This is a genomic window from Novosphingobium sp. KA1, from assembly GCF_017309955.1.
Taxonomy (GTDB): domain Bacteria; phylum Pseudomonadota; class Alphaproteobacteria; order Sphingomonadales; family Sphingomonadaceae; genus Novosphingobium.
On sequence record NZ_CP021248.1, the window covers coordinates 173,015 to 286,824 of the forward strand.

The window sequence follows — 113,810 nt, forward strand, 5'->3', positions numbered from 1 at the left end:
CAGCTTGCCCCATAGCTTGAAGGCGCTCTGGGCGCGGCGGAACACGTCGGGGGCGTTGAACACGCGGTCGTAGTGGGGAAGCCTGGAGGCAAACGTGCGGGTGACGACCTTGCCGGTGGTCGGCACCGCACGCGCGGTCTGCCCCAGCGGCCCGCGCAGGGCGTAAAGGCACTGCTCCAGCGCGTTGCCCCACTTGCCGGGATGGCGCTGGGCGTCGGTATCGAAGAACGAGACCTCGCGCAGCAGCGGGTCCGGGGACATGTTCGAGCGGTTGCCGTAGAGCACGGCGACCTCGTGGCCGATGCGGCCGATCTCCTTGCTGAGGTTGCGGGCATAGGTGGCGACCCCGGTGCCTTTCTGGAGGCTGAGGTTGTAGCCGTCGATGAGGATGGTGCGGGTGCTTGCGGTCATGACTTGAACTCGGGTGTTTGCGCCTGTTGCAGGGCCGCCTGGGTCAGCGGCCAGTCGGCGAAGCCACCGGCGGCGAGGAGGTGCCGCCAGGCATCCTCCATGCCGGTGATCGCCTGCGCGGCGGCGACCATGCGGGGCAGGTCGGCGGGAGCGAAGGCGACGGCGCAGAGCGCGCGGATCCAGTCCTCGCCCCCGCCCCCGCCCCCGCCCCCGCTGGCGCCTGCGCCTGCGCCGCCCTGCGTGCCGCCGCCCTGCGTGCCGGAGTTCGCGGCCACGGCGCGGGAATCGCGGATCATCGCGGCCAGCAGCGCGTCGCAGGTGGCATGGGTGCGCAGCAGCCGGGCGCGGTCGCCGTCGCTTATTCCGATCTCGGGCTCGCAGCGCCACACGGCGCGGGCAAGGAGGTCGATGTCCGCCTGTCCCGGCGCCTGCCCCGCCACCTCGCCCTTGCGGTAGCGCCCGGGCGGCGCGGCATCGATGTCCAGCCCCTGCTGCGCCATGACGAAGGCGAGGTGCTCTTCGACGTCCTGCACCGGCTCGCCCAGCGCGCAGGCGGTGCGGTAGGAAATCTCGGCGCGTTCGAACAGGCCCTGTTCCTTGCTGACATGGCCGTGCTGCACCCAGTAGGAGCGCTGGAAGGGATAGAGCGCAAGGGCGGCGGCATAACGCCCGGCCGCCTCGTCCCAGGCCCTGGCATCGCGGCGCCAGTCGCCTTCCATGACCAGCGCGCGGAAGCGCTCGTCCTGCAGGGCCCGGTGCTGTGACACCTCGATCAGGGCGCTGCGACCGGGGGCAATGCCGTGGCTGCCGGGCAGCGATAGGCTGGCCTTGCGATTGCCGAGGCCGATGTGTTCGCGGAAGTCCTCGTAGGCCTCGTCGAAGTCCTCGTAGTGCGCGAGGTGGCCCTGGTGCAGCACCGCAAAGCGGTTGCAATGGTCGCGCACATAGGCGGCATCGTGGGAGATGATCACCATCGCCCGGTCGCCGCGCTTGCCGAACAGTTCGTGGTTGCAGCGGTCGTGGAAGCGCGCGTCGCCCACGGCGCCGATCTCGTCGATCAGGAAGCAGTCGAACTCGATGATCATCGAGATCGCGAAAGCCAGCCGCGCGCGCATGCCCGAGGAATAGGTGCGCACCGGCTCGCGCAGATAGGCGCCGAGTTCCGAGAATTCCTCGACGAAAGCGAGGTTGCGGGCAAAGTCCTGATCGTAGATGCGGCTGATGAAGCGGATGTTGTCCACCCCGGTCAGCATCGTCTGGAACGCGCCGCCGAAAGCGAGCGGCCAGGAGACCGACATGGTGCGTTCGATGCGGCCGGAGGTCGGCCGCTCGGCGCCGCTGATCAGGCGCATCATGGTCGACTTGCCCGCCCCGTTGCGGCCGAGCACGCCCAGCCGCTCGCCCATGTGCATTTCAAGGCCGATCCCGTCGAGCACGACATTGTGCCCGAAGCGCGTCCGGTAGACCTTGCGGACGTCGGTGAGGCGGATCATTCGGGCACCACCCGGGCCGAAACCCAGCGCACCGCCAAGAGTCCGGCGAGCGTCAGCACGAGGCTAAAGGGGATCACGTAGGCGAGATCGTAATGGGCATGGGCGCGGGTGCCGAAGTAGCCCTCGCGCACGATCTCGGTGCCGTGGACCATCGGGATGTAGAGCACGTAGTCCTGCGCGATCTTGGGCAGGGCGTCGACCATGAAGGCGGCGCCGGACATCGGGAACAGCAGGTAGGAGAAGGGGTGCCACAGCTTGTCGACCAGCTCGCTCTCGTGCGAGAGCGCGCCCAGCGTGACGGCCAGCGCGCCGCCGAACCAGGCGATCAGCAGCCAGCCGCCCGCCACTTCCAGCACGTTCTCGGGCGGCTTGAGCCAGCCGACCGAGATGAACAGCAGGCTGAGCGTGGCGAACGAGATCGTCGCCCCGCCGAATTCGAGGATGACGCGGGCGGCATAGATGTCGAACACGCGGATGTTGCGGTGGTAGAGCAAGGACAAGTTGCTCCACAGCGCGCCGATGCAGCGCCCCGGCATGTTGCGCCAGAGCAGGACGCTGGAATAGCCGGTGAGCGCGAAGGCGACGATCGGCAGGTCGCTGCCGTGGACCGACTTGGTGGCGGTCCACAGCGCGGTGACACCCAGCGTGAACATCATCGGTTCGACAAAAAGCCAGAGAAACCCGATGTTGTGGCGCCCGTAACGGGTCAGCATCTCGCGGATCAGCAGGGCGCCGAGGACACGCCGCTGGATGCTGAGGCTCTGGCGCAGCGAAGGGGGCGGCAGGGTGTGCGGGGCACTGTCGGTTGCGCGCGCCATCAGTCGCGGTGCTCGCGAATGCCGACCAGCAGCGTCGACAGCACGCCCCAGGCGATCAGGCCGAGCAGCAGGGCCGCGAAGATGCCGATCACGCGGCGCGGCTCCATGGCATAGTCCGGCGTGCTGGGATCGGCGATACGCTGCACATAGGCACGCTTGCGGCTGGCGTCGTTGCGCGCGTCCTGCAGCGAGGCGAGCGCGGTGGCAAGCTGCTTGCCGGCGATCTCGCTGTCGAGCTGCAGTTCCTGATAGCGCGCGGCAGTGGCCGAGAGCGACTTGCGGCCGCCGGCGATGCCGCTGGTCTGCTGGTCGATCTCCGCCTGCAATGCGCGTTCCTGCGTGCGCAAGTAGGGGATCTGCGAGGCCTCGGGGGTGTAGCTCTGCAACTGGCTGAGCTGGGTGCGCACCGAGAGCAGTTCGTCCTGCAACTTGGAGATCATCTGCAGGCGGACCGCGGCTTCCTTTTCCGGGTCGATCACGCCCTCGTCGTTGCGATAGGCAGCCAGCGCGCGGGCGGCGCTGCGGGCGCGCTCCTGCGCCGCGTCCGCTTCGGCCTTCGCGGCGGCGACTGCATCCGCCCGCGCGCGGTCCGACAGGCGGTTGACCAGTGCCTCGGAGCGTTCCAGTAGGCGTTCGTTGATCGCGTGCGCCTGTTTCGCATCGTAGGCCCGGACGGTGAGGTAGACCACTTGCGTGGTGGTCTCGTTCTCCACTTTGACGCGCTTCAGGTAGTATTCGTAGAAGTGCTCGCGGTCATGCTTGCCGCCGAGGCCGAACCGGTCGAGCCAGAAGATCGCGGGCGCGGTATAGGCGCGGGTCAGGAGGCCGTCGCTGTCCGCTTCCTGCAAGGCCAGGCGCGAGCCGAGGTATTCCTGCACGGCATTGCTCTCCTCGCTCGCCGCGCTGAGCCCGCTGCCGCCCAGCATGAGGCCGAGCGGGGACATGCTGCTCTTGTTGGCGCTGCGCACCACGAAGCGCGATTCCGAGATGTAGACGTCGCTGGCGAAGACGCCGAAATAGAGGATCGCCAGCAGCGTCGGGATCAGGACGGTGCACAGGAAGATCGGTTGGCCGAGTGTTTTCAGGCCGGACTGGAGGCGGGACAGCGCGGTATCCTTCATCGTCGAACGGGGGGGCAGGGGATCGTACGCGGTGTGCGAACTCAGGGTGTCCATGCGTCTTTCACTCCGCGTGCGCGGGGGCGGTGCCTAGCGCGGAAAGCCAGGTCTCGACGCGGTCGAAATGGCTCTCCCATGTCGGGGGGCGGAACCGCGCCATGGCGGCGTGCTGGCGGTCGTGCTCGGGGGTGCCGGGGGCAAAGCCGGCGATGGCGGTTTCCCAGTGCAGGCTGGCGTTCACCGGCAGGAGCGTGGGGATGCCCTGGCCGACTTCGTGGAAGCAGGGCAGGTCGCTGGCGATGACCGGCGTGCCCGCCTGCAAGGCCTCGACCATCGGCAGGCCGTACCCTTCGGCGAGCGTGGGCAGGAGCAGGGCGGTGGCCGCGGCCAGCAGGCGCGCGACCTCGTCGTCGCCGCAGCGTTCGAGCAGGGTCACCCGTCCGTTCAGCGCCGGATCGCGGGCGAGGCGCCGGCGCACCGGATCGGAGCCCGCGCCCCACTGGCCCGCGATCACCAGTTCGGGGGCGTGCTCGCCGAGCCTGTGCACGAGCATGCTCCAGACATCGAGCAGAAAGCCGTGGTTCTTGCGGCTTTCGATGGTGCCGAGGCACAGGAAGAACGGGCGGCGAAGAGCGCTATGGGGAGACGTGCTGGGGGAAGGCGCGCTGGAGGCAGGCGCGGCGAGGCGCTGTCCGGCGATGGGCGCCACCAGCACCGGCGGCACTTCCAGTCCTTCGAGGCGGGCAAAGTCCCGCAGGTCCCGCGCAACCGCCGCGGTGCTCACGACAATGCCCGTGCCGTGCCGCAGCGCCCCCAGGACCCGCCCCCGGTGGCGGCGGACGGCATGGGGGCGGCAATGGTCCGCGTGAGTCAGCGGGATCAGGTCGTGTAGCAGATAGGCGCTGCGCAGCCCGGCCGAGCGGGTCCAGCGCTGGTGGCTGGCAAGGTCGAAGTCGGTGTGGTTGACGTTGAGGTAGATCGTGCCGGGGGCGGGGCGCGGCGCCCGGCCCCAACCCCAACTCCAGCCCAGCGCGCGGGGCGCGAAGGCGGTCATGCGGCGGCGAAAACCGGCGTCGCTGCCCAGCAGGAGGTCGAACAGCTCGCGTGAATGAGGCCGGTCCAGCACCCGCACGACGCCTCGGTGCTGGACGACGGCCTGCGCGCGCAGGGCAAAGCGTCGCAGGTAGGCCTGGCCGACGCGGTCGATCCCGGTCGGCAAGCGGCGCGACCAGCTGCGCGCGATCAGCCGCGTGACGTCGAGCAGCAGGGGGCGGTCCTCGGTCATCGCCGGATCAGGCGCCTGCCTGCGAGGGAGCGGCCATTCCGGCTGTTGTCAGGCCGGCTGCGGCCATGGCGGGGCCGCGCGCGCCAGCCCTTGCGTAGATCCCGGGAAGTTCGCGCGCCACCATGCTTTCGGCAAGGGCGTGCATGGCGGCATCGTCGACGTCGATCCACCAGGCGGAGCCGATGTCCATGGTGGCGGCGCGGCCCCGGTCGGCCAGCACCTGCATGCCGTCCGACAGGCTGCCCGCCCGCCCGGCGGCGATCGCCGCGCCGATGGCTTCGGCCAGTTCCGGCGTCGCGAGGAAGGCGCCGCAATCGACGGCATCGTAGTCGGCGATCGTCTTGCCGATGCGGGCGATCCTGTCGTCCTGGCCGAGGCGCACCCAGGTGGCATCCTCGGGATCGACCATGGGGCTGTCGGTGCGGCGGTCGATCGCCAGCGTCACCCCGTGCTCGCGCCTGCCGGTCCGTGCCAGCCCGGCAAGGATCGGCGCGGAGAAGATGTGGTCGGCCATCATCAGCAGGTAAGCGCCTTCGATGGCAGCGGCGCCCGCCAGGACCGACCATCCGTTGGGACGCGACCAGTCCCCCACGCGGCGGACGTCCAGCAGGACGCCCGCGCGCGCGGCGATGGCGGGAAGCGCGGCCTCGAGGCGGTCCGCTTCGTGGCCGGTCGCCACGACCACGCGTGCTACCCCGGCCGCAGCCGCCTGCCGCATGCCCAGTTCGATGAGCGGGATGCCGGCTACCGGCGTCAGCGGCTTGGAGGAACCCAGCTGGCGCAGCCTGCTGCCGTAACCGGCCGCGAGGATCAGCGCGTCCCTCGGGGGGCGGGGCGCGCCGAGGGTCATTCGGCGGCCCGCAGCTCTTCGTCGAGATAGCTGTCGAGCAGGCGCATCGCCGTCTCGTCGGCGAACTGCTGCGGCGGATGCTTGCAGAAGCTGGCCGAGGGGGCGATCAGCGCGCCGCTCTCGCCGCGTTCGAGCGCCAGCTTGCAGCAGCGGATCGCGTCCATCACGCAGGCCGCGGCATTGGGGCTGTCCTCGACCGAGAGGCGCAGTTCCAGGTGCATCGGCACGTCGCCCCACTGCACGCCTTCCATGCGCAGGAAGCAGATCTTGTTGTCCTTCTGCCAGGGAACGTATTCCGACGGGCCGATAAGGATATTCTCGTCAGCAAGCCTATGCGCCAGCGCTGCCTGTACGGCTTCTGTTTTCGATTCCTTCTTGCTCGACAGGCGTTCTCTGTCGAGCATGTTCATGAAGTCGGTATTGCCGCCCGTATTGAGCTGGTACGTGCGCTCGGTGGTCACGCCCCGCGCGGTGAACAGGCTCGAAAGCGTGCGGTGGACGATGGTGGCGCCGACCTGGGCCTTGATGTCGTCGCCGACGATGGGCAGGCCGCGTTCGCGGAAGCGCGCTTCCCATACCGGGTCGCTGGCAATGAAGACGGGAATGCAGTTGACGACGCCGAGCCCGGCCTCGAGTGCGCATTCCATGTAGAATTCACTGGCCTTCTGCGAGCCGACGGGGAGGAAGTTGATCAGGATATCGGCGCCCGAGGCGCGCAGCGCCGCGACGACGGCGGCCTGGTCGGGTTCCGCGGCGTCCGAGACGATGAAGCCGCGCGGCCCGGCCGTGGTCATGTGGCGCGCGACGCCGTCCAGTGCCACGCCCTTCATGACCGTCACCCCGGTCGCGGGCACGTCCCGGTGGAACACGGTGGTGTTGTTCGGGGCCGCGAAGATGGCATCGGCAAGGTCCAGGCCGACCTTGCGGGCATCGATGTCCACTGCCATGACGAACTCGACGTCCGCCGCGCCGTAGCCGCCGATGCGTTCATGGATCAGGCCGCTGCTCGATCCGGTGGCTGCATAATGGGCCACACCCTGAATCAGCGAACTGGCGCAATTGCCTACACCGATTACCGCGACCTTGATTGCTGTCATTGCAGGCTTAACTCCAGATCATATCAATGTGAATTCTGTATGGGTTGACGTCTGATTCAAATTGGAATGGCAGATGTCTGAATAGTGCGCGTAATTTTAGGGTCGTGATTCGCGAAGACGAGGGGAAGACGCCCCGGGCACCGCTCGCGATTGGCATGATAGCCATCCAGAAGAGGCGCGATGAACATGCTTGCCGTTTCCTGCCGTGATCCTGCCCTGAGGGATGAGGGCGTCAGTTCACGTGCGTGTTTCGATAGTGTTTCATCGGTTCGTCTCTTGTCGGCCCGGATTAGGGTAATTGTCGGTATTGTGTTGCAATGCTTCCGGCGGGGTTTCGAGGGGATGACGGAGCCGTTGCCGGACAGCCTTGAATTTAATTTCCGGTGATGTTTTTGTGATGCGCTTGCTTGCAGCGGCCTGATCCTGCTGCCATCAAGGCGGCGAAATCGCTTCTCGCCGCGCTCTCGCGGCTGCCCTTCGAAGGCCCGGCGCTCCATGACCACCATCTGCATCGACTGCCGCTATATCGGCGCTCGCCCGAGCGGGATCGGCGAGGTCGTGCAAGGGCTGGTGGACTGGGTGCCCGTGCTTGCCCCCGACCTGCGCTTCCTGCTGCTGCGCAGCGCCCGGCGCAATACGCCGCTCAGCACCGCGCCGAACGTTGCCGAAGTGATCGTGCCCCATGCCGCGAACGGGCCGGCAACGATGTGGTGGCTGCGCCATGTCGTCGACCTCAAGGGTGTCGATCTGTTCCATGCACCGGCCAACATCATGCCCGCAGGGCTTCCCGTGCCCTGTGTCGTGACCGTTCACGACGTGATGTGGCTGACCCACCCGTCATGGTGCCGCTCGGGTGTGCGGGGGCTGATCGACCGTGCGTTCTACCGGCACGGCATCCGCCGGGCGCTGCGGGACGCGGCGGCGGTGGCGACGGTCAGCGCCGCCAGCGCGGGCGCGATCGCGGCCCTGGCGCCGTCAGCGGCGGCGCGAACATCGGTCACCCTGTCGGGGGTTTCGCCGCGCTTTGCGCCGGTCGGCGGCATCGAGGGCAGGCTCGCCGCGCTGGGGCTGGCGGCGGAGCGCCGCCATGTCCTGACGGTCGGCCAATATGCCCCCTACAAGAACCACGACGGGGCGCTGCGCGCATTTGCGCAGGCGTTTGCAGGGCGTGGCGATGTCGATCTCGTGCTGGTCCAGCGCATGGGCCGGGGCGCCAGCGCGCTTCTGGCGTTGGCCGAGCAGCTGGGGGTCGGCGGGCGCGTGCAGGTGCTGGCGGGGGTGGCCTTCGAGGACCTGCTGGCGCTCTATTCCTCCGCCGCGGCGCTGCTGCACCCCTCGTTCTGCGAAGGTTTCGGCAATCCGCTGGCCGAGGCCATGGCCTGCGGCTGCCCGGTGGTGACCAGCGACGTCTCGGCGATGCCGGAAGTGACCGCGGGCGCGGCGCTGCTTGCCAGCCCGTACGATCCAGGCGCGATCGCCGCCCAGTTGCGGCGCGTCGTCGACGATGCCGGGCTGGCCGGAGCCATGCGGCAACGCGGCCTGGCGCGGGCGCGCGAACTCAGCTGGCGGCGGTTTGCCGAAGCCAACCTTGCTGTCTACCGCCGGGTGCTGGGGGCCGGCACATGAGCGAGGCCGAGCGAAACCGCGCGCTCGCCCCGCGCCGCGTGCAGGATCGATGCGAGCAGCAGCAGGTTGAGCGCGGCCGCTTCATAAAGGAAGTACCAGAGCGGCGAGCCCGCCAGCATCGAGAGCCCCAGCCCGATGGTCCGGTAATTGGCGCCCAGCAGCGGGCTCGGCGGCAGCAGGGCCTTGCTGGCGTCCCGTACCGCCTGCCGCACGCGGACCAGCGCCTGCGCGTCGTCGGCGGCCCCGGCAATCGCCGCATCGAGCGCCTCGCTCCTCGGCCCGGTGCGCTGGGCAAGTTTCAGGTAGGCGGTGCCGAGCCAGGATGCCGGCAGTCCGCGCTGGTCCTGCGTCTGGCGCAGCCATGGCACGCCGTAAGCCCACCACTGGTATTGGCGGCGCCGGGTTTCGTACCAGTTCGCCTGGACCACGCGGCTCAGTCCCGCGCCGAGGGTCGGCAGCCAGGCAATCGCGCCGAGGCTCTGTTGCAGCTGGAAGCCGAGCAGCAGGTAGAGCACGATGTGGCTGGCATAGTCGCAGATCCCGTCGACCAGTTCGCCGGAGGGGCTGCTGCGGCCGGTCAGGCGCGCGAGATCGCCGTCGGCGCCGTCGAACACGTGCCAGCTCATGTGCAGGCAGAGGCCGGCCAGAGCCCCGACCGGCCAGGGCAGGCCGACATAGGCAAGCCCGGCCATGACGACGAGCAGCGCGCCCGCGACCGAGACCGCGTTGGGTGTCACCGGCGTTGCCGAGAGCTGCACCGCGAGCCGCCAGGCCAGCGGGTGGTAAAGCCGGTGGTTGAGCCCGTCCTGAAGCTCGCGCGGGCGGGATGGAGGGCGCTGGCGCGAAGCGGGCGCTCCATGCGATTGGCGAAGATCTGCGCTCATCGTTCCTGTTCGTTGGTCGTCGCCTGCGGCTGGCCATGTCCGGCGTTGCCTGTTCCGGCGGAGCCTGTTCCGCCGCCTTATACGGCGCTCTTGCCCGGCGCCAAGTGTTCCCCCGAAATCCGGAGTCCCTCATCGTGCAAAGCCTTGTGATCGCCTTCCCCTCCGCGCGGGCGGCGGCCTGTCTCGTGGCCGGCATTCCTGCCGCGGTCCGGGCGGCGGTCCAGGCGCTGGCCGGGGATCGTGGGGACGGCGCCGCGTGCATCTTTGTGACGCCCGAGCCATGGGAGCCGAGCGCCCATTGCCGGGCGCAATGGGCGCGGCTTGTGCCCGGGGCAGTGTGCCGCACCGCGCAGGAGGGCGGGCAGCCGCAAGGCGGCGCCCCGGTGCTCGACGGGGTGGCGCTGGTGCTTGCCGCCGCGCGCATCGAGATGCCGGCGGCACCGCGCGGCGCTGCGCAGCCGCTCGCGGCCTTGCGGGCGGCGGGTGCGGCGCTGCTCGCCGCCACGGCAAAACCCGGCGACGGTATCGTGTCGCGCCATCTCAACCGCCCGGTATCGCAGGCCATCTCCCGCCAGCTTCTGAAGATCCCCGGGATCACCCCGAACCATGCCAGTGTCGGCACGGCGCTGCTGGGGCTTGCGATGGCGGCATGCCTGCTGCTGGGCGGGGAGAGCGGGCTCATGGCGGGGGCGCTGCTGTTCCAGGCGGCCTCGATCTTCGACGGCGTCGATGGCGAGATCGCCCGCGCCACGTTCCAGACCTCGCCGCGAGGGGCGATGATCGACAGCCTGATCGATGCGGCGACAAACCTTGCCTTCATCGGCGGCGTGACGGTCAATCTGGCATTGGCGGGGCAGTCCGGCGCGGCGATGGCGGGCGCGGCGGGCCTCGTCATGCTGGCGAGCGGGCTGGCCGCCATCGGCATGCGTTCGGCCCGGCAGGGCGGTGCCTTCACGTTCGATGCGGTCAAGCACCATGCCGCGCGCAAGCCCTCGCGGCTGATGCAATGGCTGACCTGGCTGACCATGCGCGACTTCTTTGCCGCCCTTGCCGCCGTGCTGATCCTGTGCGGTCTGGCGCCGCATGCCCTTGTCGGTTTTGCCGTCTGCACCGCCCTGTGGCTGGCCTATACGCTGACGGTGCTCGGCGCGACCCGGAAGGCGGCCTGATGCGGGGCGGCACGGCGCCGTGAAAATTCCGCACGTGCGGGCGCATTCGTCACACCGGCAAAAAGCGCTGCGCACGGGTTGCAGCGCGCGGCGTGGCCCCCGATATGGGGCGCCCGCCTGCCGGCGCCGCAGCACGGTGCCGGCCGCGTGCAAAGGAGTTCACGAATGGCCTATCCGGATACCCAGCTCTTCATCAACGGTGCATGGCGCGATGCCGCCGATGGCCGGACGCTGGCGGTTCGGAACCCGGCCACCGGGCAGGAGATCGGCCGGGTCGCCCATGCCGGGCGTGCCGATCTCGACCTGGCGCTGGACGCGGCGGCGCGCGGTTTCGAGGTCTGGCGCGACTATACGCCCGCCCGGCGCAGCGTGATCCTGCGCAAGGCCGCCGCGCTGATGCGCGAGCGTGCCGACACGATTGCCGCGGTGATGACCCAGGAACAGGGCAAACCGCGGATCGAGGCGCGCAGCGAGGCCATGGCGGCGGCGGACATCATCGAATGGTTCGCCGAAGAGGGCTTCCGCGTCTACGGCCGTCTGGTCCCGCATCGCAGCGACATCACCGTGCGCCAGATGGTCATCAAGGATCCCGTCGGCCCGGTCGCGGCCTTCACGCCGTGGAACTTCCCGATCAACCAGGTGGTGCGCAAGATCGGCGCCGGGCTTGCCGCGGGCTGCTCGATGATCGTCAAGGCGCCGGAGGAAACCCCCGCCAGCCCCGCCGCGCTGATCCGCGCGTTCGAGGAGGCGGGCCTGCCCGAAGGCGTGCTCAACCTCGTCTACGGCGATCCCGCCGAGATCTCCGAGTACCTGATCGCCAGCCCGGTGATCCGCAAGATCACCTTCACCGGCTCCACGCCGGTGGGCAAGCTGCTGGCCGGTCAGGCGGGCAGGCACATGAAGCGGGTGTCGATGGAACTGGGCGGTCATGCCCCGGTGATCGTCTGCGAGGATGCCGATGTCGATCTGGCCGTGCGCACCGCCGGTCGCGCCAAGTTCCGCAATGCCGGGCAGGTCTGCATCTCGCCCACGCGTTTCCTCGTGCATAACAGCGTGAAGGACCATTTTGCCGAGGCCATGGCCGAAGTGGCGCGGGGCATCGTCGTGGGTGACGGGCTCGACGAGGGCACGCAGATGGGCCCGCTCGCCAACGAGCGCCGTCTCGCCGCCATGGCCGAGTTCCAGCAGGATGCCGTCGCGCGCGGCGCGCGGGTGCTGGCCGGCGGTGCGCGGATCGGCGAGAGCGGCAACTTCTGGCAGCCGACCGTGCTGTCCGACGTGCCGCTCGACGCGCGGCTGTTCAATGACGAGCCGTTCGGGCCGGTTGCGGGCATTCGCGGTTTCGACAGGCTGGAGGAAGCGATCGCCGAGGCCAACCGCCTGTCCTTCGGGCTGGCCGGTTATGCCTTCACCCGTTCGCTGGCCCATGCCGACCTGCTGACGCGGCGCGTGGAAGTGGGCATGCTGTGGGTCAACATGCCCGCGGCGTCCTCGGCCGAACTGCCGTTCGGCGGCATCAAGGATTCGGGCTACGGCACCGAGGGCGGGCCGGAAGCGCTCGACAACTACCTCAACACGCGGGCGGTGGCCGTCGCCAACGTCTGATCGGCCTATCTGGGCCTGTTCCCGCGCTGCCCCGGTTGGGCGGCGCGGGGGGCCTTGGGCGCATGCCGCCCGAGGCGGTCCTTGCCCGCTTCAGGCGGTCGCGGTCGGCCGCCTCATGTGGAATTCGTTTTCGGGGCTGATCGCGAAATAGCTGGTGGGGCCGCCGGCGCGCAGGATCGGCTCGGCGCGGGCGGTCTGGTAGACGCCGTCCTCCAGCAGCGCGCGGTCGATATGGACCCCCACCACTTCGCCGAGCACCAGCCAGGTCTGCACCGTGCTGCCGTCGCGGCCTTCGAGCTGGACCATTTGCGTCAGCATGCATTCGAACGAGACCGGGCTTTCGGCAACCCGCGGGGCCGCGATCAGCCGGCTGGGCGCGCTGGTCAGTCCGGCGAAGGCGAATTCGTCGCGCTCGGGGGGCAGGGGGGCGCAACTGCGGTTCATCGGCTCGGCCAGCGTGCGTGTGGCGAGGTTCCATACGAAGGCACCGGTCGCGGCGATGTTGGCGACCGTGTCCTTCCAGCCGATCGAGGCGAAACCGATGATCGGCGGATGATAGTTGAAGGCATTGAAGAAGCTGTAGGGGGCAAGGTTGGGCACGCCGCCGGCCGAGAGCGACGAGATCCAGCCGATCGGCCGCGGGCCGATGATCGCGTTGAAGGGATCGTGGGCGAGGCCGTGGCCCTGCTCGGGCTCGTAGAAATGCCAGCGGCTGTCATCCATCGGGCGTGCTTTCCTGCGCAAAGGGGGGAGGAGTGCGGCCTGCTATGATCCCCCCGGCGGCCTTCGGCAAGTCAGCCCGGTCTTGGCGTGGCTTCGAAAAAGATCGTCTCGATCGGCAGGCCGAACAGGCGGGCGATCGCGAAGGCCAGCGACAGCGAGGGATCGTGGCGGGCGTTCTCGATGAGGTTGATGGTCTGGCGCGAGGCGCCGACCTGGCTGGCCAGCGCGGCCTGGGTCAGACCGTGCTGGCTGCGCAATTCTCGCAGTCGGTTGTGCATCATGGCCTCTCCCGGATGAATGGACGGCGGCGGGCGCCGTGTCAGGCGTCTGCGGTCTGGGTGTCCGTGCCCTGCCGCCAGAACATCGCGAAACCGAACAGGCTCAGCAGGCAGAGGCCGAACCAGGTGGCGGCGTAAGTCAGGTGGTTGTTGGGGAAGGCGACGATGGTGAGCCCGCCGCGCGGCCAGGCGCTGGCGCCGGGGGCCGAAACGGAGGGCGCCTCGGCGTCGATGAAATAGGGGGCCATGGCGGGGAGGCCGCGCGCCCGGGCGATGGCGGCAACGTCGCGCGCGTACCAGCGGTCCTGGTCCGGCCGGTTGGCGCGCAGGAAACGGCCTTCCGGCTCGCTCATGCGCAGCAGGCCGGTGACCCGGACCGTGCCGGTGGGCAGGCTCTGCGGGCGGGCGCTGCGCGGGGCCAGGCGTTCGGGCACGAAGCCGCGATTGACGAGGATCAGGGTGCCGTCGGCCTGTTCCAGCGGGGTCATCACCCAGTAGCCGGGGCCGAACTCGGTGGCGGTCCGGACCAAAGTCTCGCGGGCATTGAGGAAGTGGCCGGTGGTCACGACGCGGCGGTACTGGTCCTTTGCCGCCGAGACGCCGCCCCATGCGGAAGGGGGCGGCGGCGGGGCCGGCTCTGCGTGGATGCGGGTCTCGACCGCCTCGATCAGGGCCAGCTTCCAGACGCGGCGCTCGAGCTGCCAGACCCCGAGCGCCGCAAAGGCAGCGGCAGCGAACAGGGAAATGGCCAGCATCACGATCCGCTTGGCGTTCGATGTTCGCTGCATGGCCTAATCCACTTGGCTCAGTGCACCGAGCCGTCCATCGGACCGCCCGGCATCGGCATCATGTTGGCGTTGAGGTGGTACATGACCCAGATCGAACCGGCGATCGTCAGCACGACGATGATCGTCGTGAACAGGAACGCCAGCAGCGTCCAGCCACCTTCGGAACGGGTGTCGAGGTGGAGGAAGCAGAGCACGTGGACGACGATCTGGATGAACCCGAGCGCGAAGATGATCGGCGCGATGATGCCCCGGTCGGGCAGCACGTTGGTCATCACCAGCAGGAACGGGATCGCCGTCAGCACGATCGAGAGGATGGAGCCGGCGCGATAGGCCGCCCGGCTGCCGTGAGAGCTGCCATGGTCACCGGCGTGACCATGGGCGACAGGGTGCGAGGAGGTGCTCAACGGATCACTCCATACAGGTAGACGAAGGTGAAGACCCCGATCCAGATGATGTCGAGGAAGTGCCAGAACATCGAAAGGCACATCACGCGGCGCTTCATCGCCTCGCTCAGGCCCTGCGAGCCAAGCTGGATCAGCAGCGTGGCGATCCAGATCAGGCCGACGGTGACGTGGGCCCCGTGGGTGCCCACCAGCGCGAAGAACGAGGACAGGAACGCGCTGCGGTCCGGCCCCGCGCCTTCGGCGATCATATGCGAGAACTCGTAGAGTTCGACGCCCACGAACGCGGCGCCGAGCAGGCCGGTGATGGCCAGCCAGAAGCGCGTCGGACCCACCCGGCCCGCTTCCATGTGCGGGATCGCCTGGCCGAAGGTGATCGACGAGGCGAGCAGGAACGCGGTGTTGAGCGCGACCAGCGGCAGATCGAAGATCTGCCGTGGTCCGGGGCCGCCCGCGAAGGCGGTGCTCACCACGCCGAACATGGCGAAGAGCGAGGCGAAGATGAGCGCGTCGCTCATCAGGTAGATCCAGAAGCCGAGCCCGGTGGGGCTGGCGGGGTGTTCCTCTTCCGCGAGGTGCCAGACGACTGGCTCCTCGCGGGCGATCATCACATGCTGCGTCATGGTCAGGCTCCCGCGCCCAGCGGCAGCGGCCGCTTGGCTTCGGTTCGGGCGACTTCATCCTGGGGGATGTAGTAGTCGCGCTTGAAGTTGAAGGTGTGGCCGATGGCGGTGACGAGCAGGCCTGCGAAGGCGAGCGCGGCGAGCCACCAGATGTACCAGATCATCGCGAAGCCGAGCACGGTGGCAAGGCCCGCCAGGATGATCCCGGCCGCGGTGTTCTTGGGCATGTGGATCGGCTGGAAGCCCGAAGCCGGACGGCGATAGCCGCGCGTCTTCATGTCGTGCCAGGCGTCGAGGTCGTGGACCACCGGCGTCACCGCGAAGTTGTAGGCCGGCGGCGGCGAGCTGGTCGACCATTCGAGCGTGCGGCCATTCCACGGATCGCCCGTGGTATCGGCCAGCTGCTTGCGCTTCACGAAGCCCATGACGATGCTCATCACGAAGCCCAGCACGCCGATCAGGATGACCACGGCACCGATCAGCGCCACGATGAAGTAGGGCTGGATGCTGGGGTCGTCGAAGTGGTTGACGCGGCGCGTGTTGCCCATCAGGCCGACGATGTAGATCGGCGTCCAGGCCAGCCAGTAGCCGATCACCCAGCCCCAGAAGCCGACCTTGCCCCACCACGGGTCGAGCTTGAAGCCGAAGGCCTTGGGGAACCAGTAGACCATGCCGGCGAAGAGGCCGAAGACGACGCCGCCGATGATGGTGTTGTGGAAGTGGGCAACCAGGAACAGCGAGTTGTGCAGCACGAAGTCCGCCGGCGGAATGGCGAGGAGCACGCCGGTCATGCCGCCGACCACGAAGGTGATCATGAAGGCGACCACCCACATCATCGGCACGTCGTAGCGGATGTCACCCTTGTACATGGTGAACAGCCAGTTGAAGACCTTGGCGCCGGTGGGGATGGCGATCACCATCGTGGCGATGCCGAAGAAGCTGTTGACCGAGGGACCGGCACCCATCGTGAAGAAGTGGTGCAGCCAGACGAGGTAGGACAGGATGGTGATGACGACGGTCGCGTAGACCATCGAGTTGTAGCCGAACAGGCGCTTGCCCGTGAAGGTGGAGGTGATTTCCGAATAGATGCCGAAGGCGGGCAGGATCAGGACGTAGACCTCGGGGTGACCCCAGATCCACACCATGTTCCAGTACATCATCGGCGCGCCGCCGAGTTCGTTGGTGAAGAAGTGGGTGCCGACGTAGCGGTCGAGCATCAGCAGGAAGAAGGCGGCGGTAAGCGCGGGGAAGATGGCGATGGCCAGCACGTTGGAGCACAGCGCCGTCCAGGTGAAGACGGGCATCTTCATCATGGTCATGCCGGGGGCGCGCATCTTGACGATGGTGGCGACCATGTTGATCGCCGACAGCGTGGTACCCACGCCCGCGATCTGCAGCGACCACAAGTAGTAGTCGACGCCGGTATCGGGGCTATAGGCCAGTTCCGCCAGCGGTGCGTAGGACAGCCAGCCGGTACGCGCGAACTCGCCGACGAACAGCGAGATCATGGTCAGCACCGCGCCCGAGACCGTCAGCCAGAAGCTGAGGTTGTTGAGGAACGGGAAGGCCACGTCGCGCGCGCCGATCTGCAGCGGCATCACGAAGTTGATCAGGCCCACCACCAGCGGGATCGCCACGAAGAAGATCATGATCGTGCCGTGCGCGGTGAAGATCTGGTCGTAGTGCGACGGCGGCAGGTAGCCGGGGTTGGAGCCGAAGGCGATCGCCTGCTGCAGGCGCATCATCAGCGCGTCGGCAAAGCCGCGCAGCAGCATGATGATGCCCAGGATAATGTACATGATGCCGATCTTCTTGTGATCGACGCTGGTGAACCACTCCTTCCAGAGATAGCCCCACAGCCCGAAGCGGGTGACCGCCCCGACCACGCCAAGCCCGAGCAGGACAACGACGATGAAGGTGCCGAGCAATATCGGCTCGTGAAATGGTAGGGACTCCCAACTCAGGCGTCCGAACACGGTTTTTGCTAACGTGTCTGTCATGATGGTTCCGATAGGGCGAGGTCAGGCCCGCTCTGCGCGCACGGCGCCGGGGAGGAGGAGGGTGTCGGTTGCGGAGACTTTGGGATCACGCGCTGCGGCGGGTTCGGCCTTGGCCGCCTTGGGGGCCGCCTTGGGGGCCAGCTTGCCGTCCTTGTCGTCGCAGGTCGCGGGGCGTTCGCCCATGTGCATCTTGCCGGCCAGCATGTCGCGCCGCATGACGTCGATCATGCAGGGCTTGCCGGGCTCGGCGCAGGCATTGACGATGCGGTCGAACAGACCGGCCTGGACCGAGGAATAGCGCACGACCGGGGCCTTGGTGGTCGGCTTGGTGAGCGCGACGTAAGTCTCGGTCGAAAGCGGGGTGCCCTTGGCCTTGGCCTCGGCGATCCAGCTGTCGAACCCGGCCTTGGTGACGCCGCGCAGCTTGAAGCGCATGTCGGAATAACCGGCGCCGGTGTAGTTGCCCGAATAGCCCCAGCTGTCGCCGGTCTTGTTGAGCACGGCGTTCAGCTCCGAACGCATCGTCGGCATCGCATAGATCATGCCGGCCAGCGTCGGCGCGGAGAAGGTGTTGAACTGGTCGGTGGAGGTGATCGAGAAGCGCACCGGCACGTCGACCGGCAGCGCGAGTTCGTTGACCGTGGCGACGCCGAGGTCGGGGTAGATGAACAGCCACTTCCAGTCCATGGCGACGACCTGGACGTTGAGCGGCTTGGTACCGGCGGGAATGGGCTTGCCCGGGGCGATGCGTTCGAGCGGGCGGAAGGGATCGAGCTGGTGGGTGGAGGCCCAGGTGACGGCGCCCAGGATGGTGATGATGGCGAGCGGGCAGGCCCAGATCACCAGTTCAAGGGTTGTGGAATGATGGAACTCGGGATCGTAGTCCTTGTTGGGATTACCGCGACGGTATTTCCAGGCGAAGGCCACGGTCAGCGCGATCACCGGAACGATGATCAGCAGCATCAGTCCCAGTGACAACAGGATGAGGTTGCGCTGCTGCATGGCGATATCGCCTGTTGGGTTCATCACGACCATGTCGCAGCCACCCAGCAGCATGGGCAGCATAGCGACCGATAGGCACAAGGCCCGGCGAGGGTGTCTGGAGGTTGGAGGTTGCATGCGCAACGCGCTAGGCGCGAATCTTCTGCAATCGTTTGATCTCGATCAAGGAGTCCCGATTTTCCTAGGTGAAACCGATATTTGACGGTGGTCAATGTGGAAGCCGGGCGCGGCGTTATGCCTTCGCCTCATGCAACATCTGGCCATGCCTCAATGGCTGTCGCGCACGGCAGCAAGATCAAACATGATCGATGATGAAGACATCGTCGATCTGGTGATGGATCATGCGCGAATACGAAAGATCTGCGAGGCGCTTACTGTCATTGTCGCCGATTTTGTCGTCGGCAAGCCGTGCGAGATACGGACGTTCATCGCGCATGAACTGGAATCCGCCTTCGATCGGCGGGTCAGGCTGGCGGACGATGTGCTCAATACGCTGTTCGGCGGCAGCCCGGCGGCCTGCGAGGATTCGATCCTGGCGGTGATCCTGCGCCGGCAGATCCGCGACGCGCTCGACGCGCAGGAACTGGGCAGCCTCCTGCGCCTCGATCCCGATGCGGTGGCGCTGCGGGAACTGCACCGGCTGGTCAGCGATCTCCAGGAAAACGCGCGCCATACCCTGCACCTCGAGGCGCTCTCGCTGCTGACCCTGCTCGACGAACGGCTGACCGGCCGGGCCCGCCAGTCGCTGCGCGGGCTGCTGCACCACGGCGCGGAAAGCGGTCTGGCCTGAGAGCCCGTTTGAAATTCGCCTTTCGGGCATTTCAAACAGCCTCTGCGGCCGGCAGGCGGGCTTCAGGCGCCGTGGGGATCGAGCAGTCCGGCCGCGGCCACCACCAGCACGACGGCAAGGCCGCAGGCCATCTCCAGCACCAGCGAGCGGGCCAGTCGCCGCGCGGCGCCGGGCATCCGTGCTTCGAGCGCGGGCACGAGGATCCAGCGATTGCGCGCGGCCAGCCCCAGCATCAGCGCGAACAGCACGATCTTCAGCGCGATCAGGCGGGGCCAGGACCCCGACGGCCAGCTGCCGCCGCTGATCAGCCAGGCGTTGGTCGCCCCGGTCACCAGCAGCACGGCCACGACCAGCGTGCCGGTGCGGGCAAAGGCGGCGAGGCTGTGGGCCACGCCGGCCTCCCGCCCGTTGCCGCGCATGTCCGCCAGGAACGCAAGCATCGCCCCCAGCCAGAGTGCGGCGGCGGCCAGGTGGAGCACGTCGCCCGCGCGCAGCAGGTCGCCGCCAAGGGCTTCACCGGCTCCGGCATGACCCGCCCAGGCGGCGCTGGCGAGCGCGGCCAGTGCCGGGGGGGCCAGCAGTGAGGGGGCGGGGCGCAGGACGAGGGCGGCCACGAACAGCGCCAGCGCCGCGGCGCGAACGGTGAGCAGCGTGCCCAGCGGAGTGGCGCCGATCACGGCGGTGAATGTCTCGCGGTCGAGCTCGGCCAGCGGGATTGCCGCCATCGCCGCGACATTGGCCATTGCCCACCACAGCGATGCCGCTGCCGCGCCGGCGGCGAGCACCGCCAGGGCGAGGCGGGCGGGCGTGCCGAAGCGGGCCCCGGCCGCGGACCGGGGCCCTTCGATCAGGGCGTGGAACGGCAGGCCCGCGGCCATCAGCAACAGCGCATAACTGACGAAGCGCGCGGCGACGAGACTGCCGTTTTCCATCGGCTCAGCGAACCGTGAAGCTGTAGGAGCCTTCGATGCGGTGCTGGTCGGCGGCAACCGCGTGCCAGGTCAGCTGGTAGGTGCCGGTCGGCAGCGGACGCGGGAGGGCGACGGTCATCGTCTTGCCCTTGGCCTTGGCGGTGATGCCCTTGATCGGCATCGGCTGATGGTTGGCCATGCCGGGCATGCCGGTCATCACCAGGTCGATGCCCGAAAGCGGGGCAACGAGGTCTTCCGAGAAAGTCAGCGCGATCGAGGTCGGCTTGGCGACCGCCGAATTGGCGGCAGGCGTGGCGCTCAGCAGCTTGGGGTGGGCAAGGGCAACGGCGGGAACGGCGGCAACCGCGAGAATGGCGGCGGCAAGTGCAGGAAAACGCATGTGGGGGCTCCGATCCTTGAGGTCCGGGCGAACGAGCTTGCCCGGACTTGCAGGAACCCATACGCAGGGCGGGACGGGCATCCCTCAAGCCCGGCGCAAATTTTTCGACGCGACGATGAGGGATGACGCTGCGCCCGCGCGTATCGGCGGGTGAGAAGCGAAATACGACAGGCAGACGGGAACAGGCCGATGAACGAAGTGGACCAGATGTTCGCGCTCTTGCGCGGCGAACCGCTGCCCGGCGCGCTGGGCGGGATCGACGGCGCGGTCATGGCCGGCCTCGCCTCCGGGCGGGAACGCCGGGCGGTGCGCCGCGGACTGGTGCTTGCCTGCAGCGTGGCGGCGGTGGTCGGGCTGTGGGGCGGCCTCGCCTTGCCGGTCCCCGCTTTCGAACGGGATCACGGGCACGGCGAGCCGCTGCTGGGCATGCCGGCCGCAGCGCCGTCGCACTTGCTGGCCAGCTGACCGATGCGCAGCGGCTATCGGTACGTTCTGGTCGCGCTTGCGGCGTTTCTGGTCGCTCTAGGGGCGCTTTGGCTGGGGCAGGCGCTGCGGGGCGAGGAGCCTCAGGAAAGCCGCATCCATGTGCTGCTGCACCGTGAGCTGGACCTCGATTCCGGGCAGAAACAGAGGATCGAAGCGCTGGAGCGGGGTTTTGCCGCCCGTCGCAGCCAGCTGGAAGGCGAACTGCGCGCCGCCAATGCCGATCTCGCCCGCGCCATCGAGCATGAACATGCCTATGGCCCGGACGTGGAAAAGGCAGTCGATCGCTCGCACATGGCCATGGGCGAATTGCAGAAGGCGACCCTCCAGCACGTCTTCGCGATGCGCGCCGTATTGCGCCCGGAGCAGACCGGCCGCTTCGACAAGGCCGTCGCCGAAGCCCTGACCAAGCCGCAGGACTGACCCGGCGTGGCCGCGCCGCAAGGGGACGAAAAAGCCGCCGTCGCGGCCGCGCTTGCCGGGCGCCAGGCGGGCTTCACCGCGCTCATGGACGCCCACCGCGACGCCGTGTTCCGCATGGTGCGCGGCCACCTCGGCAATGAGGCGGACGCGCTGGACGTGACGCAGGAGAGCTTCGTCGCCGCCTTCCTTGCCCTGCATCGCTACGATCCGGCCCGGCCCTTCCGCGGCTGGATCCTGCGCATCGCCCTCAACAAGTGTCACGACTGGGCGCGGCGCCGCAAGGTTCGGCGATTTTTCGCCTTTGCGCTGCCGATCGAGGAGGCCGCGGGGGTTGCGGATGAGGGCCACGATCCCGAGCAGGCCCTGGCCTCGCGCAGGGAAGTGGCGCGCATCCACGCCGATATCGCCGCATTGCCCGATGCCTTGAAGGAGCCGCTGCTGCTCTGTGCGCTGGAGGGCCTGTCGCAGGAAGAGGCTGCCGCGATCCTCGGCATCAGCCGCAAGGCCGTGGAAACGCGGATCTATCGTGCGCGCAGGCATCTTGCACATTGGAACGGGGTAGGGAATAGTGATGCGGGCGGCGGCGATCCATGACGGGTACAGGGGGCGGCGTGCAACCGTTGGCAGGATTGTGCATTGAGGAATCCGGGGCGCACGAAATTTGTCGTATAATAGATAGAATTTATGGAAAATTCGATCGATTAAACCCTTAGGCCAATCCAAGCGTCTATTTTAGAGACAGCGCGGTGCGCTAACGAGGATCGCAGATGGACACCCCCCGCCATTCCCCCGTGGCCAAGCGAAGTACCGGAGCGATGGTCGCAATTTCTGCGATGACGCTCGGTGCGGCGGTGAGCTTGTGGGTTGCCGCGGGTGCCTTGAACAGCCGGGAGTCCCAGCGCCAGGTCGAGCAAGTGCGCGGTGCGATCTCCCGTGCGCGGCATAATTCCGACGAACAGGCCAAGGCGCTGGGCCAGCGGCATGAACTTGCCCGTCAGCTGGCCGCCAACGGGCCCGATGGTGCGGCTGAATGGCTCGACGAGGAACTGGGCCAGCCGGCCACGGCAACGGTGAGCACGAAGACGGTCCTGATCGCCGGGCGTGACGGCGCCATCTACGGTTTTGCCGAAGGCGGTCGCCTGTCCACCCGCGAGATGGAGCCCCTGGCCCAGTCGGTCTCGGACATGGTCCATGCTGGCGGGGCGACCACCGATGTCCGCAACATCAACGGCGTTCCTGCCGTTGTCTCCGCCGCGCCGATCGCGCCGCCTGCCCCGATTCCCGGGGGCGAGGGCAGCGCGCTGAAGCTGGTCACGTTCACCTACTTCGATGACCCCACGATCGCCCGCTGGGCCAATGCGTTCATGCTGGAGCGGCTGGCGCTGCTGTCGCCGCGCCGACCCGTGCCGGCCGGCTGGCGGCAGGTCAGGCTGGCCGGAAACGGCGGCGAAACCATCGGCAGGATGGCCTGGCAGCCCGACCGTCCCGGCGATGTCCTGACGCGCTACATCCTGCCTGCCGAACTGGTGTTCGGGGCCATCGTCCTCGCCTTGTTCTGGGGCATGGCGCACCGGGCGCGGACTTCGACGACGCGGGTGAACTATCTCGAGCGGTTCGATCCGACCACGGGTCTTGTCAACCGCGCGACGTTCATGATGCGGCTCGACCAGATTGCCGGCAATCACCCCTGCCAGTTGCTCCGGCTCGACATCGATGATTTCAGCGCGATCAACGATGCGTTCGGCCTGCCCGGCGGGGACGAGGTCATTCGGGAATTCAGCAAGCGGCTGGTCAAGGTGTTCAGCGCCGACCGCTGCCTGATCGCCCGGCTCGATGGCGACGAATTCGCCATTCTCGTGCTTGGGGCGGGCCAGATCCATTCGCTGGGCCCCAAGGCGACGCAGGTCTTTGTCGAGAAGCGGCGGCGCGGTCATCCTACCACGACCATCACGCTGTCCGCGGGCATCGCCGCGGCCCCCGAACATGGCCATACCGCCGAAGACCTCATGCAGAACGCCGACATCGCGCTGGGTGCGGCCAAGGCGGCGGGATCGGCCCATCACGTCATCTTCGATCCGGCGCTGGGCCAGGCGTTCAAGTCGCGCAAGGATCTCGAAGCGCAGATGAAGCAGGCCATCGACGAACAGGGCTTCGAACTGTTCTACCAGCCCATCGTCGATCTGCGCACGATGCGTCCCAACGGGGTCGAGGCGCTGCTGCGCCTGAAGCAGGGCGCCTCGGCCACACCGGCGGAATTTGTGCCGGTCATCGAGAAGCTGGGGCTGATGCCGCAGCTCGGCGGCTGGATCATCGCGCAGGCCTTTGCCGACAGCCGCAAGTGGCTGGGGCTGAAGACGTCGATCAACCTGTCGCCGCTTCAGCTTGAAAATCCGGCGCTGCTCGACCAGATCGACTTCCACCGCGCCCGCTACAACGTCAGCCCGGCCTCGATCGGGTTCGAGATCACCGAAGGCATTCTCCTCGCCGATTCCGACACCGTCCGCAGCAATCTCGTCGGTCTGCGCCAGCGCGGTTATACGCTGGCGCTGGACGATTTCGGCACCGGCTACTCGTCGCTCAGCTACCTGTCGGAGTTCGACATCCAGCGCCTGAAGCTCGACAAGAGTTTTGTCAGCGGAGGCCGCACCCAGAGCGAACGCAGCGCTGCGCTGGTCCGCGGGGTCATCGACATCTGCCACCGCCTCGGGATCCAGGTCGTGGCGGAAGGCATCGAGGAAGAGGAAGAGGCCCGCATCCTCCAGGACTGGTCGTGCGACTATGCGCAGGGCTATCATTTCGGGCGCCCCGCCCCGGTATGGGCAACCAAGCGCACGATTGCCATGCTGCGGCAGAAGGTTGCCGAAAGCGAAGTGGCCGAAGGCCCGGAGCAGCGTTTGACGATTGTCTGACGCCGGGGCTCCCCATCGCCGCAACCGGGGGTGGGGCACTTGCAGCGGTGTTTTTTGACGATTGCGTGAGGGATACCTGCCAAGGGCGCGTATCCCATGCATGATGCCGAACGACAGTTTCCATCGCTCCCTGCTGCAGCGCAGGCGTTTCCTGGCCCTTGGCGGCGCCTTTGCGGGCAGCCTCGGCATGGCGGGCCTGTTCCCGGCATGGGCGAGGAGCGGCACGCCGGGGATCGTCCACGCCAGCACCGATTCCGGCATTCTTTCGGGCAATTCCATCGCGCTGCAGATCGGGGAGAGCCACTTTTCGACCGGTGGCCGTTCGGGGCACGCGGTAACCGTCAACGGCACGCTGCCCGCCCCGCTGTTGCGCCTGCGTGAAGGCGAAAAGGTGCGGATCGCCGTCACCAACCGCCTGAAAGAGCAGACCTCGATCCACTGGCACGGGCTGCTGGTGCCGTTCCAGATGGACGGCGTTCCGGGCGTGAGCTTCCCCGGCATCGATCCCGGCGAGACGTTCGTCTACGAGTTCCCGCTCATCCAGTCGGGCACGTACTGGTATCACTCGCACTCGGGCATGCAGGAGGCGGAAGGGCTGCTTGGTCCGATCGTCATCGATCCTGCCGGCGCCGATCCGATCACCTGCGACCGTGAGCATGTGCTGGTGCTGTCGGACTGGAGCCCGATCCATCCGCACGAACAGATGCGCCGCCTGAAGATGATGGGCGGCTATTTCAACCGCCAGCGCCAAACGCTGTCGGGACTGCTCGCGGGCAAGGACCAGTCGCTGGCCGACCGCCTCGCCTGGGCCAAGATGCGCATGGACGCGACCGACATCTCGGACGTGACCGGCTCGACCTACAGCTTCCTCGTCAACGGCCACGGCAATGCGGAGAACTGGACCGGGCTTTTTGCACCGGGCGAGAAAGTGCGGCTGCGCGTCATCAATGCGTCGGCGATGACCAACTTCAACTTCCGCATTCCCGGCCTGCCGCTGACCGTGGTGGCGGCGGACGGCAATCCTGTGCAGCCGGTCGAGACCGATGAAGTGCAGATCGCGATTGCCGAGACTTACGACTTCATCGTCGAGCCCGGTTCGGCGGAAAGCTACGGCGTGATCGCCGAGGCTATCGACCGCTCCGGCCAGGTCCGCGCGACACTGGCGCAGCGGGTGGGCCTTGTCGGAGAAACGCCGAAGCTGCGCGAGCGGCCGGTGCTCACCATGCGCGACATGGGCATGGACATGGAGGGGATGGACATGGGCGAGGGCGGCGTGATCGACCTCAGCAAGCCTGCCAACAGTTCGATGAGCGGCCATTCGATGTCGATGCGCGATCCTTCCGTCGCGCCGGGAGTGAAGATGGGGCCGGGCGTCGCCACGCTCTCGCCGATGCCGGTGGACCGGCTTGCCGACCGCCCGACCGGGCTGGAAAGCGCCGACCACCGCGTGCTGACGTATGCCGACTTGCGCTCGCGCGACCCCAATCCCGATCCGCGCGTGCCGAGCCGCCAGATCGACGTGCATCTGACCGCCAACATGGAACGGTACATGTGGTCGATGGACGGCGAGGCGATGTCGGAAAATCCGGCGCCGATCCCGTTCCGTCTGGGCGAGCGCGTACGCGTCAATCTCGTCAACGACACGATGATGCCGCACCCGATCCACATCCACGGCCACTTCTTCGAACTGGTCAGCGGCGAGCCGGGAAACCGCGCGCGCAAGCACACCATCAACGTGCTGCCGGGCGGAAAGGCCTCGTTCGATCTCACGGCCGATGCCGAGGGCGACTGGGCGTTTCACTGTCACATGCTTCTGCACATGCATGCGGGGATGATGCGCGTGGTGACGGTGCGCCGGGAGGGAGAAGCCTGATGGCTCGGTTCTTCCCGGTCCTCACCTCGCTGCTGCTGGCGACCTCCCCTTTGGCCGTGCAAGCGCAGGAGGCTAGTTCCACACCGCCTCAAGCCGACGAACATGCCGGAATGGATCATGGCAGCATGGACCATTCGCAGATGGACATGTCCGGCATGGACATGAGCGCGCCGGATATGAAGGGCATGGATCACTCGGCCCACGCCATGCCCGCAAGCACGGTCTCCGACGAGCCGGGTGATGCCCCGCCGCCACCGGTGCCGACCGACTTTCCTGCGCAGCGCTTCTTCACGCCCGATCGCATGGCGGCGTCGCGCGCGGCGATGGTGAAGGAGATGAAGTTCAGCACCTTCGCCCTTCAGGTCGATCAACTGGAATTCCGCACCGGCAAGGGCGGCGACGGTTTCGGCTGGGAAGGGCAGGCCTGGTACGGCGGCGATATCGACCGGATCGTGCTCGCCAGCGAGGGTGAGGGCACGTTCGGTGAACGGGCCGAACGCATCGAACTGGGAGCCTACTGGCGTCACGCGCTCGATCCCTGGTTCAACCTGCAACTCGGCATGCGGCAGGACTTCCGGCCCGATCCGCAGCGCACTTACGCGCTGGTCGGCATCGAGGGGCTGGCACCTTACTGGTTCGAACTGCAAGGTCAGTTGCTCGTCTCGAACAAGGGTGATGTCCACGCACGCGGCAAGGCAGGCTATACGCAGCGCATCACCCAGTCACTGGTGGTCGAACCTGAAGCCGAGGTGGATTTCGCGTTTCAGGACGTTCCGGCGCTGAACGTCGGTGCAGGCTTTGAGCGGATCGAACTGGGAGCAAGGCTTCGCTACGAGCGCAATCGCTCACTAGCACCTTACGTGGGCGTAAATTGGGAGCGTAAGCTTGGCGGAACCGCCCGGATTGCGCGGGATGCGGGTAAGGGTGTGTCTGGCATCTCGGCGGTTTTCGGCGTGCGTGCGATGTTTTGATTGCGGCGCTAAATCGTATTGGAATGGGCGCGATTTGTAATGATTGCGTACCCCCGCAACCACTGATACCGACAATGGCGGAGCAAGAGACCCGGATATGAAGGCCATTCCGGCCGTTTCGTGTTGTGATGCCCATTCCATAATAGCTCCGAACTCGCCGTGAAGCGTGGCAGTCATCTCGCCACGTTTAGCTCCGGGAAACAGTATGACGCGCTCGATCAGACCGCGAATGGCACATGCGGCTTCATCCCGTTCAGACGGATGCTGCAGCGCCTCCGCTAGGCGTTCGACTTTCTTCCGGTAGAATTCCGCAATGTTCGGGTGGATGTCCGGGGTAACATGAGGCGCCTCGCTCATGCGCGCCCGTATGGCATCTTCCTGTGCTTCCAACGCCAGCAGCTTATCGATCAGACCCCGTGTCGACTCACCATCGGCTGCCATGTTCACCAGACGCTCTATGGCCTTCACGACCTTTTTTAGTTCCGCCTTGTCGGAAATCCCTGCGGCGCGCTGCTGTTGATTGAGCCGGTTGGTTTCCTCGACATAGGCATGAATCGCTTCAGCAACAATCTCGGGAGCCATCAACCGGTGGCGCAGACCTTCGAGTACACGCGCCTCAAGCACTTCGCGTTTTATCGAACGAGCGTTTGAGCACGAGCGCCGGCTAGCATGCGCCGAACATGCGAAACGATCCTGTCCGCGCAGAGATACCGGGCCATTACACGCTCCGCAGACGAGCAGACCGGATAGCAACGACTTTGGACGCCGCTGCATATGCAGTTTTGCCGCTGCGTTCTCGCCTTCGATGGAACTAGTGAACTCAATTCGCTGCGAGGTTTGGCGCGCCTTCACAGCCTGCCACAAGTCGTCATCGATAATTCTGAGTTCGGCGACTTCTGCTGTAATCCACTCGGACTGAGGATTGAGGCGTGAGACGCGCTTACCGGTCTGAGGATTCTTCAGATAACGTTGCCGGTTCCAGACGATCCGGCCGATATAGAGCTCGTTGTTAAGGAGGCCAGTTCCGCGCTTGGTGTGTCCGCGTAGTGTAGTGGCCCCCCAGAGCTTACCAAATGGGCCCGGAACTCTCTCTGCGTTGAGCCGCTTGGCTATCGCTAACGGGCTAATGCCGTTCGCATAGTCACGAAATACGCGGCGGATGACCTCGGCTTCTGCTAGGTTGATTGTGCGCTCGCCGCGGATCGGTTCGCCACCAGCGTCAAGGCGCCTCACCAGATCGTAGCCGTAGGACAGGCCGCCGCCAGCCTTTCCCTTCTCGACCCGCCCACGCAAGCCGCGATGTGTCTTCTTCGCAAGATCCTTCAAGAACAGCGCGTTCATCGTGCCCTTGAGGCCGACATGGAGTTCGGAGATTTCGCCTTCGACGAGAGTGACGATGGTTATGCCGGCAAACTGCAGATGTTTGAAAAGTGTCGCGATGTCGGCCTGGTCACGGGAGATACGATCAAGTGCTTCCGCCAGCAGAAGATCGAACTTCCCCGTCCTGGCATCTTCGAGCAATTGTTGAATGCCTGGACGCAGAGTCACGCTCGATCCGGAAATGGCGGCGTCCATGTAGCTTCCGATCACGCGCCAGCCTTCTCTGGCGGCGTGTTCATGGCAAATGCGCAGTTGGTCTTCAATCGATGATGGACTTTGCCGGTCGGTGGAGTACCGGGCATAGAGCGCAGTGCGGATCATGAAATAGCTCCCGACAGCGGAAGGCCGTCATGCACGCATGACGCCTGCGGCGCCCTTTCCCCCTACGGTTTATTGATTGCGGGTTTCTCTTGGTCGTGAGGCGGAGGTTGTGTCGCGTTTAACTCGCGGGCGATCTGGCGTCCCAGCAGGCGAGCAAGGCAAACCAGGGCATCACGAGTTCGGTTTTGCTGCTCGTCAGCAGGTTCGGGGGCACCATCAATGCCCGCGTCAGTCTCCGGGCGGATCAACGCGCACACCTGTAGGTTCGCAGTCCGGCAAAAGGCTTCTGATTCGTGCACGCTTTGGTGGGCCAGCTCTTCAAATAGTGGCTGACTTCAGCGTCTCGAGGCGCAGTCGACCCAAGGGCTCGGAAGGTGCCGAGTACCTCTCCGAAAAGAGCGAAAGTGTCCAAACTTCGTCGGAGAACGGACATGGAAAACCTACTGTCGAAGAGGCGATCTGTCAGCAATGGGGGCGCGTGATTGAACTTCAAGAGGCTCCAAAGGAAGGCCTTTTCTTGGAATCGTCCACCCGAGTTCCAAGGCGTACACAGGGGCTTTGATGGCTTCGAAAAAAATTTTCACCGACTGGTGCGGATGATTTCGAAAAGGCTTTCAAGATAACGCGATGTCCATTCGCCTATTCTCACCTTTTTATGGGCTGTCCAATGCATGCTCTGGCGCGGAGCATTCATCTGGTCAGTAAAGCCAAGTAAAAAGTACGGAAATGGACACGCGATAATTGCAGTTATCATATAAGCATATTTGACGTCTCTTTATAGAAGGTGTCGGTTTCAGGATACGACCGGACTCCCCGCCACCGCTGAATTTTCGCTACCAGCCCCGCAAGAATACGGCCGGATTCAGGGAAGAATACCGCCGGCCGCCAATGTGCTGCGCGGCAGAGTTCCGGCATTTTCAGGGGCACTTCCTGGCGGTATCCGCAGGCTACGGCCGGCCGGGGCAGGGGCCTCTCTCAAGTTCCGTACACTCGGCTAAAATGAACGGGGCGGTAGACGCCTGTCCTACTGAGGGGTGATGGTCAAAGGCAGCTTACGCGTCTACCTTACGGGGGCAACCGAACGGTTGACCTCGTTAGATGGATTGTGACAGATGCCCCTTATTGGCTACGCCCGCGTATCGACGGACGAACAGGACACGTCTGCGCAGCTCGGTGAGCTTCAGCGCGTGGGCTGCGCAACCATATTTGAGGACCGGGCCAGCGGTGGCAGCCGGAGCCGACCTAAACTAGCCAGCGCGCTCGCAGCGGTAGGGCAGGGGGACACCCTTGTGGTTGTGCGGATTGATCGCCTCGCACGATCGTTGTCGCATTTGCTCGAAATGGTTGAAGGGCTTCGTGCGAAGGGGGCGTATTTTCGCTCGATCAACGATCCGATCGACACCAGCAGCCCGCAAGGCATGCTGATGACACAGATGCTGGGCGCCTTTGCAGAGTTCGAACGCGCGCTTATTAGGGAGCGTACGCGCGCTGGCCTCAAAGCGGCAGTTGCCCGCGGCGCTAAGCCGGGAAATCCGAAAATGCGCGCCCGGGATCCGTCAGCAATCGATGCCTTGCGTCACACCCTGAGAGAAAAGCATCTCCACGATCTGATCGATGGGCGGCGGGGTTGGCTGCCGCTCGTTGAGCGCCTGCGCCCGCAGTTGCCCTGGGCGGTGGTGTTGCGGCACATTCGGTCGATCAAGCCCCCGGTGCGTTCGTTTTCTGAACGCACGCTGGTGAAGGCGTGCCGAACGCTTGTTGATGCAGGCTATGCAAATCCTGTGATCCTTGAGACGGCGCCGCGCCTTTCGAATGATAGTCGCGTTGCCCTACTCGTTGCGGACAAGCTCAGGAGCGAGCCAGACGCGACGCTGCGCGGCATTGCGGCTTGGTTAAGTAAGGATTTGCGAGAGCCAACGCCGCGAGGGGGGATGCAATGGTCACCTGAGGGCGTGAGACGAGTCATTGCGCAGGCGCAAGGCCTAGGCATTCTTCCTGATAGATCGGCGGCCCGGGGAATTCGCGAATGAGCGTAGGAGAGCGAGCACGAGATCAGAATTCCGTTAGCGGCCCGGTGCCTGCCTCGAGCGGATCAAACAGCCCGATCCTGACGTAATTTGGGACTTCACGGTCGTTCCCGAGCGCGACCGTGAATGACGCGTTTCGCCGAAACCTGACATTGGCGGATACGCACCCCAAGGTCATCCCGCGTTCGGTTATTGGTCGGCTCGCGCCGTCAAACCGCGAGACTGCATCCACTAGATTAGTTCGTCGCACTAGTGGGCGCTAGTGGTCCCCTTCGGGTTCAGATAGACCCCGTGCGAAAGCGCTCATAGATGTGAAGCTCGGCCGACGCTACTGCCTCCCGCCAAGCTTTATAGAATTGCACAGGAGTTCGCCATTTACTCGTCGTCCGCCGCCACGACAATGAACGTAGGCGGCGCATCGGCGGGAACCGGCGTGCAAAGCCCGCCATAGATCAGGCTGGCAAAGTCCGGTGATCGTGCCCTACGGCGTGGTGTAGATTTCCGTCACCACCGTCCATTTCGGCATCGGGATGAACCGGTGATGCGCTAGGTACAGCCGAGAGCATGGCGATGGGATTGTCGCTGACGGGAGCCATAGTTTCAAGCGTCATATAGGGGGCGTGCTGGACAGTAAGCGCTGTCCCAGCCCCACCTTGTGTTGTTGAAGCGCAGCGCTGATTTTCCACGCCGTGATATGGGCGGGAGGCGCTGGTGCTATGACGATGCCGTGTGATGATGTTGGCACAAGCGGGGTTCAGCGGTTCGAGGTTTTTACCGGACGGGGACGCCGGAGGGATTGGGCGCCCGAGACGAAGGCGTCGATCGTCGCCGAGAGCTATTCGAACGCGGAGACGGTGAGTGTGGTGGCGCGCCGGTACGGGATGAGCCCCTCGCAGCTGTTCACGTGGCGGCGCGAGTTTCGCAAGCAACTGGAAGATCGCGGCCTGACCTTGCCAGTTGCATCTCGACCGCCAACGACGTTCGTACCTGCCGTGATCGAGCCGGAGCCAGCGTGCGATCCACCTGCGGCAGTGAAGCGCTCCCGCAGGCAACGGCGATCCAAGGCCAGCGTTGTCGAGTTGGAGATCGACGGCGTCGCCGTGAAGATCGGTCGCGGCGCGGACGTAGGCACGATTACCGCAGTGATCGACGCGCTCAGGGCGCCGCGATGATCGGACCTGGCGCCGGCGCGCGGGTGATGGTGGCCACGCGGCCGGTGGATTTTCGCAAGGGCGCGGATTCGCTCGCGGCACTTGTCGGGACCGAGTACGGAGCCGATCCCTATTCGGGCGTCATCTACGTATTCCGGGCGAAGCGCGCGGACCGGATCAAGCTCGTCTGGTGGGACGGGACCGGCCTGTGCCTGATGACCAAGAAGCTCGAGACCGGCGGCTTCAAGTGGCCGGGCATCCGCGATGGCGTGATGCGTCTGACCGCCGCGCAACTCGGCGCTTTGCTCGAGGGGCTGGACTGGCGCCGTGTACATGGCGGACGCCGTCCGATCGCCCCGCAGATTGCCGGTTGACGGGGCCTTCGCGGACTGATTCACTCCACTCATGCTCATCGAGGCGGACCTTCCCGAAGACGTTGAAGCGCTCCGTGCGCTCGTCCTCGAACAGGCCCGCGAGCTTGATGCCCTCAAGGTTTTCAAGGCCGAGGCCGAGCGACTGAGGTCGATCATCGACGCCCTCCAGCGTCATCGCTTCGGCCGCCGTTCCGAACAGCTCGATCCCGATCAACTCCAGCTTGCCCTCGAAGAAGTCGAGACGGCCCTGGCCGAGGCCGTGCATGCCAGGGACAAGGCGAGCCGTGCCCCGGCCGAGCGAGTGCGCAAGACCAACCGCGGTTCGCTGCCGGCGCATCTCGAGCGGATCGAGCAGGTTGTCGATGTGGAAGAAGTCGATGGCATCCGGGCCTGCCCCTGCTGTGGCGGGGCGCTCCACCAGATCGGTGAAGACGTGGCCGAACGCCTCGACGTCGTGCCCATCACCTTGCGCGTCCTCGTCACCCGCCGCCCACGCTACGGCTGCCGCTCGTGCGAGAGTGCCATTGTGCAGGCCCCGGCACCGGCACGGATCGTCGAGGGCGGCATTCCCACCGAAGCACTGATCGCGCAGGTGCTGGTCGCCAAGTATGCCGATCATCTACCCCTGTACCGCCAGGCGCAGATCTACGCCCGGCAAGGTATCCAGCTTGATCGATCCACCCTGGCGGACTGGGTCGGGCGAGCAGCATGGTACCTGCGTCCCTTGCGCGACCACATCCTCGAGCGATTGCGGCGATCAGAACGGCTGTTTGCGGATGAGACCACCGCGCCGGTACTCGATCCGGGTCGCGGGCGGACCAAGACCGGCCAGCTATGGGCCTATGCCCGCGACGAACGCCCTTGGGGCGGCGGTGATCCGCCGATGGTCGCCTACGTCTATGCCGCCGACCGTAAGGGCGAACGGGCACAAGCGCATCTCGGCGATTTTGCGGGCATCCTGCAGGTCGACGGCTATGGCGGCTACGCCGCGCTCGCTAGGCGCCGCAATGAGATCAGCCTCGCGTTCTGCTGGGCGCACGTGCGCCGCAAATTCTACGAACTTGCCGATACATCGCCGGTGGCTACCGAAGTGCTGCGCCGTGTCGCTTTGCTCTATGCCATCGAGAACGAGGTACGCGGCAACCCCGCCGAACAACGCCGCCAGGTCCGTGACGAACGCAGTCGCATCATCGTCAACGACCTGCACAACTACCTCGATGCCCGGAACCGCCAGGTCAGCGCCAAGAGCAAGCTCGGCGAAGCGATCCGCTACGCGCTCACCCGCTGGGATGGTCTCTCACGCTTCCTCGACGATGGCCGCGTCGACCTCGACAGCAACGTCGTCGAGCGCTCGATCCGTCCGCTCGCGCTCAATCGGAAGAATGCCCTGTTCGCCGGCTCCGACGAGGGCGGCGATAACTGGGCGGTGATCGCCACGCTCATCGAGAACTGCAAGATCGCCGACGTCAATCCACACACATGGATGACCGAAACACTCACCAGGCTAGCAAATGGTCACCCAGCCAACGCCCTCGGCGAACTCATGCCCTGGACCGCCGTGGCCTGAGAACATCGCTTACGCTGGACAGCCCATTCGTCACTCTGCTCCATGAGGATGGCGCCGATCAGGCCCGTGAACACTCGCTTCGGCGCCCCCCCCAAAAAAAAGGCGCCTTCCACGTCGGCCCGGATACCCCTTCGGATGCCTTCAATCCCCGGCGCAACCGCCCGCACTCGCCAGCGGGCATTTGGCATGTCCGCCTGCTTCCTATCGGTCAGGCAATCGGGTCGGTCACGGCCGCGTTTCTGGCCGGATCGAAGTCATAAGGCGATCGGCCTCGTCGAGTTCCTCGAATCCCAGATCGCCGGTGGACGCTGCCAGCTTCAGCCGGGCCAGGATATAGTCGTAGACGGCCTGCGCGCGGTCGCGGTCGGTGGCGAAGCTCTGGCTCTGTGCGTTGAGCACGTCGTTCTGGGTGCGGATGCCGACGTCGCGCCCGGTCGCAGCGGCGCTCTGCTGCAGGTCGGCGGACCTGAGCGCGGTGTTGAGCGCGGCGACCCTGCGCGCGCCGGTCGAGGCAGCCTGCCACGCCTGCTGCGCCTGAAGGCGGGCATCGCGGCGCGCGGCGTCGAGATCGCGCAAGGCCTTGGTCGCGTTCGCCTGCGCCTCGCGTTCCTTCGACTGGATGCCACCGCCTGCATAGAGCGGGACGGTCAGGCGCACGCCTGCGGAAGCGGTCTGGATGCGGTCGGGCACGATGCCGTTGCCGCCGTCGCCGCCCATCCGGAATTGTCCCTGGTAGCCTGCGACACCCTCGATCACCGGCCGGCCCGACAGGCCGTAGCGGTCGATTTCCGCCCCGGCGGCGCGCGCGCTGTGCTCGGCGGCCCTGACGGCGGGCGCGCGGGTCTCGGCGCGTTCCTGGATGTCCTGCAGCGAACCGGTCGGCACCGGCGCGACGAAGTCGGCGGCGGGACGTTCGAGCCCCTCGGCGCCGAGGCCGGTCAGTTCGGAGAAGGCGGCGCGGGCATAGGCCAGTTCCGCTTCGGCGCCGATCCGCTGCGCTTCCGCCGCGTCGCGCTGGGCTTCCGCCTCGCGCACGTCGGTGATCCGCGCGCGTCCGGCGTCGAAGCGGGCCTGCGCGCCCTTGCGCTGCTGTTCCGCCGCCTCGACCTGCCGGGTGTAGGAGGTCAGCTTGTCCTCGCCCGAAAGCACCGAGAAGTAGGCGTCCGCCACGCGCAGGATGAGCGCCTGCTGCTCGCCTTCGAACTGGACGTCGGCGATCGCGGCCTTCTCGCGCAGCTGGGTTGACTGGGCACCCTTGGCGGCGTCGTAGATCGGCTGGACGGCCTGCACCGCCACCGAGGCGCGTCCCGAGCTGCGCTGGCCGGTGAACACCGGCGTGAGGTCTTCGGGCAGCTGGGCGTTGGTTTCGGTCATGTTGTACTGGTAGCCGGCCTGGACCTGCACGCTCGGTCGCTTGAGGGCGCGGGCCTGCACGGCGGCTTCCTGCCCTGCATCGCGCTCGGCCTCGGCGCTCTGGTGGTCGGGGTCGTGCAGGGCTGCGGCGCGCCAGGCGTCGACAAGGTCCGTCGCATGGGCGGGCGTCGAGGAAAGCATGGCGGCAGTGGCGAGGAACAGGACGCGGCTCATGCCTTCGCGCCCTCGGGGGAGGTGTCGTGCATCGGGGTCTCCGGCGTGGTGTCTCGCTTGCCCGCGCGGTCGAACACGAGTTCGTAGAGCGCCGGGAGGAACACGAGGGTAAGGATCGTGGCGACCATCAGCCCGCCCATGATCGCCCAGGCCATAGGCCCCCAGAACGTGGAGCGGGTCAGCGGGATCATCGCGAGGATGGCGGCGAGCGCGGTGAGCATGATCGGGCGCAGGCGATGGACCGCCGCCTCGCGCACGGCCTCGCGCATGGAGAGGCCGTGGCCCGACAGCGCGTCGATCTGCGCGATCAGGATCACCGAATTGCGCAGCACCATGCCGAACAGCGCCAGCGAGCCCAGCATCGCCACGAAGCCGAACGGTATGCGGAACAGCGCCATGATCAGCGCCACGCCGATCAGCGCGAGCGGTCCGGTCGCCAGCACCACGAGCATCCGCTTGACGTTCTGGAGTTGCAGCATCAGCAGGACCACGATCACCATCATCGCGGCCGGCACTGCGGCCATGGTGGCGCGCTGGTTGATGCTGCTCTGCTCCTGCGAGCCGCCGTTCACCAGCGACGCGCCAGCGGGAAGGTCCCGGCGCAGCGCCTCGACCTGGGGTTCGAGGCGCTTGGTGAGGTCGGTGGCCTGCTCGCCCTCGACGTCGGCGGCGATGGTGATCGTCGCCTGCCGGTTGCGCCGGTAAAGCAGCGCGGGCTCGCTGCTCGCGGTGACCCGGCCCAGCTGCGACAGGGCGACCGGGCCGCTCTGCGTGGCGATCGGCAGGTTGGCGATGCGGCCGAGGTCGGTGCGCTCGGCCGTGTCGAGGCGCATGACGACATCGAGGGCCAGATCGCGGTCGCGGTAGGTGGTGACGCCGGCCCCGGCGATCGCGGCCTGCAGGGTCTTCTGCACCGCCTCGGTGGAGAGGCCGAGGGCACGCACCTTGTCCTGGTCGAGATCGACGCGGACCGCCTTGAGCGGTTCGCCGAGGTCGCTGTTCACGTCGCGCGAATGGCTGTCCGCGCGGACGATCGCTTCCAGCTTCTGCGCAAAGGGCGCCAGTGCATCGAGGTCCGGCCCGGCGAGGCGGTATTGCACGGGCTGGCCCACCGAAGGCCCGTTCTCCAGCCTGCTGACGCGCCCGCGCGCCTCGGGGAACTGCGCGGCGAACAGGTCCTGCACGTGCGCGATCACCTCCTCGCGGGCTTCCTCGTCCTTCGTCTGGAGGACCAGTTCGGCGAGCGTGATGTCGGGCGTCTGGACGTTCAGCGGCAGGTAGAAGCGCGGCGATCCGCCGCCGATGTAACTCGTGACCGAAGTGACGCGCTCATCCTTGGCCAGCAGCTTTTCCATGCGCGCGGCGACGGCCTGCGTCTGGGCGAAGCTGGCGTTCTGGGAAAGCTGCAGGTCGACCACCAGCTCGGGCCGGTCGGACGCCGGGAAGAACTGGCGGGGCACACCGAACTGGAACAGGAACACGGAGCCCACGAACAGTGCGGCGGCCGCGGCGACGACGGTCTTGCGGCGATCGAGGCAGCGGTCGAGCGCGCGGCGGAACCAGCTGTAGAAGCGGCCTTCGTACTGCTCCTCGGGCTCGCCCGCGTCGTCTCGCGCATCGGCACGCTGGGGCAGCAGGTGATAGGCGAGGAACGGCGTGAAGATCACCGCGACGAACCACGACAGCACCAGCGACAGCGCGATGACCTGGAACAGCGAGATCACGTATTCGCTCGCCGTCGCCTTCGACATCGCGATCGGCAGGAAGCCCGCGACGGTAATCAGCGTGCCGACCAGCATCGGGATCGCGGTGGTGGTGTAGGCGCTGATCGCGGCGCGGGTGCGGGTCCAGCCCGCCTCCAGATGGGTGCTGACCGCCTCGACCACGATGATCGCATCGTCCACCAGCAGACCCAGTGCGATGATGAGCGCGCCCAGCGAAATGCGTTGCAGGTCGATGCCCATCCAGCTCATCCCGGCGAAGGTCATCGCCAGCACCAGCGGGATGCACAGCGCGACGACGATGCCGGGCCGCCAGCCGAGCGACAGGAAGTTGACGACAAGCACGATGACCACCGCCTCGAGCAGCGAGCGGGTGAATTCGCCGACGGATTCGTCCACGACCTTCGTCTGGTCCGACACCGTGTGGATTTCGACGCCGACCGGCAGTTCGTCCTGGTACGAGGCCACGGTCTGCTTCAGGTTCTTGCCCAGCCGCGCGACATTGCCGTCGTCGCGCAGGCTGATGCCCACGCCCACCGCATCCTCGCCGCCGAACCGCATCCTGAAGGTGGCGGGGTCCTTGGTCGTGCGCTCGACTTTGGCGATCGCATCGAGGCGCACGCTCTTGCCGTTGGCGAAGATCGGCGTCGCCGCGATCGCCTCCAGCGAGCCGTAGGCGCCCGCCACCTGCAGGCGCACGCGCTCGGCGCCCGCCTCGACCGTGCCCGAGGCCGAGACGGCGTTGGTGCCGTCGAGCGCGTCGGCGATGGCCTGCGACGAGATGCCCAGCATCGCCAGTCGCGCGCTGTCGTAGGTGACGTAGACCGCCTCGTCCTGCTCGCCGATCATGTCGGTCTTGGCGACGTCGGGCAGGGCCTGGATGCGGTCGCGCAGCGTTTCGGCGTAGCGCTTGAGCGTGGGATAGGAGAAGCCGGGGCCGGTGATCGCGTAGATGTTGCCGTAAGTCGTCCCGAACTCGTCGTTGAACGCGGGGCCGACGACATCGTCGGGCAGGTCCGCGCGGTGGTCCGTCACGGTCTTGCGCACGGTGTACCAGATATCCGGCACCGCGCTGCCCTTGACGGTGGAGATCAGCGTGACGTTGAGCGTCGCCTGTCCGGGACGGGCCTTGCTCTTGACGTAGTCGATGTCGGGGATGTTCTCGGTCAGCACCGTCTCGATCGGCTTGATGACTTGTTCGGCCATCTGGTCGGCGGTCGCGCCCGGCCAGCCGACGGTGATCATCATGGTCTTGACGGTGAACTCCGGGTCTTCCTTGCGCCCGAGCGAAAGGTACGAGAGCAGCCCCGCCACCGAGGCGACGGCGAGCAGGAAACCGACGAGTTGCTGGTGGCCGAGCGCCCAGCGCGAGAGGTTGAAGCCGGTCACGAGGCAGGCACCTCGGCTATGCGGACCTTCTCGCCGGCACGCAGCAGGTGGATGCCGGCGGTGACGATCGTCTCGCCCGGGCGCAGGCCGGAGAGGACCGTCAGCTTGTCGCCGCTCGCCTGTCCCACCTTCACTGTGCGGGGTTGGACCGTCATCGTGCGCCGGTCGACGACCCAGGCCTGCGCCTTGTCGTAGCCTTGGGCGTCGTGGCCTTGGGCGATCGCGGTGAGGGGCACGAGGATGCCGCTTGCCACACGCTCGTCCTCGATGCGCAGTTCGGCGGTTTCGCCCATCCGCAGCGTCTCGCCGGGGGCGATGATGGAGAAGCGCGCGGCGAAAGTGCGGGTCGCGGGATCGGCGGCGCCCGCGATGCTGCGCAGCTTCACCGCGTACTTGCGCGAGGGATCGCTCCACAGGGTGACGCTGAGCCGCTTCGCGCGCTGGACCGGGCCGAGCCCGCCCTCGGAAAGCGAGACGGCGACTTCGGGACGCGAGGGATCGGCGAACGTCAGCACCGCCTGTCCGGCACCCACGACCTGTCCCACCTCGCCCTCCACTTGCGTGATCACGCCGCCACGCGGCGCGGTCAGGACGGTGCGGCCGACTTGCGCGGCGGCGGTGCCGCGCTGGGCACCGGCGGCGCGTAGCTGCGCCTGTGCCTGATCGGTGGCGGCCTTCTGCTGGTCGAACTCGGCCTGCGAGATGAAGCCCTGGGCGAGCAGGTCGCGCGAGCGGGCGAGATCGGCGCGTTGCGTCGCCGCCGCCGACTGGGCCGCGCCGGTCTGCGCGGCCGCGCTGTCGAGCGCGCGGGCATAGTCGCTGCCATCGAGGCGGAACAGCACCTGTCCGGCGCGCACGCTGTCACCGGCGCTGACCGCGCGCTCGACGATCCGTCCGGCCACCTGGAAGCCCAGCTGGCTCTCGAAGGCGGAACGGATCTCACCGGCATACGTGATCGCGCTTTGGCCGGAGTTTGCGGTGAGCTGCTGGACGGAGACCGCCCGCCGTTCGTCCTTGGCCGGGGGAGCCTCGTGACATGCGGAGAGCAGAAGCGCCGCCAGCGGCACAACCAGGGCAAGACGCGCCATTGTGATCCCTTGCTTGAAACCCTGTAAAGACAGGGAAATTGCCATGTGAGGCGGGGCAAATGGCGAGGGCGGGCAACAAGGCGATGAGTGCCTTGTAACAGCTTGTAACGCCCCGGAGCCGCTACCTCCCGGCGTGCTCGAACGGCGGCGGCACCTCGCCGGGGGCGAGCAGGCGGAATGCGAAAGGATAGTCGCGGCCGTTCCAGCGCACCGTGACGCGCACGTCTTGCCCTGCTGCGGAGCGCGGCAGGGCGGCGGTCACGATCCGGCCGCCGAAGCTGGCCTCGGGGTCGACCGTGGTGGTCTGCAGGATCTGTCCGTCGATCTGCTGCATCGTGTAGTCGAGCCGCTGCTGGATCGAGCCCATGGCCATTGCGCCGCCGGAGATCGCCATCGCCGCGCCCGCCTGCCCGGCGCTGTTGTCCTCCCACACGATGGTGCGCGAGACCACGCCGCGCGGGGTCGCGACATGGCCGTGATAGGCGTAGCGCTCGCCGCTCGACGAGGCAGAGACCGCAGCCAGCGTGCCTGCGACGAGCACGGTGCCGATCCGGGCGCGGCGAGCCTTGCTTTCGGCAGCCTCGGCCAGCGCATCGCGGCTCTGCACGGCGATCGGCTGGTATCCGAGCGAGACGCTGACGTTCTCGACGCCGATATTGGCGGGAGCGTTGCCCCGGTTGTAGACCGCGATGTCGAAGACGAGGGCGCCGTTCTCGATGGGGCGCGGGGTTATCTGGACCGCGCCGTCGGGGGTCTGCAGGTCTACGGTCGGCACGCCGCGCGTGAAGCGGGCGGTCTCGTGGCCTACGCTTACCGGATAGAGGCTCGGCGGCGAGGCCGCGAGGGCGGGGTTTGCGGCCAGCGTCAGGATGGCCGCGGAAACGACATGCTTCATGAGGTGACACCATTGTGAAGAGGGGGGTGTGCGGCGCGACATGCCCTGGGGGAAGGCTGCCGCGCCGCACCGGCGCGCCCGAGGCGGGGGCGGGGGGTGGAAGGCGCGCCGAAACCGAACAGGTCTACCAGACTCGCGGAACGGTTCGCACGATCACGCCGGTGGTGCGCGATGCCAGCACGATGCTGCCGTTAGCGTAGATCCAGGCGTGTCCTGCGGGCGCCACGGCCAGTCCGTAATAGGCCGGGTTGACGACGTAATAGCGCCGCAGTTCCACCGGCAGGACGGCTCCCACGACCCAGACGCGGCCATAATAGGCGCTGGCGACGGGGTAATAGCCATAGCCGGGCGCGAAATAGTATCCGCGCCGGACACCGACATAGCCGACGAAATCGGGATGCCCGTGCCACCAGCCGGGATTGCCCGGATACCAGCGCACCGGTGGAGCGGGCCGCACCACGGTCACCGGCGGGCGGACGTATACCGGCGGCGGATGGCCATGCCCGGGCGGCGGCGGATGACCGTGCCCCGGCGGCGGGGTGTGGCCGTGCGGCGGCGGGCGATGGTCATCGGCGGTGGCGGGCGAGAGGGCCAGCATCGACACTGTCAGGACGGCGAGGCTGCCTGCCCGCAACGCCGCGTGCTTCATGGCAATGGACCAGGACGATCTTGGCATCGGGACTTCTCCGGTTGGCTACCTGGAGAAGATTGCCGTCGCTGCGCAACAAGGTGATCTGCGGATGGTAACACCGTGTAACGCCCGCCGTCTCCGGGCGCCGGTCAGGCGGCGGGCAAGTCCACCGAGGCGCTGAAGCCGCCCCCGTCGCGATTGCCGAGCGTCAGCGTCCCGCCATTCTGCTGGGCGAGCGCATCGACGATCGCAAGCCCGAGCCCGGCCCCGCCGGTGTGGCGCGCGCGCGAATGGTCGAGCCGGTGGAACGGGCGGGTCAGGTCCTTGAGGTCCGCTTCGGGCACGCCCGGTCCATCGTCGTCCACGCGGATCTCGATGCGGCCCTGGCGTTCGCGGACGGACAGGCGGGCCTGCCCGCCATACCGCACCGCATTGTCGACGAGGTTCGCGAGGATGCGCTGCATCGCCAGCGGGTCGATGCGCACGGCAAGACCGGTCGGCGGCGGCGACGTGGCGGTGACGTCCTCGCCCTGGAGCGCGCGTGCTTCCAGAACCGAGCCGATCATGGCGGCGATGTCGGTCGTCTCGTGGACCGGGCGCGGCGGGGTCGCGGAAACGCGTGCGAACGTCAGGGTATCGTCGAGCAGGGCGCTCATCTCGCCGAGGTCGGCCATCGCCAGCGCGCGCTGGCGCGGGTCGCCGATGTAGTCGGCGCGAAGCTCCAACCGGGTGAGATAGGTGCGATAATCATGCGCGACCGCCGCGAGGAAGCCGGTCCGTTCTTCCACCAAGTCGCGCAGGCGGCGGCGCATGTCGTTAAAGGCGATCGAGAGTTGCTGGATTTCGTGCGCGCCGGTCACCGGAAGGTCCGGGGCGGACAGGCTGGCCTCGTCGTTCTGGAGCGCGCGGGCCAGGCGGGAGAGCGGGCGCGTGGTCAGCCCCGCGATCAGGACGACGACAAGCACGCTCGCCGCCGAGACGCCGATCAGGATGGCGTTAAGGCTCATCACGAAGCCGGCGATCGCTGGCGGCGTGGTGCGCTCGATGATAAGGACGGTGCCGTCGTTCAAGCGCACACGCAAGCGGATCGGGCTCGCGGAGTACTGGCGGCCCCGGCCCAGGTCGGTCAGCCGCGCATCGGGCGGAAAGTCGACGTGGAACGGGCGCCCCTGCAGGGCCGCGCGATAGGCGGCATTGGCTTCCCGCAGATCGGGGTGGGTGTTGTCCCCGCGCGGCAGGCCGTCACCCAGCATGACCAGCGTGGTGTTCACGCTCAGCCCGCGCAGCACCGCTTCGCGCGCGGCAGGCGGGGTCGCTTCGACGGCGAGAGCGATGGCCCGGGCGTCTTCGGCCGGCACCAGACGGAACAGCTCGGCGTCCGGCTGGTTCTGCTTGCTGGAAATGATCGTGATCGTCAGGCCGACTACGATCAGGTGGACGAGGACGATCAGGCCCACCCGTACCCGCAGGCCGTCGACCGGACGCAGCCAGCGCATCGTCAGATCTTCAGCACGCTGGGCGCGAACAGATAGCCGTCGCCACGCACGGTGCGGATCATCACGGGTTCGCGCGGATCGTCACCCAACTTGCGGCGCAACCGGCTGAGCTGCACGTCGATCGCCCGGTCGTAGGGTGTCGCCATGCGACCGCGCGTCATGTCGAGCAGCAGGTCGCGGCTCAGCACGCGGCGGGGATGCATCACGAGCGCATGGAGCAGGTCGAACTCGCCTGTGCTGAGCGTGACGGGGCGACCGTCCGGGTCGATCAGGTCGCGCGAATCCACGGCGAGAGTCCAGCCGGCGAAGCGATAGAGCTCCGCCCCGGGGCTCTCGACCGCCTGCCCGGGCGCCTTGGTCCGGCGCAGGATCGCGCGCAAGCGCGCCAGCAGTTCGCGCGAGTTGAAAGGCTTGGGCAGGTAATCGTCGGCACCGCATTCGAGGCCGATGATGCGGTCGATGTCGTCGCCCTTGGCAGTGACCATCAGGATCGGCAACTGCGGAACCTTGACGCGCAGCGTCTGGCAGATCGAAAGCCCGCTTTCGCCCGGCAGCATCAGGTCGAGGATCAGGCAGTCGAGCGAGGGCACGTCCGCCTGGCGGAAGAAGGCGGCGGCATCGCCATAGCCTTCCACCACGAAGCCGTTGGCCCTGAGGACTTCGGCGACCAGGTCGCGAATGGCGACGTCGTCCTCGATGATGGCGATCGTTCCTTCGGATTCCATGGGGTCCTGACCTTGTGGAGTTCAGCCGAGCCGGCGTCGTAAGTCCTTCATGCTAGAGCATGATCCGGTCGGTTCAACCGGATCATGCTCTGCATCTCGGTGGCGGGTGGCACGTGGGCTTATTTGCCGTACTTGGCCATGGCGGCGCGCAGTTCCTCGGGCGTGACCTTGCCGTCCTTGTTGGCGTCGATCATCGTGAAGCCCCGCTCGCGTCGTCCGGCGGCCTTCCATTCCGCGAGGTCGAGGGCGCCGTCGGAGTTGGTGTCGACCTTCATGAAGGCGTCGCGAGCCTTGTCGGCTGCAGCGGGGTCCTGCGCATGGGCGGCGGCGAACGGCAGGCTCGCTCCCAGTATCAGCAATGTCAGTTTCAGTTTCATCGTGTCACTCCAGATGAGCCCGTAATCGAGCTGAGTATCCAATAGCCGCGCGGTTCACTGCGCATTGGGCACGAATGTTCGTCCTTGTAACAGTTTGTGCAGCCGGGCGTTGAAGGCGTGTTTCGCGATCTTTGCGAAAGATTTCGCACCAGACCGACGGAAGTTCGCTCAAGCTGTATTCAAGGAAGGCGGCCCATTGATCTGCCACCCGCTGAGTGAGGTGGTCCCGGTTTTCTGGGCAGGGTGTTATGCTACTCCCGACCTGAAGGATTGGTACGTGAATGACCACGACGAGGAAGCGCTACAGCGCGGATTTCAAGGCGAAGGTGGCGGTCGAGGCGATCCGTGGCGACCTGACGCTGGCGGAACTGGCACCAAGCATGTCGGGATGATCGACGTGCTGGTGCTGCCCGCGCTCGGTATCACTCCTTGACCCCATCCTCGAGAAGGCCACGCGAGATCGCTACCATTAAACGTTGATCCCCAGCATCGTCAATGTAGCCGGTAGCAAACCCGAGATCGCAGGATTGCAGCGTTCGCCGAGCTATCAAGGAACGAGCTGGAATCTGAACATGAGGTCACGCAAATGACCGGCAGCTTTCGGCATCATCGGCCTTTCTGGGCCCGCGAACGACTAACGTTGGTCGGTAGGCGACCTGCGTTGTAAAGATGTAGCCGGCTTGACCGGTGTCTTCTTCAGGCGTCTGCACGACGTGATAGGGGCGATTGGCGAAGTAGCGCTCACCTTCGAATGAGTCGGATCAATCCAGCAGCGACGAACTCTGCAGTCAGGCGGTTACTGGAACACCTTGCACCTTGGCGATGCCGTCGACGTCCGACGCCGGAAAGGACTCGATACGCCCGCCCACCTTCTCGCTCACATTTCGCCGCTCGGATGGGCACACACCCTGCTCACCGGCGAGTACCTTTGGCCCAAGGACGCCAGTGCTTAGGGTGTCAGTCCGCCCTCAGCCGGAACCGACCCCTTTACGAACATTGGGATTTTGTATGGTTGCCTCCAGAATCGCCCAATGTGTGTCTGCTAGCGCCCTGAGCATGCGCCATCTTGCTCTCCTGATCCTGCCTCTCGCCGTGTCTGCCTGCGGTCAAACGGCATCCAAGCCGTCCACGCCGCCCGCCCATGCGGAGCTGATCGCGAACGAAGCCGAACTCCTGAAACTCACCCTGACGCCCAAGGCGCAGCAGCGCTTGGGGATCGAGACCACGACGGTCGGCGGCGGCTCGGCCGCGCAGATGCGGCAGGTGACCGGCGAGATCGTCGTGCCGCCGACGAGCGCGGGCGGCGTGCCCACCAATTCGCTCACCAACCTGCAGCAGATCGGATCGCAGCAGGCGGTGGCCGACGGCGAAGTGGCGCGCACCGAGGCACAGGCCCGGCTCGCCCGCATTGCCCTGACCCGCGCCGAGGCACTCGTGCGTGAGGAAGCCGGAAGTGTGCGCGCCCGTGACGAGGCCGCTGCCGCCCATGCCGCCGCGCAGGCCGCGCTCGGCGCCGCGCGCCAGCAGCGCAGGCTGCTCGGCCCGGCGGTCGCGACGCTCGGCACCCAATCGACGCTCTGGGTTCGCGCATCGGTCTTCGCCAGCGACGTCGGCGCGGTGCTGCGCGGGAGCGAGGCCATGATCCGCCCGCTCGGCGGGAACGGAGAAGGCAGGAGTGCACGCCCGGTCCAGGCGCCGCCCTCCGCCGACAGCGTGGCGGGCACCGTCGATCTCTATTATGCCGTGAACAACGGCGACCGCGCGTTGCGCGTCGGTCAGCGCGTCGCGGTCGAACTGCCTCTGGCCGGGCGCACGCAGGGCCTTTCAGTCCCGTCCTCGGCCATCGTGCGTGACATCTACGGCGGCGAATGGGTCTACCAGAAGACCGGCGCCGATACTTTCGTGCGCCAGCGCGTGGAGGTCGCCTCGGAAAGCAGCGGCCAGGCGCTGCTCGCGCGCGGGCTCAAGGCCGGGGCGCTGGTCGTGACCGTCGGCACTGCGGAACTCTTCGGCACCGAGTTCGGGGCGGCGCACTGATGCTGGCCGGTCTCGTTCGCTTCGCGCTGGTCCAGCGCGTCCTCGTGCTCGCCCTTGCGGCGCTGCTGGTGGTCCTCGGCATCCGCGCCGGGCGCGATGTCCCGCTCGACGTGTTCCCCGAATTCGCCCCGCCCATGGTCGAGATCCAGACCGAGGCGCCCGGCCTTTCCACCGAGGAAGTCGAAAGCCTCGTCACCGTGCCGATCGAGACTGCGGTGAACGGGGTGCCGGACCTGATGACGCTGCGCTCCAAGTCGGTGCTCGGCCTGTCGTCAGTCCAGATCCTGTTCGATCGCGGCACCGACGTCATGCGTGCGCGGCAGATCGTCGGCGAGCGTATCGCGCAAGTGCAGGCGCGCCTGCCGCTGGCGGCCCGACAGCCGGTGCTGATGCCGCCGCTGTCCTCGACCAGCCGGGCGATGAAGATCGGGCTCATTTCCACCAGGCTCGACCAGATGAAGCTGTCCGAACTGGTGCGCTGGACGATCCGGCCCCGCCTGATGGCCGTGCCCGGCGTCGCCAACGTGGCGGTCTGGGGCCAGCGCGACCGGCAGCTGCAGGTGCTCGTCGATCCCGACCGTCTGCGCGCCTCAGGCGTGACCCTTGCCGAAGTGCGCGCCGCTGCGGGCGATGCGGTGCTGGTGGGCGGGGGCGGCTTCGTCGATACCCCGAACCAGCGCATCGCCGTGCAGCAGGCGGGCATGGTGCAGGACGCGGCCCAGCTGGGTCAGGCGATCGTCAGGCAGTCCGGCGATGCGCCGGTCCGCCTGTCCGATGTCGCTCGCGTGGTGGACGGCCATGCGCCGCCGATCGGCAACGCGATCATCGACGACGTGCCCGGCATCATGCTGATCGTCGAGAAACAGCCGACCGCCAACACGCTGGAAATGACCCGCGCGGTCGAGGCCGCCATCGCCGAACTGAAGCCGGGCCTGACCGACGTGAAGATCGACACCACGATCTTCCGCCCGGCCACCTTCATCGAACGCTCGATAGACAACCTGACCCGCGCCCTGCTGATCGGCTGCGCGCTGGTGGCGGCGGTGCTGTTCCTGTTCACGCGCGACTGGCGGCAGGCGGTCATCAGCCTGACGGCGATTCCCCTGTCGCTTCTGGGCGCCGGGCTGGTGCTGCTGTGGAGCGGGGCGACGATCAACGTCATGGTGATCGCCGGCCTCGTCATCGCGCTGGGCGAAGTGGTGGACGATGCCATCATCGACGTCGAGAACATCGCCCGCCGCCTGCGCCTCAACCGCGAGACGGCGCATCCGAAGCCGGCCTTCGAGGTGGTCCTCGCCGCCTCGCTGGAGGTGCGCTCGGCGGTGGTCTTCGCCTCGCTCATCGTCATGCTGGTGTTCCTGCCGATCTTCTTCCTCGGCGGGCTGGCGGGGACGTTCTTCCAGCCGCTGGCGATCGCCTACGTGCTGGCGATCGGGGCCTCGCTGCTGGTGGCGTTGACGGTGACCCCGGCGATGTGCCTGCTGCTCCTGCCCCGGGCGCCGCTGACCGAGGAGCGCGACACGCGCTTCGTCGGCTGGCTCAAGGGCCGCTACGCCCGCATCCTGCCGCGTGCGGTGGTGCGCCCCAAGGCGGCGATCGGCGTGGTGGCGGGCGGCCTGCTGCTCTCGGGGCTGGGCTACATGACCTTCAAGGACCAGTTCCTGCCCGACTTTCGCGAGACCGACTTCCTGATGCACTTCGTCGAGAAGCCGGGCACCTCGATCGAGGCGATGGACCGGATCACCATCCGCGCGTCGAAGGAACTGCGCTCCATCCCCGGCGTGCGCAATTTCGGCGCGCACATCGGCCGCGCCGAGCAGGCCGACGAGGTCGTCGGCCCCAACTTCACCGAACTGTGGATCAGCCTTGACGAGAAAGCCGACTACGACGGCTCGGTCGCCAGGATCAAGGAAGTGGTCGACGGCTATCCCGGCCTGTTCCGTGACGTGCTGACGTACTTGCGCGAGCGCATCAAGGAAGTGCTCACCGGCGCCGGGGCCACCGTGGTGGTGCGCATCTACGGCCCGGAGCAGGAGGAATTGCGCGCCGCCGGGCAGCGCGTGCGCGATGCGGTTTCCGGCATTCCCGGCGTCGCGGACCTCAAGCTGGAGAGCCAGGTGCTGGTCGCCCAGCTACGCATCCGTCCGCGTCCCGAGGATCTGGGGCGGTTCGGTCTGACCGCAGGCGAGGTGCGCCGTCAGGCGCAGACGCTGGTGGCGCAGCAGAAGGTCGGCGAGATATACCGCGACCAGCGCGCCTTCGACGTCGCGCTATGGGGCGAGCCCGAGGTGCGCGGCAATATCCACGCGCTGCGCGACCTGATGATCCAGTCGCCTGCCGGTGCGCCCGTGCGCCTCGCCGACATCGCCGACATCGAAGTGGTGCCCGCGCCCAACGAAGTGAAGCGGGAGAACGGCCAGCGGCGCCTTGACGTGACGCTCAATGTTTCGGGCGCGGACCTCGGCACGGTGGCGCGCGGGGTCGAGGCGGCGGTCGCCAAAGTGCCTTTCGTCAGCGGCTATCACCCCGAAGTGCTGGGCGAATATGCCGCGCTGAAGGAATCGCGCCAGCGGCTCTGGACCACGGGGGCGCTGTGCCTGATCGGCGTGCTGCTGCTGGTGTGGATCGAGTTCCGCTCGCGCCGGATCACTGCGCTGGTGGGCGTCAGCCTGCCGTTCGCACTCGTCGGCGGGGTCGTCGCGGTGGCGCTGACGGGCGGGGTGCTCTCGCTCGGCTCGCTGGTCGGCTTCGTCACCGTGATCGGCATCGCCGCGCGCAACGGGATCATGCTGCTGTCGCACTATCGCCATCTGGAGCGCGAGGAGGGGATGGCGTTCGGCCGCGACCTCGTCCTGCGCGGGGCGGAAGAGCGGCTGGTGCCGATCCTGATGACGGCGGCCTGCGCGGGGCTGGCGCTGGTGCCGCTGATCGTCGCGGGCAATGCGCCGGGGCACGAGATCGAGCACCCGATGGCGATCGTCATCCTCGGCGGCCTGATCTCCTCTACCGTGCTCAACCTGTTCCTGATGCCCGCGCTATATGCGCGCTACGGGGAGGAGAAGCGCACGCCGCCCGCGCAGGTTCAGGAGGTGCCGGCATGACGCGCCGCATTTCGCTCGCCGCGCCGCTGCTGGCGCTTGCCTTGTCCGCCTGCATGGGCGCGGGGATGCCGCCGAAGACCGTGATTCCGCAAGCTGCGGGCGGTGCTTTCGCGGAGGTTCCGGTCGCCTCGATCGCGCCGGTGCCGGAAGACTGGTGGCGCCTCTACGACGATCCGCAGCTCGACGCGCTGGTCATGGCCAGCCTTGCCGCCAACGCCGACTTGCGCGTCGCCTACGCCAACCTCGACGGTGCCCGCGCGGCCTTGCGACAGGCCCGGGCCGCGCGCCTGCCGACGACCACGGTGGAAAGCGCGCTGACGCTGGACAACCCCAGCAATCAGCCGAGCGCCGCCTCGGTCTCCGCCAGCGACTGGGACATCGCCGCCACCGCGAGCTGGGATATCGACCTGTTCGGCCGCCTGCGCTCGGGTGCTCTTGCCGCGCGCGCCGATGCCGAGGCGCAGGCCGCTGCGCTCGACGGCGTCCAGGTGGCGGTGGTTGCCGATACCGTGCAGGCCTATGTCGAATTCTGTGCCGCGACCCGCGCGACGGCCGAGGCCAAGTCGGTCGCCGCCGCGCAAGAGCGCTCGGTGGCGCTGGTGAAGGAGCAACTGGCCGCAGGCGAAGTCTCGCCGCTCGAAGTCTCGCAAGTCGCGGCCCTGTCGGCATCGACGCGCGCGGCTATCGCGCCTTTCGAGGCGCAGCGGATGAACGCACTCTACCGCATCGCCACGTTGCAGGGGCGCCCTCCTGCAGAAGCGCGCGGGTTCGCGCTGGCCTGCGAGGCGGCGCCGCGTCTGAAAGGGGCGCTGCCCGTCGGCGACGGCACCGCGCTGCTGCTGCGCCGCCCCGACGTGCGCGAGGCGGAGCGCAAGCTGGCCACCGCCAGTGCCCGCGTCGGCGTGGCCCGGGCGGACTTCTACCCCCGGGTCAATCTCGGCGGCGCGCTCGGCCTGCTGGCGGGCGGGTTCGATGCGGTCGCTTCGCCGCTGATCAGCTGGGCATTCCCCAACATGGCCCCGGCGCGCGCGAAGATGGCGCAGGCCCGCGCGTCCGAACAGGCAGCGCTGGCCGGTTGGGACGTCGCCATGCTCAGGGCTCTGCGCGAGGTCGAGACCGGGCTCGCCAGCTATGAGGCGGAGATGCGCCGCAACCGCGACCTTGCCGAAGCGCAGAGCCAGGCGCAGGATTATGCGCGGCGCACCGCCGCGCGCGTGCGCTACGGCGATGCTGCGGGATTGCTGCAGGTCGATGCGGAGCGCACCCTCGCCACCGCCCGGCTCGCCCGGGTGCAGAGCGACATGGCGCTGGCGCAGGCCGAGGTCACGCTGTTCCGCGCGCTCGGAGGTGGCTGGCGCGGCGGGGCACAGGCGCGCTAGGCTGGCCTGATGCGAATCCTGATCGTCGAAGATGACCAAGACACCCTGCGCTTCATCGCCAAGGGGCTGGAGGAGGCGGGCCACGCCGTCATGCTCGCTTCGGACGGGACCGAGGGGTTGTACCATGCCGCCGGTGGCGGGTTCGACGTGGTCGTCGTGGACCGGATGCTGCCGGGGCTCGACGGGCTGTCACTGCTCAAGGCGCTGCGGGCGACCGGGGATGCGACGCCGGTGCTTATGCTCACCGCGCTGGGCAGCATCGCCGACCGGGTGAACGGGCTGGAGGCGGGCGCGGACGACTATCTCGTCAAGCCCTTCGCCTTCTCCGAGCTGAGCGCGCGGATCAATGCGCTGGGGCGGCGCACCCATGCCCGGATCGAGGCGCGGCGGCTCAGCGTCGGCGACATCGTGCTGGACCTCGACAGCCGCACGGTCGAGCGCGGCGGCAAGCGGGTGGCCCTGCAACCGCGCGAATTCAGTCTGCTGGCCGAACTGATGCGCAACCCGCGCCGGGTGGTGACGCGCACGATGCTGCTGGAGCGGGTGTGGGATTTCGACTTCGATCCCAAGACCAACATCGTCGACACGCACATGAGCCGCCTGCGCTCCAAGCTCAACGCCGGGTTCGAGGAGGACGCGATCGAGACCGTGCGCGGCTCGGGCTACATGATGCGGGCCGGGTGACGTGGGAGCTGTGATGCTGGGCAAGGCGTGGAAGACGACGACCGGGCTTGTCGCCATCGTCGGCCTCGTCTTCGCGCTGGCGATCGTGGCGATCGGCGCGATCTCGTATGAAGTCACGCACGAAGCGCTGGAGCAGCAGCTCGATCACCGCATTTCCGCCGAAACCGCGGGTCTGCTCGCCGAGGCGCACAGGCGCGGACTGCCCGCGATCGCCTCCGCCATCGCGCGGCGCGAGGCGTCCCGGTCCACCGCGAGCCTCGACTACCTGCTGGTGGACGATGCCGGAACGCGGGTTGCGGGACAGATGCAGGCGCAAGTGCCTTCGAAGGCCGGGTTCGAGGAGTTCCTGCACTATCGCAAGCCCGGGGCATCCGAAGACGGCATCGCGCAGGCGCTGACGACGAAAGTGGCGGGAGGCACGCTCGTGGTAGCGGCCGACCGTTCGGGCCTTGATGAGATCGACCGGACGCTGGGTTCCCTGTTCGCGGCGGCCCTTGCGGCCTTGCTGGTGGTCGGCGCGGTTGCCGCCGGGATCATCGGCTGGCTGACACAACACCGGCTCGAACGTATCGACGCGACCGCACGGGCGATCATCGGGGGCGACTTTGCCCGGCGCGTTCCGCGCGACGGATCGGGCAGCGAATTCGACCGGCTCGCGGGCACGCTCAACGCGATGCTGGACCGTATCGAGGGGCTGATGGAGAACCTGCGGCAAGTTTCCAGCGACGTCGCCCATGACTTGCGCACGCCTCTGACCCGCCTGTGTTCAAGTCTCGATCAGGCGGCGCAGGAGAGCGATGAGCAGGTCCGATCGGAACGGCTCGACAGTGCCCGCGCACAGGCAGCCGAACTGCTGGAGATCTTCGCCGCCCTGCTGCGCATCGCCGAGATCGAGGGCATGAGCGAACGGTTGCCGCGCGAACACCTCGACCTCTCCACATTGCTCGAAAGGATGGCGGAGAGCTATCGGCCCGACTTCGAGGATAGCGGGCGGTCGTTGCATCTGGTTCTTGCGCAGGAAATGCAGGCCGAAGGCGACCGGCGCCTTCTCGATCAGGCCCTTGCGAACCTGCTCGACAACGCCTTGCGGCATACCCCAGTGGGCACCGACGTCACGATCAGCGGCGAACGGGTGACGGACGGGGTGAAGGTGACCGTCGCGGACGACGGGCCGGGGGTGCCGGTGCAGCACAGAGCCCGCCTGTTCGACCGCTTCGCCCGCGCGGAATCGGCGCGCTCGACGCCGGGCCACGGGCTTGGGCTGGCGATGGTACGGGCGATCGCCTTGGCCCATGGCGGCGACGCCCGGATCCTCGACGATCGGCACGGCTTCGCCGTCGAGATCAGGATCCGGGGATGATCTCTCGGATGCAGACTATTCTTCCAGTTCGACGGGCATCGGCGAGGCTTCAGCGAACCGCGTAGCTGGCGATGAAACCCAGATGGTCCGACAATCGGTTGCCGCCGTTGTCGATCCCGAACGGTACTTCCAGATCGCGCAGGACCAGTCCGTCGTCGGCGCCTGCGCGGAAATACTGCTTGTCCTTGGCGCGCGAAAGAATCGCGGTACGGTCACGCGAGGTCATCCCCGTGGTATCGATCGCGTTCGCCAGCGCCGTCGCTTCGCGCGCGCCGGGGACGATGCCGCCCTGGGCCGCCTCGGCCGCGATACGGCGGGGGTCATGGCCGAGGTTGAAATCCCCGCCGAAGATGATGCCCGCGTCGGCAGGCACGTTGGCGCGGATGAATTGCCGCGCGGCGGCGACTTGCAGCCCGTAGGCCGTGTTGGCGCGATTCACATCGACACCGGACGCCTTGCGCGAGTTGAGATGCGTGTCGGCGATGGCGACGGGGGTGTCGTGGCCCGGCACCTTGATCCACGCAAGCAGCACGCCCTTGGCGGCAAGGCAGTCGAAGCCCGCGCACATGTCGGCGGGAAACGCCATCTTGCGCGTGCGGATGATGGGATAGTCGGACAGGATCACGAGCCCGCTGTCCACCCATTTGCCGAGGCTTTCTCCCTTGAACCAGGAAGCGCCCCCGGCGAGATCGACAGGTGCGGTCCCCACGTCCGCGATCTGCGGCCCCAGCGCGACATGGGCATAACCGGCGGCCCGGGCGATGGCCTTGGCCTCCGGAATGAAGGCTTCCTGAAGCAGGACGACGTGCGGCTGCACTCCGGCACGGCGCAGGTATCCGAGCCGCTGCCCGATTTCGGCAAGTTTGTCCGCGCGGCCGTAAGCGGCGGGAAAGGGCAGTCCCTTCACGTTGTAGGTCATGACCGAAAGCGTGCCCGCCACATGCGGACGGGCGTGCACCGGCTCGGGCGAGACGGCGGCGGGGGAAGGCAGGGACAAGTTCAGGGCGAGGATTCCCGCCAGGGTGGCGACGGTCAACATGCGCAGGCGCTTCACGCGAGATACTCCCACAGGTTCACGCAGTAGACCCCGCGGTCCGGCGTGACCCGCACCTTCGAAATTCGATGTGCGGTTCCCTGCAGGCGACGGAGTCCCAGCATTGTCCCGGGTTTGTCGGACAGCAACGGAAGGGAAGCGGCGCGGATGCGCGGAACCGGAACCTTGAGTCTATTTTGCGTGCTGGTGGCGGCGGCGGCTGCGCCGACCGGTGCGGAGGCACGCTCTGCAAAGATGCACGGTGCCCGCGCGGTCTCGCTGCTGCCTGAACAAGTGCGCTGGAGCGGGCACGATCGCGGCGTCGTGGATCGCGGGAAGGCCGTCAGTCTGGCGGTCGATGGCGGAGATGCGGGCTGGAGCTTCGACTACCTGTCCCTGCGATCCTCACGCGATGGCGACGTGGACTGCTGCGCGTCGGGCGATCATTTCAGCGATCATCAGGCAGGGCTGCGCGCATGGCACGCCGTGGGCGACGGGGACACCGTCGGACTACGCGCCGATATCGGCAAGGCGGGGCGTCGCAGCATGTCTCCCGCGGTGCTTCCCGCGAAATCGACGGCGGGCTACGCATCGGCGCAGGTGACCTGGGATCATCGCGGCCAGTGGTCGGTCTCGACCGGATGGTTCCGGCAGGGCGGCTGGGGTGGCCGGCAGATGGACCTCGATGTGATACGGATGGGCAACGGCGAACCGGCGGCGGCACGCGGTGTGCGCGCCGCCTTGCGGATGAACCTGAGCGACGGGGGTGACGACGCGCGCACCTGGCTGATGCTGGAGGCTCGCGAGGGCCGCCGCGCGGTCGGCGCCGGAACGGGAATGCGCCATGCGAGCGAAGTCGGGCTTACCCTGACGTCGATGTTCTGAATGGGCGCGATGATGACACCGGCGGCTCGTTCGCGTAAGGGTCTGCTCCGCCTTGGAGGGGAGACTGCATTTGCCAAGGCTGGACGGGCAATGACATCCGATGGCCACGAAGTTCCGGTCGATGCCGGCCTGCGCCAGTTGTGCCTGACGCTGCGGCCCGAACTGCGCCGGTTCCTGCTGGCGCGCCGTGTCAGCGAGACGGACGTCGATGACCTGTTGCAGGACCTGTTTCTCCGGGTGGAGACGAGTGTGACCGGACCGGTACGCTCGCCGCGGGCCTATCTCTACCAGATGCTCAACAACATGGCGCATACCCGCCGCCGTACCGAAGCGCGGCAGCAGGCTCGCGATGCGGACTGGCTCGGTGCGCCGTCCGGCCTGGCTGCGACGGATATCGAGATGGCGGATCTCGCTCCAGACCAGGAGACGACGCTGCTCGCCCGCGATCATCTGGCTCGCGTGGAAGCGCGGCTGGCAAAGCTGCCGGAACGCACGGCCTACGTCTTCCGGCAATACCGCATCGAAGGCGTGTCGCAGAAGGAGATCGCGCGCGATCTCGGCATCAGCCTGAGCGCGGTCGAAAAACATCTCCAGCGCGCCTATGGCGCCGTACTGGAAATCCGCAATCGTCTGAACCCGGAGGCGATGCCGCCGACCGGTGCAGGCGGGACAGTCCTCGACACTGCAGGAGGCACCGATGCAGCCGCTCGCTGAACAGACCATGCGCGATGCAGCGATCGCCTGGCACTTGCGCCTGACTGACGGTTCGGACGCGGACTGGGGCGGTTTCGCCGACTGGCTCGAAGCCGATCCGCGCCACAACGACATCTACGAAGCCGTCTGCGACGCCGACCTGGCGCTGGAGCCGGCGGTGGAGATCGCCCGCGAAGCGCCCGCTGAAGTCGAGGTCGATCCGTTCCCGGAGATGGCGCAGCTGCGCCCCGCACGCCGCTGGATGTGGCCTGCAATGGCCGCTTCCGTCGCTTTCGCAGCGCTGGGCACCTGGGCCGGTTCCGGCCTTCTGTCGAGCGATTATTCGGTGCGTACCGCACCTGGAGAGACCCGGACTTTCGCGCTGTCCGACGGCACGCGTATCGTCCTTAACGGCGGGACGGAGATCGTGCTGGACAAGTCCGATCCTCGGGTCGCCACGCTCAAGGGCGGTGAGGCGCAGTTCACCGTTAGTCATGACGCCGCGCGGCCCTTCACGCTGTCGGTCGGTGACCAGCGCATCGTCGATGTGGGCACCGTATTCAACGTGCGCAGTGGCAAGGACGTGCTGCGGGTCGAAGTGGCCGAAGGCGCGGTGCGCTTCGAGGACGGTATGACTCGTCTGCGCCTGAATGCCGGGGATACGCTCGATGCGGGGAGCGGCAACATCGTCGAAGGTTCGAAGCCGGCGGCGGAGATCGGCGGCTGGACACGCGGACGGCTGGTCTATCACGATGCACCGATGGTTGAGGTCGCGGCGGATATCACCCGCGCGCGGGGCATTGCCGTCGAACTGGGTTCGGATATTTCGCATCGTCGTTTTTCCGGCGTCATTCAGCTTGATGGCGATGACGTCTCCCTCCAAAAGCGCGTCGGCACTCTGCTTGGTTTGAAGGTGACGGCAACTGCCGATGGTTGGTCGATTACGCGGTAGGAGATGGGCGCGCGCAAGCCTGGCAACGGCGGTTGCTCTGGCGCTTCCCGTATCGGTTCAGGCGCGGCCCGCGCAGCAGTTCTCGGTTCCGGCCGGGCGGCTGTCGGACGCACTGATCGTGCTGTCGGAGCAGGCGGGTATCTCGATCGCGATCGGGGACAGCCGCCTCGATACCCTGCGTACGCGCGGGATCAGGGGGCGCTATGACACGGAGCAGGCGCTGGCCGTGCTGCTTGCGGGCAGTGGCTACGGTTTCGTCTTCGTCGATGCCCGGACCGTGAAGCTGGTGCGGCAGGCCCCGGCCCCGCGCAAAAGCACTCCCCGCCCCCCGCGCCCATCCCCGCCTGCGGAGGGTTCCGGCCCCGACATCGTCGTCACCGCGACCAAGCAGCGCCTTGGGCTGCTCGACTACCCTGCCAGTATCTCGGTCGTCGCGCCCGAGCGGACGGAGCTTGCGCGCGCCGGTGGCAAGGGCACCGGCTTCATCCTCGGCAAGCTGCCCCAGCTTTCCTCCACGAACCTGGGGCCGGGCCGCAACAAGGTGTTCATTCGCGGGATCGCCGACAGCAGCTTCAACGGTTCCAGTCAGGCGACGATCAGCCAGTACCTGGGCGAAACGCGTCTGATCTACAGTGCGCCCGATCCCGATCTGGCGCTTTACGACATCGCCCGCGTCGAAGTGCTCGAAGGGCCGCAAGGCACGCTCTACGGTGCGGGGACGCTGGGCGGCATCATCCGGCTGGTGCCCAACGCGCCCGACCTGCAATCCGATACCTTCGACGTGTCCGCAGGCGTTCGCCTGACGCAGGACGGTGCGCCGGGCGGCGACGGGGCGGTGACCGGCAATCTCGTGCTCGCGCGGGGCAAGCTGGCGCTGCGCGCAGTTGCCTACGAAACCGTTGACGGCGGCTATATCGACGATGTCGAGCGGGGCTTGCGCGACATCAACCGCAACAAGACCACGGGCTTCCGCGCCGGTTTGCGCTGGCAGCCGGACGTGGCGTGGACCGTCGACCTGTCGGTCCTCAGCCAGGACATCGCCTCTCGCGACGGGCAATACACCTTGCGGGGTGAGCCGGACCTGACCCGCCGGTCCGCGATCGCGCAACCGTTCGACAACGACTATCGACTCGCCGACCTCACGGTGCGGCGGGACTGGGGCGCGGTGCAGTTGGTGTCCTCCACCGGCTACGCCGATCACACGATCGATTCCACGTTCGACGCGACGCCTGGCGGAGCCGCATTGCCGACCGAGTTCACCGAGGAGATCACCGTGCACCTCCTGTCCCACGAGACGAGATTGTCGGGCAGTTGGGGCGGATCGGGGACCTGGCTGGCCGGGTTCGGCGTCGTGCACAACGACGACCGGGTCGTGCGCAGCATGGGCACGCCCGGCTCGCCGGACCTGCTCACCAGCCTTTCGAACACGACGCTCGACCTGGCCGGGTTCGGGGAAGTCGGGGTGCCGATCACGAAAACGCTCGTGCTGACCGCAGGCGGACGGCTGAGCTACGTGCGGCAGACGAGCCAGTTCATCGGGCAGATGGCCTCCGAGGATTTCGAGCCCGTACGCACCCAGAAGCGGTTCCTTCCCTCTGCCGCGATTTCGTGGACGGCGCGGCCCGGACTGCTCGTCTATGGCCGTTTTCAGCAGGGCTATCGTCCCGGCGGGCTGCAAGTGACGGGTTCCTCCAACTCGCAGAGCGCCGAGCGTTTCGGGGCCGACCGTATCCGCACCGTCGAGGCGGGCGTTCGTTTCGGGATGGAGAAGGATGCCCGCCTCTCGGGAAGCCTTGCGTTCTCGTTGGCGCAGTGGCGGGACGTGCAGGCTGATCTCGTGGGCCTGGACGGGCTGCCCTATATCGCCAACATCGGTTCCGGCCGTGTGAAGAACGTGGCGTTTTCGCTGGCATGGCGCGCTCAGGACCATCTGTCGTTCGAAGCGGCGGGCTTCCTCAATTCCAGCGATTTGTCCAAACCGGCGGCCGCCTTTGCCGACGCCACCGACCGCGACTTGCCCAACATCGCCGACGAAGGCTGGCGCATGGCGACCAAGTACGACCGGGAATTGTCATGGGCGCGGATCACGCTCGACGCAGCGGTACGTTATGTCGGTCATTCCAAGCTCGCGATCCGCGCGCCTTTCGCGCTGGGGCAGGGGCGCTACTACGACGTATCGACGGGCGCGCGACTGGGCTTCGGCAAATGGGGCTTGGCGCTGGACCTCGACAACCTGCTCAATACCCGTGCGAATACATTCGCCTTTGGCAATCCCTTCTCCGTCGCGGACGGACTGCAGCAGACGCCGATGCGTCCGCGCTCGATCAGGATAGGTTTCGATGCAAGTTTCTGAGAAGCGCCTGCTGGCCTCGATCCACGACGTCGCGCCCTGCTTCGAAAGCCAGGTGGACCGGCTTGCCGACCTGATCGAGGCGCGGCTCGGCCCGGCGCGTTATGCCATGCTGGTGGTGCCCGATCACTGGGGCCGTGCTCCGCTTGCCGAGGCGCGCGGGTTCCAGGCCCGGCTGCGTGCCTGGGCGGACAGCGGGGTGGAGATGTTCGTGCATGGCTGGTTCCACCGCGATACCGCCGAGCACAAGGGCGCGGCCAGCCTGAAGGCGCGGCACATGACGGCGGGCGAGGGGGAGTTCCTGGGCCTTTCCCATGCCGAGGCCCTGCAGCGCATGCGCGACGGCAAGGCGCTGGTCGAGGACATCATCGGCAAACCGGCCGCCGGTTTCATCGCGCCCGCCTGGCTCTACGGTCCGGGCGCGATGCAGGCGCTGGGTGAATGCGGCTTTGCTCTGGCCGAGGACCACATGCGCGTGTGGCGACCGGGGCAAGAGGACAAGCCGCTGGCGCGCGGACCGGTAGTCACCTGGGCATCGCGCAGCACGATGCGCACGGCGTCCTCGCTGGCCTTCGCGGCGTTGGCGCGGCCGGCGCTGCAGCCGCTGCGGACCTTGCGGCTGGCGGTCCACCCCGGGGACGTGACCAAGGCCTCGATCGTCGCCAGCATCGATGCCACCTTGCGGGCTTTCTCCCGTCGCCATGTCCCGGGCCGCTACGCCGACCTCCTGAAATAATTTGCATATCCCCGCACCGGGGAGTGCGGGTCCTGTCGGGGCGCGGAGTCCCATGGGCATGACGGAGCCCTTGCGGATCGCAATACCCATCCACAGCTTCGAACCCGGTGGGGTCGAGCGTGTGGCTCTCAATCTGGCTGAACGCTGGCAGCAGACCGGCCACCAGGTGTCCATCGTCCTGGGACGGGACGAAGGCTCGGATCGGGGGCGCGTCAGCGCGCACCTCGACTACCGGATCGTCTCGAGCCGCGTGCCGACCGCGCGGTTCGAGACGCTCTGGATGATCTGGTGCTTCTTCCTGCATCTTTCCCGCGAGCGGGTGGACGTGATCTTCTGCCCCGGCAACACATACGCGATCGTCTGCGTCGCCGCCCGCCTTCTGCTGGGCGAGCGCTGCCCGCCCATCGTGAGCAAGGTGAGCAACGACCTCGTGCGGCGCGACAAGTCGATCTTCCGGCGGCGCGTCTACCAGTTGTGGTTGCGGGTGCAGGGGATGACTCTGGACCGGTTCGTGGCGCTGGCCGAACCCATGCACGGCGAGATCGTCCAATCCATGTCAGTGGGGGCACATCGTGTCACGACCATCCACGATCCGGCGCTCACCGAGGCGCGCTATGACCGTCTCTTGGCGATCCCCCGCATTCAGAGGAGCCGCCATCGCTATCGCTTCCTGGCGCTTTCGCGTCTCGTGCCCCAGAAGAACCTCGAAGTCATGCTGCGGGCCTTCGCCGCCGGCTTCAGGCCGGGCGACGAACTCACGATCGTGGGCGACGGGCCGGAACGGGCGCAACTCGAAGCGCTCGTGCGCGGTCTGGCGATCGAGGAAAAGGTGCGCTTTCGCGGCCATGTGATTGATCCCGACCCTTATCTGCGGGACGCCGACTGCCTTCTGCTTTCCTCGAACTACGAGGGCGTGCCGGCCGTCGTCCTGGAAGCGATCGCCGCCGGGCTTCAGATCGTCGCCACCGACTGTTCCTCCAGCATGAAGGAACTGGCCGGACGAGGGGTGCGCGCCACGCTGGTGCCGGTCGGGGACATCGACGCGATGGCGCGGGAAATTGCGCATGCGGACGAGCTTCCGCGGCCCGGCCCGATGCAGCGCGAGTATTCGCACCGCTTTACTGTCGAGATCGCTGCCGGAGCCTACGTGACGACCATGCGGCGGGCCATTGCTTCGGCCAGACATATGCGGGTCCTGATGGCCTCGCCAACGCTGCGATAATCGCGAACTTCCCCTGGATATCCCGTTCACTCTCAAGGAATTCCTTGTGCTTCAGCCCCCTTCTCTTTCAATGGCGGAACGACCGAACGTCCTGCTTCGCGCGCAGGATACGCTATCGTGGAAGCGCCGGACTGCGCTGTTGCCGGTCCTGTTCTCGATCCTGATCGCGCTTGGGGTGGTCCTCGAGCTGCGCGGCATGGACACGGTGCGGATCCTGTCCATGGTCCCTCGCGATCCGGGCTTCTGGATCGTCTTCGCGCTCAGCTATCTCGCCGGTCCCGGCAGCGAGTGGTTCATCTATCGCCGCTTGTGGCAGCTCCCCGTGGAAGGTTTCGCGGCGCTGCTGCGCAAGCTGGTGTGCAACGAACTTCTGCTCGGCTATCTGGGGGAGGCCTATTTCTATGCCTGGGCGCGCCAGCGCAGCGCCATGACTGCGGCGCCGTTCGGGGCGATCAAGGACGTGTCGATCCTCTCCGCCATGGCGGGCAACGGGGTCACGCTCGTCCTGCTGGTGGTGCTGTGGCCGTTCCTCGGCTCGTCCACCATCGGTTTCGAGAACCGCGCGGTCATGCTTTCGCTGTCGGTAGTGCTGGCGACGTCGATCCTGGCGATGGCGTTCCGGCGCCGGATATTCTCGCTGGACCGCGATGCGCTCTGGTACATCACCATCATGCATCTGTGGCGCATCGTCATCACGACGATCCTCTCGGCGGTGCTGTGGCACATGGTGCTCCCCTCGGTCCCGGCGATGTGGTGGCTGCTGCTGGCGACGATGCGCCTGCTGATCTCGCGCCTGCCGTTCATCCCGAACAAGGACGTGGTCTTCGCAGGGCTTGCCGTCTTCACGCTCGGCCACGAGACCGACATCGCCGCACTCATGACGATGATGGCCTCGGCGATCCTGCTGGTGCACCTTGTCCTGGGGCTCGGTCTGGTGATGTCCGACCTGCTGCGCCGAGCCGTCGACGCATGGTGATCCGCGCCACGTCGCTGCTTGTGACTGCGCTGCTGCTCGGCGCGGCGGCGCTCCCCTCTTCGCCTGACCTGGGCAAGAAGGAAGGGCAATGCCGCCGGGATGAGCAGGGGCCGTCGCTGCTTGTCGATGTCGAGGGACTGAAGGACCGGCAGGGCTCCCTGAAGCTGGAAGTCTATCCCGCCAACGACGAAGACTTCCTGGCGGACGATAACGTCCTGCTCAACGCCGGAAAGGTTTTCCGACGGGTCGAGGTGCCGGTTCCGCAGACAGGAAGTGTCCGCTTGTGCATCCGTGTTCCGGGACCGGGCACATATGCGGTCTCGCTGCTGCATGACAGGGATGGCAATCGCAAGTTCGGATGGACCGTCGATGGCATCGGCTTCTCCGGAAACCCGAAGCTGGGCTGGAGCAAGCCGAAGGCGGCCAGGGTTGCAGTGACAACCGGTGCCGGGCCGACACTGCTGTCCATCTTGATGAACTATCGCAGCGGCCTGGGCGTCGCGCCGCTCAAGCGAAAGGGCTGAGCCTTGAAAATCGTCGATGTCTGCGCCTTTTACAGCCCCCAGGGCGGCGGGGTGCGTACCTATATCGAGCAGAAGCTGCGGATCGGGCCGCAACTCGGCCACGAGATCGTCGTCATCGTCCCGGGCGAGGAACATGCGATCGTCGAGCGCGGCCCCGGCGCATCGATCGTCACGTTGCCGTCCCCGCGCTTCCCGCTGGACCGCAAGTACGGCTACTTCGCCGACGAGGCCGCGCTGCATGCCGCACTGGATGCGCAGAAACCCGATGTGGTGGAGGTCTCGTCGCCCTGGCGCAGTCCGGCCATGGTGGCCCGCTGGCAGGGCAACGCGCGCCGCAGCCTGGTGATGCACGCCGATCCGCTGTCCGCCTACGCCTATCGCTGGTTTGAGCCGTTCCTCGCGCGCTCCCGTATCGATCGCGGGTTCGAGCGCTATTGGGATCACTTGCGCGAACTCGGCGTGGCGTTCGACATGACCGTCTGCGCCAACCACGACCTTGCGGGCCGGCTTCGTGCGGGCGGAGTGTCCGGTGTACGCGTTCATCCGCTCGGCGTCGAAACCGGCGTTTTCACGCCCGAGCGACGTGATCCGGAACTGCGGGCACGGCTTCTGGCCCTGTGCGGCCTTGATCCGAATGCCCGACTGCTGGTGGCGGCGGGCAGGCTGGCGCCGGAAAAGCGCTGGCCGATGGTGGTGGATGCGGTCGTCGCGGCGAGTGCGCAAGTGCCGGTGGGCCTGGTCCTGTTCGGCGAAGGCCGCGAGAAGCGCGCGATCCGCAGCGCTATCGCCGGCAATCCGCACGTCCGCCTGTTCGAGCCCGAGCGCGATCGCTTTGCCTTCGCCGCAATCCTGGCGAGCGCCGATGCCGTCGTCCACGGCTGCGAGGCCGAGACCTTCTGCATGGTCGGCGCCGAAGCACGGGCCAGCGGAACAACCGTGATCGTGCCCGATGCGGGGGGCGCTGCCGATCATGCGCTGAACGGCGGCGGGCTGACCTTCAAGGCCGGCAACCGTTTCTCGCTGGCGAATGCGATCGTGAAATTCTGCGAGAGCCCGCAAATCCCGCAAGGCCAACGCAAGGTCGTCAGCAACCTCCAGCATTTCGAGGGGCTTTTCGCCGCTTACGGGGAACTGCGCCGCAGCGTCAGGGCCGCGTGACGTCGAAAAAATTGTGACGGATGGGGTGCGGGTCTTCGCAGGTCGCGGAGTCAAGCGACTATGCGCATCGGATTCCTGTTCAACCACGACCAGATACACCAGGTCGCCCATAGTCTTCCGATCGCAATGGCCCTCGTCGAGATCGGCTTCGGCGGGAAGATCGTGGTCGCCACGACGAACGCGGCGCTGGCGGCCGAGGTGCGGCGCATCGGCGGCGCACATATCGGCTCGACCATCGAACATGTTGAACTCGAACCGTCCCCGCTGTCGCGGCGGGTGGATGCACTGCTCGGCAAAGTGGTGCCAGCCGGAAAGCTGCTGATATATCGGGACAATCTGGCGTTTTTCCGTGGTCTTGACGTACTGGTGGTGGCGGAGAAGACCTCGCTGATCCTCAAGAAGCGATACGGTCTCACCAACCTCGGCATCGTTCACACCCGGCACGGCGCCGGCGACAGGGCCATCGGTTTCAACAAGGCCAGCGCCTGCTTCGACCATGTGCTGTGCTCAGGCCCCAAGATCCGCGACCGGCTTGTTCAGGAAGCCGGGATGGCCCCCGAGGCGATCACCATCGTCGGCTACCCCAAGTTCGATCTGGTCCGCGAAACCCGGCAGGTCAGCTTTCTTCCCACCGTGGAGCAGGTCGTGCTCTACAACCCCCACCCGTCGCCGCACCTGTCTTCATGGTATCGCCACGGCCACGGCGTCTTCGAGCAGTTCCTGGGACGCGCCGACCAAGGGTTGCTGTTCGCCCCGCACGTGATGCTGTTCCAGCGGCAATACGTAGTGACGATCGACAGGCTGACGGTCGATCGGGCGGGAGAGATACCGCCCCGTTTCCTGCGCGGCGACAACATCAAGGTCGATCTCGGCAGCCGGGCATCGACCGACATGAGCTACACTCTCTCGGCCGACGTCTATCTCGGCGACGCGAGCAGCCAGGTCTACGAATTCCTGCTGCGGCCGCGGCCCTGCATCTTCCTGAACACCCATGGCCACGAGTGGCATGGCGACCCCAACTTCCGGCACTGGACGGCCGGGGAGGTCATCACCCGGCCCGAAGAATTGCCACAGGCGCTGGAGCGGGCCGAAGAGCTTCACGCGACCCGTTACCGTACCGTGCAGCAGGACCTGTTCGCGCAGAGCTTCGATCTCCAGGACACCCCGTCTTCCATTCGTGCCGCGAATGCCGTAGCGGCTTTCGCGGAACGGCGCCGCCGGGATAACCGCCATCTCAAGCTCGTTCCGGCGTGAGTACAAAGACTGGTAATGTCGGATAGCAAGCCGCTAGAAGCGCATGATGAATGGGCAACAGCACGTCGCGCCGAAAATCCTGATGGGCGAATGGTGACCGATCGACCGGCGGGCCGGGTCCGCCGCATCTTTGCGAGCCTTGGCCTGGTGCTGGGAGGCAAGGCGGGCGCGGGCATCATGAGCCTGGGCTATCTGTTGCTGGCGACGCGTTACCTGGGGCCGAAGGACTACGGCGTGCTGGTCCTCGTCCATGCCTATGTCACCACGGTTTGCGGGGTGATCGAATTCCCCTCGTGGCAGGCGATCGTGCGCTATGGTGCCGAGGCCGACCGCGATGGGCAAGTTCACCGCCTGTCGCGATTGCTGCGCTTCGGCGCCAAGGTCGAACTGGCCGGGGGCGCCCTCGCAGTGATCTCGGCGATGGTGCTGGTGCCGTTCGTCGGTCCCCATCTCGGCTGGTCTCCGAAGGCGATGGCCTTTGCGCCGTACTACGCCTTCGCCGTGCTGGGATCGGTGCGCTCGACGCCTTCAGGCTACCTGCAACTGTGCGGGCGCTTCGATCTGCTGGGCCTGCACAACCTCGTGCAGCCTACGGTAAGGCTGATCGGGACATTGGTGGTGATCGCGTGCGGATGGGGCGTGAAATCGTTCCTCTTCGCATGGCTGCTCGCGGCTCTGGCGGAATTCGCCGCGATGTGGGGTCTCGGCCTGTGGATGGCGGCGAAGCGCCTGGGCAATGCGATAGTGCGTCCCGAGCCCGGCCGGGTGACCGACGACAACACCGGCATCTGGCGCTTCATGCTGGCGAGCAATGCGGACGTGACCCTCGGAGACCTGACCGGCCGCGTCGCGCCGCTGGTCATCGGATGGGTGATGGGACCGGCCATGGCGGGCCTCTTTGCGGTCGCGCAGCGCGCTACCGTCATCCTCGCGCAGCCCGCGCAGATCCTCGGCAATGCTTCCTACGCCGAACTGGCTCACATCGTTGCGGGTGGATACGGCGGCAGGGCGCTGCGCCAGACGCTTCTCAAGGTCGTCGGCATCGCGGTGCTGGCGGCGGTTCCCGTCGTGCTGATCGTCGGGATTTTCCCGACCCAGATCATCCGCCTGATGGCAGGCCCGGCTTTCGGCGCCGCGTCGGGCGTGATGATCGCGCTGGTCGCCGCGCGTGCTGTTGCGCTCATAGGTCCGCCTTGCACCTCGGCACTCACGGCGCTTGGCCACCCGGCCCGGTCGATGTGGGCCAACCTGCTGTCGAGCTTCGCCTTCCTGCCGCTCCTTCCCTGGCTGCTGACGACCTTCGGGTTGATGGGGGCGGGCATCCAGGCGGTGGCGCAGGCGGTCGTGGCCAACGGATTGCTCGCGGTCCTCGTATGGCGCACCAGCGGCCGGTGATGACGGGTCCCCGGATCGCCTATGTCATCAACTCGCTGGAGGGTGGCGGCGCGGCGCTTCCGGTGCCTGCCATCCTTGCGGTGCTGCGCGGTGCCGGTGCACAAGTCCGCGTCCTTGCCCTGACTCGCCGCGACGGCAGGGCTCTGCCTGCCATGGAGGCGGCGGGCCTCGATGTCGCGGTGCGCGAAGGCGGAGAGACCGACCATCTCGCCGCCGCCCGATGGCTGACCCGCGAACTGCGCGGGTGGGAGGCGACCCATCTGTGGACCTCGCTCAGCCGCGCGACGATCCTCGGGCTGGTACTGGGGCCGCATTTGGGAATTCCCGTGATCGCATGGCAGCATAACGCCTTCCTCAAGCCCTGGAACGAGCGTCTCCTGCGCCTGCTTCAAGCCCGCGCGGCAATGTGGGTGGCGGATTCGCGTGTGGTCGAGGAACTCACCGCCCGGCGCCTCGGTGTCCCTGCGGACCGGTTGGCGACATGGCCGATCTATGCCGCCGATCCCGCGATGCCCCAGGCGCGCGCCTGGCAGCCGGGGGAAGTCCTGCGTCTCGGCAGTCTCGGCAGGCTTCACCCGGCCAAGGGCTACGACGTGCTGATCGCGGCGCTGGTCCGATTGCGAGAGCAGGGGTTCCGTCCCCCGGTTCCCTTCGAGATCGCCATTGCGGGCGACGGTGCGCAAGGCCCGCGACTGGCGGCACTGGCTGCCGAAGCCGGTATCGAAGGACTGCGCCTCACCGGTTACTCCACCGAACCTCGGGCCTTCCTTGAAACCCTGCACCTCTACCTCCAGCCTTCGCGGCGGGAGGGCTTCTGCATTGCCGCCCACGAAGCGTTGACTGCTGGCCTTCCGGTAATCGCATCGCGCGTGGGCGAATTGGCCTTCTCGGTCCGGCCGCAGGTCAACGGATGGCTTGCCGAGCCCGAGGATCCGGTTTCGCTCGCCACGACGCTGCGCGAAGCCCTGTCCGCCCCCGATGCCCTCGCGGCGCTGGGGCGGCAGGCCCGGGCGCAGATGCTGGACGAGTATTCCCAGGCGCGCTTCGAACGGACCGGAAGGGCCATCTGGTCGCGCCTGGGGTAACGGTCACGCGGTCTTCGGCAGGGTCAGCCGCACCAGCACCGGCATCGCCAGCAGGACCAGCGGATACTGCAGCAGCAGACCGGCGATGATCGCGATGGCCAGCGGTTGCTGGATGCCCGATCCCTGTCCGATCGCGAAGGCGAGCGGCAGCAGCGTCAGGATCGCCGCGAGCGTCGTCATCGTGATGGGACGCAGGCGGTTGCGGCTTGCCTCGCGCGTGGCCTGCTCCGGCGGCATGGTGTGGGCCAGTTCCTCGAACTCCGAGACGTAGAAGATCGCCATCTCGGTGCCGATTCCGATGATCATCGTCATCCCCATCAGCGCCGTGATGTTGAGATCGACGCCCGCCAGCCACAGCGCCGTGAACACCGAGGTCGTCGAGAGCAGCGAACAGCCGATGATGATGACCGGCAGCCAGAAGCGGCGGTACAGTACCAGCAGCAACACCAGTTCGGCGATCAGCGCGGCGGCGAACACCTTGATGAGGCCGGAGAACGCGATCTGCTGCTGCTGGTAGAGGCCGCCCAGCTCGTAGCGCACGCCGGGGCTCAGGGCGCCGGGCTTGTCGAGGGCGGTGGTGACGTCGGCGACTGCCGCGCCGATCCCGCGGCCCTGGATACGGCCGGTGACGGCGATCATCGGCTCCAGGTTCTCGCGCCCGATCTGCGGCTGCCCGGTGACCGGCTCGATCGTCGCCACGCGTGACAGCGGGAAGACGTGGCCATCGGTGGCCCGGATCGGCAGCTGGGCAAGACCCGCTTCGCTCATGGTCATGGCGTCGGGCAGGCGCACGCGGACATCGACGGCCTTGTTGGGCTGGGCCAGCGTCGTCGCGACGGCGCCGGTCAGCGCGGTGGACAGCTGGCTCTCGACGTCGGCGGGGACGACCCCTTCCATCCCGGCGCGAACCGGATCGACATGGACGTTGAGCGCATCGCCTGCCAGCTGGACACCGTCGTTGACCTCGACGACGCCGGAGATCTTGCTGATCGTCGCGGCGACCTTCTGCGCTTCCCCTTCGAGGATCGACGGGTCCGAGGCGTAGAGCTTGACCTCGATCGGCTGCGGCACGGCGGTGAGATCGCCGATAAGGTCCTCGATCAGCTGCGCGACCTCGACCTGCACGCCGGGCACCTTGACGGCGATCTCGTCGGCTACGGCGGCGGCGATTTCCTCGGTGGGGCGGCTGTGATCCGGTTTCAGGCGCACGAAGTAGTCGCCGTGGTAGCTCTGGCCAAGGTCTCCGCCAAGGCCGGTGCCGAGGCGGCGGGAGAACGTCGCGACTTCGGGATTGGCGCGCAGCATCGCGTCGATCTGGCCAACCTGCCTGCCGGTTTCGTCCAGCGAGGTGCCCGCCGGAGTCCGGTAGTCCATGACGAAACCGCCCTCGTCTACCTTCGGCATGAAGCCGGTGGGCACATTGGAATATCCGACGTAGCCGATGACGAGCAGCGGCACCGCGATCACCGCGAGCAGCCAGGGCCGCGCGGACAGGCGGTCGAGCGCGCCGTCGTGGACGTGCGCGAGACGGCCCTCTCCGGCCGCGCCGGGGTCATGCCACTTGTTGAAGTCCACCAGTCGGCGGGCGAGAATGGGCACGACGAATGCGGTCATCGCCCAGGAGATCGCCAGCGCCGCCGCCATCGTCACCGACAGCGCCTTGGAGAACGCGCCGGTCACGCCGGTCAGGAACGAAAGAGGCAGGAAGACGATCAGCGTCGCCATGCTCGACCCGGTCAGCGGGGTCATGAACTCGCGCGCGGCGGGCATGACGGCGGCGTCTCCGGCGAGCTTGCCGTCGGCGTCCCGGGCGCCTGCACGGCGGGCGATATGCTCGACCATGACGATGACGTCGTCGATCAGCAGGCCGACCGCCGCTGCGATGCCGCCAAGGGTCATGATGTTGAAGCTCATCCCCAGCATGCTCAGCACCAGCACGGTGATGGCCAGCGTTGCCGGCACCACGATCACCGCCACCAGCGTCACCCGCCAACTGCGCAGGAACCACAAGAGGACGAGACCGGCGAGGACGAGGCCGATCAGCACCGCGTCGCGCACGCTGGAGACGGACTGCGTGACGAGCTGGCTCTGGTCGTACCAGTTCACCAGCTTGACGCCTGGGGGCAGCTTGAGGCCGTTCAGCTTCTGCTCGACTTCCTGCGCGATCTTGACCGCGTTGCCGTCCGGCTGTTCGTAGATGTTGAAGAGGACGGCCGGTTTGCCGTCTTCGACGATGCGCTGCCAGACTGGAAGCGCGCCGTTCTGCACGGTCGCGACGTCACGCACGCGCACAACGCCGGTGGGCGTGGCCTTGACCACGATGTCGCCGATCTGCGCCGCGCTGCTGACGCTACGGTCGGCGATCACCAGCGAGAGGCGGCCGCGATCCTGCACCTGGCCCACTGCGCTCAGGACGTTGCCGTTCTTGATGGCGGTGGAGAGGTCGGTCATCGACAGGTTGTAATCGGCCAGGCGGTGCGGGTCGGCGAGGACCTGCACTTCCGCCGTGTCACCGCCCTGCACGCCGATGCGCGCCAGGCCGCTGATCGACGAGAGCAGGGGGGTGATCTGATACCTGGCGAAATCCTGCAAGGTAACCGGATCGACCTTGTCGGAGACCAGCGCGTAGGAGATGATCGGGAAGACCGTGGGGTCCATGCGGCGCACGTCGTACTGCGTGCCCGCAGGCAGGGTCGGCACGACCCGGCCGACGGCGGTATCGACCAGCAGGGTGCTGGCGATCATGTCGCGGCCCCAGCCGAAATCGACCGAGATCTGCGCGGAGCCCCGGCTCGTTTCCGAACGCACGTTCTGCACGCCGGGAATGGCACGGATCGCCTCTTCCACCGGGCGCGTGACGGTCAGCGCGGTCTGGTCGGCAGGGCGGCTGCCGGCATCGAGGTCTACCACCACGCGGGGGAAGGAGACTTGCGGGAACAGCCCGATCGGCAGTGCGAGGGCGGCGACGATCCCGGCGAGCGCCATTGCCAGCGCGACCAGGACGATGGCCCGCGACTGCGAGCCCAGCAATTTCTCGATCATCGGTTGCTCCGGCGTACGGCTCCGCCGTCATCGACCTGATAGGCGCCATCGACGATCAGCGGGCGGCTGGCGTCGAGCTTGCCCTGGACTACATCGCCCTTGTCGGACGAGAGCAGGACCTGAACGGGCACCGACTGGGCCTTGCCGCCGATGACCTGGAACACGCGGGATGGACCTCCGGCGGTGACGACCGCCTTGTGCGGCACGACCCAGCCCTGGACTGCGCCCGTCTCGATCGCGACCTGCATCGATTCGCCCGGCAGCAGCGTACCGGCGGGGAAGCTGAGATCGACGTCGATGAGGCGGCTGGTCGCGTTCAGTGCGCTGTCCACGCGGATCACCTTGCCGCGCAGGTCGCCGCCGCCCGAAAGGCGCTTGAGGCTGGCTGACTGGCCGACGGCGACCCCGGCTCGCGCCGCCGGATCGACGCCGACGGTGACGACGATTCCGCCTGCCTTGGCGACGGTGAGGATCGGGGCTCCGGCCTGCGTGCGGTCCCCTTGCGCGACGGCGACGGTCGTGACGACCCCGTCGAACGGGGCGACGATGGTGTGGCTGGCTCGGCCGGCGCCGTCCGCCTGCAAGGCGGCGAGCGCGGTCTGCGCATCGGTGACGGCCTTGGTGGCCTGGGTCAGCTGGTCACGCGTGGCAAGCTGCTGGGACAGGAGCTGCGCGGTGCTGGCCTCCTGCTTGCGTGCCGCAGCAAGGGCGGTCACGGCCTGCAGGTAGCCGCTGCGCGATGCGGGCGCGGTGACGAACGTCGCCAGCGTCTGTCCGGCATGCACGGCCATGCCCGGCGCGACGGCCAGTGCGGTCACTTGGCCGGGCTGGGCCTCGCTGAACGTCATGGTGCCGTTGAGGGCCGGGCCGACCGATCCGTAGGCCACGACCGTTGCCGGCAGGGAACCCTGCCTGGCCGGGATCGTGGTGACGAGCACGGTGGGCGAGGGGGTCGGGGTCGGTGCATTCGAGCCGCAGCCCGCCAGCAGCGCCACGGCCGAGAAAGCGAAAAGCCTTTTCATTGGGCGTCCACCGGGGTCGTCGATTCAAGATCGACGGTCGGCAGCCCGGCGCCAACAAGCGTCTGGATCGCGATCTGGCGATCGAGCAGGGCAAGCTCCAGCGTCATGATTTCCTGTTCCTTGGTGAAGCGGTTCAGGACGAGGTCGACATAGCCGCGCTCGTCCAGATTTGATGCGCCGAACGCGGCCTGGGCGCGAGCGGCGGCGGCGCGTGCGTTCGGCAGGTCGCGCCTGGCGACCTCCAGTTGCGCCGACAACTGCTCGTACTCGCGCAGCAGCGAACCGATCGTGCCGATGGCTGCGGAGAGGCGGGCATCGTAATCGGCATGCAACTGTGCGCGGGTCGCGCGGGCAGTCGCGACGGCGGCCTGGCCCTGATCGAAGATCGGCAGGCCGATCTGCAGGTTCGGGCCGCCATTGATGACCTTGGCATTGTCGCTGGCGACGCTGCCGCCGAGGATGAGGTCGGGGAACTGCGACTGGATCGCCTGACGCAGTTGCTCGTCAGATGCGGCATATCCCATGCGCAGGGCCAGCAGGTCCGGTCGCCGATCGGGCAGGGTGGCGATCTCGCCGCGCACTTGCGCGGGATCGAACGGCGGCAGATCAGGCTCGGCGGCGAGGGGGACAACCACTTCCGGGGACAGGCCCAGCAGAGCATTGAGCTGGTGTCGCAGGTTCAACTGCTGCTGGTCGAGCGCGTCCAGCGCGGAGCGGGCGGATTGCAGAGCGACACGATCGGGAGCGACGGTCACCAGCGTGACGGTCTGGCTGGCGAGGGCCTTGTCCAGCTTGGCGCTGCGTTCGGCGAGGAGCTGATAGGCCGCGAGATAGTTCTGGCGGTTGCGGGCGCCGATGATCAGGTCGGTGGCGATCTGCCGGGCCTGGCCTGCGACCTGCCATTCCTGCCAGACGACGCTGGCGTCCACTTGCCGCTCGCTGGCACGGGCCGCGCGCTGGCGCGACTTGTACGTCAGGATGCTCTTGATGTCCTGCGCGAGGCCGAGGTTCCAGGCGGGAACCGTTCCGGCACCCGACAGTAGCGGCAGGAACGCAGCACTCAGCGAGGGGTTGGCAAGCAGCCCGGCCTGCTCCGTCTGTCCGGCGGCGATGCCGCGTTGCAGGCGCGCTGCCTTGAGGTCGGGGTTGTTGGCGAGCGCCAGCGTTATCACCTGCGCGACGGTCAGGGGACCTTGCGGCGTCGATGCATCGAGGGCGCCGAGGCTCGGCGCAAGCGGGGCGGCGGTCGAGAGCGGCAGGGGGGTGTAGCGCGCGCAACCGGTGACGGCCACGGCAAGCAAGATCGCTACGGAGTGCCTAAAACGATGCCTGTCCATACCGGTAGGGTGTCTTTGCAAAGAGGGCGGGGCGGCCAAGCAACCGCCCCGTCGCAGGTGTATCAGTCCGGGTTCTTGCCTTCGGCGGCATTCTCGAGGATCGCGCCGGTCTTGGCATCGACGCCCACTTCGAATGGCTTGCCGTGGCTGGTGATGTCGAAGGAATAGCGCAGGCCGCTGCCGCCCTTTTCCTTCTCCAGTTCCTGGTCCGTGATCGTGCCGGGCCGTGCCTTCAGCGCGGCGATGCGCGCCGATGCGAGAGTGACCTTGGCCTGGGCGGCGTATTCCCCGCCTTTCAGCGCGGCGGGCTTGGCCGACGCAACCGAAGATCCGGCACCTACCAGGGCAAGTGCGACGATGATGCTGGAAGTTTTCATCATGGCATCCTTAAGAGCGGGACTGCTCTATGACGCGAACATAAACAACTGAACCTTTGCCCAAGATGATTGAAACATTGTTTTTTGCCAACTTGCAGATGCATCCGATGCGAGCGAAAAAGGACACGGCATGAAAATCCTGCTTCTCGAGGACGACGACGCGACCAAGGCGCACCTCGAGCGCGTGTTGAGCGCGGCCGGACATGTCGTGGATGTCTGCTCCACCGGACAGGACGCGATCTTCCTGGGTTCGACCGGCGATCATGCCGTGCTGATCCTCGACCGCATGGTGCCGGGGCTCGACGGGCTAGGGGCGCTCAAGGCCTTGCGGGCGATGGGCGTACGAAGTCCGGCGCTTTTCCTGACCGCGATGAACGGGGTGGAGGACCGGGTCGAGGGCCTGGAAGCCGGGGCCGACGATTACCTTGCCAAGCCTTTCGCGGCCAGCGAACTGCTCGCCCGGGTGAATGCGCTCGCGCGGCGGCCGCCGATCGTCGAACTGCAGACCTTGCTGCGGATAGACGATCTTGAACTTGACCGGGTGAAGCGGACGGTGATGCGCGGTGGCCAGCGTATCGACCTGCAGCAGCAGGAACTGAAGTTGCTGGAATACCTGATGCTCCACGCGGGCGAAGTGGTCACGCGGGCCATGCTGCTGGAAAACGTCTGGTCGTTCCACTTCGACCCCAAGACCAACGTGATCGAGAGCCACATGAGCCGGTTGCGCGCGAAAGTGGATCGCGGCTTCGGCAAGGAACTGATCCAGACCTTGCGCGGCGCGGGGTATCGAATCGATGCCGCCTGAGCACCGGCCTAAGCGCCGGGCTTCCGGGCCGATCCGCAGCGCGGCCTTCCGTTTCGCGCTGCTTCTCGCCGGGGTCTTCGCCATCGGTGCGGCCGCGCTGCTGATCGTCGTCGAAGAGCAGATCGGGCGCTATGCCACCGAAGCGACGAACGGCGGCCTGCAGGCGGAGATGAGCGTGCTTCAGGGCGAATACGCGCAACTCGGGCAATCCGGTCTGACCGACGCGATGGCCCGTCACGCAGGCGTTCGTCCCGAGGCACCCTATCGCTACCTGCTGCTCGATGTCGCAGGCCGCCGCCTGTTCGGCGATCTTCCGGCGACGGCGATGACGGAGGGCTGGAGCACGGTGAACGTGATAGAGCCCGAGCCGGGCCAGCAAGGCACGCGCCGGGAAAGCATGACTACGCTCGGCGCGCGTCTGCCGGACGGGTTGCGGCTGGTCGTGGCCAGCGACAACTACGACGTGCAGATGCTGCGCCACCGGCTCGGCCGCTTCACCCTGCTCAGCGGGATCGGCATCACGCTCTTCGCACTGCTGGGCGGATATCTCACCGGGAGGCTCTTCGTGCGTCGTCTCGACCGGGTAAACGGCGCGGTCGATCGCATCGTCGAGGGGGACCGAGCGGAGCGGCTGCCGATGATCGGCCTAGGCCCGGAGTTCGACGATCTGGCGCAGAACCTGAACCGGATGCTCGATCGCAATGCCGCAGCGATGGAGGCGCTGCGGCAGGTTTCAACCGACATCGCGCACGACTTGCGCACGCCGCTCAGTCGCCTTCACCAGCGGCTGGAACAGATGCAGGAAAGTGCCGAGGTCGAACCGGCGATGATCGACGACGCCCTTGAGCAGACCTCGGGCATCCTCGAGACCTTCCAAGCGCTGCTGAGGATCGGCGCCCTGGAAGGCGGAGTCGGACGCAGGCGCTTCACGCGGGTCGATCTCAGCGAACTGATGGACCGCGTCCAGCAGGCTTACGCCCCCGTGGCCGAGGATGCGGCGCATAACTACCTTGCTGACCATGAACCCGGCATCGTCGTAAACGGCGACGGCGAACTGCTGGCGCAGCTCTTCACCAACCTTGTGGAGAACGCCATCGTCCACACGCCTGCGGGAACGACGATCACGTCGCGGATTTTCGTGGACGATGGCGGCATAGTGGCCGAGGTGTCCGATACCGGGCAGGGCATCCCGGCATCGGAGCGCGCCAATGTCTTCCGGCGGTTCTATCGCCTCGATGCCAGCCGCCATACCGAGGGCTCGGGCCTTGGCCTGGCGCTGGTCGCAGCGATCGCGGCCCTGCACGACGCGGCCTGGACCATACCGGAGCATCCTTCCGGCCTTACAGTACAGATTATCTTTCCACCTTGCCCTTCCTGACGGCAGATAGTGTCGACTATCTCGGGAAGAGATTAGGGCTTGGCGAAAATTTACTCACAGGTCGCAAACCATGACCCACGCCCCTGCACCAGTGCGAATTGTCGTGTCACGTTGAGACTTGATCACTGCAAAGATCACGCCGGTCTCGGTCTTGCAGCTGCCCCGAGATGGTACTCGGCAGAGTGCACCTTCGTGTTGAATGGTCTCCTGCGTCGCAGTGGCCTCATATTCGGCACTCTCGATGGTTATTTCGGTGAGAACTCAGCGGTATTCGAACCTCCGGTTTCAGGTACTGGAAAATCGCTGTCGAATGGCCACAATGGGCGCGTCACCGACCGGCACCTGTCAAAATTCCGAGGGACCGGTTTCAGCGCAAGCCGTCATTCCAGCGCCCGCACCGGAATGCCTTGAGTTGGCCGCACTCGCCTTCCTGATTTAAATCCGTCTCCCAAAAAGTATGTATCACACGAAATAAACTTAGGCGGAGTCTTGAAAAAGAGTTTCATAGGTGTGCGAGGCGTCTCGTAAATAAGACATCCGTTCAAATTGTTCATTCCGATGGAGGGCTGCTTCCAACTTTCTTTTTAGTGTTGACGAGCAAGTGAGGCGATCTTGAATAAAGTGCTTGAGCGCCATGCTACCGATCGTCCGCGACCATATGTCGACAACCAACTTGCCCTGACAGAGTCCCGTTGCGCCATAATCTGCATCGAGCATTGCGGCGCATATTGCAATCAGACAACGGCGCAGGGACGGGCTAGCAAGTGCGAGTGGCATTTCACAGGACGGTTCGTCTGGGCAACCGTCTTCGAGTGTGAGCGCGGGCGTGGCAAAGCGATCGAAAAGTTCATCACGTAGCCCTGCGCGCCTGCGAGCCCTCGCTAGGAGAAGGCAGATTGTGGAGGTTTCGTCGAGCAGCTGAGAGGCTGAGGTGTCGTTGAAGCGGAATTGGTCCGGCACTTTTCCTGTGAGGGCATCGCGCAGCGCAGCTTCGAAACCTGCGATCATTTTCCAAAGCGAATGCGCCGCTGGCTCCAGTTCAAGCGCCCCAGGATTTGCCCGTTCGAGACCCCGACGGCAGCGGGCGCAGCACATCCTCGGCGGCCCTTGCGGTGACCGCTTCATCGCCCAATCGACACTCCCGCAAGTGACGCATCGGTCGACGAGCGGCCAGTTGTGTCGGGAACAAAAGCCTCCCGCAGCCATAGCCCAGTCGGCGCGGACATAGGCGGCGCGGCCCCCAGCATAGTCCTCGGCGAGGCAACGGCTGCACCAGGTAATCCGCAGGGAAAGAGCGGGCTCGCAGTCCCGACCAAGATAATCGGATGGAACGTAGCGCCAGGCCACAAAGTCTGGGTTGATCCTGGGATACCGATAGCAGAGGCCGAGTTTGGCAATCTGGGTCGGCGCAATGCCGGTGTTTGAGGCAAGTTCAGTGATCATCGATTTGGTCGGGTGGACGTCCGGATGACGCCAGTGGCCGGCGCTATTTCGAGAGGCGCGAAGAGAAGGCTCGTTCATAGCATTCCGATTGGGTCGCATGCGCGTCAGCCACGAACTGAGAAGCTCATCCGGGAATGGCTCCACGAAAGTCATAGGATCGCTCGGCCGATTGTCTTTCGCTTGCCCGCCGAGGCATACATGGAGACGAGAGGCAGTGTTACGTCCTTGGCGTCGAAGCTTGCTGCGTCGAGCATTTCCTGGCCATCGCGGATCGCCGCGACGGCAGCCGCCTCAATGAGCCTGAATATTCGGCCGGTCACACCTTGGGTGAGGGCTAGTAAACGTTGCCGCGCTTCGACGGTGTCGAGCCGCGAAGGTCGTCTGAGGGGCAGCAGACCAGAAAAGCTCGCAAGGAGCTGGCGCAGGGCGTGATCGTTACACCATGGCATCAACTCGAACGCTCCGAACCGATCAGCAAGGTTCGGATCGGTCAGGACGGCCATGCGCGCCTCCTCGGTGCCTGCGCAGACAATCGGAATTTTGAGGTCATTCGTCAGAAAGCGAATTGTATTGAGGAACACCCGCTGCTGGCGCGGCGTGCCTGCGAGCATCTTGTCGATTTCGTCCAGGACAAGCACCTTGGTTTCGACTTCGGCAAGCAAGTGTCTCGCTTCCGCCCGCATCGATCGCACGGACAGGGAGCTAAGCTCGACGCAATTGAGCGCGGTCAGCAGTTCGGTGTAAAATTGATCCTCCGTCGGCTCCGGCGGCATCTGCACCAGCAGCACTGGCATCCTGCTAAGCCCCGTCCTTATATCGAACTGGGGCGCATGCAGTTTGGAGAAGCGGCTGACGATCTCGGTCTTGCCCATCCCGGTGGAACCAAACAATAACAGGCAGGGCATTCGCCCTCGAGGTGGATAGATCACCAGGTCCTCGAGGTGACAGAGCGCGGCTTCAGCCTGTGGCAACGAAATCCAACGGTCGCGCCGAAGCCAGTCCACCCGGGCCTCATCAGTCAGTTCGGCATACTCGCGGTAAGCCGGGAAGAGATGACCGTAGAGCGTGCTCATGACCGTTCCTCGATGGCGAGCGGGACGACTGGCCCGTCGAGATTTGGTGCTGCGAGTTGTTCGTTAGCTTCTCGAGCCTCGAGGTGAACCGTAGGCGGCTCGCCGCGGATGAGCGCATCGACGAGGCGTTGGGTCGTTCGTCGAGCCCCTCGGGTTTTCGTCACGGCGGCGAGTACGATACTACGCTGTGTGCTCACCATCTCGAACAGCATCTGCTCGTCGACCGCGCCGCGCCCGCGCTCTCGAAGCGCTCTCAGGGCATAGTCGTGTTCGAACTTCGTGATCGCTGGGCGGCGCTTATCGCGGAGGGGGACAATCACATGCTCGCCGCCGGGCAGTTCGAGATAAACCGTCGAAAGGTTGAGCGGATTGTATTTGATGGGGAATTTATGGACGCTGTTCGCCACCAATGTGGTCAAAGCGCCATGCCAGTAGACCAGATGGAAGAGCTTGATGCCGTCGCGCCGAACCCGGCGCATTTCGAATGGAAGGAAGTCGAACAAAAAGCGTTGTTGGTCAGCCGGTAGCCTAAGTGGCTCAGTGCGCTTTGTCTGGTCGTCGCGCCACGCGGTCATCGGCGGAACGCCGAGAGCTCGGTGGATAGTACCATGATAGATGCCCACTTGGAGCGCAAACCACCGCTCGAATTCCTTGAGGGTCATACAGGCCTCGCCCTCGGCGTCGTAGTCCCCCTTATTTTGAATGTTCGAGAAGGTGGTCCCCGGAAGTAGATGCACTTCGCCGATGGTAGTGCCTATCAGGCGCTCAATGTGCCCGCCAAAGTGCGGCGTACGCGGAGGACGATAATGAAGGTCTATTCCGAATTGCTGGCAGCCGCGCGTGAGCGCGCGTGAATGAAATTCCGAGGCGTTATCAAGATGGAGGATGTCGGGCAGGCCGAAAACGGGCCATGCGAACGCAAGGTCCCGGTCGGCCAGCCAAGCATCTTTGGGTAGAACCGCATGGCGGATCGCCATGCCGACCGATGTCGCCGATGGTTTCTCCAAAGAGATGTAGAAGCCGGGAATTACCCGCGTGGCAACATCGATCTGCAGAGTCAGCGTTGGCCGACCCAGAGGCTTCCGGAAATACTCATCGACGATGATGATATCGACGAGAGTGTGATCCATCTGCACGACCTGAAGCGGATATTCCGCCTCATAGGAGGCCCTGACTGGACGAAAGCGATCTGCTGCAGCCTTTGCGCCATCTCGGGCTTCAATAAGGTGTTCGCGCTCCAAGGCATCGACCCTAAGGTGAACCGTTTGCCGGGCCGGAGGTCGAAGGTTCTGCTCCAGGCACGAATAGCGTATCTGCCGAACCAACTGAGCGAGAGTGGGCCTTGGACGGCGGAGATAGAATTTCTCTATCTCGGCATCGATCAGGCGGTCGATCTCGGAATGTAGGCGGGACCGGCCTTTGGGAAATCCGTCGTGCTGGTCGACCAGTGAGCTGGTTACTGGATTTTCCCGGTATCTCGCCAGAAGCTCGTAGATGCGGGACCGGCTGAGGCCCAGCGTCGAGCCAGCTTCTGCAATCGCTTTGTGGCCAAGCCGAGGTTCCGCGGCAAGAGCGCGAATTACCGGCTCGCGCTCGCAAGCTGTACGCCATTGTGAAGGATCAACCGTCGTGAGGGCAGTGCCAGCTTCGGCCATGACCTATCCCCGATTTTTGCCAGGGACTCGTGTTGCCGGGTCCGGTCGTTTTGTAGCAGAACCGCGCCTTCAGGTCGAACGTCCGGAGGTATTCTTACACGTGACCCAAGCTTTTCTGCCATTTTCTCGTCCGCCCGTATTCTTTAACTGACAGAAGGGGCTAGGACAGCTCCCGCGAAGGAGGCGGGGCAAGTGGCGCAAAACGGGCAAAGCGAAGGACCAGGGCCGGGAGGCTTGACCGATCCGGCAGCCGCTGCCGTTCCGGAGGAGGCCTCGGGTCCGCTCCAAGGCTTGGGCTGGGCAGTTGTGAAGATGAAGGCTGAGGCCGGTATCGTGCTCGACGCCGCGCTCTTCGCCGCCTACGAGGCCGCGTCATCACCGCACTCGATCCGTGCCCTGACATCCGACCTCGAAGCCTTTGACCTGTGGTGCCGGCGCCAGGGGCTGGCCGCGCTCCCCGCCACGTCGTCGCAAGTCGCGGCCTATCTGCAGGCCAGGGCCGGGGAAGGTGCGAAGCCCGCCTCGCTGAGCCGGTACAAAGCCTCGCTCGCCAAGATCCACCAGTTGCTGGGGCTGGCCGATCCGACAAAGGCGGAACTGGTCAAGCTCACGCTCGCGGCGCACCGGCGCGGGGTCGGCTCCGCGCAGGCGCAGGCGCGCCCCTTGCGCTTCAAGGGGGCGGTCAAGGATGTGGCGCGCGATCAACCCCATGGGCTCAACGTGCGCGCGCTGCTCGAAGCTTCGGGCGAGGATCTCACGGGGCTACGCGACCGCGCGCTGCTCTCGGTTGCCTACGATACCGGCCTTCGCGCCAGCGAACTCGTGGCCATCACGGTCGAGCACATCCTCGAGGCGCTCGATCCCGAGGCGCGGCTGCTGGAAATCCCGCGCAGCAAGGGGGACCAGGACGGGGAAGGGGCCACGGCCTATCTTTCCCCGCGTTCGGTGCACGCGATCACGGCTTGGTGCAAGGCAGCAGGGATCACGCAAGGGCCGCTGTTCCGCCGGGTCCAGGTGCGCCGGTACAAGGCACGCGGTGCCATCAAGCCGCGCGCGATCGAGACGATCTCGGGGCGCGAGGCGTGGGATCTGGGGAAACTAAAGGGCAAGCCGGCGGTTGCGGCCCGCGCCGAATATACTGTTGGCGAAAAGCCGCTCCATCCCGGCGCGATCGGGCCGATCTGGCGCGCGATGGTGGTGCGCGCTTTCGAAGCGGGCGCGCTGCCCGATCTGATGCGCGATGACCTCGCGCGCGTTTTGAAGGGAATTTCTGCGCACTCGACCCGGGTGGGGCTTAACCAGGACTTGTTTGCGAGCGGAGAGGACCTGGCCGGGATCATGGATGCCCTGCGCTGGAAATCCCCGCGCATGCCGCTCGCCTACAACCGTAATCTCGCCGCCGAGCAGGGCGCCGCCGGAAGGCTCATGGCGAAGCTGGGATAAGCTTGGGTGTTTGGTCCCAGCATGTGATGGTGTAAATTTGTCGCCATCACAGCGGAGGGAGCTATGGGCCAGGTTCTCCACGGCAGCGCCAAGACCACGCACGCCATTCGAGGCGAGCTGCAGCGATCGCAAGCTTCGGTCGCGAACCTCGCGAAGCGATACGGGATCAATGAAAAGACCGTCCTGAAGGGATCACCTCGAGCGTCTCGGTGACATCCTCGCCAAGCTTGGACAGCCGGCTCCCGCCGCAAGCCGGGCAAGAGCACGGTGCCGGCACCACAACCCTCTCGCGAGGCAGGTGCTCGGGAAACGGCTTTCTGACCGGCCGCTTGCGCTCGAAGGCGGTGACGGTCGCCGTCTTCTCGGCCGCGACTTCGGCAGCAAGATCGTCCTCGGCCGCATCAACCTCAAGCTCTTCGAGCTGCAGTTCCATCTGTTCTAGCAGGCGGCGGGTGCGCTCGGCGCTGGCGCCGTACTGCTCGCGCCTGAGCTTGGCGATCTGCAGCTTGAGGGGGTGACTACACGAAAGTGAGTTTTACGTACGCGATACACGAACGAATGCAGTACGATTACGGGGGAAGGCTGCTACAGGCGCCAGCGCTCATCGGAACATAGAAGGTTTTGCGGGCCAAACGAACGGTAGCGAGCCTAGGATAAAGCCCAAAAACGTTGCCTGAAGCGGCACCGAAAAGCCAAATGCCGGAATGCTCAAAGCTACCAGAGCGTAGGTGTTTGCAGCGACGTCACCGATCATTATTGACGCGGCCAAAACCAATCCCGCCCGTCTGAAGGTAAGCGTCCGGCCTCCCGCGTGTTGCGGCATTTCAGCTCGGCGCTGATGGACCTTCGCTAAGGAGTCTCTTTCTGGACTCCAGAAGGAGGCCAAGTGAAGGATCGGGTGGAGATCATCGCGCGCACCGAACGGCGCAGGAAGTTTTCGGATGCTGAGAAGGCGGCAATCCTCGCCGAGGCGGATGCAGACGGCGTATCGGTCCGTCAAGTCGCTGAGCGCCATGAGATTGCCGAGAGCTTGATCTATAATTGGCGGTCAGCGCGTCGTCAGGCGGCGGCCATCGCGAGCGAGGCGCTCGAGTTCATTCCCTACGGCGCGATTATGACGGCGGAGCTTACGGCCGCGTCGGCGATGCCCGAGCCCCAGAAGGCGCCGCGACCTGTTTCGTCGCCGATGCCGTCAGCGCCGGAGGAACTGATCCGCCCACATCCCGGTGTCCGCCCCGGCGCCATAGACATAGATCTGCCGAGCGGGGTGCGCCTGTCGGTGGACAGCTATGTCAACGAGAAGGCGCTGGCCCGCGTGCTGCGTGCATTCCGGGATGTCTTGTGATCTCGCTGGCACCCGGAACGAAGGTCTACTTGGCAAGCAAGCCGGTCAGCATGCGGCTCGGCTTCGATGGACTGGCGGCATTGGTCCGGCCCCTGTTCGCGGTCGAGCCTTATGGTGGGCATGTCTTTCTTTTCCGCAGCAAGAGCGGCAACTTACCGACATTCGACATACGTTTTGCGCCGCGATACGATCCGGTATCCGTGGCATCCATTTTCCGGGATTGAACTGCAGGTCGCTCCATTCCGGCGCGGCAAGCAGCTGAAACTTATCATCACAGATCTGTTGCCCGGCTACTCACGCGAGGTCCCGCTGTGGATGTTCGACGCCGACTATTGCAGCGGCATGGCCAAAGGCGCGCCCGAAATCAGCGTCGAGGGCCTCACCGAGTTGGCGCGATTGCTTGGTGTGTTGGGGAAGACTCGGAAACGTCGGGCAACATCCGCTCCTTCAGAATCGAAGGAGAAAGGTTGTGCGAGCATCCCGACGCCAAAACAGAACACAGCTCAAGCTGCAGTTCGATCCCCCAGTTCCGAAACCGTTGGACGGCATGCGCCCGAAGGGCGTGGTGGAGACACTGGCCGATCTGCTTCTGGAAGCAGTCGGCGCAACGGCAGTCGAGGGAGGCGTGGATGACCACCAAGGTAACGCCTGAGCATCTCTCCCGCGCGGCCGTTGTTTACGTCCGCCAATCGACCATGGCGCAAGTGACCGGGAACCTGGAAAGCCAGCGCCGCCAATATGACCTTGCCGGTGCGGCGAACGCGATAGGCTTTGCGACCGTGACAGTCATTGATGAAGATCTTGGTCGTTCGGGTTCGGGCAGCATGGAACGACCTGGTTTTGAGAAGCTGGTCGGGCTGGTCTGCACAGGTAACGTCGGGGCCGTCTATTGCATCGAGGCATCTCGCCTTGCCCGCAACGGACGCGATTGGCACCATCTGATCGACCTGTGTGCTCTCGCCGGTACGCTGGTCATCGATCCCGATGGCACTTATGATCCTCGCCTGATCAATGATCGTCTTCTGCTCGGGCTGAAAGGAACGATGTCCGAATATGAGCTCAGTCTGATCCGGCAGCGCGGTTTGGCCGCGCGCGATGCCAAGGTTCGAAGGGGCGAATATCGCTTTGCCCTTCCGCCGGGCCTGCGCTGGAACGAAATCGACGCCATCGAGATCGACCCGGACGAACACGTCCAAGAGGCCGTCCGACTGGTGTTCGCCAAGTTCAGGGAACTCGGTAGCGCCCGGCAGGTGTTCCTTTGGCTTCGTGCGGCCAACCTCAAGATGCCGGTGATGCGCCGGAACGTGGAGATCTGCATTACAGTGTGGAAGGCTCCAGCCTACCACACTGTAATGCAGATATTGCATAACCCCCTTTACGCTGGTGCTTATGCCTTCGGCCGCGTGGGGCAGCGCACCAAGGTCGTCGATGGGCGATCTCGGAAGACCGGCGGCTACAAGAAGCCACGAAACGAGTGGTCGACACTGATCCATGACCATCATCCGGGCTACATCAGTTGGCAGGAATACGAGGAAAACCAACGCCTGCTACTCGAGAACGCTCACATGAAGAAGAACTGTGATCGAAAGTCGGGCCGCGGCGGACGGGCGTTGTTGACCGGCTTGATGCGCTGCGGACGCTGTGGACGAATGATGCGCGTGTTCTACGGCATGGCAAAGGGACATGCGCATCGTTACCAATGCCGCGGTGACGACGGGCATGTTGGTGCTGGACTCTGTATCGGCATCGGCGGCGTACGTGTCGACAAGGCCGTTGCGTTGGCCTGCCTTGACGCAGTCTCCGACCGCGCCGTGGAGGCGGCAATCTTCGCATCGGATCAGTTGGCGCGATCCACCAACGACATCGTCGCCGCGATCGAGCGCGACCTTGAAGGTGAGCGCTACGAGGCGTCGCTTGCCGCGCGTCGATATGAGTTGGTTGATCCAGCGAAACGGCACGTCGCCCGGGAACTCGAAGCGCGATGGAATGCGGCCTTGGAGCGCGTTGCGGAGTTGGAAAAGCGCATCGAGGAGAAACGTGCTGGCTTGGCTGCACAGCCAAAGATCGATCGCGCTCTGCTGCTCCAACTTGCCCAAGACCTGCCAGCTGTCTGGAATGCCCCGTCGACCGACACGCGCACAAAACAGCGCTTGATCCACTCTCTCGTCAAGGAAATCGTCTTCGAACTCGACAATGACACTAACGAAGCCGTGCTGCTCATCCATTGGGTCGGCGGCCGCCACTCCGAGCTTCGAGTGGGGCGAGTCAAGTGTGGGCGTCCCCCGACAGATGCCACCCCGACAGCAGTTCAGGCACTTCGCAAGCTTGCCGGGCACTGGTCCGATCGAGATCTTGCCGTCTCCCTCAATCGCATGCTGTGCAGGACCAGTGACGGGGAAACCTGGACGACGGTGCGCGTGCGCGACATGCGCGAGCGGCTCGGGCTTCCCGAATATGATCCAGCGAAGAGCGATGGAAAGTACATCAGCTTGGGCAAAGCGGCCGAACAACTCGGTATCTGTAGGGGCTCAGCGCAGATGCTGGTCGGGAAAAAGATACTGCCGGCCACGCAAATCATGAAAGGGGCGCCGTACCTCGTTCCCATCGAAGCGCTCTCCTCGGAAGCCGTTAGGATAGGGGTGCAAACCGTCATCGACAGACGACCCAAACATTATGAGGATTATCAATACGATAAAGTTGTCCGCCTTCCGGGCATCTGATGGAGCAATGCATTATGAAACGCAGTGTGCCAACTACCTGAAGGCGCTGCATTGGGATGGCACCGGGCTTTGCCTGTTCGCCAAGCGTTTGGAGCGCAGCCGTTTCGTCTGGCCGCCGCTCATCGAAGGCGGTGTCGTGCTGACCCCAGCGCAGTTTGCGCTGCTGATCGAAGCGATGGATTGGCGGCGCACAGTGGCCCCTGATCCGCCTCGCTTGCCGGTGCAGATTTGACGCGATAATCGGCGTATTTCCGGGCTTTCTGCTTGGGCAGAAGGCCACATTCTGCTATCGGGAAGCGTGTCTCCCGACGATCTCGAACTCCCTACTGATCCCGCAGAACTGCGCGCTTTTGCTGAGGCGATGCGCGCACGTCTGGCGGCTTCGGAGCAGGCGCTGGAAGCCGAACGGGCGGCGCATGACGAGACCCGTGAGAAGCTCGAGACGGCCCAGCATTCGATCAAGCTGACGGCGCTGCAGATCGAGAAGTTCAAGGTCCAACTGGCCCGCCTCCGGCGCATGAAGTTCGGTCAGTCATCGGAGCGCCTTGCTCTTCAGGCCGATCAGCTCGAACTGACGCTGGAGGATCTCGAGGCCGAGCATGCCCATGCCGAGTGTGTGGTCGACGGCCATGTGCCCGAAGAAGCCCCGGCCAGGACTGCCCCTCGCAAGCCTCGCCGTGCACCACTGCCCGACCACCTTCCTCGCGATGAGGTTATGCATGCAGCACCGGATGCCGACGGCTGCTCCTGTCAGTGGGCGTGTAATCCTCCGCAAATGTGGGCTTTGAAAATTCCCTGATTGTTGGACCTGGTTGCCCAATGAGCCGGGGTTAACCCCGGCTCATTGGGCAATGCCAAAATCGGCGCGATGATCTCCTGTGGGAGGCCCGCCGATGATCCGACTTGGAGAAGCCATGATGATACTGGAGTTGCACCGGCAGGGGCTGTCGGTGACCGCGATCGCCCGTCGGACGGGCCGCGATCCCAAGACCATTCGCAAATACATCGAGCGCGGCGTCGAGGTGCCGGCGTACGGCCCGCGCCAGTTAGGGCGGCCATGCAAGATCGCGCCGTACATGGAGTTCCTGCGTGAGCGGATTACCGCCTTCCCTGATCTCACGGCCTCAAGGCTCACTCGCGAGATCAGGGAGATGGGCTACGTCGGCGCCTACACCGCAGTGAAGCGCTACCTCGCAGCCATCCGGCCGGACCATGATCCCAAGCCCTACGAAGTTCGCTTCGAGACCAGGGCTGGCGTGCAGGCACAGGTCGATTTCGCCCGGTTCGTCGTCGAGTTTACCGCCGAACCGGGTGTGGCGCGCATCGTCTGGCTATTTGGCCTCGTGCTCGGCTACTCGCGCTTCCTCTTTGCCCGCTATGTGCTGCATCAGGACCTGCAAACGCTGCTGCGCTGCCATATGCAGGCGTTCGAGGCGCTGGACGGCGTGCCGATCGAGATCCTTTACGACCGGATGAAGACGGCGGTGACCGGCGAGGATGACCAGGGGCATATTGTCTACAACAACTCGCTGTTGGCGATGGCAAAGCATTACCGCTTCCAGCCTCGAGCATGTCGACCATATCGCGCCAAGACGAAGGGCAAGATCGAGCGACCGTTCCGCTATATCCGCGAGGACTTCTTCCTGGGTCGCAGCTTCCGCAACATGGAGGACCTCAACGCCCAGCTCATCGACTGGCTCGACAACGTCGCGAATGCGCGGGTGCATGGGACGACCCAGCGCGTGGTAGCGGAGGCCTTCGCCGAGGAGCAAGAAGAGCTGCAACGCCTGCCCGAGCACCGCTTCAATGCCGTCTTGAAGCTCGAGCGGCGGGTCAGCCACGACGGCCTCGTAGCCGTCGGTGGCAACTATTACAGCGTTCCTGACCGAACTCGCCGGATCGTTGAGATCGAGCAGTTGCCGGACCTGGTCCGCATTATGGATCGCGGCATCATCGTTGCCGAACATCCTGTGCTCGAAGGGCGCCGGCAATATCGCATCGATCAGCGCCATCGCACCGGACGCCCCGCGTCGCGAACGCAGGACCGGCCCATGACGGTGGTCGGCCGGATCGGCGATCATGTGCCGCTGCGTTCGCTCGCGGTCTACGAGGCCATCGGCGCGAGCCTGGCCATGGAGGGTCGGCCATGAACGGTGCAGCACCGTCCACGCGCATCGACTCCATTCGGCGGAGCCTGGTCAACCTCAAGATGCCCCGTGCGCTCGAAATGCTCGATGCGACCCTACGGCGTATCGAGCAGGGCCAGATCGACGGCATCGAAGCGCTCGACGAGTTGCTCAGCGAAGAACTCTCGCTACGCGAGAACCGGCGGATCAAGGCGGCCCTGCGCATGGCCCGGTTACCGGTCGTCAAGACCCTTGCCGGCTACGACTTCTCGTTCCAGCCCTCGCTCGACCGCAATCGCATCCTTGCGCTCGCCGGCCTCGACTTCATTGAACGGGCCGAGGTTGTCCACCTGCTCGGTCCGCCTGGTACCGGCAAGAGCCACATCGCGACCGCACTGGCGGTCGAGGCCGTGCGCGCCGGCAAAGCGGTCTACTTCATCCCGCTGGCCGATCTGATCGCACAGCTTGCCAAGGCCGAGCGCGAAGGCACGCTCAGGGAGAAGATCCGCTTCCTCACCAGGGCATCACTGTTGGTCGTCGACGAGATCGGATACCTGCCGGTCACGCCCGGCGGCGCCAACCTGTTCTTCCAGCTCGTCAACGCACGCTACGAGAAGGGCGCCATGATCCTCACCTCCAACCGCGGCTTCGCCGAATGGGGAGAGGTCTTCGGTGATCCCGTCGTCGCCACGGCCCTGCTCGACCGGCTGCTACACCACGCGGTCGTCATCCAGATCGAGGGGTCCAGCTATCGCATGCGTGAGCACGCCGCGCTCGTGCCCGAAAACGTGCGTAACGGCGCCGCGTTCAATCCGCCCCCGCAAAAACGGCGCGGCCGTCCACCGTTGAAAGGAAAAACCGATCTCGAATACGGCTGATCACCGTGCCATCCCGAACCGCCAACCTAGGGAATTTTGGGCGCCCACATCTGGGGAAAGTTCGGTGCCCGTTGACAGCTCCGCCTGTGGGGGCACGATGGGCAAGCTCGGCGAGGACGTGACCGAAGTGCTGGAATATGTCCCCGGCCGGTTTCGCGTCGTCCGTCATGTTCGGCCCAAGCTGTCCTGCAACCGCTGCGATGCGATCAGCCAGGCACCAGCCCCGGCGCTGCCCGTGCCGCGGGGCCGTACGGGGCCTGGCTTGCTGGCCCACGTCATCGTTTCCAAGTTCGCCGATCACTTGCCGTTATACCGTCAGTCGCAGATCTACGCGATGTCACCCGAACTGACAAACTGACCCCCTGACGAATCCAAGAACTGCCCCCCTCGGGTTTGACGAGAGGAGGGACAGATGACGACAGGTGTTTCAGAGTTTCCCGCACGATTGAGGTCGATGCAGGGAGAGGAAATGCTTCAGGCAGAGGAGGTGGCCGCGATGATGCGGCTGCATGAACTGGGCTGGGGAGCCAAGCGGCTTGCGAAGGAGTTTGGCTGCGCGCGCAACACGGTCCGCCGCTATCTTCGTGCGGGCGGTGTGGCCCTCTTCAACAAGCCGACGCGCAAGACAGCATTCGACGGGCTCGATGACTGGCTGCGCGAACGTTTCTTCCGGCATGGCGGCAATGCCGATGTCGTGCGTCAGGAACTGGCCAGCGAGCACGGGATCGAGATTGGCCTGCGGTCGGTCGAGCTTCGGGTTCAGCGCTGGCGCCGGGAGTTGAAGGCGCAGAAGCGGGCGACGGTACGCTTCGAGACGCCTCCCGGCCATCAACTGCAGATCGATTTTGGCGAGGCGCGGGTCTGGATCGGCGACGAGCGGATCCGCGTGCATATGTTTGTTGCAACGCTTGGCTACTCGCGTCGAATGCATATCCGCCCATCGCTTCGCGAGCGCCAGATCGACTGGTTCGAAGGCATGGAGGGGACTTTCCTACGCTTCGGAGGCGTGCCCACCGAGGTCCTCTTCGACAATGCCAGGGCGCTGGTCGAGCATCATGATGCCGCGACACGCGAGGTCCGCTTCAACGGCCGGCTTCACGCCTTTGCCCGGTATTGGGGCTTCAAGCCCCGTGCATGCGCACCTTATCGGGCCCGCACCAAGGGCAAGGATGAACGTGGCGTCGGTTACGTGAAGCACAATGCAATCGCCGGGCGCCGCTTCCCGTCCTGGGGCGCCTTTGTTGCTCACCTCGACCAGTGGAACCGGGAGATCGCCGACCAGCGTGTCCATGGCACGACCGGCGAATTACCCATCGTGCGGTTCGCCGATGAGGCCAAGGCACTTCGACCCTTGGGCGGCCGCGCTCCCTTCGGCCAGCTGCGGGACCTGATCCGCAAGGTTCGCCCCGATTGTGCGATTGACCTCGATACCAACAGCTACTCGGTCCCCTGGCGCCTGGTCGGTGAGACGGTGCAGGTCGTGGTTCTGGCCGGCCGCGTGATCGTGCGTCATGCCGGCGAAGTCGTAGCCGATCACCCGGTTTGCGAGGGCCGCCGCCAGCAGATCACCGACAAAGCTCACCTGGCGGGGCTGGTTGGTACTGGTCTGGTCCGGCAAGCGGCGCCATTACCCGTACAGGCGCCGGCCTTGCTGCGCCCGCTCGCCGAGTATGAGGCGGTAGCCGGAGGAGGCTGGTGATGGCGACCATCGATCACGAAGCGCTGGTGGCTATGCTCGACCGGCTCAAGCTCACCGCGATCCGCGACCAGCTCGATACGCTGCTGGACGAGGCCGCGCGTTCGGAAATGACCTTGCGCGAGTCCCTGACCTTCCTCGTCCAGCGCGAAATTGCCCGGCGTGACGAGCGGCGCATATCGATGGCGAGCAAGCTCGCCCAGTTCCCGTTCGTGCGTGAATTGGACGGCTTCGAGTTCGATGCGCAGCCCTCGCTGGATCCTGGGCAGATCCGCGAACTCGCGACCTGCCGGTGGATCGCGCATGGCGACACGACGCTGTTCCTGGGGCCGCCCGGGACCGGCAAGACGCACCTAGCCGTCGCCCTGGGCCGGGAAGCCATCCGGCAGAACTACTCGGTCCAGTTCGTTACCGCGGCGACCCTGGTAGCGATGCTGGCCAAGGCCCACGACGACGGGCTGCTCGACAAACAGTTGACCCAGCTAAGCCGTCCCAAACTCCTGATCATCGACGAATTGGGCTATCTGCCCTTCGAGGCCAACGCCGCCCATCTGTTCTTCCAGCTGGTCTCGCGGCGATACGAGAAAGGCTCGATCCTGATCACGTCAAACCGTTCAGTAGGCGAATGGGGCAGCGTCTTCGGCGACCCTGTCGTTGCCACCGCAATCCTCGACAGGCTGCTGCATCACTCCACGGTGATCACCATTCGCGGAGACAGCTATCGCCTTCGCGAAAAGCGCAGATCCGGCCTTCTGCAGAAGGCCGGATCTGCGCTCGAAACCAACAACGCCGCCACTTCATGAAAGGGGTCAGTTCTTCACTTCGCCCAAGGGGTCAAATCCTCAGTTCGTTTGACACGCGCGAGAGGGTGTCGAGATCAGCCGCTCGACGATGGCGGACTGGCTGGGGCAGGCAAGCTGGTTGCTGCAACCGATCGTCGATCGGATTGCCGATCACGTCATGGCCAGCGTGAAGCTCCATGCCGATGACACACCCGTCCCCGTGCTGGCGCCGGGGACCGGGAAGACGGCGACCGGCCGGCTCTGGGTATACCTTCGCGATAACCGACGATGGAGCCATCTGGACAAACCGGCAGCGCTGTTTCGCTACAGCCCCGATCGTAAGGGTGAACGACCGCGCGAGCATCTCAAGACCTTTGCGGGCTTCTTGCAGGCCGATGCCTATGCCGGTTTCGAGCGCCTCTACGCGAGTGACCGCCAGCCCGCGCCGATCACGCCCGTTGCCTGCTGGGCCCATGCCCGGCGCAAGCTGAACGATGTCTACAAGGCGGACCCGAACTCGGCTGCGCTCGAAGGGCTGCAACTGATCGGCGAGCTTTACGACGTCGAACGGCAGATCTTGCGTGAGCCTGCAGATTTCCGCCGCAAGGCTCGTAAGCTCTCGAAGCTCAAGGCTCTGGATTTCTTTGCCTGGGCGGACGAGGTGCTGTCCAAGGCATCGGCCCGCTCACCACTGGCGGAGGCGCTGCGATATGCCGTGAAGCTGAAGCCGCAATTGCTGGCTTACACCGAAGACGGCCGACTGGAGATCGACAATAATCCGGCGGAGAATGCCCTCAGGGGCGTAGCCGTTGGCCGCAAGAATTGGATGTTCGCTGGCGCCGACTGTGGAGGTGAGCGCGCCGCCGCCATGTATTCACTGCTAGAAACGGCCAAGCTCAACGGCATCAATCCGCAGGAATGGCTGGCCGACGTCCTCGAGCGCATCGGCAAGGGGCATCCGATCAACCGGATCGACGATCTGCTGCCGTGGGCGTGGTCCAGACCGGAGAATTGAACGCGCAATTTGGGATGGATAGCGGAACGGCTGCGTTCGTGGCAGTGTGTCGCTATGCGTTGTCTAGTTTGCATTCTTGTGGCGTTTATCGTGTCGCCAACTGCGGCGTTGGCTGAGGATTGGCAGCTGATATCAACAACAAACGGGAGCACTCGTTTCGTTGATAGATCAAGCGTCCAACGCAAAGGGCATTTTGCATCTCTAGTCATCGAGAATCGCGGGGATACAACGGAACGTTCTACCGAGAATTTCGATTGTGCCTCTCGCAAAATCAAGGTCTCTATTCAGCTTCCGTCCGTCATTTACACTGACGGAGGTATGGGCCCATCAATGCCGCCTGTTTCCGACTGGATACCAGTCTCCGAAATTGTTGATGGTAACGCGATGTACCGGATCGCCTGTTCACTCGCTGCACCCAAAAGGGCCAAGACGGACGTCCGTTAAAGGGGGGGCTTCTGGCGAGCGGCTTCCTCCTCACCGGTCGTGGACGGACGCTTACGTCTGAAGCGCGATAGAAGTAGCACAATAGCAAGCGCGTCTAAGAATATCAGTGATGTCCAAAATAGCTCGAGTTGAAATGGTCCCCAATCATAGGGCCTCCATCCGTATGCTACAAAGTCTCGCGCATGATTGAAAAAACCGAGGCCGAAGCAGGCTATGTAGATTCCCATGATAACCCGAATACGTGCGTCTACGCGGGACCGCGCTGGTGTAGCGTGGTAACGGATCTGATCGATATTTGGTGCCATAGCTATTCCGCCGTTGCGCCTTCCAACGCTTTGTAAAGGGCGGTTTTTCCGATTTTAAGGCGGGCGGCGGCCTCCCGCACAGTAAGGCCTGCTGCGATGTGCGCCCGGGCCTTGCGCAGCTTGTCGGGAGTGACGACAGGGCGGCGACCGCCCTTGCTGCCGCGCTCGCGCGCGGCGCGCAGACCCGCCTGGGTGCGCTCGCGGATCAGATCGCGCTCGAACTGCGCGAGGGAGCCGAAGATGTTGAACACCAGCATGCCTCCCGGCGTGGTTGTGTCGATGTTCTCGGTGAGCGAGCGGAACCCGATGCCCCGCGACGCCAATTCACCGATCTTCTCGATCAGATGGCTCATCGAGCGGCCGAGCCGATCGAGCTTCCACACCACCAGCGTGTCGCCGGCGCGCAGATAGGCCAGCGCTTCAGCAAGACCGGGCCTGTCAGTCCTGGCGCCCGACGCATGATCGTCGAAAACACGGTCGCATCCTGCCCGCTCCAGTGCGTCGTGCTGAAGCGAGAGCTTCTGGTCGGGGGTGGATACCCGCGCATAGCCGATCAGCGCCACGGGCCGCCCCATACTGTCCGTTTTCCCATCATAATGCGATCTTGTCCGAATCGCCATCGAACGTCCAGAGTTGACGGACACATTCCCAGTGACCGTCCAACGGACGTCTGACGGACAGCGACATGGAGGGGTTCGACCTTGGCCAGAAGACACCTGCTAACCCGCGAGATGCTTGCGGGCCATTATGATCCGTCGCTCGATGAACGCGAGATCGCGCGTCACTTCACCTTGACCCGTGACGACCTCGAACTGATCGCATCCCGGCGTGGCGACGTCACCCGTCTCGGCTATGCGATGCTGATGCTGTATCTGCGCTGGCCGGGGCGCGTGCTGGAAGCCGGCGAAGTGCCGCCCATGCCGATCCTCGCGTTCGTGGCCCATCAGTTGGATGTGTCGCCCGCATCATGGCGCGACTATGCCCGCCGCGACGAAACGCGGCGGTCGCACCTCGCCGACCTGTCGCGGCGCTTCGGTCATCTCGTTTTCAGTCGTGCGGATTTCCACGCGCTGGTCGCGTTCGCCATGCCGATCGCGCAGACCGTCACCCAGTCCTCGCGGCTTGCGGGCATCGTCATCGACGAGATGCGACGCCGGCGATTGCTGCTGCCGCCCGTGACGGTGATTGAGGCGATAGTGCGACGGGCGCGGCAGCAGGCCGGAGATCTGGTCCATGACGTGCTCGCCGGAGATCTCGGCGAACCCGAACGCGCGACGCTCGACGCCCTCCTGTCGCGGCGCGACGACAAAAGCGCGACCTGGCTCTCATGGCTGCGCAACCCGCCCCTATCGCCGGCCCCGCGCAATATCCTGCGACTGATCGAACGGCTCGACCAAGTTCGCGCGCTGGGCCTGGCGGCCTCGCGCGCCGCGACCATCCCGCAGGCGGCATTCGACCGGATCGCCGACGAGGCGGCGCGCATCACGCCGCAGCATCTGGCGGAACTGCCCGACCTACGCCGTCATGCGATCCTTGTCGCTGCCGGCATCCGGCTTGAGGAAAGCCTGACCGATGCGGTGCTGACGATGATGGACAAGCTCCTGGGGAGCATGATGCGACGGGCCGAGAATCGGACCAAGGACAAGGCGATCGGCACGATCCGGTCATTGCAGGCGCAGCTTCGCCTGCTCACCGGCTCATGCCGGACATTGCTCGACGCGCGGGCGCGAGGCGTCGATTCTCTTGCCGCCATCAGTTCGATCGACTGGGAAAGGTTGGGAACGGCGGTCGTGGACGCCGAGCTACTGATCGCGCCGGAAACAATCGACCGCACGGCGGAACTGATCGAACGGCAGCGCTCGCTGCGCTCCGTGATCGGGCCGTTCCTCAACGCCTTTGAGTTTCGCGGGGCCGGTGCGGTGCAGGGCTTGCTCGATGCGGTTCGGCTGATCGCCGACATTTATCGCACCGGACGACGGCGCCTGCCCGATAACCCACCGCTCCGCTTCGTGCCGCCGTCATGGCGGCCGTTCGTGCTGCGCGATGGCGTGGTCGTCCGCGCCGCCTATGAGCTGTGCGTGCTCACCCAACTGCGCGACCGGCTGCGCGCCGGCGACATATGGGTGGCGGCGAGCCGTCATTATCGCGCCTTCGACAGCTATCTCCTGCCGCCTGCAACCTTCGATGCGATGCGCGCGCGAGGACCGCTGCCACTGGCGATCGATACTGATTTCGACAGCTTCGTCGCCGGTCGCCGCGCCAGTCTCGACACCGCGATCGAGCGGGTGACGATCCTCGCTCGACAGGGAGAACTGCCCCAGGTGCGCCTTGACGACAATGGCCTTGTCGTATCCCCGCTCAAGGCGATCACGCCGCCGGATGCAGAGAATATGCGCCGCGTCGCCTATGATCGGCTGCCACGCGTGAAGATCACCGATCTCCTTTTGGAGGTCGATAGCTGGACTGGCTTTTCCGAGTGCTTCACCCATCGCCGCTCCGGTCGCGTGGCGGACGATCGTAACGCGCTCCTGACCGTGATCCTGGCCGATGGCATCAATCTCGGGCTGACGCGCATGGCCGAGACCTGTCAGGGCGCGACCCTGCGTCAGCTCGCCCATCTGCACGACTGGCATATCAGCGAAGCCGCTTATAGCGAGGCGCTGGGGCGGTTGATCGACGTTCACCGCACCGTGCCGTTGGCCGCGCTGTGGGGCGACGGCACCACCTCTTCCAGTGACGGCCAGCTCTTCCATGCGGGCGGGCGCGGCGCCGCGATCGGCGACATCAATGCGCGCAACGGCAATGAACCCGGCGTCAGCTTCTACACCCACGTCTCGGACCAATATGATCCGTTCTCGAGCCGCGTGATCGCGGCGACCGCCGGCGAGGCTCCCTATGTTCTCGACGGGCTGCTATACCATGCCACCGGCCTGTCGATCGAAGAGCATTACACCGATACCGGCGGCGCATCCGACCATGTGTTCGGCCTCATGCCCTTCTTCGGCTACCGCTTCGCGCCGCGCCTGCGCGACCTGAAGGACCGGCGCCTGCATCTACTGCCGGGCCAGGAAGCGGGGCCGCTGCTGGCCGGTATGACCGGCGATCCGGTAGCCATCGGGCATGTCGCCGCCCATTGGGCTGAACTGCTGCGCCTCACCACTTCGATCCGCAGCGGCACCGCCACCGCTTCGGCGATGCTGCGCAGATTGTCCGCTTACCCACGCCAGAACGGACTCGCGCTGGCCTTGCGCGAGGTCGGGCGGATAGAGCGCTCGATCTTCATGCTCGACTGGCTGCGCGATCTCGACCTGCGCCGGCGCACCCAGGCCGGTCTCAACAAGGGCGAGGCCCGCAACGCGCTCGCCCGCGCGCTCTTCTTCAACCAGCTCGGCGAGCTGCGCGACCGGCGGTTCGAGAACCAGACCTATCGCGCCTCCGGCCTCAATCTCCTCGTGGCCGCCATCATCCTGTGGAACACCCGCTATCTCGAACGGGCGGTCGGGGCGCTGGCGATCCCGGAGGACGTTGCGCGCCATATCGCCCCGCTGGGATGGGAGCATATCTCGCTCACCGGCGACTATCGCTGGAATGTCGAAAGCCGCCCCGATCCCGGCCAGCTCCGCCCGTTGCGCACGCCTTCCTCGCTCCTGGCCGCATGATGCCATTCACCCGCGTTCGCCAAAGGTTCCCCCCTGGCGTACGTAAAACGCACTTTCGTGTAGTCAGCCCTGTGCATCCTTGCCTAAGTTCCGAGCGCAGCTCGATTTTCACGATCACCTGCCGCACGCGCGCCCTACATCGCGGTGCCAAAGGCATGGCCGATCAGCCCCGTCACGCCCATCGCGATCGCGCCCCAGAAGGTGACACGCGCGATGGCCGGAAGCAGGCGAGCCCCACCGGCCTTTGCACCCAGCGCGCCCAGCACGGCGAGCAGCAGGAGCGCGGCGACGGAAACCGCCATGCTCACCAGGGATCGTGGCGCGAGGGCGGCGATCAGGACGGGTATGATGGCCCCGACCGTGAACGATGCCGCCGATGACAGAGCCGCCTGGATCGGCCGCGCCGCCAGATCGTCGCTGAGCCCCAGCTCGTCGTGGGCGTGCGCGCCAAGCGCGTCATGGGCCATCATCTCTTCGGCCACCTGTCGCGCCAAGGCGGGCGTGACGCCGCGGGACACGTAGATCGCCGCCAGCTCGGCCGTCTCCTGTTCCGGCGCTCGGACCAGTTCCCGCTGCTCGCGCGCCAGATCGGCCTGTTCGGTGTCGGCCTGCGAGCTGACCGAGACATATTCGCCCGCCGCCATCGACAGCGCCCCGCCGACCAGCGCGGCCGTTCCCGCGAGCAGGATATTGGATGCGGTCGCGCCGGGGGCGGCGGCGACGCCGACGATCAGACTGGAGACCGAGATGATCCCGTCATTCGCGCCAAGCACAGCGGCACGCAGCCAGCCGGTGCGATGGACCAGATGCTGTTCGCCCATGGCAGAGGGATTGTTGTCGCTCATGCTGTTTCCTCGTGACGGGATGCAGTGGGTCGGCGGCGTTCGATCCAGGCGTAGAGGCTGGGCAACAGAATCAGCGTCAGGATCGTCGACGTGATGATCCCGCCGATGACCACGGTCGCCAGCGGCCGCTGCACCTCCGCGCCCGAGCCGGTCGCGATGGCCATCGGAATGAACCCGACCGAGGCGACCAGCGCGGTCGACAGGACGGGACGCAGCCGATCATGCGCCCCGCGACGCACGGCGTCCTCGGCGGGCAACGGATCGCCCTCGCGCCCGTCGCGCAGGGAATTGATATGGTCGATCAGCACCAGCCCGTTGAGCATGGCGATACCGGACAGCGCGATGAAGCCGATCGCGGCGGTGATCGAGAAGGGCATGCCGCGCAGCCACAGCGCCAGCACGCCGCCGGTCACCGCGAACGGGATACCGGTATAGACGATCGCCGCCTCGCGCACGCTGCCCAACGCCGCATAGACCAAAGCGAAGATCAGGATCAGCGCGGCGGGCACGACGATCGACAAGCGCTTCTGCGCGGCCTCAAGCTGGTGGTACTGGCCACCGAATTCGATGCGATAGCCGGGCGGCAGCTTGACCTGCCCGTCGATTGCCGACTGCGCGCGCTGGACGTAGCCCGCCAGATCGCTGGTCGACAGATTGACCATCAGCGCGGCGCGGCGGTTGGTGTCGTCGTGCAGGATCGGCTCGACGATACGGGTTTCCTTCAACCGGGCGACACGCGAGAGCGGCACCATGCCATAGTCGCCGACCCGCAGGGGCAGCGCCATGATCGCGGCGGGGTCTGCGCGTAGCGACTCGGGCATGCGGATCACGATGGCATGGCGCGCGGGGCCGTGCGGGATGAAGCCGACCTCCGCCCCCGCCAGCGCGTCGCGGATCGCGTCGTTGACCGCCTGCGCCCCCAGGTTCAGGCGGATCAGCGCGGCGCGGTCGAGCTCGACGACGATGCTCTTGGGGCGCCCGGCCGTTTCGAACTCGACGCCCTCGGTGCCGGGCAGCTTCTCCAGGATCGCCTTGGCCTGTCCGGCGGCGCGTTCCAGCGTGTCGTAATCGTCGCCGTAAATCTTGACCGAGACGTCGGCGCGCACGCCCTCCAGCATCTCGTTGAAGCGCATTTCGATCGGCTGGGCGAATTCGAAGTTCTGGCCCTTGTAGACCTGGCGCGCGACCTTCTCGATCCCGGCGATCAGCTCCTGCTTGGTGCGGGGCATGCCGTCGCCGGTCGGCCAGTCCTTGACCGGCGCATAGAAGATATAGAGGTCGTTCTCATTGGGCGGCATCGGGTCGGTCGCAACCTCACTGGTGCCGATGCGCGAGAAGGTGTGACTGACCTGCGGGAATTTGCGACGGATGGCGCGCTCGGTCGCCTGTTCGATGGCGAGACTCTGTTCCAGCGACATGCCGACCGGGCGATAGACCATCGCGGTGATCGCGCCCTCGTCGAGCTGCGGCGTGAATTGCGAGCCGAGCGTCTTGAAGGCGAGGAACGCCGCTGCAAGCAGCACCAGCGCGCCGATGACCAGGATGGCGGGATGGCGCAGCGAGCGCTCCAGCACCGGGGTATAGACGCGCTCGGCGACCGCGACGAAGCCCTTGGCCTCTTCGCCATGCGCACGGGCGGGCGCGCGCAAAGCCCAGGCCGACAGCATCGGCACCACGGTGAAGGTCCAGAGCAGCCCGGCGACGATCGCCAGCATCACCGCCTGGGCCATCGGCTGGAACAGCTTGCCCTCGACCCCGCCCAGGCTGAGCACGGGCACATAGACGAGCGCGATGATCGCGATGCCGAAAAAGGTCGGTCGCGCCACCATGCGGGCGGCGCGCGCCACCGTCTCGCGGCGTTCGTCGGGCGTCAGATCCTCACCCTTCTCGGCGCGGCGCAGGGCGAGCAGGCGCAGGCTGTTCTCGACCACCACGATCGCCCCGTCGACGATCAACCCGAAATCGAGCGCGCCCAGGCTCATCAGATTGCCCGACAGGCCGATGGCGTGCATCCCGCTGACCGTCACGAGGAAGGCGAGCGGGATGACGAGTGCCACGATCAGCGCCGCACGCCAGTTGCCCATCACCAGCAACAGGACGATCGCGACCAGCAGCGCACCTTCGCCCAGATTGCGCTCGACGGTATGGATCGTCTGATCGACCAGATCGGCACGGCTATACTGCCGGTCGATCACCATGCCCTTGGGCAAGGCGGCGGAGATGCCGGGCAGGGCCTCCTGCACCCGCAGCGCGGTCTCGCGGCTGTTCTGCCCGACCAGCATCATGACCGTGCCCAGCACCGTCTCGCGGCCATTCTGGGTCGCGGCCCCCTGGCGCGGGGCGGCATCGGTGACGACGCTGGCGAGGTCGCGTACCTGCAGCGGTAGGACGCCGCCCGCGAACTTGACCGGGATGGCGGCGATCTGCTCGGCGGTCATCACGCGGGCATCGGTTCGTACGGTGAAGCGCTCGGCGCCGCGCCGAATGATTCCGCCGCCCGCATTCTCGACATTCTTGGCGACCGCCGCGGCCAGCTCACCCGCGGTGACGCCGTGCAGGGTCAGCCGGACGGGATCGGGCTCGACGACATATTGCTCCTCCAGCCCGCCGTTCGAGTTGACGTCGGCGACCCCCGCCACGGCGCGCAGCATCGGGCGAACCGTATATTCCTGCGCCTCGTACAGCGCCATCAACTGGGCCTGCGCATCCAGTCCCGGCGGCGGCTTTCGCCATTCGAGCGTATAGTAGAAGATCTCGCCCAGTCCGGTGGTGATCGGCGCCAGCTGCGGCGTGCTGCCCGGCGGCAACTGGTCGCGCACCGCCGCCAGTCGTTCGGTGACGAGCTGGCGCGCCTTCAACTGGTCGGTGCCGTCCTTGTAGAGCAGCGTAACCTGGCTCAGCCCGGTCTTGGTCAGCGAGCGCGTCTGGTCCAGCCCCGGCTGGCCACCCATGGCGCGTTCGATGGGCAGGGTCACCAGCCGCTCGATCTCCTCGGGCGCGAGGGCCGGGACCGTGGTGTTGATCTGCACCTGAACCCCGGTGATGTCGGGGATGGCGTCGATCTGGAGATTGGCGAAGGACCACAGCCCGATCGCCGCGATCAGCGCCGCGACCAGTGCCACGCCCAGCCGGTGGCGGGTAACGAGATCGAGCCAGCGCGTCATCGGGCCAGCGCCGCTCCGCCGTTCAGCGCGCGGAGCTGGAGCAACGCCTCCAGCGCCTCACGCCGGGTGTCGAGCACGGCGTTCACCGCCTCGACATAGGATTGCTGGATCTGGGTGTAGGTGGTCAGCGGGATCGCGCCCAGGCGGTAGTTGCGGTCGGCATCGGCGGCGGCCTGCGCGAAACGCTGCGGCGCATTGGCGTCCCATTTCGCCAGCGCCTCGCGCTTGGCGTCATATTGCGCGGCCTGGTCGAACACGTCGCGCGCGATCCGCCGTTCGGCGTTGATAAGCGTCGCGTTCGCCTGCGCCTGCTTGCCCTGTTCGATCGCGACATCGCCCGCCTGGCGGTTCCACAGCGGGATGGTGGTGGACAGGCGGACACCGTAATTGGTCTCGCGAATGTCGGAGCGGGCGCGGTCGAAATAGGGGCCGACGCTGACCGTCGGGATGCGTGCCTTGCGGGCGAGGTCGACGCGCAGCCCCTGTTGCGCGAATTGCGCGCGCAGCGCCTTCAGTTCGAAATTATTCTCGCTCGCCCGGTCGGCGAGCACCTGCCCCGAAGGCAGGGCGGGCAGCGACATGTCGGGCCGCACGATGCGGATGCGCGCGGCGAAGGGCGCTCCGCGCAGCTGGTTGAGTTCGTAGAGAATCGAATTGGCTTCCGCATCGGCGGCGGCGGCGGTGCGCTCGGCGCTGATCGCGCTGGCCTGGAGCGAGGCGGCCTCCAGCTGGGGCGAAGGGCCCGCCGGATCGCGCGCGACGATCACGCGGGCGAGCGTGCGCATCCGCCCCGCCACCTCGCGCGCCGCCGCCGCCTTCTCGTCCGCGGCAAACAGGCCATAGCCGAGCGACCGAGCCCGCGCGGCCAGCGTCGCGTCGAACTGCTGCAACCCGATCCGCGCCAGCCCGACCTGTCCGTCGGCGATCGCCCGGCGCAGCGCGATGCGGCCGCCAAATTCGATCGGCTGCACGACCGACACCGCATAGGTCAGCCCCTCACCGGTGACCGCGCCGCTGGTCGGGTCCTGCGCGCGCCGCTGGCCGAATTCGACCACCGCTTCCGGGTCGGCCCAGCGCCCGGCGGCCTCGCGCTCGACGCCTGCCGTTTCGATCTGGCGCTGATAGAATTGCCGCTCGGGATTGCCGGCGACGACATTCTGGACCAGCGCGTCCAGCGTCATCGCCTGTTGCGCCGATGCGGGCGTGGCCATCGCCGCCGCCGCCAGTCCTGCCAAAGCCGTGATCCGCATGTCGGTCCTTGCGCGGTGTGTCCGTCCTGCCGCGCTAGGCGGTTCTCCCGGGAACGTCGACTAAATACCGATTTAGGGAAGGCTGGCGACGATATTCTTGCTGGTCGGTGCTTTGATGCTGGTAATGACTATCAATACTAAACCGCAATTTCATTGACGCAGGCGGACGTGTGTTGTGATCAGCGTGGAATGACGCGGATATTGGTGATCGAGGACGATGCCGGCACGGCGAACGAGATCATGCTCGAGCTGACCGCCGCCGGGCACGACGTGTGTCATGCCGCCAGCCTGTCGGTCGCGTCCCGGGCGATCGCAGACGCGGATTTCGACCTGTTGATCCTCGACCGGCAATTGCCCGATGGCGAGGGGCTGGACCTGCTGTCCGATCTGCGCGGGCAGGGGCGGCGCACCCCCGCTTTGGTGTTGAGCGCGCTCGGCAGCCTGGACGACCGGGTGCGTGGCCTGCGCGCAGGCGGCGACGATTATCTGCCCAAGCCGTTCGCGCTGGTCGAACTGATCGCGCGGGTCGAGGCGCTGTTGCGCCGTCCCAACGACACGCGCGAGACACGGCTGATCGCCGGGCCGCTCGATCTCGACCTGCTGGCCGGACGCGCGACGCGGGCCGGGCGCGACCTGGACCTGCTGCCGCGCGAACTGAAGCTGCTCGACTATATGGTCCGACGGCCGGGTCGGATCATCACCCGATCGATGCTGCTCCAGGATGTCTGGGGCTATAGTTTCGAGCCCAACACCAATGTCGTCGACGTGCATATGGGCCGCCTGCGGCGCAAGGTGGACGGCGAGGGCGAGGCGGTGTTGATCCGCAACGTGCGGGGGCAGGGTTATGTCTTCGATTTTCACTGATCCGCGCGCGCGGGCGACTTGGCGCTGGGGCAGCACGCTGGCGGCGATGCTGGTCCTGCAGTCGCTGGCGCTGGCGGCGGTCTTCTGGGTTCTGGCGAACGACAATCACCGGCGTGAGATCGAGCATCGCTTAAGCGACGACTGTACCTTCTTCCGCCTGACACCAACGGAGGAGCGGCCCGAAGAGCTTCGCGAAAAGCTGGATCGTGATATTCATCGCGATCTGTTCCTGGCGCTGTTTGATGCCGATGGCCGACGGATTGCGGGTAACGTCGCGCGCTTACCGTCGGGGCAGCCCCCTGCCGCCTCGTTCGTCGCCTCGATCGCGCCCACCGAATTGCCGGGCAAGCACAGCGACGAGGCACGGGTGCAGGTCTGTCCGATGGCGGACGGGACGCGTCTGCTGGTCGGGGTCGATCTGGACGACACGGTCGCGTCGATGCGGCTGGTCGGCCAGTCGCTGCTCGTCGGGCTGGTGCCGGGCATTCTGATGGCGCTGGTATTCGGGCTGATCGCCGGGCGGCGCGCGGCGCGGCAGGTCGATGCGGTCCGTCGCCTGACCGAGCGGATCATGGGCGGCGACCTGTCCGGGCGGCTGCGCGTGCCGAGCGATCCCGACAGTTTCGGGCTGCTCTGCGCCGACATCAACCTGATGCTCGACCGGCTGCAACTGCTCGTCGCCGACGTACGCGGGGTGGGTGACGATATCGCGCACCAGCTGCGCACGCCGCTCACGCGCTTGCGCGCGCGGGTCGAGCGGGGGATGCGCGACGATGACGACCGCGCGGCCTTTGCCGCCACCGCCGAGGCGACGCTCGCCGATGTCGACAAGCTGCTGGGCATCGTCGCTGCGTTGCTGCGCATCCGCGAGCTGGAGGATCACGCCCGCCGCAGTCGCTTCGCGCCGGTCGATCTGGCGCAGCTGGTCGAGGATGCGTGCGATCTCCACCGCCCAACCGCCGAGGATCGTGGTATCGCTCTGTCCCACACGGTCGACCCCGTGCCCCCGGTCGAAGGCGATGCCAGCCTGTTGATCGAGGCGGTCTCCAACCTGATCGACAATGCGATGAAGTTCGGCCCTCCCGGGGGCATGGTGCGCGTCACGCTGGGGATGCAAGGCCGCGACATCGTGCTGGGCGTCGCCGACGATGGTATCGGCGTGCCTCCGTCCGAACGCGCGCTGGTCCTGCAACGCTTTTATCGCGGACGCGCCGACCAACCGGGCGTCGGGCTGGGCCTGCCGCTGGTCAAGGCGATCGTCGATCTGCACGGCTTCGACCTGGCCTTCGCCGCGCAGGGGAGTACCGTCTCGATCATCTGCCCCGGCGCGGCAAAATAAACATAAATTTATAGAACCCTATGCCGGGGGTCGCGTTCACCGTTCGCCGACTCACGGCCTGAGCCGAACTCCATTCCCCCCGGCTGAGCCCCTTATCGAAGGAACAGGAACGATGCGTTACGCTTCGCTCGCGCTGGTCGCGTGCCTTTTTGCCGCGCCCGCTTTCGCCCAGACCGGCGACACCCAGAGGCGGTTGCGCAGATTCCCTTCTTTGGCGAGGTCGGCACCAGCGGTGCCGATATAGAGCAGCGAAGCACCATCACGCATAAAGCAGCCATCGGTTGGCGCGATGCCCGGAGCGACGCGGAAGAACAAGCTGTAGAGGCCCCGATCCCGGCCAGCTCCGCCCGTTGCGCACGCCTTCCTCGCTCCTGGCCGCATGATGCCATTCACCCGCGTTCGCCAAAGGTTCCCCCCTGGCGTACGTAAAACGCACTTTCGTGTAGTCAGCCCAAGGGGCGGGGCAGGCTGACCTCTTTGCGACAGCCGATCCCAAGGCACCCGCGCTGTTGGCGGCAATGGATGGTCTCAATAGCCGGTTTGGAAGAAACACGGTCATTTTGGCGGCGCAGGGATGCGGTGCGCGGTCGTTCGATACGAAGCGATCACAGAAGAGCCCGGCATGGACGACCCGGATCGGGGAGATACCCGTTGCGCGATGAAGCCGTTAGCGGCTCCGGTCCTTATCGCGCGGCGCGGGTGCCTGCACCTGCGCCGCGCGGCCGATCTCGCCGTCCAGTGAACCGCCAGCCTTGATCCGATCGGCGACGAGCTGGCGCGTCGACTCCCTGATCGTCGCGACCATGCGGGCGCTTTCGCCCAGGTCGGCCGCCGTCTTCATGGCGGCATCGACAATCGCTTGCGCGGGCGAAAGGCGTGGATCGGCATGGTTTTTTTCGGGCGTGTTCTTGATGAAAAGCTCGGCAAGCCGCTCCTGCCCGGGTGAATGGCCGGGGGGGAGGATCGGCCGCTCCAGCGCCCGCACGGCGCGTTGAAGCTGCGCCGATTGCTGACCGTTGATCTGAACGCCCAGGGCGGCTCCGATCTCACGCACACGCTCAAGGGGCGTTTGTTGGGCGGTAACGACGGCATCGACCTGCCGCACGCCGAGATATGTTAAAAGGTGGGACTGGTAGATCGGACCTTTGGCGTGCCGGACATAGGCAAGCTCGGTTCGTGCATTCGCGATGGCAGTAGATGGCGCGCTTTCTCCGATCAATTCGCGCAATCGTTCGGCCGCCTGCTGTCGGGCGGCGGGCAGGTAGCGTTCCAGTTCTTCGCGCGCCTTAGCGAGAGTGACGCGATAGCGTTGCCCCTCGGGTGGCGCGCGGTTCGGAAGCATGGCAATCCCGGCAGGACCGATGCGCGCCTCGGGCGCGAGGTCGCGCTTGACTGCTGCTGCGGAAAGAACCGCGGCCATGCCGCGATGATCCCCCGTTAGAAAGCCGTGCCGGGATGCCTCCATCCACTTGTCTTTGTCGATCGCGGCGATGCGGATCGGATGTCCAGCCTCGCGCGCAAGCTGCGCCGCGTGGTGGCGCATGGTGCGCCCATTACCTTCGCGGAAAGGATGGATGGCGTTGATCTCGTTGATGTGATCGCCGAGCCGGTCGAAAAACTCGTCTCGAGGAAGTCCGCGAAAGCCGCTTTGTGCGCCCATGTCGGCAAACCGCTTGTCGAGTTCACGCGCGACATAGGGCACGGCTGCGAAGCTCGAACCGCCCTTGGCGATGTTGACGGTCCGGTCCTGCCCCGCCCAATCATAGAGGTCTTGAAACAGGTGCTTGTGAAGCGCGCGATAGCCGTCGGCCGTCGCTGGAAAAGTCAGGCGCGCGGCCTCTGCGCCGCGCGCCTGCGTTAGGCGCCGCTCAGCTTCGATGAGCGTCTTTTCATCGGTGAGGCCGAGCCGGTTTCGAAGCGTCTCGGTGCCGGGATACGTGTAAGGATCGCTTGCCAATGTCAGGCAGCGATCTGGCGGGTTCCGGGCGGATAGAGACTAAGGATGATCGAGGGCATGAGTGCGGGAGGCACACCCTCGTCGAGCATCATCGCGAACATCGCGTCTTCATCGATGGTCGGCGTCATGTCTTCAATCACGAGATTGGCGCGGGACTCCGCGACATCCTCGCGCCAGAGCGCGATCTGTTCGGGAGTGCCGCGTTCGAAATCCATCTGGCGGATGCGCTCGCGCAGCGCTTCAATATCGATCTGGGCCATCGCGTCATCCTTTCTATCTTAACCTTACTCTCCCCGGCGCGATTCCTCAACAAATCACTCGACGCGGCAGTCACTCGGTTCACCATGTCCCGCGCCCGTTCGGGCGCGGGATGATCGCCGCAACTATCAGTATTCGTTGGCTAACATGATGGTCAGCACACGCTTGGTCTGGTGCTCATCCCACGGCACTTCGCTGCCATAGGTGAGCGTGTTGTCGTAGTAATCCACTTTCCAGAACACTGTCTCGGCAATCGTCTTCTCGTCTTTGGGCCGCTCCTGCGTCCACCCTCCCGTCGTGAGGCGATAGACCGCGCCGAAATCATGTTCCCCATAGGGGTCATTGTCTCCGTCGAACCGGGAAAACCCCACGATCGCCGCCAGTGCCGCAAAGCGGTCGGCATCGGGAAGGGACTGGAACCCTAGCGTGACGTTGGCACTGGAAGCCGTGCCGGGATTGCTCCGGGCCGCATCGTTCAGGCGACGGATGGTGTCGAGTTGTTCGGGGCTGCGCATAACTGATCCTCCTGCTGCATGGGCCGCAAGGCCGCTCGGCCTCACGGCCCTGCCTGTCCGGCGAGGACGGGATGGGGAGGGGGAGCGAGAATCTACCGCTGGCGCGGGCGAGCCGCCCTAGCGCGGTCGGCGCTTTGCGCCGGGTGCCGTGCTTGGCGGATTACACGGGCGGTCGATTGTCGTTCGGGAACGAAAGGGCGGCGCCCTTGGTGTTCCCCTCGCGCCGATCGCGCGATGCGCGGGCGGCGAGGACGGCGCGGTGCGGATCTCCGCACGGCATTCTTGCGCGCAAGCGCGCCGTCATGACGGCGCGGTGCGTGCGTCGCGAGCGGCGATCACCAGCTCTACGATGCGGGGCTGATGGAAAAACTCGCCGCGCTCGACGACGGCAAGGCCAGGACCATCCAACACGTCGCGGATGCGATCTTGCACCACGTCTTCCAGTTCACCGGCCAGAACCCAGAAATGGATCGGGTCGCGCTCGCGGCCTACGGCGCGAAATTGGTCGCACTCGGCAACGGCCTGAGCCAGCGCATTGAGCGCGGCCATCCCAAGCGCACGCTCGAAGGCGAGCTGCGCAAACAGGCGATGATGGGACATGGAAAATCTCCGTGTTGCCGTGATTGGCGACGACAGCGGGAGGGGCGCGGTACGCCGGGTCACAGGACCGCGAAGCGGCCGGCTTGCCGGACAGCGGGGGAGCCGATTTACGCAGTGAATTGGGGGGACCGCTGATCCTTGAGGCGGCGGGCCGCGTCCCTCACGATGGGAAGAGACTGACGGACAGCCCTACCAAACAGCGCCCGCCCATCAGGGCGGTCGATCAGGTGATTTTCTGCTTTCGTTCTCGTTCTCGCTGACTCATAGAATCGTCATGCCGATCATGGCCGAACATCGCTGGCTTTACCCGATCGACTGGCCCGAGCTGTCGAAAGCCATTCGCTTCGGCCGCGCCAATGGGCGGTGCGAGCATTGCCGTCGCCCGCATGGTCAGCGCGTATTCCACTTGGGCGACGGACGGTGGTGGGACATGGATCGTCGGCAATGGAGAGACGGGCGCGGAAGGCGGATCAGGGTCGGGGCGATAGACCTCGCGGCGATCGTCCGTGTCACGCGGGTCTATATCGCCTGCGCTCACCTCAACCATGATCCGACCGACAACGCCCCGCGCAACCTGGCTGCGCTCTGCCAGCGGTGCCACATGATCCACGATGCTGACGAGCATCGGCGTCGTCGATGGCTCAATGCCTATCGCCGGCGCGCTGTGGCGGACCTGTTCGCGTGGTTCGAAGCGCGCTCGATCATGGCGAACGAGGGTGTGCCACGTGGCACACCTATGCGAACATTGAACATGCGAACCCACGAACCTACTTAGGCGCTGGCCTTCGTGGCTTCGGGGTGCTGGGGGGTTCAATTCCCGCAGGCTGGCTGATTATCGGTGTCCTCTTTTTGGCCCTGGCGCTTCGCTATGCGAGCGTCATCTTCATGGAGGGATTGCCTATGATTACACGTTCAAAATCTCGCGCTCGCAAGGCGCACAAGGTCAAGAACACCAACCTGAACCCAGTGACTAACGTGATGAAGCTCTGTTCTGTTTCTTTCGAGACTGTCTGGGCACTGATCGTTGGCTGGTCTGCTGGTGTGGCCGGCCCCGCACCATCGGCGCAGTTGCGCCAGCGTCACCAGTAGGGGGCGGGAGAGCGATCTTCCGCCCTTTGCTTTTGCGGCTCCCGGCAGCGCTAAACGCGGACTTATATGCTCGTGGCTGTTTCAAGCGACGAATGACGGCGCGCAGCATTAGGTAGGAGCGCAGCCAGATCGGCTCGCGCGAAATAGCAGAACGGGGAAATGGAATGGATACCTTCAACGCTGGCGTCCAATATAACGACTTCAAGGGGACTGTCGCTGCGGACATTTCCGACAACGTGGCGCTTGCCGATTATCTGGTGTCCTTGGGGAAGGCCGAAAGTGACGAGCGTGTCGTAGGGTTCAGGATCGCTTCCGGAGAGAACCGGGGCACCCCTGTGACCGACGTGTCGCTGGTGGCGTACCTCCTTCGATCTGCTGAATTTGAGCCTGCTCCGGCAGCGGTGCGCGCCGTCGAGGTGCGCGTTACGCCAGGAGAAGCCCTCGCCTTCTTCAAGCGCTTCGACCTCGTGGCGACCCGGCGCGGCGTGGATTTCAGCGGCACGCACGTGGATGGCCCGCACTACGACTGAGGCTATAACTTAGCCGCAATCGCGCCGCCCGTCCCTTGTGGGCGGGCGGCGCGCGCTGACCTGCAAGGGCAGCGGGCGCGACAGCCATGCGGGGCATGGCTGTCGCGCTGGCGGCGGGGGCGCTGCTGAGACGGAGGGAGGGGGGCCGATTATCACCGGCCCCCCGATCAGATCAGGCCATTTCATCGTCGGCAAGTTCGCCGCGCTCCATGTCCTCGTCCTCGATCCCGTCACCGTCCATGTCGGTGTCGAAATCCTCCGGGTCGGCCTCGGGCTGATCGAACGCGCCAATCTTCATGGGGGCAGGTAGCCACCCTCCCGGAAGCCGCCCCGACACATTGACGGCAAGATCACCCTTCTTCTTGATGGTCGCGCAGTTCTCGGCGCTGGAAGCACCGCATTCCTCGCGCAACAGGCCGATCATCGCGGCTCGGCGCATCTTGTCGAACAGTGCGATGGGGGCGGTCCAACGGGCTGCGATGTCCACCCCGGTCGCGCGCGCGATCTGCTCGAAATGGTGATGCCGACTGCCGGGGGAGCCACCCGCGAACACCGTGCCGTCAACGGTCATGGCGACAAGGCCCGCCAGCAATGCCATCTTGTCGTCGCTGGTCATGGCGCGGATTGCGTCGAACCGGCCTTCGGCGGGGATCGATGCGAAGCGGGTCGCCATCACTTCCTCGACGGGGCGAACGTCGCTCGTTGCCATAAGCTCGTCGGCCACATCGGTCGCGACCGTCTTGGCCTGAACCTCAAGGGCCATCTGGTAGCTGTGCGCGCCGTGGAGCAACTGGCCTGCAAGGCTGTCCAGCATGATGTCGAGCGCCAGCGCCGGGTCGGCCGCGACGGCTTCCTGCACGATCTGCGTCTTGATGCGGGTCAGGTCCGCGAACAGGCTGTTGCTATAGAGGGGTTGGGGTTCGCCGCTGCTCGCTTTGGGCTTCGCCTCGGCCTTGGCGCGATAGAAGCTCTTGCCGAGCGAACCGTCATGCGAAACCCATAGCGCCACGCCCCCGACTGCGACCTGCTCCGCATTGAACGCCCGCATTCCTTCGGTGATGGTGTCGCGCTCGTCGGACAGCGGCTCGATGCCGTCGCTATCTTCGCCCTCGGCCTCGGCAATCGCCTCGATTTCGGCATCGATGGCGGCAAGCCGCGCCGCTTCGTCCTCGGTGGGCTCGCGGGTGGCCGGATAGATGCTGCCCTTCATGTAGAGATCATAGGGCCGTTCCAGCGTGGCGCGGACCTCGTGCCAACCGATCGCACGATATTCATCCGCAATGCCGTCCAGCTTTTCTTCGGCCAGTTCCTGCACAAGCTCGGGCTGGTCGGCAAAGCCTTCCGCTCCTTGGCTGAACAGGTCCACCGTGATCGTCCCGCCCTTCGCCTCATAGGCATCGCGCCCGACGAACAGGAACGCGCCGCTGGTGGTGTCCACCTTCTCCGTGGTGAGCATCCGCCGGATGGTGTGGGCGTGACCATTCGCCGCCTTGCAGACCTTGATCTGCTGGTCGTGATCCTCGGTGAGGGTGAGCGCGCGCGCCGCCTCAAGCGACAACTGGTCCTTGGCGATCAGGTCGATCAGCGTGGGTGCGAGCGCGGAAAGGCGAAGCATCTTGTAGACGAAACTGACTGCCTGACCGAACCGGGCTGCGATTTCCTCGGCGTCCATGCCGGTGTCGCGCAGTGCCGCAAAGGCGCGGATGCTGTCGGCGGGGTGCATGTCCTCACGCTGGAAGTTCTCCGCGAGCGACAGTTCGATGGCCTCTTCCTTGGTGCGGACCTCGACGGGGAAGGTGTCGCTGTTCTTGATCCGCTTGCGCTTCGCCAGTTCCTTGAGGCCCCGATAGCGCCGCCCTCCGGCGAACACATAGAACAGGCCCTCGTCCTCGTAGGCGACAAGGTTCTGCAACAGGCCGTGCGCGGCAATGTCGTCGGCCATCGCTTCCACGGCGGAAGGCTTCACGCGCCGCTGATTGAGCGGGGAAAGGCGAAGCTGCGACAGCTTGATGGTGGTGATACCCATGATGAAACTCCTGTGATCTGTGATGGTGTCGATTGGGGAAGCGGGGTCAGCCTTCGAGGCTTGCCAGCTCGTCGAACTCGGCTGATGCGCGGGTCGCGGCGTCGCCTGCGTAGGTCGCGCCGGATCGTGGATAGAAGAACACGCGGTCGCCTTTGGCGTAGGGGGTGCCGTCTGCGCTGGTCCCGTCCATCTTGGCCCGTTTCCAGTAGGGATCGCCCTTGTATCGGGTGTAAGCCATTGTCCTTTCTCCTTCTTCCTGCGGCTGAAAGCCGGTTGCCGCAGCAACCGGGTCTGCCTCTCCGGCGAGGAGCGGGATGGGGAGGGAGGAGGAAAATCGATGGCCTTGGCGCGGGCAGGCCGCCCTAGCGCGGCCGACGCCCATCAGGGCGTCGGGTGCCGCGCTTGGCGGACAACACGGGGGCGTCTATTTTCCTTCGGGAACGAAAGGGCAGCAGCCCTTGGTGTTCCCCGCGCTGGCGGGCCTCCGGGGGAGGGCCGCGGCGCTAGGCGAGTGAAGTCGCGCCCATCGGGCAGCGGCGACAGGTGTGCCATGTGGCACACCTCACGCGAGGATCGTCACCCTTTGGGCCGAGACGCCGGCACGGTGGCTCGGTCGGCGCTCGCCAGGGCGCCGATAGAGCCGTGCCCGGCAGGGTCGCGCCCGACTGGTCTTCAGGTTCAATGAGACAGAGCGTCGATAACCCTGCATTCGGCAACCGTTCCAACGGTGCATGTGCCGCCCCAGTGGGCGATTTCAGCGCGAAGTGCAGTCAGATCGGCCAGCTTTCGATCGATCTCCGCGATATGGACGGCAGCTATCGTATCGGCTTCCGCGCAGGATTCCTGCGGGTCATCTGCAAGACGCAGAAGAGCGCGCACTTGATCGAGGGAAAATCCCAGATCGCGCGACCGCTTGATGAAGGACAGCCGATCGAGATGCGAGCGATCGTACAACCGATAATTGCCCCCGCTGCGAAGGGGAGGAGAAACCAGACCCTCTGCCTCGTAGAAACGCACGGTCTCGATCTTCAAGCCGGTCCGTTTGGCGATCTCGCCGATTTTCATCGCCCTGCCTCTTGACCCTCTAGTAGGATGAGGGTTCATATAGGGCGTCTGATCCACGAATCGAGCTTGACGATGGCAGACGCCGTTTTTTCAGCGCAGCGCGACATGATCGCGGACCTCGGCCGCACGGCTGCGCAGCGCCGCGTCTCGATAGTTGCGATCAAACCCACCACTTCAGCCAGCTCCACGCGGCTCGCGCCGTTGATGCGCGAGTTATTGCAATGACATGGAAACCTTTCCGTGGTAGGGGCGGGTTCGTGCGAGCCTTTCTGCCTCTCCTGACATGCCTGATGCTGGTCCTTACCAGCTTCTCTGGCATGGCTCATGCCGCCGATTTGGCGGGGGGAAGCATCGCGGGCGTTGAGTTTACCGTTCATTCCGCCGGCGACATCGACGAGGTGCCGTCGGATTCGGACAAGAACGTCCCGCACCATCACAATTACTGTCACGGGCATGACGTTGGTGCGCCTGCGCGCACGACGATGGAATATACCCACGTCCTCACGATGCCCAAGCCGACTATCTCCGCCTCTGCGTCGCTCGACGGCCGCACCGGCATGGTCCATTTGAGGCCCCCCCAAGCCTGACGTCCGATTTGGGCGCGCGTTGGCGCGCCCCTGTCGATCATCGTCAGGAGTCCTATTTTCATGCATCGTATCCTCGCGGCCATGCTGGCCGCAGCGTCGTGCGCCACTATGGCGCAGGCGCAGGTCGGACCGTCCGCGCCTTTTGCGCAGGACGCGCCGGTCTACACGCTTGACCAAGCGGTCAGTGCAGCGGGCGGTTCGGCCCCTGCTGCCGAAGCGGCGACAGCCGCGGTCGATGCGGCCCGTGCGGGCCGCACGGTCGCTGGACTGCGGCCCAACCCGGTTGTCCAGGGCCAGGTTGAGAACGTCATCGGCTCGGGGCCGTATCGTGGGGTCCGCAGCGCGGAATCCACGGTCGGCTTTGCGATCCCGATCGAGCTAGGCGGCAAGCGCGGCGCCCGCGTCGCGGTCGCCAATGCGCAATTGTCCCGGGCCGAAATTCAGGCCGCGATCATCGCGGCAGATGTCCGGCTTCAGGTGACGCAGCTTTATGTCGAGGCGGTCGCGGCCGATCGCCGGGTTACAACAGCCCGCGACCAGGCCCGGATCGCCAGCGACGCGCTGCGGGCCGCGAGCGTTCGCGTGCAGGCGGGGCGGGCCTCCCCGCTCGAGCAACAGCGCGCAGATGTCGCGCGCATCAATGCCGACGCCAATGTGGAGCGGCAGCTTCGCTTGGCGGAGGCGGCGCGGGCCAATCTGGCGCGCCGGATCGGTCGACCGATTGACGGTGCGCTCGATGACACGCTGCTCGATCGTCTGCCGGGGGCGAACATCTATGGGCCGGTGGCACCGGTCGATACGACCGGCACGCTCGCGCTGGCGGCGGCGAACGCGGATTTCTCGATCGCGGAAGCGGGCGTGCGGCTTGCGCGCGCCAATCGCGTCCCTGACCTCAATGTCGGGCCTGCGATCCGCCGACTGGAAGCGACCAATGACATGGCGGCGGTGTTCACCGTGTCGATCCCGATCCCGGTGTTCAACAATGGTCGCGCGGCGATAGCGCAGGCGACCGCGCAGCGGACGCAGGCGGATGCACAACGTCGCGTGACCGCGCTCGACATCGAACAGGCGATCACGGACGCGCAGGCGCAGGCGGCCAATGCCGCGACGACGGCTCGTGCGGCGTCGGGGCCGGCGCTGGCGGCTGCACAGGAGGCGGCCCGCATCGCGCGGATCGGTTATCGCGAGGGCAAGTTCGGCCAGCTCGAATTGCTCGATGCGGAACGCACACTCGCTGAAACGCGGGTCGCCGCGATCGATGCGCTCGCCAATTACCAGAATGCCCGCGCGCAAGTGGAGCGACTGACCGCTCCTGCGCCGAATGGGGGAAATCAGTGATGAAGAGTTTCTATCTCGCGGGCGCGGCGTCGCTCGCCCTGCTGTTGGCTGCCTGTGGTGGCAAGGACGCCGGGAACGAGGCGGCCGCCAATGGGGCAGCCGGCAACGAAGCGGCTGCTGGCGCGGAAAAGGGCGGCGCTGAAGGCGGTCACGCCGATGAGGGCGTCGTCACATTGGGTTCCGATCAGATCGCGGCGGCGGGCGTCCAAGTAGGACGGCCGATCATCGGCGGAGCCGGAACGATTGAGCTTCCCGCGATCATCGAGGGCGACCCCCAAGGGACGCAAGTCGTCTCGGCCGCGATCGCGGGACGGGTGGTCGCGCTGACGCGCAACCTTGGCCAGTCGGTCGGGCGCGGCCAGACTATTGCGGTGATCGAGAGCCGCGAGGCGGCGCAGATCAAGGGCGAGGTCGAGGCAGCACGGGCACGGCTTCAGCTCGCCAATTCGAACCTCGCGCGCGAGCAGCGGCTTTTCGCCCAGAAGGTATCCCCTGAGCAGGATCTGATCGCTGCCCGCACGGCGGCGACGGAAGCGCGGATCGCGCTGACGCAGGCGCAGAGCATGGTGTCGGCCGCCGGTGTCGGCGGCGGCGGTCTCAACCGGCTCGGCATCGCCGCGCCGATCTCGGGCCAGATCATCGCGCGCCCCGTGACGCTGGGACAGACGGTCGCGGCGGACGCCGAACTCTATCGCATCGCCAACCTGAGCCAGGTATCGATCGCGCTCAACCTGAAGGCTGAGGATGCGGGCCGGGTGCGCCCCGGCAACACGGTGCTGGTCAAGGCAGCGGGCCGTCAGGCGACCGCGCGCGTCACCTTCGTGTCGCCGGCGCTCGATCCGCAGACGCGGCTTGTGCCGGCGCTCGCCACGCTCGACAATCGGGGTGGCGAATGGCGGGTCGGCGAGCCGGTGACGGCTGCCGTCCAACTCACGGGCAGTGGCGGCAGCGGTGCGATCCGCGTGCCGACGACGGCGGTACAGAGCTTCGAGGGTAAGTCGGTCGTATTCGTCCGAACGCCCACCGGCTTTAAGGCGACCCCGGTTCAGCTCGGCGATGCGTCGGGCGATACGGTGATCGTCCGTTCGGGCCTGACCGGTAACGAACAGATCGCCACCACCGGAAGCTTCACGCTCAAGGCCGAGATCGGCAAGGGCGAAGCGAGCCACGAGGATTAAGCCATGATCGCCCGCATCGTCACATGGGCGGTCGAGAAGCGCTGGCTAGTCCTGCTGCTCACCGTCATCGTCGCCGCCATCGGCGCCTTTTCCCTCTACCGGCTGCCGATCGACGCGGTGCCGGACATCACCAATAATCAGGTCCAGATTAACGTCCGCGCACCCGCGCTCTCGCC

The 113,810-nt window shown here is 66.1% G+C and carries 99 protein-coding genes and 8 pseudogenes (2 of these 107 running past the window's edge); 58 read left to right on the plus strand and 49 right to left on the minus strand.

The genetic code is table 11. From position 1 onward, the window contains the following. The 7 genes in view from CA833_RS18470 to CA833_RS18500 are tightly spaced (at most 7 nt apart) and all read right to left on the minus strand, a layout consistent with a single transcriptional unit that may run on beyond the window. On the minus strand, positions 1 to 411 hold the 5' end (the start) of the coding sequence (locus CA833_RS18470) for a glycosyltransferase family 1 protein (RefSeq protein ID WP_207080750.1). 897 nt of this gene lie to the left of the window's left edge; the window shows 411 of its 1,308 coding nt (coding positions 1-411); the start codon lies at positions 409 to 411; the stop codon falls past the left edge of the window. Then, entirely contained in the window at positions 408 to 1,904 is a 1,497-nt protein-coding gene (locus CA833_RS27295; RefSeq protein WP_207080751.1) for an ABC transporter ATP-binding protein, read from the minus strand. Before CA833_RS27295 ends, CA833_RS18470 begins: the two co-directional genes overlap by 4 nt. After that, positions 1,901 to 2,722 (minus strand): ABC transporter permease, encoded by an 822-nt coding sequence (locus CA833_RS18480; protein ID WP_142638252.1) that lies wholly within the window; start codon positions 2,720 to 2,722, stop codon positions 1,901 to 1,903. The genes CA833_RS27295 and CA833_RS18480 overlap by 4 nt, the downstream gene beginning before the upstream one ends. Continuing rightward, positions 2,722 to 3,897, minus strand: coding sequence for a hypothetical protein (locus CA833_RS18485; protein WP_242526528.1), 1,176 nt, complete (start codon positions 3,895 to 3,897; stop codon positions 2,722 to 2,724). The genes CA833_RS18480 and CA833_RS18485 overlap by 1 nt, the downstream gene beginning before the upstream one ends. A 7-nt stretch (positions 3,898 to 3,904) precedes the next feature. Further along, a complete protein-coding gene (locus CA833_RS18490; RefSeq protein ID WP_207080752.1) occupies positions 3,905 to 5,125 on the minus strand; it encodes a glycosyltransferase in 1,221 nt (406 codons plus the stop codon). Positions 5,126 to 5,132: 7 nt separating this feature from the next. Then, positions 5,133 to 5,975, minus strand: a complete 843-nt coding sequence (locus CA833_RS18495; protein WP_207080753.1) for an NTP transferase domain-containing protein — start codon at positions 5,973 to 5,975, stop codon at positions 5,133 to 5,135. Beyond that, the gene (locus CA833_RS18500; RefSeq protein WP_142638258.1) at positions 5,972 to 7,072 is read right to left on the minus strand and encodes an inositol-3-phosphate synthase; all 1,101 of its coding nucleotides are present in this window, start codon (positions 7,070 to 7,072) and stop codon (positions 5,972 to 5,974) included. Before CA833_RS18500 ends, CA833_RS18495 begins: the two co-directional genes overlap by 4 nt. 495 nt (positions 7,073 to 7,567) lie before the next feature. Here CA833_RS18500 and CA833_RS18505 point away from each other — a divergent pair, with 495 nt between their 5' ends. Then, positions 7,568 to 8,698 (plus strand): glycosyltransferase family 1 protein, encoded by a 1,131-nt coding sequence (locus CA833_RS18505; protein WP_207080754.1) that lies wholly within the window; start codon positions 7,568 to 7,570, stop codon positions 8,696 to 8,698. On the opposite strand, the gene CA833_RS18510 is transcribed toward CA833_RS18505, so the two are convergent. Then, complete coding sequence (locus CA833_RS18510; protein ID WP_207080755.1) at positions 8,668 to 9,582, minus strand: CDP-alcohol phosphatidyltransferase family protein; 915 nt, start codon at positions 9,580 to 9,582, stop codon at positions 8,668 to 8,670. The two genes, CA833_RS18505 and CA833_RS18510, sit on opposite strands and share 31 nt — an antisense overlap. A gap of 134 nt (positions 9,583 to 9,716) precedes the next feature. Here CA833_RS18510 and CA833_RS18515 point away from each other — a divergent pair, with 134 nt between their 5' ends. After that, positions 9,717 to 10,751 carry a CDP-alcohol phosphatidyltransferase family protein gene (locus tag CA833_RS18515; RefSeq protein WP_207080756.1) on the plus strand — a complete coding sequence of 345 codons (1,035 nt, stop codon included), beginning with the start codon at positions 9,717 to 9,719 and terminating at the stop codon, positions 10,749 to 10,751. Positions 10,752 to 10,916: 165 nt separating this feature from the next. After that, a complete protein-coding gene (locus CA833_RS18520; protein WP_207080757.1) occupies positions 10,917 to 12,356 on the plus strand; it encodes an NAD-dependent succinate-semialdehyde dehydrogenase in 1,440 nt (479 codons plus the stop codon). 90 nt (positions 12,357 to 12,446) lie between these two features. Here CA833_RS18520 and CA833_RS18525 read toward each other — a convergent pair whose 3' ends face one another. The 7 genes from CA833_RS18525 to cyoA form a co-directional block, all read right to left on the minus strand. Beyond that, entirely contained in the window at positions 12,447 to 13,079 is a 633-nt protein-coding gene (locus tag CA833_RS18525) for a flavin reductase family protein (protein WP_207080758.1), read from the minus strand. Between the two features lie 71 nt (positions 13,080 to 13,150). Further along, complete coding sequence (locus CA833_RS18530) at positions 13,151 to 13,360, minus strand: helix-turn-helix transcriptional regulator (protein ID WP_312846184.1); 210 nt, start codon at positions 13,358 to 13,360, stop codon at positions 13,151 to 13,153. Between the two features lie 38 nt (positions 13,361 to 13,398). After that, positions 13,399 to 14,145, minus strand: a complete 747-nt coding sequence (locus CA833_RS18535) for an SURF1 family protein (protein ID WP_207080759.1) — start codon at positions 14,143 to 14,145, stop codon at positions 13,399 to 13,401. Between the two features lie 17 nt (positions 14,146 to 14,162). Beyond that, a complete protein-coding gene (gene cyoD / locus CA833_RS18540; RefSeq protein ID WP_207080760.1) occupies positions 14,163 to 14,549 on the minus strand; it encodes a cytochrome o ubiquinol oxidase subunit IV in 387 nt (128 codons plus the stop codon). Then, on the minus strand, positions 14,546 to 15,169 hold the full coding sequence (cyoC, locus tag CA833_RS18545; protein ID WP_142638274.1) for a cytochrome o ubiquinol oxidase subunit III: 624 nt from the start codon (positions 15,167 to 15,169) through the stop codon (positions 14,546 to 14,548). Before cyoC ends, cyoD begins: the two co-directional genes overlap by 4 nt. Positions 15,170 to 15,171: 2 nt before the next feature. Further along, the gene (cyoB, locus tag CA833_RS18550) at positions 15,172 to 17,169 is read right to left on the minus strand and encodes a cytochrome o ubiquinol oxidase subunit I (RefSeq protein WP_142638276.1); all 1,998 of its coding nucleotides are present in this window, start codon (positions 17,167 to 17,169) and stop codon (positions 15,172 to 15,174) included. A 21-nt stretch (positions 17,170 to 17,190) separates the two neighbouring features. Beyond that, positions 17,191 to 18,234, minus strand: coding sequence for a ubiquinol oxidase subunit II (cyoA, locus tag CA833_RS18555; protein WP_242526529.1), 1,044 nt, complete (start codon positions 18,232 to 18,234; stop codon positions 17,191 to 17,193). A gap of 238 nt (positions 18,235 to 18,472) precedes the next feature. On the opposite strand from cyoA, the gene CA833_RS18560 reads away from it, so the two are divergent. Next, positions 18,473 to 18,961 (plus strand): hypothetical protein, encoded by a 489-nt coding sequence (locus CA833_RS18560; protein WP_207080762.1) that lies wholly within the window; start codon positions 18,473 to 18,475, stop codon positions 18,959 to 18,961. Between the two features lie 62 nt (positions 18,962 to 19,023). On the opposite strand, the gene copD is transcribed toward CA833_RS18560, so the two are convergent. Continuing rightward, positions 19,024 to 19,893, minus strand: coding sequence for a copper homeostasis membrane protein CopD (gene copD / locus CA833_RS18565; RefSeq protein ID WP_142638282.1), 870 nt, complete (start codon positions 19,891 to 19,893; stop codon positions 19,024 to 19,026). 4 nt (positions 19,894 to 19,897) lie between these two features. Next, positions 19,898 to 20,272 (minus strand): copper homeostasis periplasmic binding protein CopC, encoded by a 375-nt coding sequence (gene copC, locus CA833_RS18570; RefSeq protein ID WP_142638284.1) that lies wholly within the window; start codon positions 20,270 to 20,272, stop codon positions 19,898 to 19,900. Between the two features lie 189 nt (positions 20,273 to 20,461). Between copC and CA833_RS18575 the strand changes: the two genes are divergently transcribed. The 6 genes from CA833_RS18575 (at position 20,462) to CA833_RS26990 (ending at position 26,931) form a co-directional block, all read left to right on the plus strand. Further along, positions 20,462 to 20,737, plus strand: coding sequence for a hypothetical protein (locus CA833_RS18575; RefSeq protein WP_207080763.1), 276 nt, complete (start codon positions 20,462 to 20,464; stop codon positions 20,735 to 20,737). Between the two features lie 3 nt (positions 20,738 to 20,740). Then, positions 20,741 to 21,178 (plus strand): Spy/CpxP family protein refolding chaperone, encoded by a 438-nt coding sequence (locus CA833_RS18580; protein ID WP_142638288.1) that lies wholly within the window; start codon positions 20,741 to 20,743, stop codon positions 21,176 to 21,178. 6 nt (positions 21,179 to 21,184) lie between these two features. Beyond that, positions 21,185 to 21,772: an RNA polymerase sigma factor gene (locus CA833_RS18585; RefSeq protein WP_242526530.1), complete on the plus strand. Its 588-nt coding sequence runs from the start codon at positions 21,185 to 21,187 to the stop codon at positions 21,770 to 21,772. 221 nt (positions 21,773 to 21,993) lie between these two features. Beyond that, on the plus strand, positions 21,994 to 24,087 hold the full coding sequence (locus tag CA833_RS18590; protein WP_207080764.1) for a bifunctional diguanylate cyclase/phosphodiesterase: 2,094 nt from the start codon (positions 21,994 to 21,996) through the stop codon (positions 24,085 to 24,087). A 100-nt stretch (positions 24,088 to 24,187) separates the two neighbouring features. Beyond that, entirely contained in the window at positions 24,188 to 25,960 is a 1,773-nt protein-coding gene (locus tag CA833_RS18595) for a copper resistance system multicopper oxidase (RefSeq protein ID WP_242526531.1), read from the plus strand. Next, positions 25,960 to 26,931 carry a copper resistance protein B gene (locus CA833_RS26990; protein ID WP_242526532.1) on the plus strand — a complete coding sequence of 324 codons (972 nt, stop codon included), beginning with the start codon at positions 25,960 to 25,962 and terminating at the stop codon, positions 26,929 to 26,931. Before CA833_RS18595 ends, CA833_RS26990 begins: the two co-directional genes overlap by 1 nt. A 651-nt stretch (positions 26,932 to 27,582) precedes the next feature. Here CA833_RS26990 and CA833_RS26995 read toward each other — a convergent pair. Continuing rightward, positions 27,583 to 28,632, minus strand: a pseudogene (locus CA833_RS26995) (recombinase family protein); the annotation flags it as partial. A gap of 1,112 nt (positions 28,633 to 29,744) precedes the next feature. Between CA833_RS26995 and CA833_RS18605 the strand changes: the two are divergent. From CA833_RS18605 to CA833_RS18620, 4 genes are all read left to right on the plus strand, one after another. Then, positions 29,745 to 30,662, plus strand: a complete 918-nt coding sequence (locus tag CA833_RS18605; RefSeq protein ID WP_133085124.1) for a recombinase family protein — start codon at positions 29,745 to 29,747, stop codon at positions 30,660 to 30,662. A gap of 713 nt (positions 30,663 to 31,375) precedes the next feature. Beyond that, entirely contained in the window at positions 31,376 to 31,831 is a 456-nt protein-coding gene (locus tag CA833_RS18610; protein WP_207080766.1) for a transposase, read from the plus strand. After that, positions 31,828 to 32,184 (plus strand): IS66 family insertion sequence element accessory protein TnpB, encoded by a 357-nt coding sequence (gene tnpB / locus CA833_RS18615; protein ID WP_207080767.1) that lies wholly within the window; start codon positions 31,828 to 31,830, stop codon positions 32,182 to 32,184. Before CA833_RS18610 ends, tnpB (CA833_RS18615) begins: the two co-directional genes overlap by 4 nt. Positions 32,185 to 32,215: 31 nt before the next feature. Then, the gene (locus tag CA833_RS18620) at positions 32,216 to 33,751 is read left to right on the plus strand and encodes an IS66 family transposase (RefSeq protein WP_207080768.1); all 1,536 of its coding nucleotides are present in this window, start codon (positions 32,216 to 32,218) and stop codon (positions 33,749 to 33,751) included. Positions 33,752 to 33,976: 225 nt separating this feature from the next. On the opposite strand, the gene CA833_RS18625 is transcribed toward CA833_RS18620, so the two are convergent. The 8 genes from CA833_RS18625 to CA833_RS18660 all read right to left on the minus strand — a co-directional run bounded on the left by CA833_RS18625 (position 33,977) and on the right by CA833_RS18660 (position 43,660). Next, complete coding sequence (locus CA833_RS18625) at positions 33,977 to 35,338, minus strand: TolC family outer membrane protein (protein ID WP_133085126.1); 1,362 nt, start codon at positions 35,336 to 35,338, stop codon at positions 33,977 to 33,979. Then, positions 35,335 to 38,448 (minus strand): efflux RND transporter permease subunit, encoded by a 3,114-nt coding sequence (locus CA833_RS18630; RefSeq protein WP_133085127.1) that lies wholly within the window; start codon positions 38,446 to 38,448, stop codon positions 35,335 to 35,337. The genes CA833_RS18625 and CA833_RS18630 overlap by 4 nt, the downstream gene beginning before the upstream one ends. After that, entirely contained in the window at positions 38,445 to 39,536 is a 1,092-nt protein-coding gene (locus tag CA833_RS18635; protein WP_159832413.1) for an efflux RND transporter periplasmic adaptor subunit, read from the minus strand. Before CA833_RS18635 ends, CA833_RS18630 begins: the two co-directional genes overlap by 4 nt. Before the next feature lie 121 nt (positions 39,537 to 39,657). Next, positions 39,658 to 40,431: a hypothetical protein gene (locus tag CA833_RS18640; RefSeq protein ID WP_133085129.1), complete on the minus strand. Its 774-nt coding sequence runs from the start codon at positions 40,429 to 40,431 to the stop codon at positions 39,658 to 39,660. A gap of 124 nt (positions 40,432 to 40,555) precedes the next feature. Then, positions 40,556 to 41,107 (minus strand): RcnB family protein, encoded by a 552-nt coding sequence (locus CA833_RS18645; protein WP_133085130.1) that lies wholly within the window; start codon positions 41,105 to 41,107, stop codon positions 40,556 to 40,558. Positions 41,108 to 41,211: 104 nt separating this feature from the next. After that, complete coding sequence (locus tag CA833_RS18650) at positions 41,212 to 42,558, minus strand: ATP-binding protein (RefSeq protein ID WP_133085131.1); 1,347 nt, start codon at positions 42,556 to 42,558, stop codon at positions 41,212 to 41,214. A gap of 2 nt (positions 42,559 to 42,560) precedes the next feature. After that, the gene (locus CA833_RS18655; RefSeq protein WP_133085132.1) at positions 42,561 to 43,283 is read right to left on the minus strand and encodes a response regulator; all 723 of its coding nucleotides are present in this window, start codon (positions 43,281 to 43,283) and stop codon (positions 42,561 to 42,563) included. Positions 43,284 to 43,402: 119 nt separating this feature from the next. Then, positions 43,403 to 43,660 (minus strand): EF-hand domain-containing protein, encoded by a 258-nt coding sequence (locus CA833_RS18660; protein ID WP_133085133.1) that lies wholly within the window; start codon positions 43,658 to 43,660, stop codon positions 43,403 to 43,405. 797 nt (positions 43,661 to 44,457) lie between these two features. Here CA833_RS18660 and CA833_RS18670 point away from each other — a divergent pair. The 6 genes and pseudogenes from CA833_RS18670 to CA833_RS18695 form a co-directional block, all read left to right on the plus strand. After that, positions 44,458 to 44,613: pseudogene (locus tag CA833_RS18670) on the plus strand (Tn3 family transposase); the annotation flags it as partial. Between the two features lie 103 nt (positions 44,614 to 44,716). After that, on the plus strand, positions 44,717 to 45,697 hold the full coding sequence (locus CA833_RS18675) for an efflux RND transporter periplasmic adaptor subunit (protein WP_207080769.1): 981 nt from the start codon (positions 44,717 to 44,719) through the stop codon (positions 45,695 to 45,697). Further along, complete coding sequence (locus CA833_RS18680; RefSeq protein WP_207080770.1) at positions 45,697 to 48,798, plus strand: efflux RND transporter permease subunit; 3,102 nt, start codon at positions 45,697 to 45,699, stop codon at positions 48,796 to 48,798. The genes CA833_RS18675 and CA833_RS18680 overlap by 1 nt, the downstream gene beginning before the upstream one ends. Then, positions 48,795 to 50,177: an efflux transporter outer membrane subunit gene (locus CA833_RS18685; RefSeq protein ID WP_207080771.1), complete on the plus strand. Its 1,383-nt coding sequence runs from the start codon at positions 48,795 to 48,797 to the stop codon at positions 50,175 to 50,177. The genes CA833_RS18680 and CA833_RS18685 overlap by 4 nt, the downstream gene beginning before the upstream one ends. 9 nt (positions 50,178 to 50,186) lie before the next feature. Beyond that, positions 50,187 to 50,861 (plus strand): response regulator transcription factor, encoded by a 675-nt coding sequence (locus CA833_RS18690; RefSeq protein WP_207080772.1) that lies wholly within the window; start codon positions 50,187 to 50,189, stop codon positions 50,859 to 50,861. 13 nt (positions 50,862 to 50,874) lie between these two features. After that, on the plus strand, positions 50,875 to 52,221 hold the full coding sequence (locus CA833_RS18695) for an ATP-binding protein (RefSeq protein ID WP_207080773.1): 1,347 nt from the start codon (positions 50,875 to 50,877) through the stop codon (positions 52,219 to 52,221). Between the two features lie 49 nt (positions 52,222 to 52,270). Here CA833_RS18695 and CA833_RS18700 read toward each other — a convergent pair whose 3' ends face one another. Beyond that, positions 52,271 to 53,275 (minus strand): endonuclease/exonuclease/phosphatase family protein, encoded by a 1,005-nt coding sequence (locus CA833_RS18700; protein ID WP_207080774.1) that lies wholly within the window; start codon positions 53,273 to 53,275, stop codon positions 52,271 to 52,273. Positions 53,276 to 53,440: 165 nt separating this feature from the next. On the opposite strand from CA833_RS18700, the gene CA833_RS18705 reads away from it, so the two are divergent. The 12 genes from CA833_RS18705 to CA833_RS18760 all read left to right on the plus strand — a co-directional run bounded on the left by CA833_RS18705 (position 53,441) and on the right by CA833_RS18760 (position 66,484). Next, on the plus strand, positions 53,441 to 54,139 hold the full coding sequence (locus CA833_RS18705) for a hypothetical protein (RefSeq protein WP_207080775.1): 699 nt from the start codon (positions 53,441 to 53,443) through the stop codon (positions 54,137 to 54,139). A gap of 90 nt (positions 54,140 to 54,229) precedes the next feature. Next, complete coding sequence (locus CA833_RS18710; RefSeq protein ID WP_207080776.1) at positions 54,230 to 54,853, plus strand: RNA polymerase sigma factor; 624 nt, start codon at positions 54,230 to 54,232, stop codon at positions 54,851 to 54,853. After that, a complete protein-coding gene (locus CA833_RS18715; RefSeq protein WP_207080777.1) occupies positions 54,837 to 55,784 on the plus strand; it encodes a FecR domain-containing protein in 948 nt (315 codons plus the stop codon). The genes CA833_RS18710 and CA833_RS18715 overlap by 17 nt, the downstream gene beginning before the upstream one ends. Continuing rightward, positions 55,762 to 58,137: a TonB-dependent receptor gene (locus CA833_RS18720; protein ID WP_228222235.1), complete on the plus strand. Its 2,376-nt coding sequence runs from the start codon at positions 55,762 to 55,764 to the stop codon at positions 58,135 to 58,137. The genes CA833_RS18715 and CA833_RS18720 overlap by 23 nt, the downstream gene beginning before the upstream one ends. Beyond that, positions 58,124 to 58,870, plus strand: a complete 747-nt coding sequence (locus CA833_RS18725) for a DUF2334 domain-containing protein (protein WP_207080778.1) — start codon at positions 58,124 to 58,126, stop codon at positions 58,868 to 58,870. Before CA833_RS18720 ends, CA833_RS18725 begins: the two co-directional genes overlap by 14 nt. Positions 58,871 to 58,922: 52 nt before the next feature. Beyond that, on the plus strand, positions 58,923 to 60,092 hold the full coding sequence (locus tag CA833_RS18730; protein ID WP_008828753.1) for a glycosyltransferase: 1,170 nt from the start codon (positions 58,923 to 58,925) through the stop codon (positions 60,090 to 60,092). A gap of 70 nt (positions 60,093 to 60,162) precedes the next feature. Then, entirely contained in the window at positions 60,163 to 61,068 is a 906-nt protein-coding gene (locus CA833_RS18735) for a hypothetical protein (RefSeq protein WP_207080779.1), read from the plus strand. Next, complete coding sequence (locus CA833_RS18740) at positions 61,062 to 61,592, plus strand: DUF2141 domain-containing protein (RefSeq protein ID WP_207080780.1); 531 nt, start codon at positions 61,062 to 61,064, stop codon at positions 61,590 to 61,592. Before CA833_RS18735 ends, CA833_RS18740 begins: the two co-directional genes overlap by 7 nt. Before the next feature lie 3 nt (positions 61,593 to 61,595). Next, complete coding sequence (locus tag CA833_RS18745) at positions 61,596 to 62,750, plus strand: glycosyltransferase (RefSeq protein ID WP_207080781.1); 1,155 nt, start codon at positions 61,596 to 61,598, stop codon at positions 62,748 to 62,750. Positions 62,751 to 62,810: 60 nt separating this feature from the next. Next, entirely contained in the window at positions 62,811 to 64,004 is a 1,194-nt protein-coding gene (locus CA833_RS18750; RefSeq protein ID WP_207080782.1) for a hypothetical protein, read from the plus strand. Positions 64,005 to 64,094: 90 nt separating this feature from the next. Continuing rightward, positions 64,095 to 65,399 (plus strand): lipopolysaccharide biosynthesis protein, encoded by a 1,305-nt coding sequence (locus CA833_RS18755; RefSeq protein WP_207080783.1) that lies wholly within the window; start codon positions 64,095 to 64,097, stop codon positions 65,397 to 65,399. Beyond that, positions 65,399 to 66,484, plus strand: coding sequence for a glycosyltransferase (locus CA833_RS18760; protein ID WP_207081222.1), 1,086 nt, complete (start codon positions 65,399 to 65,401; stop codon positions 66,482 to 66,484). Before CA833_RS18755 ends, CA833_RS18760 begins: the two co-directional genes overlap by 1 nt. Before the next feature lie 3 nt (positions 66,485 to 66,487). Here the strand turns inward: CA833_RS18760 and CA833_RS18765 are convergent, their stop codons facing one another. The 4 genes from CA833_RS18765 to CA833_RS18780 all read right to left on the minus strand — a co-directional run bounded on the left by CA833_RS18765 (position 66,488) and on the right by CA833_RS18780 (position 72,265). After that, positions 66,488 to 69,526 carry an efflux RND transporter permease subunit gene (locus CA833_RS18765; RefSeq protein ID WP_207080784.1) on the minus strand — a complete coding sequence of 1,013 codons (3,039 nt, stop codon included), beginning with the start codon at positions 69,524 to 69,526 and terminating at the stop codon, positions 66,488 to 66,490. After that, positions 69,523 to 70,548, minus strand: coding sequence for an efflux RND transporter periplasmic adaptor subunit (locus CA833_RS18770; protein WP_008828761.1), 1,026 nt, complete (start codon positions 70,546 to 70,548; stop codon positions 69,523 to 69,525). Before CA833_RS18770 ends, CA833_RS18765 begins: the two co-directional genes overlap by 4 nt. Beyond that, positions 70,545 to 71,849 carry a TolC family protein gene (locus CA833_RS18775; RefSeq protein WP_242526534.1) on the minus strand — a complete coding sequence of 435 codons (1,305 nt, stop codon included), beginning with the start codon at positions 71,847 to 71,849 and terminating at the stop codon, positions 70,545 to 70,547. Before CA833_RS18775 ends, CA833_RS18770 begins: the two co-directional genes overlap by 4 nt. A gap of 98 nt (positions 71,850 to 71,947) precedes the next feature. Continuing rightward, positions 71,948 to 72,265: a PepSY domain-containing protein gene (locus CA833_RS18780; protein ID WP_228222239.1), complete on the minus strand. Its 318-nt coding sequence runs from the start codon at positions 72,263 to 72,265 to the stop codon at positions 71,948 to 71,950. Between the two features lie 127 nt (positions 72,266 to 72,392). On the opposite strand from CA833_RS18780, the gene CA833_RS18785 reads away from it, so the two are divergent. Then, complete coding sequence (locus tag CA833_RS18785) at positions 72,393 to 73,067, plus strand: response regulator transcription factor (protein ID WP_008828764.1); 675 nt, start codon at positions 72,393 to 72,395, stop codon at positions 73,065 to 73,067. Then, positions 73,057 to 74,445: an ATP-binding protein gene (locus CA833_RS18790; protein WP_207080786.1), complete on the plus strand. Its 1,389-nt coding sequence runs from the start codon at positions 73,057 to 73,059 to the stop codon at positions 74,443 to 74,445. Before CA833_RS18785 ends, CA833_RS18790 begins: the two co-directional genes overlap by 11 nt. Before the next feature lie 477 nt (positions 74,446 to 74,922). Here the strand turns inward: CA833_RS18790 and CA833_RS27000 are convergent, their stop codons facing one another. The 4 genes and pseudogenes from CA833_RS27000 to CA833_RS18805 all read right to left on the minus strand — a co-directional run bounded on the left by CA833_RS27000 (position 74,923) and on the right by CA833_RS18805 (position 78,616). Further along, positions 74,923 to 75,453 (minus strand): hypothetical protein, encoded by a 531-nt coding sequence (locus tag CA833_RS27000; RefSeq protein ID WP_228227689.1) that lies wholly within the window; start codon positions 75,451 to 75,453, stop codon positions 74,923 to 74,925. Between the two features lie 168 nt (positions 75,454 to 75,621). After that, positions 75,622 to 76,041, minus strand: a pseudogene (locus CA833_RS27300) (TniQ family protein); the annotation flags it as partial. Beyond that, on the minus strand, positions 76,038 to 76,961 hold the full coding sequence (locus CA833_RS18800) for a TniB family NTP-binding protein (protein WP_207080788.1): 924 nt from the start codon (positions 76,959 to 76,961) through the stop codon (positions 76,038 to 76,040). The gene CA833_RS18800 and the pseudogene CA833_RS27300, both read right to left, overlap by 4 nt. Next, positions 76,958 to 78,616, minus strand: a complete 1,659-nt coding sequence (locus CA833_RS18805) for a Mu transposase C-terminal domain-containing protein (protein ID WP_167381846.1) — start codon at positions 78,614 to 78,616, stop codon at positions 76,958 to 76,960. The genes CA833_RS18800 and CA833_RS18805 overlap by 4 nt, the downstream gene beginning before the upstream one ends. A 312-nt stretch (positions 78,617 to 78,928) precedes the next feature. On the opposite strand from CA833_RS18805, the gene CA833_RS18810 reads away from it, so the two are divergent. Both CA833_RS18810 and CA833_RS18815 read left to right on the plus strand, forming a co-directional pair. After that, positions 78,929 to 80,059: a tyrosine-type recombinase/integrase gene (locus tag CA833_RS18810; RefSeq protein WP_207080789.1), complete on the plus strand. Its 1,131-nt coding sequence runs from the start codon at positions 78,929 to 78,931 to the stop codon at positions 80,057 to 80,059. A gap of 63 nt (positions 80,060 to 80,122) precedes the next feature. Continuing rightward, positions 80,123 to 80,266, plus strand: a pseudogene (locus CA833_RS18815) (IS481 family transposase); the annotation flags it as partial. Here the strand turns inward: CA833_RS18815 and CA833_RS18820 are convergent. Continuing rightward, positions 80,247 to 80,570, minus strand: a pseudogene (locus CA833_RS18820) (IS66 family transposase zinc-finger binding domain-containing protein); the annotation flags it as partial. The pseudogenes CA833_RS18815 and CA833_RS18820 sit on opposite strands and share 20 nt — an antisense overlap. A gap of 375 nt (positions 80,571 to 80,945) precedes the next feature. Between CA833_RS18820 and CA833_RS18825 the strand changes: the two are divergent. The 11 genes and pseudogenes from CA833_RS18825 to CA833_RS18875 all read left to right on the plus strand — a co-directional run. Continuing rightward, positions 80,946 to 81,404, plus strand: coding sequence for a transposase (locus tag CA833_RS18825; protein WP_207080790.1), 459 nt, complete (start codon positions 80,946 to 80,948; stop codon positions 81,402 to 81,404). Further along, positions 81,401 to 81,628: an IS66 family insertion sequence element accessory protein TnpB gene (gene tnpB / locus CA833_RS18830; RefSeq protein WP_103097987.1), complete on the plus strand. Its 228-nt coding sequence runs from the start codon at positions 81,401 to 81,403 to the stop codon at positions 81,626 to 81,628. The genes CA833_RS18825 and tnpB (CA833_RS18830) overlap by 4 nt, the downstream gene beginning before the upstream one ends. Positions 81,629 to 82,033: 405 nt before the next feature. Further along, complete coding sequence (locus CA833_RS18835; protein WP_207080791.1) at positions 82,034 to 84,124, plus strand: recombinase family protein; 2,091 nt, start codon at positions 82,034 to 82,036, stop codon at positions 84,122 to 84,124. 7 nt (positions 84,125 to 84,131) lie between these two features. Continuing rightward, entirely contained in the window at positions 84,132 to 84,356 is a 225-nt protein-coding gene (gene tnpB, locus CA833_RS18840; RefSeq protein ID WP_207080792.1) for an IS66 family insertion sequence element accessory protein TnpB, read from the plus strand. A gap of 66 nt (positions 84,357 to 84,422) precedes the next feature. Beyond that, entirely contained in the window at positions 84,423 to 84,923 is a 501-nt protein-coding gene (locus tag CA833_RS18845) for a hypothetical protein (protein ID WP_242526535.1), read from the plus strand. Positions 84,924 to 85,017: 94 nt separating this feature from the next. Further along, positions 85,018 to 86,274, plus strand: coding sequence for an IS21 family transposase (gene istA / locus CA833_RS18850; RefSeq protein ID WP_207080793.1), 1,257 nt, complete (start codon positions 85,018 to 85,020; stop codon positions 86,272 to 86,274). Continuing rightward, on the plus strand, positions 86,271 to 87,128 hold the full coding sequence (istB, locus tag CA833_RS18855; RefSeq protein WP_207080794.1) for an IS21-like element helper ATPase IstB: 858 nt from the start codon (positions 86,271 to 86,273) through the stop codon (positions 87,126 to 87,128). The genes istA (CA833_RS18850) and istB (CA833_RS18855) overlap by 4 nt, the downstream gene beginning before the upstream one ends. A gap of 85 nt (positions 87,129 to 87,213) precedes the next feature. Continuing rightward, a pseudogene (locus tag CA833_RS18860) lies at positions 87,214 to 87,462 on the plus strand (IS66 family transposase zinc-finger binding domain-containing protein); the annotation flags it as partial. Between the two features lie 78 nt (positions 87,463 to 87,540). After that, entirely contained in the window at positions 87,541 to 88,827 is a 1,287-nt protein-coding gene (istA, locus tag CA833_RS18865; RefSeq protein ID WP_207080795.1) for an IS21 family transposase, read from the plus strand. Then, complete coding sequence (gene istB, locus CA833_RS18870; RefSeq protein WP_207080796.1) at positions 88,827 to 89,627, plus strand: IS21-like element helper ATPase IstB; 801 nt, start codon at positions 88,827 to 88,829, stop codon at positions 89,625 to 89,627. The genes istA (CA833_RS18865) and istB (CA833_RS18870) overlap by 1 nt, the downstream gene beginning before the upstream one ends. A 67-nt stretch (positions 89,628 to 89,694) precedes the next feature. After that, a pseudogene (locus CA833_RS18875) lies at positions 89,695 to 90,621 on the plus strand (IS66 family transposase); the annotation flags it as partial. A 751-nt stretch (positions 90,622 to 91,372) separates the two neighbouring features. On the opposite strand, the gene CA833_RS18880 reads toward CA833_RS18875, so the two are convergent. Beyond that, positions 91,373 to 91,933 carry a recombinase family protein gene (locus CA833_RS18880; RefSeq protein WP_099231134.1) on the minus strand — a complete coding sequence of 187 codons (561 nt, stop codon included), beginning with the start codon at positions 91,931 to 91,933 and terminating at the stop codon, positions 91,373 to 91,375. A 138-nt stretch (positions 91,934 to 92,071) separates the two neighbouring features. On the opposite strand from CA833_RS18880, the gene CA833_RS18885 reads away from it, so the two are divergent. Further along, the gene (locus CA833_RS18885) at positions 92,072 to 95,029 is read left to right on the plus strand and encodes a Tn3 family transposase (protein ID WP_099231083.1); all 2,958 of its coding nucleotides are present in this window, start codon (positions 92,072 to 92,074) and stop codon (positions 95,027 to 95,029) included. Positions 95,030 to 95,163: 134 nt separating this feature from the next. On the opposite strand, the gene CA833_RS18890 is transcribed toward CA833_RS18885, so the two are convergent. The 3 genes from CA833_RS18890 to CA833_RS18900 are packed head-to-tail and all read right to left on the minus strand — an operon-like array spanning position 95,164 to position 100,288. Further along, positions 95,164 to 95,874: a VIT family protein gene (locus CA833_RS18890; protein ID WP_207080797.1), complete on the minus strand. Its 711-nt coding sequence runs from the start codon at positions 95,872 to 95,874 to the stop codon at positions 95,164 to 95,166. Continuing rightward, the gene (locus tag CA833_RS18895) at positions 95,871 to 99,038 is read right to left on the minus strand and encodes an efflux RND transporter permease subunit (protein WP_207080798.1); all 3,168 of its coding nucleotides are present in this window, start codon (positions 99,036 to 99,038) and stop codon (positions 95,871 to 95,873) included. Before CA833_RS18895 ends, CA833_RS18890 begins: the two co-directional genes overlap by 4 nt. Next, positions 99,035 to 100,288, minus strand: a complete 1,254-nt coding sequence (locus CA833_RS18900; RefSeq protein WP_207080799.1) for a TolC family protein — start codon at positions 100,286 to 100,288, stop codon at positions 99,035 to 99,037. The genes CA833_RS18895 and CA833_RS18900 overlap by 4 nt, the downstream gene beginning before the upstream one ends. Before the next feature lie 189 nt (positions 100,289 to 100,477). Here CA833_RS18900 and CA833_RS18905 point away from each other — a divergent pair, with 189 nt between their 5' ends. Both CA833_RS18905 and CA833_RS18910 read left to right on the plus strand, forming a co-directional pair. Continuing rightward, a complete protein-coding gene (locus tag CA833_RS18905) occupies positions 100,478 to 101,152 on the plus strand; it encodes a response regulator transcription factor (protein WP_207080800.1) in 675 nt (224 codons plus the stop codon). Between the two features lie 46 nt (positions 101,153 to 101,198). Next, a complete protein-coding gene (locus tag CA833_RS18910) occupies positions 101,199 to 102,491 on the plus strand; it encodes a HAMP domain-containing sensor histidine kinase (RefSeq protein ID WP_242526537.1) in 1,293 nt (430 codons plus the stop codon). Between the two features lie 117 nt (positions 102,492 to 102,608). Here CA833_RS18910 and CA833_RS18915 read toward each other — a convergent pair whose 3' ends face one another. After that, entirely contained in the window at positions 102,609 to 102,806 is a 198-nt protein-coding gene (locus CA833_RS18915; RefSeq protein ID WP_207080802.1) for a hypothetical protein, read from the minus strand. A gap of 137 nt (positions 102,807 to 102,943) precedes the next feature. Between CA833_RS18915 and CA833_RS18920 the strand changes: the two are divergent. Then, positions 102,944 to 103,153: pseudogene (locus tag CA833_RS18920) on the plus strand (DUF4113 domain-containing protein); the annotation flags it as partial. A 5-nt stretch (positions 103,154 to 103,158) separates the two neighbouring features. Here CA833_RS18920 and CA833_RS18925 read toward each other — a convergent pair. The 5 genes from CA833_RS18925 to CA833_RS18945 all read right to left on the minus strand — a co-directional run bounded on the left by CA833_RS18925 (position 103,159) and on the right by CA833_RS18945 (position 106,446). Continuing rightward, the gene (locus CA833_RS18925) at positions 103,159 to 104,448 is read right to left on the minus strand and encodes a Fic family protein (protein ID WP_168846134.1); all 1,290 of its coding nucleotides are present in this window, start codon (positions 104,446 to 104,448) and stop codon (positions 103,159 to 103,161) included. Between the two features lie 2 nt (positions 104,449 to 104,450). Further along, positions 104,451 to 104,708, minus strand: a complete 258-nt coding sequence (locus CA833_RS18930; RefSeq protein WP_017503786.1) for a hypothetical protein — start codon at positions 104,706 to 104,708, stop codon at positions 104,451 to 104,453. 126 nt (positions 104,709 to 104,834) lie between these two features. After that, positions 104,835 to 105,221 (minus strand): DUF3768 domain-containing protein, encoded by a 387-nt coding sequence (locus CA833_RS18935; RefSeq protein ID WP_168846133.1) that lies wholly within the window; start codon positions 105,219 to 105,221, stop codon positions 104,835 to 104,837. Positions 105,222 to 105,521: 300 nt separating this feature from the next. Continuing rightward, positions 105,522 to 105,821 (minus strand): hypothetical protein, encoded by a 300-nt coding sequence (locus CA833_RS18940; protein ID WP_207080803.1) that lies wholly within the window; start codon positions 105,819 to 105,821, stop codon positions 105,522 to 105,524. Positions 105,822 to 106,044: 223 nt separating this feature from the next. After that, positions 106,045 to 106,446: a hypothetical protein gene (locus tag CA833_RS18945; protein ID WP_207080804.1), complete on the minus strand. Its 402-nt coding sequence runs from the start codon at positions 106,444 to 106,446 to the stop codon at positions 106,045 to 106,047. Positions 106,447 to 106,502: 56 nt separating this feature from the next. Between CA833_RS18945 and CA833_RS18950 the strand changes: the two genes are divergently transcribed. Together CA833_RS18950 and CA833_RS18955 are read left to right on the plus strand one after the other, a co-directional pair. After that, positions 106,503 to 106,910, plus strand: coding sequence for a hypothetical protein (locus CA833_RS18950; RefSeq protein ID WP_164542719.1), 408 nt, complete (start codon positions 106,503 to 106,505; stop codon positions 106,908 to 106,910). A gap of 164 nt (positions 106,911 to 107,074) precedes the next feature. Next, the gene (locus tag CA833_RS18955; protein WP_017503420.1) at positions 107,075 to 107,440 is read left to right on the plus strand and encodes a hypothetical protein; all 366 of its coding nucleotides are present in this window, start codon (positions 107,075 to 107,077) and stop codon (positions 107,438 to 107,440) included. A 172-nt stretch (positions 107,441 to 107,612) separates the two neighbouring features. On the opposite strand, the gene CA833_RS18960 is transcribed toward CA833_RS18955, so the two are convergent. The 3 genes from CA833_RS18960 to CA833_RS18970 all read right to left on the minus strand — a co-directional run bounded on the left by CA833_RS18960 (position 107,613) and on the right by CA833_RS18970 (position 110,531). After that, positions 107,613 to 109,466, minus strand: a complete 1,854-nt coding sequence (locus tag CA833_RS18960) for a ParB/RepB/Spo0J family partition protein (RefSeq protein ID WP_188821244.1) — start codon at positions 109,464 to 109,466, stop codon at positions 107,613 to 107,615. 46 nt (positions 109,467 to 109,512) lie between these two features. Further along, a complete protein-coding gene (locus CA833_RS18965) occupies positions 109,513 to 109,704 on the minus strand; it encodes a hypothetical protein (protein ID WP_188821246.1) in 192 nt (63 codons plus the stop codon). A 440-nt stretch (positions 109,705 to 110,144) separates the two neighbouring features. Beyond that, complete coding sequence (locus CA833_RS18970; RefSeq protein WP_188821248.1) at positions 110,145 to 110,531, minus strand: helix-turn-helix domain-containing protein; 387 nt, start codon at positions 110,529 to 110,531, stop codon at positions 110,145 to 110,147. 72 nt (positions 110,532 to 110,603) lie between these two features. On the opposite strand from CA833_RS18970, the gene CA833_RS18975 reads away from it, so the two are divergent. From CA833_RS18975 to CA833_RS18995, 5 genes are all read left to right on the plus strand, one after another. Continuing rightward, complete coding sequence (locus CA833_RS18975; RefSeq protein ID WP_188821250.1) at positions 110,604 to 110,756, plus strand: hypothetical protein; 153 nt, start codon at positions 110,604 to 110,606, stop codon at positions 110,754 to 110,756. 65 nt (positions 110,757 to 110,821) lie between these two features. Then, positions 110,822 to 111,118, plus strand: a complete 297-nt coding sequence (locus tag CA833_RS18980) for a hypothetical protein (protein WP_188821252.1) — start codon at positions 110,822 to 110,824, stop codon at positions 111,116 to 111,118. A gap of 60 nt (positions 111,119 to 111,178) precedes the next feature. Next, positions 111,179 to 112,456 (plus strand): TolC family protein, encoded by a 1,278-nt coding sequence (locus CA833_RS18985; RefSeq protein WP_188821254.1) that lies wholly within the window; start codon positions 111,179 to 111,181, stop codon positions 112,454 to 112,456. Beyond that, positions 112,456 to 113,634 carry an efflux RND transporter periplasmic adaptor subunit gene (locus CA833_RS18990; RefSeq protein ID WP_188821256.1) on the plus strand — a complete coding sequence of 393 codons (1,179 nt, stop codon included), beginning with the start codon at positions 112,456 to 112,458 and terminating at the stop codon, positions 113,632 to 113,634. Before CA833_RS18985 ends, CA833_RS18990 begins: the two co-directional genes overlap by 1 nt. Before the next feature lie 3 nt (positions 113,635 to 113,637). Next, positions 113,638 to 113,810, plus strand: partial view of an efflux RND transporter permease subunit gene (locus CA833_RS18995; protein WP_188821258.1) — the 5' end (the start) only. 3,073 nt of this gene lie beyond the right edge of the window; 173 of the gene's 3,246 nt are visible here — the first part of the coding sequence; its start codon is at positions 113,638 to 113,640; the stop codon falls past the right edge of the window.

What these genes read in the sequence shown, in the direction of transcription:
- CA833_RS18710 (WP_207080776.1), top strand. Translation starts at nt 54,230, where the DNA reads ATGACATCCGATGGCCACGAAGTTCCGGTCGATGCCGGCCTGCGCCAG.
- CA833_RS18735 (WP_207080779.1), top strand. Translation starts at nt 60,163, where the DNA reads ATGGCGGAACGACCGAACGTCCTGCTTCGCGCGCAGGATACGCTATCG.
- CA833_RS18780 (WP_228222239.1), bottom strand. Translation starts at nt 72,265, where the DNA reads ATGATGAAAACTTCCAGCATCATCGTCGCACTTGCCCTGGTAGGTGCC.
- CA833_RS18505 (WP_207080754.1), top strand. Translation starts at nt 7,568, where the DNA reads ATGACCACCATCTGCATCGACTGCCGCTATATCGGCGCTCGCCCGAGC.
- CA833_RS18715 (WP_207080777.1), top strand. Translation starts at nt 54,837, where the DNA reads ATGCAGCCGCTCGCTGAACAGACCATGCGCGATGCAGCGATCGCCTGG.
- CA833_RS18765 (WP_207080784.1), bottom strand. Translation starts at nt 69,526, where the DNA reads ATGATCGAGAAATTGCTGGGCTCGCAGTCGCGGGCCATCGTCCTGGTC.
- CA833_RS18485 (WP_242526528.1), bottom strand. Translation starts at nt 3,897, where the DNA reads ATGGACACCCTGAGTTCGCACACCGCGTACGATCCCCTGCCCCCCCGT.
- CA833_RS18675 (WP_207080769.1), top strand. Translation starts at nt 44,717, where the DNA reads ATGCGCCATCTTGCTCTCCTGATCCTGCCTCTCGCCGTGTCTGCCTGC.
- CA833_RS18695 (WP_207080773.1), top strand. Translation starts at nt 50,875, where the DNA reads ATGCTGGGCAAGGCGTGGAAGACGACGACCGGGCTTGTCGCCATCGTC.
- CA833_RS18640 (WP_133085129.1), bottom strand. Translation starts at nt 40,431, where the DNA reads ATGAAGCATGTCGTTTCCGCGGCCATCCTGACGCTGGCCGCAAACCCC.
- CA833_RS18690 (WP_207080772.1), top strand. Translation starts at nt 50,187, where the DNA reads ATGCGAATCCTGATCGTCGAAGATGACCAAGACACCCTGCGCTTCATC.
- CA833_RS18490 (WP_207080752.1), bottom strand. Translation starts at nt 5,125, where the DNA reads ATGACCGAGGACCGCCCCCTGCTGCTCGACGTCACGCGGCTGATCGCG.
- istB (WP_207080796.1), top strand. Translation starts at nt 88,827, where the DNA reads ATGGCGACCATCGATCACGAAGCGCTGGTGGCTATGCTCGACCGGCTC.
- CA833_RS18750 (WP_207080782.1), top strand. Translation starts at nt 62,811, where the DNA reads ATGCGCATCGGATTCCTGTTCAACCACGACCAGATACACCAGGTCGCC.
- CA833_RS18530 (WP_312846184.1), bottom strand. Translation starts at nt 13,360, where the DNA reads ATGATGCACAACCGACTGCGAGAATTGCGCAGCCAGCACGGTCTGACC.
- CA833_RS18685 (WP_207080771.1), top strand. Translation starts at nt 48,795, where the DNA reads ATGACGCGCCGCATTTCGCTCGCCGCGCCGCTGCTGGCGCTTGCCTTG.
- CA833_RS18535 (WP_207080759.1), bottom strand. Translation starts at nt 14,145, where the DNA reads ATGCAGCGAACATCGAACGCCAAGCGGATCGTGATGCTGGCCATTTCC.
- CA833_RS18975 (WP_188821250.1), top strand. Translation starts at nt 110,604, where the DNA reads ATGGCAGACGCCGTTTTTTCAGCGCAGCGCGACATGATCGCGGACCTC.
- istA (WP_207080793.1), top strand. Translation starts at nt 85,018, where the DNA reads ATGATCCGACTTGGAGAAGCCATGATGATACTGGAGTTGCACCGGCAG.
- cyoC (WP_142638274.1), bottom strand. Translation starts at nt 15,169, where the DNA reads ATGACGCAGCATGTGATGATCGCCCGCGAGGAGCCAGTCGTCTGGCAC.
- CA833_RS18590 (WP_207080764.1), top strand. Translation starts at nt 21,994, where the DNA reads ATGGTCGCAATTTCTGCGATGACGCTCGGTGCGGCGGTGAGCTTGTGG.
- tnpB (WP_207080792.1), top strand. Translation starts at nt 84,132, where the DNA reads ATGCATTATGAAACGCAGTGTGCCAACTACCTGAAGGCGCTGCATTGG.
- CA833_RS27000 (WP_228227689.1), bottom strand. Translation starts at nt 75,453, where the DNA reads ATGATCGCAGGTTTCGAAGCTGCGCTGCGCGATGCCCTCACAGGAAAA.
- CA833_RS18790 (WP_207080786.1), top strand. Translation starts at nt 73,057, where the DNA reads ATGCCGCCTGAGCACCGGCCTAAGCGCCGGGCTTCCGGGCCGATCCGC.
- CA833_RS18945 (WP_207080804.1), bottom strand. Translation starts at nt 106,446, where the DNA reads ATGCTCGTCAGCATCGTGGATCATGTGGCACCGCTGGCAGAGCGCAGC.
- CA833_RS18720 (WP_228222235.1), top strand. Translation starts at nt 55,762, where the DNA reads ATGGTTGGTCGATTACGCGGTAGGAGATGGGCGCGCGCAAGCCTGGCA.
- CA833_RS18645 (WP_133085130.1), bottom strand. Translation starts at nt 41,107, where the DNA reads ATGCCAAGATCGTCCTGGTCCATTGCCATGAAGCACGCGGCGTTGCGG.
- copD (WP_142638282.1), bottom strand. Translation starts at nt 19,893, where the DNA reads ATGGAAAACGGCAGTCTCGTCGCCGCGCGCTTCGTCAGTTATGCGCTG.
- CA833_RS18810 (WP_207080789.1), top strand. Translation starts at nt 78,929, where the DNA reads ATGAAGGCTGAGGCCGGTATCGTGCTCGACGCCGCGCTCTTCGCCGCC.
- istA (WP_207080795.1), top strand. Translation starts at nt 87,541, where the DNA reads ATGACGACAGGTGTTTCAGAGTTTCCCGCACGATTGAGGTCGATGCAG.
- CA833_RS27295 (WP_207080751.1), bottom strand. Translation starts at nt 1,904, where the DNA reads ATGATCCGCCTCACCGACGTCCGCAAGGTCTACCGGACGCGCTTCGGG.
- CA833_RS18985 (WP_188821254.1), top strand. Translation starts at nt 111,179, where the DNA reads ATGCATCGTATCCTCGCGGCCATGCTGGCCGCAGCGTCGTGCGCCACT.
- CA833_RS18730 (WP_008828753.1), top strand. Translation starts at nt 58,923, where the DNA reads ATGGGCATGACGGAGCCCTTGCGGATCGCAATACCCATCCACAGCTTC.
- CA833_RS18980 (WP_188821252.1), top strand. Translation starts at nt 110,822, where the DNA reads ATGCTGGTCCTTACCAGCTTCTCTGGCATGGCTCATGCCGCCGATTTG.
- CA833_RS18680 (WP_207080770.1), top strand. Translation starts at nt 45,697, where the DNA reads ATGCTGGCCGGTCTCGTTCGCTTCGCGCTGGTCCAGCGCGTCCTCGTG.
- CA833_RS18965 (WP_188821246.1), bottom strand. Translation starts at nt 109,704, where the DNA reads ATGGCTTACACCCGATACAAGGGCGATCCCTACTGGAAACGGGCCAAG.
- CA833_RS18660 (WP_133085133.1), bottom strand. Translation starts at nt 43,660, where the DNA reads ATGAAACTGAAACTGACATTGCTGATACTGGGAGCGAGCCTGCCGTTC.
- CA833_RS18990 (WP_188821256.1), top strand. Translation starts at nt 112,456, where the DNA reads ATGAAGAGTTTCTATCTCGCGGGCGCGGCGTCGCTCGCCCTGCTGTTG.
- CA833_RS18805 (WP_167381846.1), bottom strand. Translation starts at nt 78,616, where the DNA reads ATGGCCGAAGCTGGCACTGCCCTCACGACGGTTGATCCTTCACAATGG.
- CA833_RS18900 (WP_207080799.1), bottom strand. Translation starts at nt 100,288, where the DNA reads ATGCGGATCACGGCTTTGGCAGGACTGGCGGCGGCGGCGATGGCCACG.
- CA833_RS26990 (WP_242526532.1), top strand. Translation starts at nt 25,960, where the DNA reads ATGGCTCGGTTCTTCCCGGTCCTCACCTCGCTGCTGCTGGCGACCTCC.
- CA833_RS18760 (WP_207081222.1), top strand. Translation starts at nt 65,399, where the DNA reads ATGACGGGTCCCCGGATCGCCTATGTCATCAACTCGCTGGAGGGTGGC.
- CA833_RS18650 (WP_133085131.1), bottom strand. Translation starts at nt 42,558, where the DNA reads ATGCGCTGGCTGCGTCCGGTCGACGGCCTGCGGGTACGGGTGGGCCTG.
- CA833_RS18905 (WP_207080800.1), top strand. Translation starts at nt 100,478, where the DNA reads ATGACGCGGATATTGGTGATCGAGGACGATGCCGGCACGGCGAACGAG.
- istB (WP_207080794.1), top strand. Translation starts at nt 86,271, where the DNA reads ATGAACGGTGCAGCACCGTCCACGCGCATCGACTCCATTCGGCGGAGC.
- CA833_RS18510 (WP_207080755.1), bottom strand. Translation starts at nt 9,582, where the DNA reads ATGAGCGCAGATCTTCGCCAATCGCATGGAGCGCCCGCTTCGCGCCAG.
- CA833_RS18955 (WP_017503420.1), top strand. Translation starts at nt 107,075, where the DNA reads ATGGATACCTTCAACGCTGGCGTCCAATATAACGACTTCAAGGGGACT.
- CA833_RS18625 (WP_133085126.1), bottom strand. Translation starts at nt 35,338, where the DNA reads ATGAGCCGCGTCCTGTTCCTCGCCACTGCCGCCATGCTTTCCTCGACG.
- CA833_RS18655 (WP_133085132.1), bottom strand. Translation starts at nt 43,283, where the DNA reads ATGGAATCCGAAGGAACGATCGCCATCATCGAGGACGACGTCGCCATT.
- CA833_RS18725 (WP_207080778.1), top strand. Translation starts at nt 58,124, where the DNA reads ATGCAAGTTTCTGAGAAGCGCCTGCTGGCCTCGATCCACGACGTCGCG.
- CA833_RS18610 (WP_207080766.1), top strand. Translation starts at nt 31,376, where the DNA reads ATGACGATGCCGTGTGATGATGTTGGCACAAGCGGGGTTCAGCGGTTC.
- CA833_RS18895 (WP_207080798.1), bottom strand. Translation starts at nt 99,038, where the DNA reads ATGACGCGCTGGCTCGATCTCGTTACCCGCCACCGGCTGGGCGTGGCA.
- CA833_RS18800 (WP_207080788.1), bottom strand. Translation starts at nt 76,961, where the DNA reads ATGAGCACGCTCTACGGTCATCTCTTCCCGGCTTACCGCGAGTATGCC.
- cyoA (WP_242526529.1), bottom strand. Translation starts at nt 18,234, where the DNA reads ATGCTGCCCATGCTGCTGGGTGGCTGCGACATGGTCGTGATGAACCCA.
- CA833_RS18575 (WP_207080763.1), top strand. Translation starts at nt 20,462, where the DNA reads ATGAACGAAGTGGACCAGATGTTCGCGCTCTTGCGCGGCGAACCGCTG.
- CA833_RS18930 (WP_017503786.1), bottom strand. Translation starts at nt 104,708, where the DNA reads ATGGCCCAGATCGATATTGAAGCGCTGCGCGAGCGCATCCGCCAGATG.
- CA833_RS18520 (WP_207080757.1), top strand. Translation starts at nt 10,917, where the DNA reads ATGGCCTATCCGGATACCCAGCTCTTCATCAACGGTGCATGGCGCGAT.
- CA833_RS18785 (WP_008828764.1), top strand. Translation starts at nt 72,393, where the DNA reads ATGAAAATCCTGCTTCTCGAGGACGACGACGCGACCAAGGCGCACCTC.
- CA833_RS18620 (WP_207080768.1), top strand. Translation starts at nt 32,216, where the DNA reads ATGCTCATCGAGGCGGACCTTCCCGAAGACGTTGAAGCGCTCCGTGCG.
- CA833_RS18635 (WP_159832413.1), bottom strand. Translation starts at nt 39,536, where the DNA reads ATGGCGCGTCTTGCCCTGGTTGTGCCGCTGGCGGCGCTTCTGCTCTCC.
- CA833_RS18605 (WP_133085124.1), top strand. Translation starts at nt 29,745, where the DNA reads ATGCCCCTTATTGGCTACGCCCGCGTATCGACGGACGAACAGGACACG.
- CA833_RS18740 (WP_207080780.1), top strand. Translation starts at nt 61,062, where the DNA reads ATGGTGATCCGCGCCACGTCGCTGCTTGTGACTGCGCTGCTGCTCGGC.
- CA833_RS18560 (WP_207080762.1), top strand. Translation starts at nt 18,473, where the DNA reads ATGATCGATGATGAAGACATCGTCGATCTGGTGATGGATCATGCGCGA.
- CA833_RS18910 (WP_242526537.1), top strand. Translation starts at nt 101,199, where the DNA reads ATGCTGGTCCTGCAGTCGCTGGCGCTGGCGGCGGTCTTCTGGGTTCTG.
- CA833_RS18495 (WP_207080753.1), bottom strand. Translation starts at nt 5,975, where the DNA reads ATGACCCTCGGCGCGCCCCGCCCCCCGAGGGACGCGCTGATCCTCGCG.
- CA833_RS18890 (WP_207080797.1), bottom strand. Translation starts at nt 95,874, where the DNA reads ATGAGCGACAACAATCCCTCTGCCATGGGCGAACAGCATCTGGTCCAT.
- CA833_RS18940 (WP_207080803.1), bottom strand. Translation starts at nt 105,821, where the DNA reads ATGTCCCATCATCGCCTGTTTGCGCAGCTCGCCTTCGAGCGTGCGCTT.
- CA833_RS18580 (WP_142638288.1), top strand. Translation starts at nt 20,741, where the DNA reads ATGCGCAGCGGCTATCGGTACGTTCTGGTCGCGCTTGCGGCGTTTCTG.
- CA833_RS18835 (WP_207080791.1), top strand. Translation starts at nt 82,034, where the DNA reads ATGACCACCAAGGTAACGCCTGAGCATCTCTCCCGCGCGGCCGTTGTT.
- CA833_RS18935 (WP_168846133.1), bottom strand. Translation starts at nt 105,221, where the DNA reads ATGCGCAGCCCCGAACAACTCGACACCATCCGTCGCCTGAACGATGCG.
- CA833_RS18960 (WP_188821244.1), bottom strand. Translation starts at nt 109,466, where the DNA reads ATGGGTATCACCACCATCAAGCTGTCGCAGCTTCGCCTTTCCCCGCTC.
- CA833_RS18525 (WP_207080758.1), bottom strand. Translation starts at nt 13,079, where the DNA reads ATGGATGACAGCCGCTGGCATTTCTACGAGCCCGAGCAGGGCCACGGC.
- copC (WP_142638284.1), bottom strand. Translation starts at nt 20,272, where the DNA reads ATGCGTTTTCCTGCACTTGCCGCCGCCATTCTCGCGGTTGCCGCCGTT.
- CA833_RS18970 (WP_188821248.1), bottom strand. Translation starts at nt 110,531, where the DNA reads ATGAAAATCGGCGAGATCGCCAAACGGACCGGCTTGAAGATCGAGACC.
- CA833_RS18755 (WP_207080783.1), top strand. Translation starts at nt 64,095, where the DNA reads ATGGTGACCGATCGACCGGCGGGCCGGGTCCGCCGCATCTTTGCGAGC.
- cyoB (WP_142638276.1), bottom strand. Translation starts at nt 17,169, where the DNA reads ATGACAGACACGTTAGCAAAAACCGTGTTCGGACGCCTGAGTTGGGAG.
- tnpB (WP_207080767.1), top strand. Translation starts at nt 31,828, where the DNA reads ATGATCGGACCTGGCGCCGGCGCGCGGGTGATGGTGGCCACGCGGCCG.
- CA833_RS18480 (WP_142638252.1), bottom strand. Translation starts at nt 2,722, where the DNA reads ATGGCGCGCGCAACCGACAGTGCCCCGCACACCCTGCCGCCCCCTTCG.
- CA833_RS18500 (WP_142638258.1), bottom strand. Translation starts at nt 7,072, where the DNA reads ATGACAGCAATCAAGGTCGCGGTAATCGGTGTAGGCAATTGCGCCAGT.
- CA833_RS18770 (WP_008828761.1), bottom strand. Translation starts at nt 70,548, where the DNA reads ATGAAAAGGCTTTTCGCTTTCTCGGCCGTGGCGCTGCTGGCGGGCTGC.
- CA833_RS18595 (WP_242526531.1), top strand. Translation starts at nt 24,188, where the DNA reads ATGATGCCGAACGACAGTTTCCATCGCTCCCTGCTGCAGCGCAGGCGT.